Origin of the sequence: uncultured Lactobacillus sp. (assembly GCF_948948975.1) — a bacterium.
Taxonomy (GTDB): domain Bacteria; phylum Bacillota; class Bacilli; order Lactobacillales; family Lactobacillaceae; genus Lactobacillus.
This window is the reverse complement of sequence record NZ_CARBVX010000006.1, coordinates 1-100323: the sequence shown is the minus strand read 5'-3', so window position 1 is coordinate 100323 and position 100323 is coordinate 1. Positions and strand designations below refer to the sequence as shown.

104 protein-coding genes, 1 other RNA gene and 1 other annotated feature are annotated in these 100323 nt (G+C 34.5%); of the genes, 17 read left to right on the top strand and 88 right to left on the bottom strand.

From position 1 onward, the window contains the following. Positions 1-89: 89 nt before the first annotated feature. Complete coding sequence (locus Q9R40_RS04160; protein WP_004895648.1) at positions 90-461, bottom strand: CvfD/Ygs/GSP13 family RNA-binding post-transcriptional regulator; 372 nt, start codon at positions 459-461, stop codon at positions 90-92. A 99-nt stretch (positions 462-560) separates the two neighbouring features. Here Q9R40_RS04160 and Q9R40_RS04155 point away from each other — a divergent pair, with 99 nt between their 5' ends. After that, positions 561-1517, top strand: coding sequence for an NAD(P)/FAD-dependent oxidoreductase (locus Q9R40_RS04155; protein ID WP_304676438.1), 957 nt, complete (start codon positions 561-563; stop codon positions 1515-1517). A gap of 26 nt (positions 1518-1543) precedes the next feature. Beyond that, positions 1544-2194 (top strand): VTT domain-containing protein, encoded by a 651-nt coding sequence (locus tag Q9R40_RS04150; RefSeq protein ID WP_260308468.1) that lies wholly within the window; start codon positions 1544-1546, stop codon positions 2192-2194. A gap of 7 nt (positions 2195-2201) precedes the next feature. Here Q9R40_RS04150 and Q9R40_RS04145 read toward each other — a convergent pair whose 3' ends face one another. Genes Q9R40_RS04145 through Q9R40_RS04125 form a run of 5 tightly spaced genes read right to left on the bottom strand, consistent with a single transcriptional unit; the run spans position 2202 to position 5849 of the window. Then, positions 2202-2819, bottom strand: coding sequence for a TIGR01906 family membrane protein (locus tag Q9R40_RS04145; RefSeq protein ID WP_300723037.1), 618 nt, complete (start codon positions 2817-2819; stop codon positions 2202-2204). Beyond that, a complete protein-coding gene (locus tag Q9R40_RS04140; RefSeq protein ID WP_304676437.1) occupies positions 2807-3589 on the bottom strand; it encodes a TIGR01457 family HAD-type hydrolase in 783 nt (260 codons plus the stop codon). Before Q9R40_RS04140 ends, Q9R40_RS04145 begins: the two co-directional genes overlap by 13 nt. 2 nt (positions 3590-3591) lie before the next feature. Beyond that, entirely contained in the window at positions 3592-4131 is a 540-nt protein-coding gene (locus tag Q9R40_RS04135; protein ID WP_304676436.1) for a YutD family protein, read from the bottom strand. Beyond that, complete coding sequence (locus Q9R40_RS04130) at positions 4131-5510, bottom strand: bifunctional UDP-sugar hydrolase/5'-nucleotidase (protein WP_304676435.1); 1380 nt, start codon at positions 5508-5510, stop codon at positions 4131-4133. Before Q9R40_RS04130 ends, Q9R40_RS04135 begins: the two co-directional genes overlap by 1 nt. 12 nt (positions 5511-5522) lie before the next feature. Next, complete coding sequence (locus tag Q9R40_RS04125; RefSeq protein ID WP_004895655.1) at positions 5523-5849, bottom strand: hypothetical protein; 327 nt, start codon at positions 5847-5849, stop codon at positions 5523-5525. Between the two features lie 99 nt (positions 5850-5948). On the opposite strand from Q9R40_RS04125, the gene Q9R40_RS04120 reads away from it, so the two are divergent. From Q9R40_RS04120 to Q9R40_RS04110, 3 genes are all read left to right on the top strand, one after another. Then, positions 5949-7331 (top strand): glycerophosphodiester phosphodiesterase, encoded by a 1383-nt coding sequence (locus tag Q9R40_RS04120; RefSeq protein ID WP_300593496.1) that lies wholly within the window; start codon positions 5949-5951, stop codon positions 7329-7331. Positions 7332-7350: 19 nt separating this feature from the next. Beyond that, the gene (gene pepV / locus Q9R40_RS04115; RefSeq protein ID WP_300593493.1) at positions 7351-8748 is read left to right on the top strand and encodes a dipeptidase PepV; all 1398 of its coding nucleotides are present in this window, start codon (positions 7351-7353) and stop codon (positions 8746-8748) included. A 98-nt stretch (positions 8749-8846) separates the two neighbouring features. Beyond that, on the top strand, positions 8847-11663 hold the full coding sequence (locus Q9R40_RS04110; protein ID WP_304676434.1) for a transglycosylase domain-containing protein: 2817 nt from the start codon (positions 8847-8849) through the stop codon (positions 11661-11663). Between the two features lie 72 nt (positions 11664-11735). Here the strand turns inward: Q9R40_RS04110 and Q9R40_RS04105 are convergent, their stop codons facing one another. Further along, positions 11736-12731, bottom strand: a complete 996-nt coding sequence (locus Q9R40_RS04105) for a substrate-binding domain-containing protein (RefSeq protein ID WP_304676433.1) — start codon at positions 12729-12731, stop codon at positions 11736-11738. 143 nt (positions 12732-12874) lie between these two features. On the opposite strand from Q9R40_RS04105, the gene Q9R40_RS04100 reads away from it, so the two are divergent. Continuing rightward, positions 12875-13981, top strand: a complete 1107-nt coding sequence (locus Q9R40_RS04100; RefSeq protein WP_297937527.1) for a Xaa-Pro peptidase family protein — start codon at positions 12875-12877, stop codon at positions 13979-13981. A 93-nt stretch (positions 13982-14074) separates the two neighbouring features. On the opposite strand, the gene Q9R40_RS04095 is transcribed toward Q9R40_RS04100, so the two are convergent. After that, complete coding sequence (locus Q9R40_RS04095; protein WP_053107483.1) at positions 14075-14407, bottom strand: hypothetical protein; 333 nt, start codon at positions 14405-14407, stop codon at positions 14075-14077. Positions 14408-14427: 20 nt separating this feature from the next. Continuing rightward, positions 14428-14859, bottom strand: coding sequence for a DUF948 domain-containing protein (locus Q9R40_RS04090; RefSeq protein ID WP_053107484.1), 432 nt, complete (start codon positions 14857-14859; stop codon positions 14428-14430). Between the two features lie 122 nt (positions 14860-14981). On the opposite strand from Q9R40_RS04090, the gene Q9R40_RS04085 reads away from it, so the two are divergent. Continuing rightward, on the top strand, positions 14982-15878 hold the full coding sequence (locus tag Q9R40_RS04085; RefSeq protein WP_094497380.1) for a mechanosensitive ion channel family protein: 897 nt from the start codon (positions 14982-14984) through the stop codon (positions 15876-15878). Between the two features lie 45 nt (positions 15879-15923). Here the strand turns inward: Q9R40_RS04085 and Q9R40_RS04080 are convergent, their stop codons facing one another. The 3 genes from Q9R40_RS04080 to murI form a co-directional block, all read right to left on the bottom strand. Continuing rightward, on the bottom strand, positions 15924-17102 hold the full coding sequence (locus Q9R40_RS04080) for an acetate/propionate family kinase (protein ID WP_304676432.1): 1179 nt from the start codon (positions 17100-17102) through the stop codon (positions 15924-15926). Positions 17103-17254: 152 nt separating this feature from the next. Further along, positions 17255-17878: an XTP/dITP diphosphatase gene (locus tag Q9R40_RS04075; protein ID WP_087285104.1), complete on the bottom strand. Its 624-nt coding sequence runs from the start codon at positions 17876-17878 to the stop codon at positions 17255-17257. A gap of 2 nt (positions 17879-17880) precedes the next feature. Beyond that, on the bottom strand, positions 17881-18681 hold the full coding sequence (gene murI / locus Q9R40_RS04070; RefSeq protein WP_297937535.1) for a glutamate racemase: 801 nt from the start codon (positions 18679-18681) through the stop codon (positions 17881-17883). A gap of 96 nt (positions 18682-18777) precedes the next feature. On the opposite strand from murI, the gene Q9R40_RS04065 reads away from it, so the two are divergent. Next, positions 18778-19173 (top strand): YslB family protein, encoded by a 396-nt coding sequence (locus Q9R40_RS04065; RefSeq protein ID WP_297937555.1) that lies wholly within the window; start codon positions 18778-18780, stop codon positions 19171-19173. 83 nt (positions 19174-19256) lie between these two features. Here the strand turns inward: Q9R40_RS04065 and trxA are convergent, their stop codons facing one another. From trxA to Q9R40_RS03915, 30 genes are all read right to left on the bottom strand, one after another. Continuing rightward, complete coding sequence (gene trxA / locus Q9R40_RS04060) at positions 19257-19568, bottom strand: thioredoxin (protein ID WP_004895668.1); 312 nt, start codon at positions 19566-19568, stop codon at positions 19257-19259. Positions 19569-19646: 78 nt separating this feature from the next. Next, the gene (locus tag Q9R40_RS04055; protein WP_304676431.1) at positions 19647-22013 is read right to left on the bottom strand and encodes an endonuclease MutS2; all 2367 of its coding nucleotides are present in this window, start codon (positions 22011-22013) and stop codon (positions 19647-19649) included. Between the two features lie 41 nt (positions 22014-22054). Further along, positions 22055-22597 (bottom strand): CvpA family protein, encoded by a 543-nt coding sequence (locus Q9R40_RS04050; protein ID WP_304676430.1) that lies wholly within the window; start codon positions 22595-22597, stop codon positions 22055-22057. A gap of 57 nt (positions 22598-22654) precedes the next feature. After that, positions 22655-22969 carry a DUF1292 domain-containing protein gene (locus Q9R40_RS04045; protein ID WP_216513056.1) on the bottom strand — a complete coding sequence of 105 codons (315 nt, stop codon included), beginning with the start codon at positions 22967-22969 and terminating at the stop codon, positions 22655-22657. A 1-nt stretch (position 22970) separates the two neighbouring features. After that, a complete protein-coding gene (gene ruvX, locus Q9R40_RS04040; RefSeq protein ID WP_297937562.1) occupies positions 22971-23402 on the bottom strand; it encodes a Holliday junction resolvase RuvX in 432 nt (143 codons plus the stop codon). Then, complete coding sequence (locus Q9R40_RS04035; RefSeq protein ID WP_003647717.1) at positions 23402-23659, bottom strand: IreB family regulatory phosphoprotein; 258 nt, start codon at positions 23657-23659, stop codon at positions 23402-23404. The genes ruvX and Q9R40_RS04035 overlap by 1 nt, the downstream gene beginning before the upstream one ends. Positions 23660-23713: 54 nt before the next feature. After that, positions 23714-26362 carry an alanine--tRNA ligase gene (gene alaS / locus Q9R40_RS04030; protein WP_297937564.1) on the bottom strand — a complete coding sequence of 883 codons (2649 nt, stop codon included), beginning with the start codon at positions 26360-26362 and terminating at the stop codon, positions 23714-23716. A gap of 231 nt (positions 26363-26593) precedes the next feature. Beyond that, positions 26594-27979: a DEAD/DEAH box helicase gene (locus Q9R40_RS04025; RefSeq protein WP_300723285.1), complete on the bottom strand. Its 1386-nt coding sequence runs from the start codon at positions 27977-27979 to the stop codon at positions 26594-26596. After that, complete coding sequence (locus tag Q9R40_RS04020) at positions 27963-28928, bottom strand: bifunctional oligoribonuclease/PAP phosphatase NrnA (RefSeq protein WP_304676429.1); 966 nt, start codon at positions 28926-28928, stop codon at positions 27963-27965. Before Q9R40_RS04020 ends, Q9R40_RS04025 begins: the two co-directional genes overlap by 17 nt. Before the next feature lie 37 nt (positions 28929-28965). Beyond that, positions 28966-30087: a DNA polymerase IV gene (gene dinB, locus Q9R40_RS04015; protein WP_304676428.1), complete on the bottom strand. Its 1122-nt coding sequence runs from the start codon at positions 30085-30087 to the stop codon at positions 28966-28968. Next, positions 30087-31535 carry a glucose-6-phosphate dehydrogenase gene (gene zwf, locus Q9R40_RS04010; RefSeq protein WP_304676427.1) on the bottom strand — a complete coding sequence of 483 codons (1449 nt, stop codon included), beginning with the start codon at positions 31533-31535 and terminating at the stop codon, positions 30087-30089. The genes dinB and zwf overlap by 1 nt, the downstream gene beginning before the upstream one ends. Positions 31536-31632: 97 nt before the next feature. Continuing rightward, positions 31633-32088 (bottom strand): preprotein translocase subunit YajC, encoded by a 456-nt coding sequence (gene yajC, locus Q9R40_RS04005; protein ID WP_086874680.1) that lies wholly within the window; start codon positions 32086-32088, stop codon positions 31633-31635. A gap of 60 nt (positions 32089-32148) precedes the next feature. Continuing rightward, positions 32149-33168 carry a Holliday junction branch migration DNA helicase RuvB gene (gene ruvB, locus Q9R40_RS04000; protein ID WP_297937574.1) on the bottom strand — a complete coding sequence of 340 codons (1020 nt, stop codon included), beginning with the start codon at positions 33166-33168 and terminating at the stop codon, positions 32149-32151. Between the two features lie 28 nt (positions 33169-33196). Next, positions 33197-33775 (bottom strand): Holliday junction branch migration protein RuvA, encoded by a 579-nt coding sequence (gene ruvA / locus Q9R40_RS03995; protein WP_011161604.1) that lies wholly within the window; start codon positions 33773-33775, stop codon positions 33197-33199. A 5-nt stretch (positions 33776-33780) separates the two neighbouring features. Continuing rightward, positions 33781-35673 carry a DNA mismatch repair endonuclease MutL gene (gene mutL / locus Q9R40_RS03990; protein ID WP_304676426.1) on the bottom strand — a complete coding sequence of 631 codons (1893 nt, stop codon included), beginning with the start codon at positions 35671-35673 and terminating at the stop codon, positions 33781-33783. Positions 35674-35678: 5 nt separating this feature from the next. Further along, the gene (gene mutS / locus Q9R40_RS03985; RefSeq protein ID WP_304676425.1) at positions 35679-38252 is read right to left on the bottom strand and encodes a DNA mismatch repair protein MutS; all 2574 of its coding nucleotides are present in this window, start codon (positions 38250-38252) and stop codon (positions 35679-35681) included. A gap of 123 nt (positions 38253-38375) precedes the next feature. Beyond that, positions 38376-39635, bottom strand: a complete 1260-nt coding sequence (locus Q9R40_RS03980) for an MFS transporter (RefSeq protein ID WP_304676424.1) — start codon at positions 39633-39635, stop codon at positions 38376-38378. 104 nt (positions 39636-39739) lie between these two features. Continuing rightward, on the bottom strand, positions 39740-40561 hold the full coding sequence (locus Q9R40_RS03975; protein ID WP_300593443.1) for a helix-turn-helix domain-containing protein: 822 nt from the start codon (positions 40559-40561) through the stop codon (positions 39740-39742). 304 nt (positions 40562-40865) lie between these two features. After that, the gene (locus Q9R40_RS03970; protein WP_304676423.1) at positions 40866-41081 is read right to left on the bottom strand and encodes a hypothetical protein; all 216 of its coding nucleotides are present in this window, start codon (positions 41079-41081) and stop codon (positions 40866-40868) included. A 115-nt stretch (positions 41082-41196) separates the two neighbouring features. Beyond that, positions 41197-42960, bottom strand: a complete 1764-nt coding sequence (locus Q9R40_RS03965) for an ABC transporter ATP-binding protein (protein WP_304676422.1) — start codon at positions 42958-42960, stop codon at positions 41197-41199. Between the two features lie 464 nt (positions 42961-43424). Next, positions 43425-44051 carry a hypothetical protein gene (locus tag Q9R40_RS03960; RefSeq protein WP_304676421.1) on the bottom strand — a complete coding sequence of 209 codons (627 nt, stop codon included), beginning with the start codon at positions 44049-44051 and terminating at the stop codon, positions 43425-43427. A 206-nt stretch (positions 44052-44257) separates the two neighbouring features. Then, positions 44258-45085, bottom strand: a complete 828-nt coding sequence (locus Q9R40_RS03955) for a helix-turn-helix domain-containing protein (protein WP_304676420.1) — start codon at positions 45083-45085, stop codon at positions 44258-44260. A gap of 148 nt (positions 45086-45233) precedes the next feature. Beyond that, on the bottom strand, positions 45234-46865 hold the full coding sequence (groL, locus tag Q9R40_RS03950) for a chaperonin GroEL (protein ID WP_004896780.1): 1632 nt from the start codon (positions 46863-46865) through the stop codon (positions 45234-45236). Between the two features lie 30 nt (positions 46866-46895). Continuing rightward, complete coding sequence (groES, locus tag Q9R40_RS03945) at positions 46896-47180, bottom strand: co-chaperone GroES (RefSeq protein WP_004896779.1); 285 nt, start codon at positions 47178-47180, stop codon at positions 46896-46898. A gap of 933 nt (positions 47181-48113) precedes the next feature. Continuing rightward, the gene (locus Q9R40_RS03940; RefSeq protein ID WP_297937592.1) at positions 48114-48872 is read right to left on the bottom strand and encodes a hypothetical protein; all 759 of its coding nucleotides are present in this window, start codon (positions 48870-48872) and stop codon (positions 48114-48116) included. Beyond that, a complete protein-coding gene (locus Q9R40_RS03935) occupies positions 48869-49327 on the bottom strand; it encodes a LytTR family DNA-binding domain-containing protein (RefSeq protein ID WP_297937594.1) in 459 nt (152 codons plus the stop codon). Before Q9R40_RS03935 ends, Q9R40_RS03940 begins: the two co-directional genes overlap by 4 nt. Positions 49328-49482: 155 nt before the next feature. Next, a complete protein-coding gene (locus tag Q9R40_RS03930) occupies positions 49483-50958 on the bottom strand; it encodes a glycoside hydrolase family 1 protein (protein ID WP_095076350.1) in 1476 nt (491 codons plus the stop codon). Between the two features lie 28 nt (positions 50959-50986). Further along, positions 50987-52324 (bottom strand): PTS sugar transporter subunit IIC, encoded by a 1338-nt coding sequence (locus Q9R40_RS03925; protein WP_216513047.1) that lies wholly within the window; start codon positions 52322-52324, stop codon positions 50987-50989. 23 nt (positions 52325-52347) lie between these two features. Continuing rightward, complete coding sequence (locus Q9R40_RS03920) at positions 52348-52659, bottom strand: PTS sugar transporter subunit IIB (RefSeq protein ID WP_095076352.1); 312 nt, start codon at positions 52657-52659, stop codon at positions 52348-52350. A 2-nt stretch (positions 52660-52661) separates the two neighbouring features. After that, on the bottom strand, positions 52662-53000 hold the full coding sequence (locus tag Q9R40_RS03915) for a PTS lactose/cellobiose transporter subunit IIA (protein WP_216513046.1): 339 nt from the start codon (positions 52998-53000) through the stop codon (positions 52662-52664). Positions 53001-53287: 287 nt separating this feature from the next. On the opposite strand from Q9R40_RS03915, the gene Q9R40_RS03910 reads away from it, so the two are divergent. Further along, positions 53288-53719, top strand: coding sequence for a DUF3284 domain-containing protein (locus tag Q9R40_RS03910; RefSeq protein WP_304676419.1), 432 nt, complete (start codon positions 53288-53290; stop codon positions 53717-53719). A gap of 40 nt (positions 53720-53759) precedes the next feature. Here Q9R40_RS03910 and Q9R40_RS03905 read toward each other — a convergent pair whose 3' ends face one another. From Q9R40_RS03905 to Q9R40_RS03890, 4 genes are all read right to left on the bottom strand, one after another. Beyond that, positions 53760-56360, bottom strand: coding sequence for a PRD domain-containing protein (locus tag Q9R40_RS03905; RefSeq protein ID WP_304676418.1), 2601 nt, complete (start codon positions 56358-56360; stop codon positions 53760-53762). 116 nt (positions 56361-56476) lie between these two features. Continuing rightward, on the bottom strand, positions 56477-56821 hold the full coding sequence (locus Q9R40_RS03900; protein ID WP_370648941.1) for a PTS sugar transporter subunit IIB: 345 nt from the start codon (positions 56819-56821) through the stop codon (positions 56477-56479). Further along, entirely contained in the window at positions 56821-57387 is a 567-nt protein-coding gene (locus Q9R40_RS03895; protein ID WP_304676417.1) for a TIGR00730 family Rossman fold protein, read from the bottom strand. The genes Q9R40_RS03900 and Q9R40_RS03895 overlap by 1 nt, the downstream gene beginning before the upstream one ends. A 139-nt stretch (positions 57388-57526) precedes the next feature. Further along, complete coding sequence (locus Q9R40_RS03890; protein ID WP_304676416.1) at positions 57527-58171, bottom strand: redox-sensing transcriptional repressor Rex; 645 nt, start codon at positions 58169-58171, stop codon at positions 57527-57529. Between the two features lie 165 nt (positions 58172-58336). Between Q9R40_RS03890 and Q9R40_RS03885 the strand changes: the two genes are divergently transcribed. Both Q9R40_RS03885 and Q9R40_RS03880 read left to right on the top strand, forming a co-directional pair. Continuing rightward, on the top strand, positions 58337-60262 hold the full coding sequence (locus tag Q9R40_RS03885; protein WP_304676415.1) for an ABC-F family ATP-binding cassette domain-containing protein: 1926 nt from the start codon (positions 58337-58339) through the stop codon (positions 60260-60262). Between the two features lie 110 nt (positions 60263-60372). After that, complete coding sequence (locus Q9R40_RS03880) at positions 60373-61665, top strand: extracellular solute-binding protein (protein WP_304676414.1); 1293 nt, start codon at positions 60373-60375, stop codon at positions 61663-61665. A 96-nt stretch (positions 61666-61761) separates the two neighbouring features. Here the strand turns inward: Q9R40_RS03880 and Q9R40_RS03875 are convergent, their stop codons facing one another. From Q9R40_RS03875 to Q9R40_RS03855, 5 genes are all read right to left on the bottom strand, one after another. Continuing rightward, a complete protein-coding gene (locus Q9R40_RS03875; protein WP_304676413.1) occupies positions 61762-62226 on the bottom strand; it encodes a hypothetical protein in 465 nt (154 codons plus the stop codon). A 117-nt stretch (positions 62227-62343) separates the two neighbouring features. Continuing rightward, positions 62344-63162, bottom strand: a complete 819-nt coding sequence (locus Q9R40_RS03870) for a helix-turn-helix domain-containing protein (RefSeq protein WP_304676412.1) — start codon at positions 63160-63162, stop codon at positions 62344-62346. A 199-nt stretch (positions 63163-63361) separates the two neighbouring features. Next, a complete protein-coding gene (locus Q9R40_RS03865; protein WP_304676411.1) occupies positions 63362-63817 on the bottom strand; it encodes a bis(5'-nucleosyl)-tetraphosphatase in 456 nt (151 codons plus the stop codon). Between the two features lie 68 nt (positions 63818-63885). Further along, complete coding sequence (gene purB / locus Q9R40_RS03860) at positions 63886-65181, bottom strand: adenylosuccinate lyase (RefSeq protein ID WP_304676410.1); 1296 nt, start codon at positions 65179-65181, stop codon at positions 63886-63888. A 3-nt stretch (positions 65182-65184) separates the two neighbouring features. Further along, positions 65185-66474 carry an adenylosuccinate synthase gene (locus Q9R40_RS03855; protein ID WP_011161583.1) on the bottom strand — a complete coding sequence of 430 codons (1290 nt, stop codon included), beginning with the start codon at positions 66472-66474 and terminating at the stop codon, positions 65185-65187. A 190-nt stretch (positions 66475-66664) separates the two neighbouring features. On the opposite strand from Q9R40_RS03855, the gene Q9R40_RS03850 reads away from it, so the two are divergent. The 3 genes from Q9R40_RS03850 to Q9R40_RS03840 all read left to right on the top strand — a co-directional run bounded on the left by Q9R40_RS03850 (position 66665) and on the right by Q9R40_RS03840 (position 69591). After that, positions 66665-67657, top strand: coding sequence for a GMP reductase (locus Q9R40_RS03850; protein ID WP_004896761.1), 993 nt, complete (start codon positions 66665-66667; stop codon positions 67655-67657). A 202-nt stretch (positions 67658-67859) separates the two neighbouring features. After that, positions 67860-69080 (top strand): ATP/GTP-binding protein, encoded by a 1221-nt coding sequence (locus Q9R40_RS03845; RefSeq protein WP_270516532.1) that lies wholly within the window; start codon positions 67860-67862, stop codon positions 69078-69080. After that, a complete protein-coding gene (locus tag Q9R40_RS03840; RefSeq protein ID WP_304676409.1) occupies positions 69073-69591 on the top strand; it encodes an N-6 DNA methylase in 519 nt (172 codons plus the stop codon). Before Q9R40_RS03845 ends, Q9R40_RS03840 begins: the two co-directional genes overlap by 8 nt. Positions 69592-69666: 75 nt before the next feature. Here Q9R40_RS03840 and Q9R40_RS03835 read toward each other — a convergent pair whose 3' ends face one another. The 26 genes from Q9R40_RS03835 to Q9R40_RS03710 form a co-directional block, all read right to left on the bottom strand. Beyond that, the gene (locus Q9R40_RS03835; RefSeq protein WP_304676408.1) at positions 69667-70290 is read right to left on the bottom strand and encodes a hypothetical protein; all 624 of its coding nucleotides are present in this window, start codon (positions 70288-70290) and stop codon (positions 69667-69669) included. A gap of 212 nt (positions 70291-70502) precedes the next feature. Continuing rightward, the gene (locus Q9R40_RS03830) at positions 70503-71381 is read right to left on the bottom strand and encodes a hypothetical protein (RefSeq protein ID WP_304676407.1); all 879 of its coding nucleotides are present in this window, start codon (positions 71379-71381) and stop codon (positions 70503-70505) included. 7 nt (positions 71382-71388) lie between these two features. Next, complete coding sequence (locus Q9R40_RS03825; RefSeq protein WP_304676406.1) at positions 71389-74397, bottom strand: SEC10/PgrA surface exclusion domain-containing protein; 3009 nt, start codon at positions 74395-74397, stop codon at positions 71389-71391. Positions 74398-74615: 218 nt separating this feature from the next. Then, positions 74616-75662: a tRNA (adenosine(37)-N6)-threonylcarbamoyltransferase complex transferase subunit TsaD gene (gene tsaD / locus Q9R40_RS03820; RefSeq protein WP_304676405.1), complete on the bottom strand. Its 1047-nt coding sequence runs from the start codon at positions 75660-75662 to the stop codon at positions 74616-74618. Between the two features lie 17 nt (positions 75663-75679). Further along, positions 75680-76216, bottom strand: coding sequence for a ribosomal protein S18-alanine N-acetyltransferase (gene rimI / locus Q9R40_RS03815; protein WP_304676404.1), 537 nt, complete (start codon positions 76214-76216; stop codon positions 75680-75682). Next, entirely contained in the window at positions 76200-76925 is a 726-nt protein-coding gene (gene tsaB, locus Q9R40_RS03810) for a tRNA (adenosine(37)-N6)-threonylcarbamoyltransferase complex dimerization subunit type 1 TsaB (protein WP_304676403.1), read from the bottom strand. Before tsaB ends, rimI begins: the two co-directional genes overlap by 17 nt. Before the next feature lie 28 nt (positions 76926-76953). Beyond that, positions 76954-77469, bottom strand: coding sequence for a folate family ECF transporter S component (locus Q9R40_RS03805; protein WP_297937660.1), 516 nt, complete (start codon positions 77467-77469; stop codon positions 76954-76956). 54 nt (positions 77470-77523) lie between these two features. After that, positions 77524-78258, bottom strand: a complete 735-nt coding sequence (locus Q9R40_RS03800; RefSeq protein WP_304676402.1) for an acyl-[acyl-carrier-protein] thioesterase — start codon at positions 78256-78258, stop codon at positions 77524-77526. 14 nt (positions 78259-78272) lie between these two features. Next, entirely contained in the window at positions 78273-79130 is an 858-nt protein-coding gene (gene rsmI / locus Q9R40_RS03795; protein WP_304676401.1) for a 16S rRNA (cytidine(1402)-2'-O)-methyltransferase, read from the bottom strand. 5 nt (positions 79131-79135) lie between these two features. Beyond that, positions 79136-79480, bottom strand: a complete 345-nt coding sequence (yabA, locus tag Q9R40_RS03790) for a DNA replication initiation control protein YabA (protein WP_004895731.1) — start codon at positions 79478-79480, stop codon at positions 79136-79138. 10 nt (positions 79481-79490) lie between these two features. Beyond that, positions 79491-80348, bottom strand: a complete 858-nt coding sequence (locus tag Q9R40_RS03785) for a DNA polymerase III subunit (RefSeq protein ID WP_304676400.1) — start codon at positions 80346-80348, stop codon at positions 79491-79493. Further along, positions 80348-80674 carry a cyclic-di-AMP receptor gene (locus Q9R40_RS03780; RefSeq protein ID WP_004895733.1) on the bottom strand — a complete coding sequence of 109 codons (327 nt, stop codon included), beginning with the start codon at positions 80672-80674 and terminating at the stop codon, positions 80348-80350. The genes Q9R40_RS03785 and Q9R40_RS03780 overlap by 1 nt, the downstream gene beginning before the upstream one ends. Before the next feature lie 13 nt (positions 80675-80687). Next, positions 80688-81329: a dTMP kinase gene (gene tmk / locus Q9R40_RS03775; protein WP_304676399.1), complete on the bottom strand. Its 642-nt coding sequence runs from the start codon at positions 81327-81329 to the stop codon at positions 80688-80690. A 106-nt stretch (positions 81330-81435) separates the two neighbouring features. Next, on the bottom strand, positions 81436-81672 hold the full coding sequence (locus tag Q9R40_RS03770) for a YaaL family protein (protein ID WP_304676398.1): 237 nt from the start codon (positions 81670-81672) through the stop codon (positions 81436-81438). Continuing rightward, positions 81669-82268, bottom strand: coding sequence for a recombination mediator RecR (recR, locus tag Q9R40_RS03765; protein WP_061400187.1), 600 nt, complete (start codon positions 82266-82268; stop codon positions 81669-81671). The genes Q9R40_RS03770 and recR overlap by 4 nt, the downstream gene beginning before the upstream one ends. A 1-nt stretch (position 82269) precedes the next feature. Further along, positions 82270-82599: a YbaB/EbfC family nucleoid-associated protein gene (locus Q9R40_RS03760; protein ID WP_023599254.1), complete on the bottom strand. Its 330-nt coding sequence runs from the start codon at positions 82597-82599 to the stop codon at positions 82270-82272. A 13-nt stretch (positions 82600-82612) separates the two neighbouring features. Beyond that, positions 82613-84421, bottom strand: a complete 1809-nt coding sequence (gene dnaX / locus Q9R40_RS03755; RefSeq protein ID WP_304676397.1) for a DNA polymerase III subunit gamma/tau — start codon at positions 84419-84421, stop codon at positions 82613-82615. 62 nt (positions 84422-84483) lie between these two features. Beyond that, positions 84484-84564, bottom strand: an RNA gene (ffs, locus tag Q9R40_RS03750) — signal recognition particle sRNA small type. Positions 84565-84597: 33 nt separating this feature from the next. Beyond that, a complete protein-coding gene (gene tadA, locus Q9R40_RS03745) occupies positions 84598-85080 on the bottom strand; it encodes a tRNA adenosine(34) deaminase TadA (protein WP_004896738.1) in 483 nt (160 codons plus the stop codon). Between the two features lie 73 nt (positions 85081-85153). Beyond that, positions 85154-85480: a YxeA family protein gene (locus Q9R40_RS03740; RefSeq protein ID WP_304676396.1), complete on the bottom strand. Its 327-nt coding sequence runs from the start codon at positions 85478-85480 to the stop codon at positions 85154-85156. Between the two features lie 22 nt (positions 85481-85502). Next, positions 85503-86156, bottom strand: a complete 654-nt coding sequence (locus Q9R40_RS03735) for a putative bacteriocin export ABC transporter (RefSeq protein WP_270516518.1) — start codon at positions 86154-86156, stop codon at positions 85503-85505. 14 nt (positions 86157-86170) lie between these two features. Then, positions 86171-88105 (bottom strand): bacteriocin, encoded by a 1935-nt coding sequence (locus Q9R40_RS03730; protein ID WP_304676395.1) that lies wholly within the window; start codon positions 88103-88105, stop codon positions 86171-86173. Between the two features lie 110 nt (positions 88106-88215). Then, entirely contained in the window at positions 88216-88485 is a 270-nt protein-coding gene (locus Q9R40_RS03725; RefSeq protein WP_304676440.1) for a lactococcin 972 family bacteriocin, read from the bottom strand. A gap of 264 nt (positions 88486-88749) precedes the next feature. Then, entirely contained in the window at positions 88750-89592 is an 843-nt protein-coding gene (locus Q9R40_RS03720) for a transcriptional regulator (RefSeq protein WP_304676394.1), read from the bottom strand. A gap of 176 nt (positions 89593-89768) precedes the next feature. Further along, positions 89769-89951, bottom strand: coding sequence for a hypothetical protein (locus tag Q9R40_RS03715; protein WP_014567132.1), 183 nt, complete (start codon positions 89949-89951; stop codon positions 89769-89771). A 76-nt stretch (positions 89952-90027) separates the two neighbouring features. Then, complete coding sequence (locus tag Q9R40_RS03710; protein WP_270516515.1) at positions 90028-90639, bottom strand: class I SAM-dependent methyltransferase; 612 nt, start codon at positions 90637-90639, stop codon at positions 90028-90030. 103 nt (positions 90640-90742) lie between these two features. Here Q9R40_RS03710 and Q9R40_RS03705 point away from each other — a divergent pair, with 103 nt between their 5' ends. Continuing rightward, entirely contained in the window at positions 90743-90967 is a 225-nt protein-coding gene (locus tag Q9R40_RS03705) for a hypothetical protein (protein WP_270516514.1), read from the top strand. 31 nt (positions 90968-90998) lie between these two features. Here Q9R40_RS03705 and Q9R40_RS03700 read toward each other — a convergent pair whose 3' ends face one another. From Q9R40_RS03700 to rpmG, 11 genes are all read right to left on the bottom strand, one after another. Then, positions 90999-91835: an ion channel gene (locus Q9R40_RS03700; RefSeq protein ID WP_270516513.1), complete on the bottom strand. Its 837-nt coding sequence runs from the start codon at positions 91833-91835 to the stop codon at positions 90999-91001. A 77-nt stretch (positions 91836-91912) separates the two neighbouring features. Next, positions 91913-92275: a 50S ribosomal protein L7/L12 gene (gene rplL / locus Q9R40_RS03695; protein WP_003647769.1), complete on the bottom strand. Its 363-nt coding sequence runs from the start codon at positions 92273-92275 to the stop codon at positions 91913-91915. Positions 92276-92318: 43 nt separating this feature from the next. Continuing rightward, a complete protein-coding gene (gene rplJ / locus Q9R40_RS03690; protein WP_270516512.1) occupies positions 92319-92819 on the bottom strand; it encodes a 50S ribosomal protein L10 in 501 nt (166 codons plus the stop codon). Between the two features lie 37 nt (positions 92820-92856). Further along, positions 92857-92980, bottom strand: a sequence feature (ribosomal protein L10 leader region). Between the two features lie 38 nt (positions 92981-93018). Continuing rightward, positions 93019-93807: an amino acid ABC transporter substrate-binding protein gene (locus Q9R40_RS03685; RefSeq protein ID WP_304676439.1), complete on the bottom strand. Its 789-nt coding sequence runs from the start codon at positions 93805-93807 to the stop codon at positions 93019-93021. Continuing rightward, entirely contained in the window at positions 93807-94454 is a 648-nt protein-coding gene (locus Q9R40_RS03680; protein ID WP_304676393.1) for an amino acid ABC transporter ATP-binding protein, read from the bottom strand. Before Q9R40_RS03680 ends, Q9R40_RS03685 begins: the two co-directional genes overlap by 1 nt. Beyond that, complete coding sequence (locus Q9R40_RS03675) at positions 94441-95085, bottom strand: amino acid ABC transporter permease (RefSeq protein WP_004896733.1); 645 nt, start codon at positions 95083-95085, stop codon at positions 94441-94443. The genes Q9R40_RS03680 and Q9R40_RS03675 overlap by 14 nt, the downstream gene beginning before the upstream one ends. 132 nt (positions 95086-95217) lie before the next feature. Next, positions 95218-95910, bottom strand: coding sequence for a 50S ribosomal protein L1 (gene rplA, locus Q9R40_RS03670; protein ID WP_004895751.1), 693 nt, complete (start codon positions 95908-95910; stop codon positions 95218-95220). A gap of 97 nt (positions 95911-96007) precedes the next feature. Beyond that, positions 96008-96433, bottom strand: coding sequence for a 50S ribosomal protein L11 (gene rplK, locus Q9R40_RS03665; protein ID WP_004895752.1), 426 nt, complete (start codon positions 96431-96433; stop codon positions 96008-96010). A 131-nt stretch (positions 96434-96564) separates the two neighbouring features. Beyond that, positions 96565-97116: a transcription termination/antitermination protein NusG gene (nusG, locus tag Q9R40_RS03660; protein ID WP_004895753.1), complete on the bottom strand. Its 552-nt coding sequence runs from the start codon at positions 97114-97116 to the stop codon at positions 96565-96567. Positions 97117-97211: 95 nt separating this feature from the next. Next, complete coding sequence (gene secE, locus Q9R40_RS03655; protein WP_004895754.1) at positions 97212-97382, bottom strand: preprotein translocase subunit SecE; 171 nt, start codon at positions 97380-97382, stop codon at positions 97212-97214. 7 nt (positions 97383-97389) lie between these two features. Further along, positions 97390-97539: a 50S ribosomal protein L33 gene (rpmG, locus tag Q9R40_RS03650; protein WP_003647778.1), complete on the bottom strand. Its 150-nt coding sequence runs from the start codon at positions 97537-97539 to the stop codon at positions 97390-97392. 328 nt (positions 97540-97867) lie between these two features. Between rpmG and Q9R40_RS03645 the strand changes: the two genes are divergently transcribed. Beyond that, positions 97868-98920 carry a polyprenyl synthetase family protein gene (locus Q9R40_RS03645; RefSeq protein WP_270516510.1) on the top strand — a complete coding sequence of 351 codons (1053 nt, stop codon included), beginning with the start codon at positions 97868-97870 and terminating at the stop codon, positions 98918-98920. 98 nt (positions 98921-99018) lie between these two features. Continuing rightward, positions 99019-100266, top strand: a complete 1248-nt coding sequence (locus Q9R40_RS03640; RefSeq protein WP_304676392.1) for an MFS transporter — start codon at positions 99019-99021, stop codon at positions 100264-100266. Positions 100267-100323: the final 57 nt, after the last annotated feature.

The following is a 100323-nucleotide window of genomic DNA, read 5'->3' as shown; positions in this document are numbered from 1 at the left end:
TTTTTTCATTCTTATTTTAATTGAGATTTAAGCTTTAAAATTCGGATATAAAAAATAAAGTGTTAAGTATTACTGCTTAACACTTTATTTTAATCTTTTTTTGAATATCTAATTTTAGCTTCTTGAATTTGCTTATTCAAAACTTCTTTTAACGGCATGAACCCCTTTTTAGCTCTTTTTGAGGTCCAAAAATGAACTCTCTTTTTTCTTGCTTCTTCGACTTCTGGAAGTACCGCTCGTCGAGATAGGCTAATTTGATTAGAATATGGATCTATATCAATAACTTGTACCTTTATAGTTTCTCCAACTTGGTATTCTCTTCCTATATCTTTTACGTAGCCCCCATGAATCTCAGAAATATGAATTAATCCTTCTATCTGACTGTCCAATCTTACAAAAATTCCGTATTGTTGTATACCGCTAATTTTTCCATGAACTATATCACCAATTTTAACTTGCATACTATATCATCCCTTACTAATATTAATTATAACTGTCTTTTTAATTAACGCTAAAGACATGATTTCTAGATTAATTCTTATGGAGGATTGCTCATTACAATGGAAAAATATGATTTAGCTATTATCGGCGCTGGGCCGGTTGGTCTATTTGCTGCTTCTTTTGCTAATTTACATGGATTAAAAACTATTACCTTCGACGCGTTAGATGAGGTTGGTGGTCAAATCAATATGCTTTATCCACAAAAAGATATTAAGGATATACCAGCTTTTTCTTCTATTAAAGGAAAAGAGTTAGTTTCTCGATTATTTGAACAAACCGAGAATACTAAATTGACCCTCTCACATAAAGTTAAAAAAATCTCTTTCTCAACAGGAGAAGATATTATCATTGATGATGATTATCAAGTGAAAAGTCTTCTTATTGCTACAGGTTTAGGAGCATTTAAGCCAAAAACTCTACCTTTATCTACTACTCCAGATGTCCAAGCCCATATTCACTATTCCATGCAACATCCCGAAATCTTTTCTAATAAAAAAGTCGCCATTCTTGGTGGTGGCGACTCCGCACTTGATTGGGCAGTGGAATTAAGTAAAACATCCGATGTATATGTAGTACACCGTAGAAATGAATTTCGCGGACTTGAAAGTTCTGTTAGTCAACTTAAAAGTTTAAAAAATGTTGAACTTTTAACTCCTTACCTTCCAAAAGAACTTCACTTAAACAATAATAGAATAGAATTAGTTTTGCACAGAGTTGGTGCAAGTCACGATTTTATTACTAAAGATGTTGATGAAATTCTAGTTGCGTATGGTTTCAAAAGTGATAATCGACAATTACGGAAATGGGGCATTGAATTAGAAAATAATCTAATTTCTGTTTCTCAAACAATGCAAACAAATTTACCCCATGTTTACGCAATTGGCGATGCTATTACTTATCCAGGTCGGGTACCAATGATTGCCTTAGGTTTTGGTGAGGCTCAAATTGCAATTAGCAGCATTATGCAAGACCTATTTCCAGAAAAAACAATGACTTTTCATTCTACCAGTATTTAATTTTTGAAAGGAATATATAGTTATTTATGGGACTTATTGATTTTATACTTCATATTGATGACCACCTAGTCACAATTGTGAATATGTTTGGAAACTGGACATACTTAATTTTGTTTGCAATTGTTTTTATTGAAACAGGTTTAGTTATCTTTCCATTCCTACCAGGAGACTCACTTATATTTGCAGCTTGTGCAATGGCAGCCACTCCGAAATATAATCTTCACTTTTGGATTTGTTATTTGGTTTTTCTTGCAGCTGCTATTTTAGGCGATACAATTAATTATGAAATCGGTCGTTGGTCACAAGCTGAAGGTGCCAAATATAGTTGGTTTAATAAGTTGATTAATCAAGATAAACGAAAAGCCGCAGAGAATTTCTTCGATAGGCATGGTGGAATTACTATTGTAATCGGACGATTCATTCCATTTATTCGTACTTTCGTTCCATTTGTATCTGGGGCAAGTAAAATGCATTATGGCACTTTCATCCGTTATAACTTTCTCGGTGGTTTTCTCTGGGTAACTTTATTTGCTGCTCTAGGATTTTTCTTTGGAAATATTCCAGTTGTTCAAGAGCACTTCTCATTAATTGTACTCGCAATCATCTTAATTTCAGTTGTGCCAGTATTAATCATTTGGCTGAAGAAAAAATTGATATTAAAAAAGGAGCTTAATTAAAGCTCCTTTATTTTTTTGCCAAAATAAAATATGAAAAATATAATTCATAAATTATCCCACCAGTTGCAAAGCACCCTGCAAAAAACTCCTCTGTTAGAACGTTAATAATAGGATCAGTAGTCGGATCAAAAAGCCAATCACTATTATTAAATAGTAAGTGATGAAAAGAAATGAAAAATTCATCAAAATTCATTAAAGCAAAAGGCAAAATAATTACAGGTAAAATCATAAAGATTAAGGCAGTAGTTTTCGAAATATAGATATAACTCATTCTCTTTCTCATTTTTAAGAAGATAAGAATAATTAATCCAACAATAAAGACAATTATTGCTAGTTCAAACAATAATTTACACTCATAAAAATGGCGTGCTGCACTTGGAGAAGTGGGAAAATCAGACATTTGCAATTTATTTTTAAAAGGTGACAACAAATAATCCAAAAGTTGAGTATAGTTTTTCATTATTGTTCCCAGTGACTTTTTTACTATTAAATCAGTCTTTTGAACCTTTACAAAAACTGCTAATAAGGGCCAGCTCAAAACTATCGCTCCTAAAGTAGCAGTAGCAAGTGCCATCATTAAATTGTAAACAACTGCAATTATCGGTTTTCTTTTCATAGTTTCCATTCATCTAGATTCTCTACAATATAGGTCGGCTTTTTATCTTTTTCTTCTAACTGCTCCTTATTTGTTACTCCGGTCAATGTTAACAGTGAATCAATATTGCAGTTAATTCCCGCCATAATATCGGTATCGTAATTATCTCCAACTAAAATTGCATCTTTACTTTGTGCATTCAACATTTTCAATGCACTCGCTACGATAATCGGTGAAGGCTTTCCGATGTAAGTTGGCTTAACCCCAGTTGCTACCTCAATCATCGTGCAAAGGGCACCGTTTCCAGGTAGTAGCTCATCCCCAGAAGGTAAATTTTTATCTGCATTTGTTCCAATAAACGTTGCACCATTTCTGATTGCCCGAGTTGCCACACGAATTTTATGGTAGGTTAAGTCTGTGTCCATCCCTACAACTACATATTTTGGATTTCGATCATCATAGTAAAAACGCTCATTTTTTAATAAACCTTGTACTAAGCCGATTTGACCAATAATATAAATTGGAATTTTTGTTGCGTCTGGATTTTGGGAAAGCAAATAAGACTCTGTAGCTAAGACTGGTGTATAAACATGGTAAATATCAGTATTGACGCCATGTCCTCTGAGCTTATCAACTACCATTTGCGGTGTACGAGTTGAATTATTAGTTAAAAATAAGTGTGGAATATTTTTTTCTTGGAGACGATGAATAAATCTCACACCACTTTCGATCGTATCGCTACCACGATAAATAGTTCCATCTAAATCAATTAAATAACATTTATAGTCTTTATGTTCCACAATTATCCCTTTCTCTTCTTAATTACGAAGCTTTTATTTTTGTGATTTCCACGTTGGAATTTTACTGCTGTCTTATGACTACCAATCTTTGTTTTATGAACGCATCTTTCTTTAAAGTAAGGACGCTTTGTATGGTAACGGTTATTGTTTGTACTCTTTCTTTTATTTTGCCTACCAAAAGCAATCTTTTTGATTTGGTTTTCTTGAGTTAGACGCAAAATAAAATATGCACTCCCAGGATTACAGTATTCTTCTAAATAATCCACAATTGCATTAGCTTTTTTATCAATTGCAACGCGGTCATTCTCATCATAAAAGCCCTTTAATCTCAAATGCTCGCTTGATACATCCCCTACTAAATAATCATATTGGTCTAAATAAGGGTCATACTTTTCCTTAAGCATTTCAATGTCTAGAGCATCTTTTACATTAGCTATAATTTCATACTCTCGCCCGTTAATCATTACAATGTCTTCATTAACAATTACATGAGCTAAAGGATGGTATACCGTCTGGTCTTTATCTGCTTCTTTATACTCCATTATTTTTCTTTCTCTTTATTTATTGGGTACTTCTTTTTTAAATAGTTTCCTATTACGGTTCTTAGATAATCGGGGAATAAAAATTTATTTTTACCCATAATTGAAATTGTAGGGAAAAATGGAATCAAAACATAGTGATCAAGCAACGCAAGTGTATATTCTTTTTCTGGATCAATTTCTTTTCCATTAATGTAAACAGTTCTACTTGCATGATCAACTTGTATCCCCTTATAGACAAGATTTCCGAAAATCTTACCTCTAAAACTCATTCCCTGAAGTGCAAATTTACTTAGAAAATAACGATTCTTTTCCATCTCCATTACCATGCGCCAAACATCACTTCCAAGTAATTTCGTTTGTACCACGTGCATTGGATGAGGTAAAGCAGCTTGTAAATCAGCTTCGGTTAAAACTCCTTGATGAAATGGTTTTAAAAATAAACCACTATTCAAGACGGCAACATCAGTTCCAGCAAATTCACTAATTGCATCAAGAGAAACTTGAATTGCTGCCATCTTGTCATGATCAAATTTACCCGGTAAATAAGCAATTTTTCGTGCTTCAAGCATTTGTTCACCCTTTTGATGCCAATCTAAAATTTGCTTTTGATCGGACTCTAAGCTTGGTAAGTCATTAGTAGCAACAGTGCTTGGCTTAATTGATAGTATTTGATGCTCATCATTTAATTCAACACTAATATCACCAATATGTTGGCCCCATTTTCCTGTCTGAGTAATCCAAGTCTTATTTACTTTTTCACCCTTTGCTAGATAATCATGACTATGTCCACCAACAATTAGGTCTACTTCAGGATAATGATGCGCTATATATCGATCTACTCTTAAACCAATATGACTAACAATAATTAACATATCATATTGTCCTTCTATTTTAGGAAGCAATTTATCTAAAGTATCAGAGATCAATTTTACATGCCAATGATTTGGACCATAAGTCATTGGATATGCAGCTGTTAAACCAACCACTGCAATTCTAGTCTTCTTTTTGGTTTCAAATATTTTATAGGAAGTACACCACTTTGGCATACTCTCATCTTCCTCGCGCAGGTTAGCTAGGACAACAGGAAAATTAGCGTGATCAAACAATTTTTCTAAAACTGCATGAGAATTTGAAATACCTTCATTATTTCCAATGGTAATTACATCATAATTAAATTCGTTCATTAATTTAATGTTAGCCTGTCCTTCTGTTGCGTCTGACAAAGGATGTGATCGATCCATAAAATCACCGGCATCAAAAGTAAACGTTTGATCAACGCTCTTATCATCTTGAGCTTGATGCAAGTATCTTTTTATTTTAGGAAATTGTTCAAAATGTGAATGCAGATCATTAGTATGAACAATACGTAATTTTTCCATACTTTTCCTCTTCTAACCAATATGATTGGCTTTTAATACTGTGTTATAGGCATCTAACACTTTTCCTTTAGGTTTTTCCCATTCTACCCATTGTGGGTCTTTCCAATCATCCTCATTAGTTAACGTCTCTAATTGGTAAGTCTTATTAATATATTCCTCATATAGTTGTAGTGATTTAGTTCTAGCTAAATTCAATTGAAGAATTCGAACTTTTTTAATTAACCCACGGTCTACTGCTAATTCAGCAATTCCGTTTTGATCAATATTTGAAATTTCGTAATATTTCGATCCGTCGTTGCGAGTAACTTCTTCAATCAAGTCTAGTTGCTCATAAGCCATATTTCAGCATCTACTTTCTTAAAATGATTTTAACTACTATATTAATTATAGAAAAAAGTATACATCCATGCTATTGTTAAAAAGAATAGAGGTGTACACATGAAAACAAGCCGGCTTTACTTTTTAGCCCTTTTTTTTAGTTTAATTTTTATTTTTGAATCTGGATTTCTGGTTATCGGACACCGAGGCAACCCCAGTAAATATCCAGAAGAAACAATTCAAAGTGACAACTCAGCTTTCGCAGATGGTGCAGATTATGTTGAACTTGATCTGCATGTTTCAAAAGATAACGTCTTAGTCGTTTCTCATGACCGCGATTTAAGCCGAGTTGTTGGATCATCGGTTATTGTATCACAAAATAATTTTTCCTATTTAAATACCTTAAAACAAGCGAACGGTGAGTCAATCATTTCGCTAGATCAATTATTTGAGTATTATAAAGATAAGCCTAATACGAAGTTCCTTCTTGAAACAAAAAAGACTAAACATAATAGTCCGAAAAATATGGAGGAGCTTCTTGCTAATAGCATCAAAAAATATCATATGCAAGATCGGGTCATGATCCATAGTTTCTCTGCTCCTAGTCTAAAAACCATGAGTCAATTATTACCTGATGTGCCTAGAATCTTTATTGTTGGATCTTTGCAAAGAATTAATTTTGAGGTATTAAGCTATGTAAATGGAATCAATATTTCATCTGATTTAGTCACTCAGAATCCTAAGCTTATTAGTCAGCTTCATGCTCTACATCAAAAAGTATTTGTTTGGGCCGAAATGAATGAATCACCGAAATTATGGAACTGGTTAATTAACAATGATGTAGATGGAGTGGTGACCAACTTTCCTGCAAAAGGCTATAAATACAAATTAGCTAAGAGTGGTACTAAAAAATATACTGTTAATAACGACGGTATTTACTTTGGCCGGAATCCGACTGGGGTTAGTGTAAATCCATATCTAAATGTGAAAACTTCGAAGCAAATTAGTTTCTTACAACCTATCCATATTTCTTCAGCTGTTATTGTATCAGGACAAACTTTTTATCAAATTGGTGATAAGGAATTTGTTCCTGCAGATCTAGTTAGCTTAGATTTAAAACCTGAATGGATTTTGCCATATTGGAATTTAAGTATTATTAATCCTACCCAAAATCCAATTTTCACTTATAATAAACCTGATAGGCAGTCTGGTAAAAAAGCCCAACTCATGCCTAATAAACGCTATAAAATATTAGGCGTAAGTGGCGGAGTCAATGATTTATGGCTTCTCACTGACTATGGCTGGATAAAGTCTTCTAAGATCTTATATTATGGCTTATTCAATAAGAACACTTTTGCCTATAAAAATTATCAAAAACTTGATCCAGCTTATCGTCAAACCAATGTTGCCCTATTTCCTTATTTACCAGTAGAAAAAGTCCCGATTAAAAGTTTTTGGTCGACTTATTCTGACGTAAATGCTGTAATATTTAATCAGAGATAAAAATTAAAGGAGTACATTTATGGAAGAACTAGATTACAAAAAATTAGCTCAAGAAAAAAAGGATGCTATTTTAAATGATTTAAAAGAATTAATCGCAATTGATTCTTCTGAAGATTTAAACAATACCAGTAAAGAATATCCTGTTGGTCCTGGCCCAGTTAAAGCAATGAAGAAGTTTTTATCTTTTGCTAAGCGCGATGGTTTCGATACTGAAAATTTTGATAACTATGCAGGTCGAATCAATATGGGTTCCGGTGACAAACGTGTAGGTATTATTGGACATATGGATGTTGTTCCTGCTGGTGAAGGCTGGAAGACTGATCCATTTAAGATGACTATTAAAGATGGAAAAATTTATGGTCGTGGTAGTGCTGATGATAAAGGACCAGCTTTAGCTGCTTACTACGGAATGCTTATCTTAAAGGAGCATGGATTTAAGCCTAAAAAGAAGATTGATTTTGTTCTTGGAACTAATGAAGAAACTAATTGGGTAGGAATTGATTATTATCTCAAGCATCAACCAGCTCCTGATGTTGCCTTCTCACCTGATGCTGAATTTCCAATTATCAACGGTGAACAAGGAATTGTTACTTTGAAGCTTGACTTCAAATTTGATCCAAGTCAAGGTGACGTTAAGCTTTGGACATTCCAATCCGGTATTGCTACTAACGTCATCCCTCAAACTGCTCATGCACAACTTGAAGGCGATATTGACGGCATTAAAGAAAAATTTGATCTTTTCCTTAAAGAACACAAACTTGAAGGTAAGGCTGAAATGCTTAGCGGTCGCCTTGCGTTAACATTAACTGGTCATGGCGCTCATGCATCAGCTCCTGAAACTGGTAGAAACGCTGCTACTTACCTTGCCCTCTTCCTTGACAGTCTTAACTTTGATGGCCAAGCAAAGAACTTCTTACACTTCTTAGCAACTGTTGAACACAAAGATTTCAATGGTAAGAAATTAGGTATTTTCCACCATGACGACTTAATGGGTGATTTAACCAGTTCACCAAGTATGTTTAACTTTGAAGGTCAAAATGCATACCTCTTAAACAATGTTCGCTACCCTCAAGGTATCGAACCAGAAGAAATGGTGAAAAATATCAACGAAAAGTTTGGTGATATTTTAGATGCTAGAGTTGAAGGCTCTGCTGAAGCTCCACACTATGTTCCTGGCGATGATCCAATCGTTAAGACACTTCTTTCCGTTTATGAAAAGCAAACTGGTAAGAAGGGACATGAAGGTATCATCGGTGGCGGTACATACGGTCGCCTATTCAAACATGGTGTAGCCTTTGGTGCCCAACCAGAAGGTGCCCCACTTGTTATGCACCAACCAAATGAATACATGAAAGTTGATGATTTAATTAATTCAATTGCTATTTATGCCGAAGCAATTTATGAATTAACTAAGTAAACCAAAAATATTAATAAATTCGTAAAGAAGGACTGCATCAATGCTAGTCCTTTTTTTGCTATAATAGGTGAAAAGTAATTAACAAAGGATCCTGATCTGTGAAAAATTTAAAAGAGAAAATCAGAAAGTTCCTAACTGCGGGGCCAGAAGTTAAAACACTGCAAAGTGAATCAGACGAAAGCCAGTGGAAATTTTATAGTGGTATCGTCTATTTAACCTTGCGCCGTGTTTTTCATTATTTTATTTTAATTGCATTTTTCGGTTTATTTTTACTAATTGGTTTTGGTGGAGGTTATGCACTTGGCATTGTTCGTAATCAACCTATTCCAACTATTAGCGAATTAAATCATCAAATAAATCATGCTCAAAATTCAGCTACCCTCTACTATGCTGGTAATAAAAAAATTGCTACTGTTCGACCAGATACGGTTACTAAAAAAGCAAGTGAAAGTGAATTAACTCCCCTCGTTAAGAATGCTGTAACAGCCACTGAGGATGAAAACTTCTATATTCATAAGGGTGTTTTACCTAAGTCCTTAGTTAGAGCTGTACTTTCTGAACTAACAGGTGTTGGTGTGCAGACTGGTGGGTCAACTTTAACTCAGCAGTTAGTTAAGATGCAATTCTTAACTAGCCAGACAACTTGGAGAAGAAAAGTTACTGAAATGTTTTATGCTCATAAGATCGAAAAACATTTTTCTAAAGAAGACATTCTCCGTGCATATTTAAATGCTGCTCCTTATGGTAAAAATAATCGCGGAGAAAATATTGTCGGCATTAAAACTGCTGCTGAAGGTATATTTGGTAAATCAATTTCTGAGCTTAATTTACCGCAAGCTGCTTTTATTGCCGGTTTACCTCAAAGTCCATCTGTCTATACTCCCTATCGCTTAAACGGAAAAGTTAAAAGTGATCTTGACTTAGCAATGCGGCGAAAAGACATTGTTTTATTCCGGATGTACAGAAATGGCGACATTAATAAAAAAGCTTATCTTGCAGCTAAAAAATATGATTTGCGTGCTGACTTCCTCGCTCCTGAAAAAGCACCGAAGCAAAAGAAACAGAGCGGTTATTTATACAATCTAGTAATGAATAAGAGTGCTAGTCTTCTAGCTGAAAGCTTGATTGAACAAGATGGCTTGAAAGTATCTGATGTTAAACAAGATACAAACCGCTATAATCAATACCTAACTAGCGCAACTGAGCTTCTTCATCAAAAAGGCTATCACATTAAAACTACAATTAGAAAGCCACTATACCAGACCATGCAACAGGTTGTTAAGCAAAACAAGTATGGTCAAGACCGAACTTCTCGTGATTTTGATTCTTCTACTAATAAATGGGTTAATACTACTGAGCATGTTGAAAATGGTAGTGTAGTAATAGATAATGCTACCGGTAAGGTCTTAGCATTTAGTGGCGGGGTTGACTTTAAAAATTCCCAAATTAACCATGCCTTTGATACTTACCGCTCTCCTGGTTCCTCAATTAAGCCATATTTAGTTTATGGACCAGCCATAGAGCATAAGCTTATCTCAAGCCAAACTGCGATTGCTGACTTCCCTACAAGGTTCGGTAACTATATTCCAACAGACTACAATTCAACTGTTGAAAATAGATTTATTTCAGCTCAAGAAGCTTTAAGTAAGTCTTATAACCTTCCTGCTGTAAACTTATATAGTAAGTTAGTCAACGATAAAAATATCAACCTACGTCAAGATATGAAGAAATTAGGCTTGAATTTAAGTAAGAGAGAATTTGAAAACTTAGGTTTAGCCCTTGGTGGTACGGACTATGGTTTTTCAGTAGCCGATAATGCTAGTGCTTTTTCTAACTTCTATAACAATGGTAAACGTGCGGATCCATATTATATTGAAGAAATTCAAGATCCATCCGGTCGAGTAATCTATAAACACAAACAAGATTCACAGAAAGTCTTCTCTACAGGCACTTCCTACATTATGCAGAAGATGCTACACCAAGTAGTAACTAAAGGGACAGCTGCGAGCTTAACCGGTACCTTGAAGTTCGACTACAAGAATCTAATTGGTAAAACTGGAACCAGTAATGATTATCGTGATATTTGGTTTAATGGATCTACTCCTGGAATTACAATTTCTAGTTGGATGGGCTATGATAACTTCTATGGTCATTCATACAACTTAGATTCTAATTCTAGTGAGACTAATTTAAATTTATGGGCCAATATTGCTAATGCATTATATAAGGAAGATCCATCGATCTTTAAATTAAATGATGCTCCTACGCGTCCAAGCTCCGTTTATAAAAATAGAGTCTTAGCAAGAACAGGAACATTACCTGGAACGGTAAGCTATGATGGCGATAATATTGATCTCAGTGGCAAAAAGACTACCGCATTAAGTCTTTCACCGGCACCAAATGCAACTGCTAGATTTGGTATTGGTGGCTCAACTAAAGACTACAACCTCTTCTATGATTACTTAGAAGGTAAAAATAATGACTATGGTAAAGTCTTAATCTACACTGGTAAGACAATTTCTAAGAAGAAGAATATTAATAGTCTCTTCTCTGTAGCTGATGGATCAACTTCAGAAAATGCAAAAAATTATTATGGCAAAAACCATGAAGTTTATCGTGAATCTAATAATAATTCTTCTTCCTCAACTAATCGGAATGTAGGAGCTAATGATGAACAAGCTAGGAGTACAGGACAAGGAGGAAACAATAATTCTTCCTCAACTACGAGAAGTACCACTTCTACTCGTGAGGCTTCTTCATCTCAAAATAACAGATCAGAAAGTAGTAACGCTAATGAAGCTAATGAAGTAAATTCAAATATTAGTCCAAGTGAAAGTGCTCCTATTAGCGGATCTGCTAGCACAGAAGCTACTGCAGGTGATGCAGCAGCAGATAATGCTCCTACTACTCCATAATTAGAAATTTATATATGAAAAAATCCTCTTAGGTTGAGTTTAACCTAAGAGGATTTTTGGTATAACTATACTTTATTTAGTAGAACGAGATTGCTTTAAAGTATATGGCAAGATAACATGAGCTTCATCTAGTTCTTCGTCACTCATTAATTTAGTTAACATTCTCATTGCAACAGCACCGATATCATAAAGTGGTTGTTGAACAGTGGTTAATTGCGGACGAACAATTTTAGCCACATTAGTTGAAGCCGCGGAGATAATTTCTAAGTCATCTGGAATGGATACGCCCGCATCAACTGCTGCATTAGTAATACCTGCTGCAGTTACATCACGAGTAGCAATAATTCCATCTACTTTATCTGCTTTAATTTGTTCAAATAATTCATAGCCATCTTCGTAAGTTCTAGCATCTTCATAGATATGAACATTATCTAAATTATGTTCTTCCATAAAATCTTTATAAGCTACAAAGCGATTGTCCTTATTAACATAAGCTTTTCCATCACCAACAACTAAAGCAAGATTTTTCTTACCATTCTTTAATAATAAGCCTAAAGCTTCTTTTTCAGCTGCCTTATAATCAATTGTTACACTAGGAAAATCTTGATTTGCATCAGCAGTCCCTGCCAAAACAACTGGTGTATTAGTGCGCTTAAAAATCTCTTGTGCACTTTCACTCATTAAGTTTGACATATAAATTACACCATCAACTTGCTTATTAAGTAAGTTTTGGATCACTTGATCTTCATTTAACAACGTATTACCGACGCTAGAAAGTAAGATATTGTACTTATACATTGTAGCAATATCGTCAATTCCTTTAGATAATTCTGCAAAGTGCATATTCGTTAAATCGGGAACAATCAAACCAACTGTTGTGGTTCTCTTTGAAGCTAATCCTTGAGCTACGGCATTAGGTTGGTAATGCAAACGGTCAATGACAGCTAATACCTTTTCACGTGTTTCTTTACGTACATTATTATTTCCATTTACTACTCTTGAAACAGTAGCCATAGAAACTTTTGCTTCACGAGCAACATCATAAATAGTTACTTCTTGTTTTTGCATAAATTTCTCACACTCCTGTAAAAACACTCTTTTATAACTTATCAAGAATATCAAGACATTGCAACCGTTTACGACTAAAAACTAATTATTTTACCATATTATATGATATACTCCCAGTATATGTTAAAAAAGGAGTTAAAATTATGAACTTAGATAAGTTACAAAATTGGTTAATTTCAACCAATAATGATGTTGCCTACATCTCTGATCCAATTAGTATTAATTACTTTACTGGCTACAGTATGGATCCTCACGAAAGAATTTTTGCTTTGCTTGTTTTTAAAGATAAACCAGCATTCATTTTTGCGCCTGAATTAAATGTTGAAGAAGCTAAAAATTCAGCCTGGGATGGAGATGTTTATGGCTACCTAGACCACGAAAATCCATGGTCAAAAATCTCTGACTTGGTAAATCAACGTATTGGTATTCCAAATAATATTGCTATTGAAAAAGCACATCTTTCAGTTGACCGCTTAGAAGCATTAAGAATTGCATTTCCAGATTCTTCCTTTACAAATAATGTGTCTCCATTTGTAGCTGAGGCGCGCTTACGTAAAACACCAGAAGAAGTTGAACAATTAAAAGCTGCTGGTGCAGAAGCCGACTTTGCTTTTCAAATTGGCTTTAATGCACTTAAAAATGGTGTAACTGAACGCTACGTTGCTGGTCAAATTGATTACCAGTTAAAACTTCAAAAAGGCGTAATGCACACTAGTTTTGAAACAATCGTTCAAGCGGGTAAAAATGCTGCTAACCCTCATCTTGGTCCAACCATGAACAAGATTGAACCAAATGAATTAGTTCTTTTCGACCTTGGAACAATGCATAATGGTTATGCTTCTGACTCAAGTAGAACCGTCGCTTACGGAAAACCAACTGCTAAAGAAAAAGAAATTTACGAAGTTGATCGTGAAGCTCAACAAGCAGCTATTGAAGCCGCAAAACCTGGTATTACAGCTAGTGAGCTTGATGCCGTTGCTAGAGATATCATAACTAAGGCTGGCTATGGTGAGTACTTCATTCATCGTCTTGGTCATGGTATTGGGATGAATGTCCATGAATTTCCACAAATTATGGAAGGAAATGATGTTGTTCTTGAAGAAGGTATGTGTTTCTCAATTGAGCCTGGTATTTATATTCCTAACGTAGCTGGCGTCAGAATCGAAGACTGTGGTGTTGTAACAAAGAATGGCTTTGAGACTTTTACTAAGACAAGTAAAGAGTTGAAATACATTCCAATAAAAGACTAATTTAATAATGAATTAACTGGTGATAGTTTATCTCTATCACCAGTTTTTTATACAAAAAAAGAACCAAGTAAAAACTTGGTTCTTTAATATCAACTAATTATTTTCAGCGTTATTTAGATCACTAACAGCTTCTTTGTCAGATTTTTCGTCTTCACCAAGATCTTTGTTAGTATCATCAATTACGATATCATCAAAATCTTTTAATTCTGAATCATCTTCAACTGATTTAGGAAATGATGCTAATTGATTCTTAATTGCTTCAGTTCCCTTGTCATATTTCTCTTTTAAATCTTGTAGCTTTTCATTTTCAGCTAGCTTTTTCTTTACATCATCAGTTGCATCTTCTGGTAATAATAATGAGCCAGCAATCAAGCCAACGCCTAAACCAACAACACTACCTAATAAAAATCCACCTAATTTACGCATAATTGTTCTCCTTTAATATATTAGTCTTCACCACGACGACGTTTACGTCTTGCAAACATTCGACTAACTAGAGATGAAAAGATGCCAATTCCAGCTCCTCTAATACCCATACCAGAGAAACGCTCAATCATTCTTCTTGATGAAGAATTAATATCTGACACACTTTCACCTAAATCTGCAGCTGCTTTTACAACTGGTTCTAATTCAGTTACTTTACCATTTACATCGGCTAGAAGAGCATTACTTTTTTCTAATAAATCTTCACTTTGTTTCATCAATACTGCAGTCTGCTTAGTTAAATCTTCAACTGCTGTATTAACGCTATCCATAGTTGAGTCAACTTTCTTCATTGTCTTAGTTGCTCTAACAATTAAAGGCAAAGTAAATAAGACTAAGATTAAAAAGGCAACTGCTGCAATCAAGCCAGCTAATGCACCATATGAAATTGACATAATCTATCCTCCATTAATTATTCCTCTCATAAAAAGTCTAGCATTATTCCTCCCCTCAAGCAATGAAATAGTACCTTACTTTTTGATATACTATCTAAAGAAATTGCTAAGGAGATGATGTTTTGAACTGGTCAACGATTTTAAAAGGAACAACTACAACTAAAAAAAATAGTAATGTTGATTCTCTAATTGATTGGAACACTGTAGGGCACACACTAATAAAGCGTGGTAGCCAGATTGCCTTTATAACTGTAGTCTTTTTCCTAATTTGGCGTATAGGTAAACGCTTATTAACACGTTACTTATTGAAGAATCCCAAGTTTCAAGAACATATGACTGGAAGGAAGAGAACTATAGCTCAACTTGTAGTTGCTGCTTTTGAATTTTTAATTCTTCTCTTCTATTTGTATAGTCTTCTTACCCTACTTGGTATTCCTGTCGGAACTCTTCTTGCCAGTGTGGGACTTGTTTCTCTTGCTTTAGGGATGGGAGCTCAAGGTTTAGTAAGTGATCTAATAACGGGAATAAATATTCTAAGTGAAGGTGAATATAACATTGGCGATACTGTCAAAATTGGCACCTACACTGGAACCGTTCTTTCTTTTACTTTACGTAATACTCGTCTTAAAACTACCAATGGGGCAGTTATCTATATTCCCAATCGCAATATTACTATTGTAGAAAATTTAACTCATGGTTCACATTCTGGATGGAGTATGAACATTAATTTGAATTTATCTGTTGAAAACGATCTCACCGATGTTAACCATGCAATTAACACAGTAAATGCAGCCCTCAAAGATAAATTTAAAAATCAAATTAAAAAGGGACCACAAATTATTGGAATTGTAAATCAAACCGGCTCAAGTATTATTTATCAAATTCATTTTCAAGTAGTAGCTAATAGTCAAAGCCAGGTAAAAAATGCTTATCTGAGTGCTTATATCAAAGAGTTCAATCAACAAAATATCAAATTTAGCTCCCTACCAACAAAACAAGAAAATACTACTACTTCTTAAAAGATTAAGTAGTTAGACCTTTGTCTAATCCTACTTAATCTTTTTTTATTGCAAAACTCGCACTACCTCACGAGCAATCATTAATTCTTCGTTAGTAGGAACAATCATTGCTTTTACTTTTGAATTAGGTTTAGAAATAAACTTTTCTCCATCTGTCCGATTAGCTTTAAAATCAGGATCTAGTCCTAAATATTTTAATGATGCCATCACTCCTGCTCTAATACCAGGATCATGTTCTCCAATTCCAGCAGTAAATATAATTGCATCAACACCATTTAGTTCAGCTGCATATGCGCCAACATACCTAACTACACGATTAATGAATATCTTTCGAGCTAGCTTTGCACGTTTATCTTTACTCTCAATTAAATCTCTCATATCTGAAGATATACCTGAAATCCCCAATAATCCTGATTTATAGTTCAAAATTTCAACAGCTTCATCGATATTTATTCCAGTTTTATGCATTAAACGTTGTAAGGCAGCTGGATCAAAGTCACCACTTCTAGTTCCCATTGTTACCCCAGTAAGTGGACTAATTCCCATTGAAGTATCATAAGATTTTCCATTTTTTACTGCGGTAACAGAAGCCCCAGATCCTAAATGACAAACAATCAGATTGACTAAGTTAGGATTCTTATTAAGCATCTGTGCCGCACGATGGGCCACATAAGAAATTGAAATTCCGTGCGCACCATACTTTCTAATACCATATTTTTGATAATACTCATAAGGAATGGAGTAAAGATAATGAATCTGATCTAAAGTTTGATGATATGAAGTATCAAAAACTACCACTTGAGGTACATTAGGGATAATCCTCATGAATGCCTTAATGCCATTTGCCTCTGGAATATTATGCAACGGTGCTAGCTCTCCCAGATCAAATATTTCCTGTAGTTCCTTTTCTTTAACATGGACGGATTCTTTAAAAATTTCTCCTCCATTTACTACTCTATGACCGACACCACTAATTTCTCGCAAATCTTCAACTACGTGAAAATTTTTTAAATCTTCAATTAATAATTTAACTGCCTCTTCTTGGTTATGAATAGGCAGATTTTTTATATATTCTTGACCATTACTCAATTTAATTTTAAAGACAGCATTTTCTTTTCCTACTCTGTCAGCCATTCCTGAAGCTATTACTTTTTCATCAGGGAAAGAAAATAATTTGTATTTAAAAGAAGAACTCCCCGAATTGATTGCTAGAATTTTTTTCATATGTTATAACCTCAAAATCTACTTAAACATATATAAATTATCCTTCCCTTTTCAGTATAGCGCTTTCATATATAAATAAAAGCCATTATTTAACATATAAATAACAAAAAGACTTAATTCCAATATAATATCGGAATTAAGTCTTTTACATACTATTCATTTTCCATTTTTTTCCACCAAGTCGGTAGCTCAGCAAGTAATTTTCTTAATGCTTGGCCACGATGAGAAATAGCATTTTTTTCATCTACTGTCATTTCCGCAAATGTCTTCCCTTTATCTGGAACAAAGAAAAGTGGATCATAGCCAAAATCTCCATCCCCCCGCGGATAAGTCAAAATTTCGCCTCTAATTTCACCTTGCGTTACTAAATCATCATCAAATCTACCAGGCCAAGAAACTACCATAGTTGTATGAAAGGTAGCTTGTCTTTTCTCTTGAGGAACACCACCTAGTTCAGCTAATAATTTTGCATTATTTAAGGCATCATTATGAGCTTCTCCTCCATAGCGAGCAGAATGAACTCCAGGAGCTCCATTTAATTTATCAACTGATAAACCTGAATCATCAGCAAGAGTGGGTAAATTACTGAACTCTGCCATTTTATGAGCTTTTAGTTTTGCGTTAGCTAAAAATGTTGTCCCAGTTTCTAAAACATGAGGCGGATCAGTTAGGTCCTGATTAGTAATTACATGAATGGGAAAATTTATTTTCTTTAAGGCCTCTTCAACTTCTCTAGCCTTATTCTTATTGTTAGTTGCAAATAATAAAGTATCCATTTTTAATCCTCAGCATCTACATGACGACCAACTATCGTGTCATCATTCATCCATTGACGGGTAATCTCAGTAAATTTCTTTGCTTCTCCAGTTGTATAGTAATCATGTTTTACTGGCGCAGTACTTTCAGCAAATAAATCATCACGTCGCAAAACATTATATGTATATTGTGCCACTTGATCAGCTGGATCTACAATTTTTTTATCTTGACCCACAACAGCTACAATTTCGTCTCTCAATAAAGGATAATGTGTACATCCCAAAACTAAGGTATCATAATCAGCATTTTTCAATGGAGTTAAACTTTCGCTAACAACTGCATTCTTAGTATCTTCATCAGGATTTGCTTCAGCTAACGGTGCTAATTTTGGTTGAGAAAATTCACTGACTTTAATTTCTGGATCACGATACTGAATTTCCTTTAAATAAGAATGACTATCCACAGTTGCCTTAGTACCAATTACAGCTACATTTTTAGTTTCTGTAGTTCTTGCTGCAGCTAAAGCACCAGATTGAACAACACCAATTATCTGTAGTGGTATTTCTTTCTGAATAGTTGACATTGCTACAGCAGTTGCTGTATTACAACCAAAAATAATAATTTTTACATCTTTCCTTAATAAGAAGTTTACACTATCGCGCGTTAGAGAAATAATCTCTTCTCTTGAGCGATCCCCATACGGCATATTAGCCTGATCACCAATAAAAATTGTTGACTCATTAGGCATCTTTTCAATTACTTTTTTTAAAACGGTTAAGCCGCCTAATCCCGAATCTAAAACTCCAATTGGTCGATTATCCATTAAAAAAACTCCTTTAAACAAATGATGATTAAATTCTCTTTTCTACTCCACCTATTTTAAGTTAAAATGATATAGAAAACAAAAGGAAATGAAAGCATGGAACATACAAACGAACATCTTTATTTTTTAAATTCATTATATCGTGATTTTATCTTACCTACCATTTTAGGTAGCGAAGATAAAGAAATTCTTTACTGGGCTGGAAAACATGTTAGTCGTAAATATGATTTATCAGATATCGATGATTTAATCGAATTTTTTGATATGGCTCAATTTGGAACTTTAAAAGTACTTAAAAATCGTAAACATACCGCAGTTTTTGAATTATCTGGCCAGGTCGTAACTGATAGACTGGATAGCCAGAGTGATGAATTTTCACTTGAAAGTGGAATTATTGCGGAATGTTTAGAGCGCCAAAATGGTACTCCAACTGAAGCTTCAGCTACTGTTACTAAAAAGCATGTAGTTCAAATCACTGCGCAATCTGACTAACTATTAACCAAGTAAGAGAATAGTAATAATAAAAAACCGGGTAAGTCTCAATACAGAGGCTTACCCAGTTTTTGTTATTTATATTAGTCAGTATATTGATCTAAAATTTGTTCAAGCTTTTCCTTAGGAGTATAACCAGTTAAACGATCAACAATCTTACCATCTTTCTTAATTAATAAAGTTGGGATTGCCATAATACCTAAGTTACGAGCAGTTTCTTGGTTTTGATCAACATCCATTTTGGTAAATTTTACATCATCCATTTCTTCAGAAAGTTGGTCAATAACTGGTGATTGCATCTTACATGGACCACACCAAGTTGCCCAAAAATCAATTAAAACAACACCTTCGCTAGTTTCTTCTTCAAAAGTTGCATCTGTAATTTCATCAACCATTGTTATTACCTCACAAATAAATTTTTTAAATTACAAGTATAGTTTAGTAGAACCACTTACTTTTTGCAAGTATATTGCTTACTGTAAATGAACGATTGTCGCTCCAGTTCCACCCTGGTTAGCAGGCGCATAACTATAGGTCTTTACATGCCGATTTCGCTTCAAGTATTGTTGAACACCATTTCTAATTGCCCCAGTTCCAATTCCATGGATAATTGTGACGGTATTTAAACCAGCTAAGAGGGAAGAATCGATGTAGCGATCTAAGTTAGTTAGAGCTTCTTCATAGCGTTGTCCCCTTAAGTCAAGCTCACTACTTGCACGCGTAGAACGAAGACCACGACTTGAACGAACAGCTCTTTCTGCCTTCTTAGGAGCAGCTTGTGTACTAATCTTTTCAACATCCCGATCAGTGACTTTAACTTTCAAAATACCAATTTGAACTTCGAATTCATGATCAGCAAGTTTTTTCGTAATTACACCTTGTTGTCCATAAGATAGAACTTTCACTGTATCACCAACACTTACATCATGCCGCCGCTTTTCACGTTGCAAGACCTTGTTCTGAGCCAAGTTTTGATTTTCACGCTCAAGTTTATTTAAAGCACCTTTAGCTTCAATAACTTTATTGGTTCTAACTTGACCACCCGCTCTTCTTTGTTCTTCAAGATCATTGATGATCTTATCAGCTTTTTGACGCTTTTTAGCAAGCATTTCATCAGCTTTTTCTTGAGCTCTTTCAAGTTGCTTTTGTACTTGTTGATTATACCAGTCAAGACCATTCTGAAGTTGACGCTTCAGAGTGATACTTTGGTCAACATTTCGCTTTAAAGTTTCATGAAGTTGCTCAGCAGCCTTAGTCTGCTCAGTCAATCGTTCAATCATCTTATTAATATCACTATCTTCGTCATTCATCAAACTTCTAGCCTTGTCGACTACAGCTTCATTCATCCCTAATTGATGTGCAATGGCAAAGGCATTACTTTGTCCAGGGATACCAATTCTCAAACGATACGTTGGAGCAAGTTTCTTTAAGTCAAATTCCATTGAGGCATTCGTAGTTCTTGCACGATTATAGCCATAGAGCTTTAATTCCGGATAGTGTGTAGTAATCGCAATTTTAGCTTGTGCTCCCCGCAAATCATCTAAAATAGCGATCGCTAAACTAGCTCCTTCTTCAGGATCAGTTCCGGCTCCCAATTCATCAATTAAAACCAAATCATCCTCAGTTACATCTTTCATTATTTTTATAATTTGGTCCATATGTGATGAGAAAGTACTTAATGACTGTTCAATAGATTGCTCATCCCCAATATCGGCGTAAATTTCATTAAAAACAGTTAATTGACTGCCTTCTTCAGCTGTGATGAATAATCCTGCTTGAGCCATCAATTGTAGCAGCCCTAAAGTCTTCAGCGTGATTGTCTTACCACCTGTGTTAGGTCCTGTAATTAGCATGGTATCAAAGCTAGTTCCTAATTCAATATTATTAGGAACAACTTTTTTAGGATCAATTAATGGGTGTCGAGCCTTTCTCAACTTAATGACATGATCTTGATTTAATACTGGTTCTGTAGCTTTCATTGCTTTAGCTAATTTGCTTTTAGCACTTAAAAAGTCTAATTGTGTTAATGCATCCGCATTATTCTTTATTTCTTTTTGATACATACCAGCAAGTTCTGACAATTCAATTAAGATACGGTGGATTTCCTGACGCTCTTGAGCCATTAAATTTTGCTGTCGGTTATTAAGAACTAAAACTGCTTGTGGCTCAACAAATAAAGTCTGTCCACTGGCACTTTGATCATGAACAACTCCACCGAATTTATTCCTATATTCTTGTTTTACAGGTAATACATAGCGACCATCTCTGATAGTTACGATATTTTCTGACAAATATTGTGTATGCTTTCCACTGATGTAATTATTCATGTGATTTTTAATATCAGTTTCATTGCTTTGAATATCATGTCGCAGCTGCATTAACTTAGAAGAAGCTGTATCCTTAACAGTTCCGTCATATTCAATTGCCTGATTCAACTTCTTAAATAAGTCTTCTGGAATTGCTAAATTTTTAAGAGTTTTTTCAATCGGTCGGGTATCAATTTCACGCTCTTCTAAGTCAGCAGTAAACTGAGAAACATCTTTAGCTAAGCTAAGAATTAAAAAAACATTACCTAATTCTTCACCATTTAAATTTGCCTTGACCTTCAAACGCTTCAAACTAGCTCTAACATCTTTAAAGTCAGTTATCGGCATTGGTCCTTTAACTCGTAAAATATTAGAAAGGACCCTAGTTTGATCAATTGATTTTTTTACTTCATCAAAATTACTACTTGGCATTAACGTTAAAGCCTGCTCTTTTGCAGGTGCTGTAATAGCCAAATCACTTAATTGTTTAATTATGCGATTATATTCTAATTTTTCAATAATTTTAGAGTTCATATATTCCACCTAGCAAAAAGGCCCCAGAGTTGGGACCATTTTTATATTGTTGTAATGAATAAATTTATAAAAAATTGGGAAATTCCAGGAGAAAAATGCAAGATACTACTTGCTAAAATAGAATGCCCCAGCATATTTTGCAAACCATCATTAGGAATTGTGGCTAAAATAAACAAAAGCAAATAAACACTAATCTGTGTCACAATAAAAGAAATAATTAAACTTCCCCAGAGATTTAGGTTAGAGTTTACCGTAACATATCTTAATTGATTAAACCCTAGCATCACAAAACGCCATAAGCAACAAACAATCAACAAAATAATTGAAAAAGCAATTGCTGCATAAAATGATTTATCTAAGGTTAATCCCGTAGTTTTATCAAAGAAAGCAAAGCTGCTTCGATCATTTGCGGATGGATATGGAACCCATAAATTTAAAAAGTTACTAAATGGTTTATACAGTATAGTGGCTAAAATTAGCCCGATTACATATCCACCAGCTGCTAGGCCTTCATATACTACACCACGCCGATAGCCTACATAACAACAATAGATAAAAATTAATAAAATGAAAAAAGAAATCATTGCTCATCCTTGATTAAGCAAAAAAGACTAGCTTCAATCGCCAGTCTTTTTTGAAGATTATTCGCCGCTTAAGCGATCGTCTGACAAAAATGTATTTAAAACTCCTTGTACCATGTTCCACTCATCATCATCTGTGATTTCATGTAAGTCAGAACTAGTTACATCGCCATCTGCATCCGCATCATAGCTGAAAGCTTGTACTTCAACATCATCATCGTCACTAACAGCTGCTGGATACAGTAAAACGTAAGATTTACCATAATCTTCAGATGTAAAAGTAAATAAGATTTCAAATAATTCTTCATTACCGTGTTCGTCAACTAAAGTAATTTGACGATCATTATCTTGGTTAGCGTTAATTTTTTCACTCATTTTAATTATCCTTTCTGGTTGCTTCTAAATAGTTTTGCAAGATTAAAACAGCAGCCATTTGGTCAATAACTTTTTTTCGTTCAACACGATCATGGACGCCAGCTTCCTCGACTAAAATTCGATCAGCTTGTACTGTTGTAAGACGTTCATCTATGTAATAAACAGGTAGGTCAAATTTCTCTTTTAAGCGCTTACCATACTGTTTACTTCTTTCTACTGAATGTCCGCTACTACCATCCATATTTTTAGGTAAGCCTAAAACAAAGCCTTCAACATCATATTTACGTACAATTCTTCTAATCTGACGCAGACCAAAGCTAAACTTGCTTTCGTCAATCTTAATTGTTTCAAGCTCTTGAGCGGTAATTCCCAAAGGGTCACTGATTGCAACACCAACAGTCTTAGAGCCAACATCAAGTCCAAGTAATCGCATTATTTATTTTTACCTAAATAACTCTTAACCAATTCCTCAATAATTTCATCACGTTCATGTTTCAAGATCAAATTACGGGCATCATTATGCCGAGGAATATATGCAGGGTCGCCTGAAAGTAAGTAACCAACAATTTGATTAATTGGGCTATAGCCTTTCTCCTCAAGTGCATTGTATACGTCTTGTAGAGTATCGTATACATTCTTACCCTTATTTTGGTTAAAGTCAAAATGCATTGTTTTATCTAGCGAACTCATAATAAAATTCCTCCTATTCTTCTTAATTTTACTTGAAATATCGAACGAACTCAATTAATTTTGTTTTTCTTCAACTTCTTGTAACACTTTAGCGATAGCATCTTTTAATCCTGCTGGATTCTTACCACCGGCTTGTGCCATATTTGGACGGCCACCACCGCCACCACCAAAGATTGGAGCAGCAGTTTTAATCAAATCGCCAGCCTTAAGTCCTGCTTTAATAGCCTTATCATCTAGGCTAATTACCATATTAGCTTTACCATTCACTTCAGCAGCTAAGACTAAAACATCAGATTTATTGCTGCTCTTCCAGTTGTCAGCAAGTTCACGCAAATCATTCATGCCTTCAACATCAGCTTGCGCAGCAATTACAGTTAAATCTTTAACTTGCTTAATGTCATTAAAGAGATCGCCAGCTTTTGCCTTATTAATTTGAGCCTTTAATTGTTCAGCTTCTTTTTGGCTTGCACGTAGATCATCTTCGATAGAAGAAATCTTATTAACCACGTCTTCAGCCTTAGTTGCCTTAACTTCATCTTGAACTTCTTTTAAGATTTCGTCACGGTCTGTTACATACTTGTAAGCTTCTGGACCGGTAACAGCGATAATTCTACGAGTACCAGCACCGACAGCAGACTCAGAAACAATCTTAAGCATACCGATTTGATCAGTATTTTCACAGTGTGTACCACCACAAAATTCAGTGGAGAAGTCATCGATTTGCACAACACGAACTGTGTCACCGTATTTTTCACCAAATAATGCTAAGGCGCCCATCTTTAAACCAGTATCTGGGTCAGTAACAGTGGTCTTGACTGGAATTTCTTCCCAAATCTTTTCGTTAACTAGCTTTTCAACACTAGCAATTTCTTTCTTAGTCATTGGCTCTAAGCTTGTAAAGTCAAAACGTAAGTAATCTGGTTCAACTAAAGATCCAGCTTGGTGAGTATGAGTACCTAAAACTTCACGTAAAGCTGCATGCAATAAGTGAGTAGCAGTATGGTTATGTTTTAAGCCACGACGACGTTTTTGATCAACTTTCAAGACATATTCTTGTCCCTTTTCAAGTGGCAAAATAACATCTACAAAGTGCAAGTTTTGATCATTTGGTGCATGTTGTACATCAGTTACACGAGCAACTAATTCACCATTTTGGTTCAAAATTTCACCGTGATCAGCAACTTGTCCACCACGCTCTGCGTAAAATGGAGTTTTATCAAAGATTAAAGTTGCATGTTCACCATCTGCCTTATCAACTAACTTGTCATCAACAACAATATCAATTAATTTGGCATTCTTTTCTTCTAAAGTACCATATTCAAATTCACTCTTATCTTTGATATTCATCAAAGTAACATCTTGTGAACCCATTGATTGCAAGTTACCACGAGCTTTACGAGCACGTTCCTTTTGAGCTTTCATTTCCTCATCAAAGCCCTTTTTATCAATCTTAAGACCTGCATCTTGAGCAGCTTCAAAAGTTAGTTCATATGGGAAGCCGTAAGTATCGAATAACTTGAAAGCATCTTTACCAGAAATAGTCTTATCATCACTCTTCTTAGCTTCAGCAATGATGTTATCAAGCAAGTTTAGACCAGATGAAAGAGTTACTTGGAATCTTTCTTCTTCATTCTTAATTACTTTTTGAATGAATGCTTGTTGGTCGACAACTTCTGGATAGTGGCTCTTCATAATTTCACCAACTACAGGCACTAATTTGTACAAGAATGCACCCTTAATACCTAAACGTTGGCCGTTTAAGTCAGCACGTCTAATTAAACGACGTAAAACATATCCACGTCCTGAGTTTGAAGGAAGTGCACCATCAGCAATCGCAAAACTTACTGCACGAACATGGTCAGCAATAATCTTAAATGCAATATCATCTTCTTTATTTGTGGCATATTTCTTGCCGTCACTTAACTTTTCAGTTTCCTTAATGATTGGCATAAATAAGTCAGTTTCGAAGTTAGTTGGAGCATCCTGAATAATTGATACTACACGTTCTAATCCCATACCGGTATCAATGTTTTTATGTGGTTGGTCAACATATTTACCATTTGGTAAGTGGTTAAATTGTGAAAATACGATGTTCCAAATTTCAAGATAGCGAGCGTTTTCTCCACCTGGAAAGTTTTCTGGGTCATCTTCAGCCACATCGTTATTTTCTTGACCGCGATCATAGAAAATCTCTGAGTCAGGACCACATGGACCTTCACCAATATCCCAGAAGTTGTCTTCCAGCTTAACAATATGGTCTTCAGGTAAACCAACAACATCGTGCCACATGTGGTATGCTTCAGTATCCTTAGGGTAAACAGTTACGTAAAGCTTATCTGGATCAAGACCTAACCATTTTGGACTAGTTAAAAATTCCCAAGCCCAAGGAATAACTTCTTTTTTAAAGTAATCCCCAACTGAGAAGTTACCAAGCATTTCAAAGAAAGTTTGGTGACGAGCGGTTTTACCAACATTCTCAATATCGTTAGTTCTAATTGATTTTTGAGAAGAAGTAATTCGGTGATTCTTAGGAACAACAGAACCATCGAAATATTTCTTCATTGTAGCAACACCCGAGTTAATCCATAACAAGGTTGGATCATCTTGTGGAATTAATGATGCACTTTGCATAACCATGTGGCCATGCTCTTTAAAAAAGTCCAAGAACATTTGACGTACTTGTGAACTAGTCAATTGTTTCATAAAAAGTTCTCCTACAAATATAAAAAACACTATTGCATAAAACAAGGACGCTCCCAGCGCGGTACCACCTTGATTGCAACAGTGTTTGTTACCTCTTTAAATATTTATTTCTCTAATTAACTTAGGTAGCATTACTAAATATTTTCTAGACCTTCTCACCAAGCAGTCCTCTCTTTGAAAAAAACACTTTAATAATATGTCCTAAACGTGCTTTATTTTACTACAAATTTTCTAGTTGTCAAAATTACTACGTGCTTGCTCACGTTCACGCTTACGTTTACGCTTTGCTTTTCGAATTTGATGACGTTCTTCAAGCTTGCGTTTTTGCTGACGATCTTTTTGAATGGCCTGCTTAATCTTCTTCTTGTAGCCCGGTTTTACTTTTTTCTTGGTTTTCTTAACCATACCGATCATACGGTTATCAAGTTTATGGCTGCGCGTTTGACGATTATCTCTTCGGTGATAGTGAGTTCTTTCAACTAATTCATCATTTCTAAGATCTTTAAAGTCAAAATGAATACCCAATTTTTCTAAGTCTTCAATCTGACTCATTTCATCATCATAGATTAAGGTAATGGCATGTCCTTCAAGTCCGTTTCTGCCTGTTCGACCAATCCGGTGAATTACAAACTCTAAATCCTTTGGGATTTCATAGTTAACTACTAAGCTAACGCCAGGTACATCAATTCCGCGAGCAGCTAAGTCACTAGCTACCACATATTGATATTGTCCTTCTCTAACTTGACGAATAATTCTCTTTCGTTCGCGTTCAGTAATTCCACCATGAATTTTTGCCACTTTAAGGCCTTGTTCTTCAAGGTAGTCAGTTAATTCATCAACAGTCTTTTTCGTATTAGCAAAAACAAGAGCTAAATATGGTTGTCCCATTGTTAATAACTTATACAAAATTGATTTCTTATCTCTTGACCCTACGTCAATTAAATCATTTTGAATCGTTGGTGCAATAATTGCCGGATTATCAATAACGATAAATTCTGGCTTTGACATGTACTTTCTTAAAAAGTTTTCGAGCTTAACAGGGATCGTGGCTGAAAATGCACCTAAGACTGCTTTTTTGTCCAGCTTAGACATAATTTCATCCATTTGACCTAAAAAGCCCATGTCTAAAGTCATGTCAGCTTCATCAATAATAAAGGCCTTTACATTCTCCAAGTTAATAAATTTTTTGGATGCAAAATCATGTAAGCGACCTGGTGTTGCAATGATTAATTGCGGAGCTCTGCTTTCTGCCTTCTCAATTTGGCGATTACGGTCATTTCCACCGCCTAAATATTCAATTGAAATATTTAAACCACTAGCATCCCTTAATTGACGTGCAACTTTATACAATTGATTTGCCAATTCACGACTCGGTGCAGTAACGATTGCTTGTGTTACTGGTGCGCTCTCATCAATCATATTCAAAATTGGTATTAAATAAGCATGCGTCTTTCCGGATCCAGTTGCAGCTTGCACTACAACATTCTTTTTATTTAAAAGTGCAGGGATAACCGAAGACTGCACTTTAGTTGGTTTCGTAAAATTAATTTTTTCTAATCCAGCTTGTAATTCTGGCCGGATTTTTTCATTTTTAAATATACTACTTGTTTGTGCCATGTTCTTCTTTATACTTCTTTGTTACTTCTACTACTTCATTAAAGACTTGCTTTACTTCATCCATGTCTTTTGCATTAGCTCCAGATGCTAGTGCGTGTCCACCACCATCGTGCTTTTCGGCTAAATGATTAATAACCGGGCCCTTTGAACGATAATGAACGCGGAAAGTTCCATCTGGCTTTTCTACAAATACATTCCAAGCTAAAACATCTTTAATTCGACCAGGAGTTGAAACAGCAACATTTGCTTGATCATCAGTTAATCCCAGTTTCTTCAAATCATCTTGCATCAAAATTGTGTAAGCTGCTCCAACTGGATCAATTTCCATCTTATCCATTGCCCAAGCCTGTAATTTTGCTTCATCAAAAGTAACATCCGCAATTTCTCTAGCAATATCGGTAATATTAATTCCAGTTTTAGTTAATTCAGCTGCAACATCAAAAGTATGAGCTGAAGTTTCAGGATACATAAATCTTCCAGTATCACCTACAATACCTGCATATAAAGCCGCTGCAACTTCCTTAGTAATTGGTAAGTTCTCTGCTTTTAAGAAATCAAAAATAATCTCAGAAGCAGCTGGTGCATCTGGATCAACGTAGCTCATATCTGCGTATGGATCTACATCTGGGTGGTGGTCAATCTTAATTAAAAGATCTCCCTTGTCATAGTTTTTATTAGAAATACGAGGCGTATTTGCAGTATCTGTTGTAATAACTAAAGCACCCTTGTAGTCTTCTGGCTTAACTTCATCCATCTTGTTAATCCAAATTAAGTCACCTTCATCATTTTCACCAGCACAAAGGATCTTTTTATCAGGGAAAGCCAATCTCAAAGATCTAGCCAAACCAGCTTGAGAACCAATTGCGTCTGGATCTGGGCTAGTATGACGGTGCAAAATAATTGTTGGATATTCTTTTATCTTTTCATAAATTTCATCAAAAGTTGCCATTAATTCTCTCTCCTAAATTTTTCTTTTTATTTTATCATTACTCATTATCAAAAATTTCTAGCGATATATTCTCAACGGGATGCTCTTCAAAATCAGTGACCGTAAGGCCTAAAAGCCGGATTCCAGTTGAAAGCATGCTTTTCTCTGCTGCAAACAAAGCACGCCCAGTATCGTAGATAACAATTTTATCATTAGTGCCCTGCTTTAGCTTCCTTCTTTTAGTAATTGTCTTAAAATTAGCATCGCGTACTTTTAAGACGACGCAATTTGCAAGAAAGTGGCGCTCTTTTAGGCTTTTTTCAAGTTCGCCACTATAAGAACGTAACTTTGTTAAAGCAGTATTTTCATTAAATAGATTTTGATTAAAAGTACGTTCAATACCGATTGACTTTCGATTTCTTTCTGAATCAGTCACGACACTTCTTAAGTCAATACCATGGGCATGCTGAGCCATGAGATAACCCATTCGATTAAATTTTTTAATTAAAATATCGGTTGAAATTTCTCTTAGCTCAGCTCCGGTATAAACTCCCATCTCTGCCAATTTTTCTTCTGTCTTTGGCCCAATACCAGGGAAGTTCTTTATCGGTTGTTTTGCTAAGAAATCGAGAGCCGTTTCTGATTTAATTACAGTTCTACCAAAAGGTTTTGCATATTCTGACCCCATCTTAGCTAAAAACTTGTTATAAGATACACCAAATGAACTAGTTAGACCAACTTTTTGATAGATTCGTTCCTGAAGTAAAGCGGCAATACGAACTGGATCGGTTAAATTAAGCTTATTTTCAGTAACATCTAAATATGCTTCATCTAATGCAACCGATTCTACTCGATCAGTTATCTTATGCATCAATTGATGAATTTTAGCTGATACAGCGCGATACTTTTCAAAATTTGGTTGAATAATTACTAACTTCTCTGCTGGTATTAATCTCACTGCCTTGGCCGTAGGCATGGCTGAATGGGCTCCATAACGCCGAGCAATATAATTGGCTGTTGCCACAACACCATGACCCTTATTTTTATTAGGATCTCCACCAATCAAGACTGCCTTATCTCTAATGTTAGGGTTATCTCGCATTTCTACTGAAGCATAGAAGGCATCCATATCAATATGAATAATCTTACGACTAGTATTGTTCTTAGGTAGTAAATCCATTAACGGTAAATCCAGTGTTCGCTATCTTTTTCAAAAATATGATTACTTGATTCCGTACCGAACTTACCACTTGGATATTGTTCAAGCTGCTTAACATCTTTATTTTCATCTTGCCAAGCATTTTCAACTGCATCAACGAACTTCCAATATTGCTTCAATTCTGACCAATGAGTAAAGTTAGTTCTATCTGCTACAAACACATCATGAAGCAATCGTTCGTAGCCATCTGGAACTTGCTCCATTTCTTCCTTAGAAAACTTATAGCTAAGGTTTTCTCTTCTTAACCCTTCAGAGATAATCTTCTTTCCATTAATTGTGAAGTAGATTTCACTAATCGGATCAATAATAATTGAGATATTATTTGAATGTGCACTACCGTATAAATTATTCATATGGTGAAGAACAATATCAATGCGAGAAACCTTATCCTTCATCTTCTTACCAGTTCTAAAGTAAATTGGTACATCAGCTACTGGACCCTTTTTGAATTTAACTTCTCCAGCCACAAATGTTTCTACTTTAGAATCCGGTGCAACTTGATCAGCCTTTGAATATTCTACTTCATTATCATCAGCCAAATATTGTCCCCGTGAAAAATGCTTTTTAACCATTTCTGGAGTTGGAATTACTAGGCTATCTAATAATTCTTGTTTAGCTTGGTGAATATGGTCTGAATCAAGTCCTTTAGGCTCAGGCATAGCTAAAAGTGTAATAATTTGGAAAATATGGTTTTGAACCATATCACGTAAAGCACCTGATGTTTCGTAGTAACCACCACGAGTTCCTACTCCTAGACTTTCTGCTAAAGTTACTTGCATATTTGCGATATAGTCATTATTCCAGATATTCTTAACAATTGGATTAGTCATTCTTAGAGGCATAATATTTTGAACCATTTCTTTTCCAAGATAGTGGTCAATTCGATATACCGACTCTTCATCAAAACTTTCGCCAATTTCTCGGTTTAACTTTTCTGCTGAAGCTAAATCATGACCAAATGGCTTTTCAATTACTAAACGGTTAAAGCCGCTACCAAGCAATTTTTGATCATTAATATGAGTAGCAATTGTACCAAAAAATCTTGGTGCCATAGCCATGTAGAAAATTCGATTTCCTTGTGCTTGATATTTTTCATCAAGTTTAGCTGCTAATTCCTTTAAGGCAATGTAGTGGCCAATATCAGTTACATCGTGAGACTGGTAATAAAAATGTGAAGCGAATTCTTTTGCTTCTTTTTCATCAAAGTTGTCACAGCTTTCTTTAACAGCTTCAACTACTTGTTCTTGCAAATATTCATGGCTCCAAGGTCTTCTAGCTGTACCAATTACAGCAAAATGATCATGAATTAAACCTTTTTGATACAAATTAAATAAGGCTGGATAAAGCTTTCTATGAGCTAAATCTCCGGAGCCACCAAAAATAATCATAACAACTGGAATATTTTTCATTCTAACTACCTACTTAATAAAAATTAACTTTACCAATTCTATTTTACAATACTAGTCATGACAATAAAAAAATAAAAAACGTCCGCAAGGACGTTTTTTATTTATCTTCTGAATTAGTGTTTTCAGTTGTATCAGTAGCTTTTTCTTCTGGCTTACTGTCTTTTTCAACAGTCTTTTCTTCGGTTTCAACTTTTTCTTCTTTAGCTTCATTAGCCTTAAGGTCTTGTGCAGGAGCTGCAGCAGTTGGAAGAACACGACGAATAGCCATTCTTTCAAATGTTAAAAAGATTCCGTCTGCATCAATAACGACAGTCTTATCACTATCATTAATTGAATCAACTTTACCATGAAGACCATCAACCATAATTACTTGGTCGCCCTTCTTAAGTTCAGACATCATCTTCATACGTTCTTGTTGTTGCTTCTTTTGTGGCTTGATCATTGAGAAATAGAAGAAAACAAAAATTGCAATCATTGCAATGATCATAAAAATATTATTCATACCAGCAGCACTTTGTGCTAAGAAAAATGTATTCAAAGTATTACACCTCATTATTTTTATTAATTAACTTTCAAATAATAATTATACCGTATTTTTAGCTTAACTAAAAACTTACTTTTCATCTTTTGGTGGATAACCTAATTGCAGATAAGCTTTTTGTGTAACGCTTCTGCCTCGAGGAGTTCGAGTAATAAACCCTTTTTGTAGTAAATATGGTTCATATACTTCTTCAATTGTATCTGTATCTTCCCCTACATTAGCTGCAATTGTCTTAATTCCAACTGGACCTCCGCCATAGTTTTCAATCATCATTCTTAAAAGTTTCCGGTCAGTCTGATCTAGTCCTTCATCGTCAACTTCTAACAAATGCAGTGAGTGCTTAGTTGTTACTAAAGAAATAGCTTCTTCACCTTTTACTTCAGCAAAATCACGAACACGTTTAAGCAAACGGTTAGCAACACGAGGAGTTCCACGAGAGCGACGCGCTAATTCAATTGCAGCTTCAGGATCAATCTTTGTATTAAAAACTACACTAGATCTTTGTATTATTTTTTCTAAATCTTCAACAGAATAGTACTGCATGTGTTCAATAATTCCAAAACGATCTCTTAGCGGTGCAGACAATTGACCTGCTCTAGTGGTTGCTCCAATTAAGGTAAAAGGAGGTAGCGGTACATGGACTGCATGCGTTGTTTGACCTTCTCCAACAACAATATCGATATAAAAATCTTCCATTGCTGAATAGAGAACCTCTTCCACCGGTTTAGCTAAACGGTGGATCTCATCAATAAACAAAACATCCCCCGGATTCAATTCTGAAAGTAGCGCTACTAAGTCTCCAGCCTTTTCAATTGCTGGTCCGGATGTACTCTTTAAATGAACTCCCATTTCATTAGCAATTACAAAGGCTAATGTAGTCTTACCTAATCCAGGAGGTCCATATAAAAGAACATGATCTAAGGCTTCATCACGCTGTTTTGCTGCCTGAATGTAGATTTTCATCTCACTTTTAACTTTATCTTGCCCAATATATTGAGCAAGTAGTTGCGGACGCAGCGACAATTCGATTGTTTCATCTTCTTCACTGCTTTCTGCTCCTATAATTCGTTCTTCATCATTCACATTTTTCACTTCCCTATCATCAATTAATTTCTAAATTTTATTTCTTAAGTAGTAAAGCTAATGCTTCCTTAACATAACCATCAGCAGTATTTTCAGGTAATTTTGCTAATTTTGGCGTAATTCGATCAACTTCTTTTTGGGTATAACCAAGCGCTACTAAGGCAAGTAAAGCATCTTGCAAACTTGGAGTAAGATCGGCAGCAGCAGTTGATTTTTTTACATAATCGCCTAGTTTTCCCTTCAAGTCTAAGACAATCTGAGAAGCAGTCTTTTTTCCTACTCCTGGGAAACGAGTTAAGTATTTTACTTCACCATTTTGAATTGCACTAGCCAAAGAATCAGTGTCTTCAGCAGCCATAATTGCCACAGCAGACTTAGGTCCAATTCCTGAAACACTTAGTAATTTTAAAAATAATTCTTTATCTTCTAAAGATAAAAAACCATATAGAGTAATTCCCGTATCTCTTACAACTTGCTCAACGTAAATTGTTGCAGGTTGATTTTCATCATAACTATAAGGAGTGGGACAAAGAATCTTATAGCCAACTCCATTTACATCTAGAACGATATAAGCTGGATCAATTTTTGTTACTATTCCTTTGAGATATTCAAACATTTTACCTACTCATCTTTTTTAAACATCTTGTTAAGATCATTTTCGCTTAACTGGATAATAATTATTCTCCCCTCAAAATCTTGATAAGGATCACTGCTACTTCTTAAATTCTTTAACAACTCTTGTGCTTCAACTGGATTGAGCACTCTTCTTCTAGCACTTTGACGCATAGTTATTTCGCCGGCAATTTGCGCTTTAAGCTTAGAGGTATCATGCTCAGTTTGATTTAAATATAAGTCCAAAATCATCTGGACATTTTTTTCAACATCAGGCTGAAGCCAAATAGGATATGTTCTCAAGATCAGGCTATTTTGACCAAAATCTTCTAAAAATAAACCAAACTCTTGAAGATTTTCTAGATTTTCTTTTAATTTTAAATAATCAACATTGCTAAAGTCCAAAATTAAGGGGCTAAGAAGACCTTGCTGAGAAATATTTTCACTATTTAAATCTTGAAGAATTTGATCATAAGCTAAACGACGATATGCGTTAACTTGATCAATTAAATAGAGATCTTCCTCATTATGAGCAATCAAGTAAGACTTAGTTTGTCCCATATAAGTCAATTCAGGTAGATTGTTAGCTAAAATCTCATCCCCAGATGAGATAATACTATCATCTTTTCCTTGAATATCTTTTTCTTCATCAAAAGGACTCAATTGTACTTGCTGATTTACATTGTCATCCCAAGTTGACGTAATCACATATTTATCATCATTACGCACCTGATCTAAGCTAACAAAATTAGCAGCCGTTTCATGCACTTCGGCACTTTGGTCTGCTTCAACCTGCGGAGTAAATTCAACAGGACGAGCTGTATTAACTACATCTTTATTTAAGTTGAATTTCAATTGATCAACATTAGTCGATTTTTTAGGCGTTAATAAATTATTTAGCCCTGAATCAATCTGATTATTTTGCTCGAGTGCTTCAGAAATACTGGTAGTTAATAGACGCTCTAACTCTTGCTCCTTTGACAAACGCACTTCTTGCTTAGTTGGATGAACATTGACATCAACTAAAAGAGGATCAAGCTCAATTTTTACTACTGCAATCGGATAACGACGCGGTCTTAATTTATTGCCATAGCCAGCCATAATTGCTTGGGTTAAACGGTAGTTTTTGATATAGCGTCCATTTAACAATAAGGAAATAGAGTTACGGTTTGATCGAGTAGTATTAGGGTCAGAAATTAGGCCGCTAATCTTAAAGTCAGGACTGTTTCCCTTAAGGACGTCCATTTTTTCAGCAAGCGGACGACCATAAATATTAGCTATGTCTTGCCTTAAATCATCACGTCCATTGGTTTTTAACAAGATTTTCCCATTATTGGTTAACGTAAACGAAACATCTGGATGTCCTAAAGCCAAGCGGTTAACAATATCAACAATTTTTAAAATTTCAGTTCTTTCAGAGCGCAAATATTTTAAACGAGCTGGCGTGTTAAAAAATAAGTCGCTAACTGTAATTTTGGTTCCCTTTGGTGAAGCGGCATCTTCTTGAAGCTTCTTTTCACTACCTGAAAAGATCGCACGGACGCCACCTAAATTATCATTGCTTGTAGTTACTTCTACGTGCGAAACTGCTGCAATTGAGGCTAAAGCTTCTCCGCGAAATCCTAAAGTAGAAATATTAAATAGGTCCCGTTCAGTCGCAATCTTACTAGTTGCATGACGAGTAAAGGCTAAATCAATTTGATCTTTAGCAATTCCGCTACCATTATCTTGAACTGTAATTTGTTTTAAACCAGCATCAATAAAGTCAATTCTAATTCGCTTGCTTCCTGCATCAAGAGAATTTTCACATAATTCTTTTACAACACTCGCTGGTCTTTCAATAACTTCACCAGCTGCAATTTGATTAGTTAATTCAGGCGAAAGTTCATGAATTTTACTCATGATTCTCAGTCCTTATCTTTCAATTCCTGCTGCCACTGAGCCACTAATTCCATCACTTGGAGCGGTGTCTTGTCAGCAAGATACACATTTTGAATCTCATCTAATACATCTTTTTCATCATCTGAAATTGCTGGTACACTCGCTTCTTCAGGAACAAAGAGATCAAGTTGTTCACTAGCTGGTTGCAATTCACTTGCGCCTTGCTTTTCTAACCGCTTAAGCATTGTTGTTGCTTCACGCAAAACCTTGTGTGGTAAGCCTGCTAATTGAGCAACATGAATACCATAAGATTGATCGGCAGGTCCTGGAAGAATCTTGTGTAAGAAAATTAACTTTCCATTTTCTTCTGTTGCTCCTACATGAATATTCTTCAAATGCTTGAGCGTTTGATCTAAATCGGTTAATTCATGGTAGTGTGTAGCAAACAAGGCCTTTGCGCCAACCTTATCATGAAGGTACTTAACAATTGCACCAGCAAGTGCCATTCCGTCATAAGTAGCTGTACCTCGGCCAATTTCATCAAACAAAACTAGCGATCGCTTAGTTGCATGTTGCAAAGCGTCGTTTGCTTCGCTCATTTCTACCATAAAAGTACTCTGACCAGAAATCAAATCATCTGCTGCACCAATTCGGGTAAAAATTTGATCAAAAATTGGTAAAGTTGCACTATCAGCTGGAACAAACGAACCAATCTGCGCCATGATTGCTATTAAAGCCATCTGACGCATATAGGTTGATTTACCAGACATATTTGGTCCCGTAATCAAGAAAATATTAGTATCTTGATCCATCTTCACGTCATTTGGGATGTAGCTACCAGCGGTCATAACTTGTTCAACAACTGGGTGACGGCCATTGACTACATTGATTTCTTGTTTATCAGTCACAAAGTTAGGACGAACATAGTTATTTTGTTCACTGACTGTCGCAAAATTAGTTAAAACATCTAGACTTGCGATTTGTTTAGCTAGTTTTTGCAAGGCGGGGATGTACTTTTTAACATCTTCTCTCAGCTTTACAAATAAGTCATATTCTAAACCAGTTGATTTTGCTTCAGCTTCTAAAATTAAAGCTTCATGTTCCTTTAGATCAGGCGTAATGTAACGTTCTGCATTAGTTAGGGTCTGCTTTCTAGTGTAGCGATCAGTTGGCACCTTGCTCTTGTTGGAATTTGTAACTTCAATATAGTAGCCAAAAACTTTGTTATAACCAACTTTTAGATTATTGATTCCAGTTACTTCACGTTCATGACTCTCCATTTCAGATAGCCACTTCTTACCATTATTCATGGCGTCTCGATAGCGGTCTAATTGTTCTGAAACGCCTTCTCTAATTAATCCACCTTCAGTCGTTGGAAGCGGTGGATTATCCACAATAGTGTTGACAATTAGGTCATGAATTCCTTTTAGTGGGTCAATTTGTTTTGCAAAATTTTGCAGATGTGGATTATTTGTTTCAAGCAGTGAATTCAAAATTTTAGGAATTGCACCTAAAGAATGCGCTAATTGAAGCATTTCACGTGCATTAACTGAACCAAAAGCAATTCGACCTGTTAATCTTTCTAAGTCATACACACCCTTTAAGCTGTCGATAACTTTTTCACGGGTAAAGTAATCATCAAGAAGGGCTTGAACCATTTCTTGACGACGTGTAATTTCTGTAACTGAAAGAAGTGGTCGCTCAATCCAAGATTTTAATAAACGTCCACCCATAGCAGTACTAGTCTTATCTAAAAGCCAGAATAAAGAACCCATCTTCTTAGATGTTTTAGCTGACTTAATTAACTCTAAGTTAGTTTGAACCGTGTGAGACATCTGCAAGTATTGCGTTGGTTCGTAGCTTTGAGCAACTTGCAGGTGGGCTAAACTACGCTTTTGGGTTGAAAGAAGATATGCAACTAATTGCTTAGTAGCTTTAATTTCAGCATCATTAGTTAAATTTTGAGCTACGTAAGAAATTTCTGCATGTTCGCCATCAACTTCAACAGGTTCAGAAACAGTAATGTTAGCCTTCTTCAAAAAATCCTTATTTAAGTCAGTTAAGTGGCCGTTATATACAACTTCTCGTGTTTGAAGTGACAATAATTCGTTTGCTACTCCTTCAAAGTCAGCTAGATGAGTGGAAAAAGTTTCCCCAGTGGATAAGTCACTGTAGGCTAAACCAAAGCCAGAATTTGTAGAAATAACAGAAGTTAAATAGTTACTGTCTTTTGCTTGATCTGGCCGCTCTTGCATCATGGTACCTGGCGTAATTAATTGAATAATTCCGCGTTTAACCATCCCTTTAGCTTTTTTCGGATCTTCAAGTTGTTCACAAAGTGCTACTTTATAGCCCTTTTCTACTAAAGTATTAACGTAAGTATCCACAGCTAAATGAGGCACGCCTGCCATTGGAATTGGATTTTTAGTTTTATTTGAACGATGAGTTAAGGTTAATTCTAGAATTTGTGCACCTTTGATTGCATCATCTTCAAATAATTCATAGAAATCACCCACACGATAAAACAAAAACGCATCGGGATATTGTTCCTTAATTTCGTAATATTGCTTCATCATTGGTGTCGTATCTTTTTTTGCCATTCGTTACCAAATATCCTTTCTTCCAAAAACCTATGTTCTATTATAACGTAAAAATCACTTAAAAATGTTAACTCTTGAGGTGCAAAAAAATTCTCCATGCCTGCTTGCATGAAGAATTTTATACTATTCATCAACTGAGAGTGATATAGATCTTTTTAATTTCACTTTGAAAAAGGAAGTTATAATCACTAAAACTACAGCCAATATTGAAAATAGAATCCAGCTATATAAAGGAGAAAATCCATTTGCTATTCCTAAAAATAATACTTGTCCTATAGGCGCACCAATTAATACTAACATTTGAAAAAGACCATTTGTAGATGCCAACTGCGTATCAGGTACTATCGTCATAATTAAAGCACTGAGGCGAGGATTTATTTTTCCAGCTAAATATCCTGTAATTAAAATAATAATTGCTAATAGCCAAAACGATGTATGTCTAATAAGTACGATAGCTAGTAACAAGGAAAGTGAACAGTAACTTAGCAAACTCTCAATAGAACTTTTCTTAAAAAAATCATTAACAAATAAAGCACCTAAAATAGTACCTACTGAAAATAGAATGTTTATTCCAGCCACAGTATACCCATAATTAAAAAAATATAATGCTTTATATTTTAAAAGTGAGACATTAATTAATGGAATCATGGCTGCACCTAAAAAATTGATGCCAACAGCTAATATTATAATTATTAATAATCTCTTTTTTCTAGTTAAAAGATTAAATGAATTTTTGATAGAGCTATTTGATTCTGCATTGTCAGTATTCAGACTTTTTATCTGACTCTCAGCAACTTGGAGTTGTTGCCTATGAGCAAAAATAATTAGTCCAGCAAGACTAAATGTCACTGCATTAATCAATCCAAAAAGCGGATAATTATAATTAAAACCGACAATTAATGTAGCTCCAATAGCCTGGAAAATTAATTGAATAGTGGTGTTAGAAGCAGTATATAATCCCATGGCTGAGTTTAAATCTTTTTCAGCAACCGAATGCTGCAGGAGCGGAAGCGATAAACCATTTCCAAAATTTCCTAAAATATCTGAAATGATATTAATCAGCAGCAATACTAAAAATAGTCCAAAAGATTTATTCAAACCGATTAAAAATGCGAGTGCCATAAAAAGTAGTGCCTGGCTCAAACGAGTAAGAATCATATAGTTTACTTTTTTAGAAGCTCGATCTGCCCAAACACCAATTATCACTGATAATAAAGCCGGTACTATAGTAGCCATTGAAGCGAGTGAAACAGCAAGAGATTTATTTGGAACAGTACTAGCATAAATGACAAAAACAATATCATATAAGCTATTACCAATTGAATCAATTAAGTCAGAATTTAGAAGGGTACGGTACTTTATATTTTTTAAATATTCGTTCATAGAGTGAGCCCTTTCATATTATTATTTTCTAGCGATTGAATAAATGTTTAATTAAACTATAATCATTTCTCAGCTATATTTGTTAAAATTTGCAAATTTGCAAATTATTTTGGCAAGTTCATTACGAATATCTCATAACCTGAGAAAGATAACACTTTTAGCAACTCATCAGCTTTTTCTCTATCATTTGTAAATAATGCTTCAAAATATTGGCCAAGTAACTTATACATTAATAAATCTGGAATAGCTGACATATTATAAAGGATCAACAAAACTTGACTTAATTGAGTTCTATCATTGTCTTTATAGCTTCTCCCTAAATAATTAATACAGATAGACCCTATTCTTCTCTGTCTTTCAAAAGAATATTGATTTATTGTGTTTCCATATCTTTTCACAATTTTCTTCATATACATATTCAATCGATCCATATTAAAGATCATCATTGAACTTCCAAATAGCTGTAGAAAAATCTTATCTGTTGTCCAATCTTCAGCTTCATCTAGTTTTTTTGAAAATTTTTCTATTATTTTTGGATCAAGGTCATCAAGATTATTTTCTAAAATTTTTTCCATCAAAGTAGCGTTTAATAGTAAAGTAGTAAAAGCATCATTTTTCTTAGACTCGTCTTTAATTTGCTTTATCTTATCAAGGTCTCGTTCATAAAATGCAATAGCCAATTCATTTAATTTTTTATCTTCTAGTTCCTTATTATCTCTTTGATCATTTGGATTTAATAAATTAGTAATATTGATATGATTCAACTGTACTATTTTAAAAAAATCACTTGTCCTTAAGTCTTGCTCTCCACTTTCTACACGTGAATACTGGGAAACGGAAACTATTCCACCTAGAAAATTTTTCTGTGTTAAGTGTCTCTTTTTACGTTCTTGATATAAAAATTTGCCTATCTCGGTTCTTTCCATTGTTTCCACCGTATTTTTCCTATTTCTTTATTTACCAATAATTTTAAGTCAATTAGAATTGATCTTCACTCTGTTTTTATACGAAATTATAAAAAAAATTCTCCATGCCTGCTTGCATGAAGAATTCAACGTTTAGTATTTCTATCTTAATCTAAATTTCCTTTTCTTAATTCACGATGAGTCGTAATAGTGGTAAACCTTAGATTTTCTTCTTATCAACGCAATAGTAAATAACTAATGGATCGCTTCAGTAACTTCTTTTATTTCATCATTAGATAGTAGAAAGTATAATATTGTACATTTTTTAGGTACCCAGATCTTTAAAATACTTATCAAGACTTTTAACGTCTCTATCGGTATCTTCTATTAAGCCATTCTCTACTGCCAAGACTCGTATCATTTCTTTTTTACTTTCTTCGTCTAAGTCTGAATTTCTCTTACTTGCCTTATCTAGCCTAAAATTCATAGATTCAGATATTATATTTATCACCCCATATAGATATAGTATTACTTTTACCACTATTTGTAACACCAGCTGGATAATATTTAAATTAATTTAAACAATAAGGATATAAATCTACTTTTTACAATCAAAAAATTCTCCATGCCTAATTGCATGAAGAATTTTTCTAACATTAAATATATGCATTTTTCTGTAAGTTATACATTTCTTGATAGTTTGCATTTTTATGCAATAAATTAGCATGAGTATCAAAGCCACTAACTTTTCCACTATCAAGAAAGAGTACTTTATCAGCAAACTTAACTGCAGATAGTCTGTGCGTAACAAAGAATATCGTTTTTTGGTTATTTTCTCTTAAAAAGCGCTCATAAATTTCTGCTTCACTCTTAGCATCTAACGCTGCTGTTGGTTCATCTAAAAATTCAATTTTACCATTTGCGTATAAGTCTCGTGCTAAAGCAATCTTCTGCCATTGACCACCAGACAAGTCAGTCCCATTTTTAAAATCTTTAGCTAGAATCGTACTTAGGTGCAGATGATCATTAGCGAGCAAATTCTCTAAGCCTGCAGCTTTCAAAACATTATTTACTCGCTCTTCATTAAATGAATATCCCGTAGTTACATTTTCTTTAAGCGTTAACTTAAAACGAGAAAAATCTTGAAAAGTAGCTGATAAATTTTTATGTAAGTCAAAAATATTAAAATCTTTTAAATTATCATCATCAATCGAAATAGCTCCAGTAGTCGGGTCATAAAATCGCATTAACAACTTTACTAAAATAGATTTTCCTGATCCATTTTCACCAACAATTGCGATCTTTTCGCCACTATTTACTGAAAAACTAATATTGTGTAAAACTTCATCATCAGAAAATGGGTATGTAAATGAAAGATCCTTAACTTCAATCTTCTTAAACTCATCAGGAAATTCTTGCTTTCCATTTTTAAAATCATCGTGATATTCAAGAAAATTAAAGTACTTTTCAATCCACAGTAAGGAATCATAAAGTAGACTGCTATCTTCCACTACTCGTGCCATACTTGTGGAAATATAACCAATTACAGAAACAAACATCAACAAAACGCCAACTTCTAGAGCACCTGTTCTTACCGAGTTAGTAAACCAATAAAAACCGTAACCAAACACTCCAACAGTTAGAAGAACAAATAATGAACTAACAGCGAGTTGCTTTTTACGAATTTGATTTACATCCCTTTTAGTCTGTTCAAATAAGGTCGTATACTTTTCAATAATTTTAGGAAACATATTAAAAAGTCGAACTTCTTTAGCATCCCTGCGGTCTAACAACAAACTACTATAGTAATGTAGATATCTTGCATTCTTGCTTCTTTCAACCATTGTTTCAAATGATTGCTGCTGAATACGGTAGTAAGAAATACTCTGCGGCACCATTACAACTAATAATAAAAGCGCCAGCCACCAATTATAACGAGCCAAGTACACTAACATAAAAGCTAACGTTAGAAACGACTGCAAAACTGATACTCCAAAAACAATTAAGTTAACTGGACGCCAGCTTGCATCATCTCGAAGCATTTGTAAATCATCAAAGTATTTACTGTCGTCAAAAATCCTAATTGACTGTAGATCTTCAGATTTCTTCATCAAACTAATGTTAATAAAACCTGTTAATTTATCAGTTAAAATTCCCTGCACCATTGTTGATAAAGATGGTAAAAACTGTTGAAACGCAGTCGCTACAATCCATACAATGATCATTTCCATAAAGGGTGAATGAGTAGTAACTTGATCAATTACCTTTTGTCCAGCTGCTACGGCAATTAACGGAACTACCGCTTGCAAGGGTGCTAATAATAAAACGCAAATCGCAATTAGAGGTGCTGATTTAAAGAATAAATAATAAGTTCTAGCTAATTCTTTGAAGTACTGATTTAATTTTTTAACGTGATTCATTTTGTCCTCCTTGATGAACGGATTCAACAAAATGAATTGTAATTATTCTCCGCTCACCTATTTATTGTCTTGTAAATTTTGATGAGCATTTAATACTACTGTCGGCATAATTTAATCCTCCTTATTTAATATTTTTATTAGATTATACTATATAAAATTATTTTTTTATTAAAAATAGTTAATTAATCCAAAATTTATTATTTAAAGAATTAGTTACTTTTTTTAGTATAATATTTTTTCCAATAGTAAATAGATAATACAGTAAAAATAACTACTCCGATTAATAGTATGTATTCCCCTTGTATTACTAAATACAGACAAAATAAAGTCACATACGTACATACTAACGCTTCGTATAAAATTGGGATTCTCGGTCGAATAATATAATAGAGAATAAAACTCACGATTATTGATAGTATTATAAGATAAAATTGAAATTGGTTATTCATACGTAACTCATTCCATTATTGTAAAATATGAAAACTATATGTCATGTTCCAATTCAAATCCATATAAATCTGATTATGAGAATGATTATAATTTTCTAGATCATTAGCAATTTGGTTATATTTCCAAGCAGCTGCTCCCGCTAAAATAGTTCCTGCAGGACCACTAATCAATCCTACTCCAGTTAAATTATTAGCATGCTGCCTAAATTTATAAACTAGTTCTGTCACAGCTGCATTCGATGTGAAATAATACCTCCCTCCAAACCATTTCCATGCATATGTATAATGCTTATTATAAGCTGCAAATGATACAAAAGGACTATATACAATTGCTTCCTTAGTTTCTGGATCAATGATTAATCCATTATTTGCTATATATGTGTTTGATGATCGGATTAAATATTCAGCTTCCTTAATTTGATCTTCCGATAACATTTTTCTACCTTCAGCAGATAATGCAAATTGATTATTTAAAATAATGATATATGGGTCTATGCTTTGAATATCACTATTAGCTATACTTATTGAACTGTACTTATAGTTAGAATCTTCTGTAGCAGCCTTCGCATTACCATTACTATTCAAAAAAATTATACCCAGTGCAAACAAAGATATACCTAAAAAGATCTTTTTATTTTTCATTATTACTTTTCTCCTAGTAAACAAATTTCTCCTACTATTTATATATGTACAAATAGTTGTAAAAAAATATATTTTTTACAAAGCCGGTTATTTAAATTGATACCATGATCCCATATCTCTCACCCCACGCTCGTTTCTTTGATATTTTTCACTTATTTTTTATATTTATCATTTTACTCACATCTTTAGTGCAAAATAAAAAGTGTCTAAATTGACACCTTTAAAATTTCAGAAATTTTATTCATATCGTTGTTAGTAAAAAAGTCTAGGATATCCTGTTTTTTTTCCTCATCGCCTTGAAAATATGCTCGATAAAAATTTTTCATTATTTTTCCAAAGCAATTTAATGGTTTTACTGGTAAATTGTCTAATAAAATGAATATATCTTCTACTAAGTCTAAATTTTGTGATGATGATCGAATCAATAGGGACAGATAATTAACCATTATTGAAGAAACTAAAATTTGCATCTCTCGTGGAAAGTTTTCAATATTAATATATTTTTTCAAAAGAAAGGTTACTATTGGTTTCAGTTCTTGATCTGACCATAAAGGAAGACTAATTGAGAATAAACTGAGATTTTCGTTATTCCAATTTTCTGCTTTGAAAATTAGAGATTTAACATGTTCTTTTATTTCATCAGGTAACGTATCTATACTTCCCTTTAAATTTGCCTTATTCAGAATAATCATCGATTTTAAAAGATCTTTAGTATAGTTATCTGTTTTAATATTTGGTATTTCTAATTCTAGTTCTTTAACCTTATTCAAGTCTTGATCATAGTATGCCTGGCTTAACTGCTCTCCCCAATATTCTTTATCAATTCTATTATCCTTAACCCCGCATTTTACTAGAAATTTACTAATATCAACATCATGCATCTCTAAAATCTTAATTAAATCCCTGGCATTAATCTCGTGGATTCCTCGTTCAATTTTAGAATAATAAGATTTCGTTAGAATAGGATATGCCATCTCAGTTTGAGATAATCCTAGATTTTTTCTAGTTTCTTTTAAAGCTTCGCCAATGGTCATCACTGTCATCTTCTTTCTTAATAGAAAATTAAACTGTAATTTTTTATTAAGATATTATACTCTACTACACAAAAACACTCCATGATTATCAAAAATCATGGAGTGTTTTATCAATCTATTAAATTAGTAAATGTAATTAGTTTCTAAATTACATTCCCATACCCATACCTGGGTTTGGAGCTGCAGGAGCTTGGTTCTTGTCATCTTCTGGAGCGTCAGCAACAACAGCTTCAGTAGTTAATAACAAGGCAGCAATTGAAGCAGCATTTTGAAGTGCTGAACGAGTTACCTTAGTTGGGTCGATAATACCAGCCTTAACCATGTTTTCCCACTTGTTAGTTGCAGCATTGTAACCAACTTCTGGGTCTTCATGTTCTAAGTGGTCTAAGATAACAGCACCATCTTTACCAGCGTTTTCAGCAATTTGACGTACAGGAGCGCCTAAAGCTTTCATAACAATCTTAACACCAGTTTCTGCATCTTCGCTGTCACCCTTAACAGTGCCTTGGATGGACTTCATAACATCAACTAATGCAGTACCACCACCAGCAACGTAACCTTCTTCAACAGCGGCACGGGTTGCGTTCAAAGCATCTTCGATTCTGTACTTTCTTTCCTTTAATTCAGTTTCAGTAGCAGCACCAACCTTGATAACAGCAACACCACCAGCAAGTTTAGCAAGACGTTCTTGTAACTTTTCACGATCAAAGTCTGAAGTAGTGTCAGCAATTTGCTTCTTGATTTGATCTACACGTTCTGCAATAGCTTCCTTAGAACCAGCACCTTCAACAATAGTAGTTGAATCCTTGGTTACAGTAACCTTGCCAGCCTTACCTAATTGATCAATCTTAGTGTCCTTTAATTCAAGACCTAAGTCTGAAGAAATTACAGTACCACCAGTTAAGATAGCGATATCTTCAAGCATTGCCTTACGACGGTCACCAAAGCCAGGAGCCTTAACAGCAACAACGTTGAAAGTACCACGGATCTTGTTCAAAACAAGAGTTGGAAGAGCTTCACCATCAACATCATCAGCAATGATTAATAAGCTCTTACCTTGTTGAACGATTTCTTGTAATAATGGCAAGATATCTTGAATGTTAGAAATCTTCTTGTCAGTAATCAAAATGTAAGGGTTGTCTAAGTCTGCTTCCATCTTGTCGTTGTCAGTTACCATGTATTGTGATAAGTAACCACGATCGAATTGCATACCTTCAACTACTGAAAGTTCAGTATCAATACCCTTTGATTCTTCAATAGTAATAACACCATCGTGACCAACTTTTTCCATTGCGTCAGCAATTAAGTTACCAACTTCAGTTGAAGCTGATGAAACAGAAGCAACTTGAGCAATTTCGTCCTTAGTACTTACCTTGTGGCTAATCTTGTGTAATTCGTCAACAGCTGCCTTCGTAGCAGTTTCAATACCGCGACGAATACCAACAGGATTTGCACCAGCAGTAACGTTCTTCATACCTTCACGAACGATTGCTTGAGTTAAAACAGTAGCAGTAGTAGTACCGTCACCAGCAATGTCGTTAGTCTTTTGTGCAGCTTCAGAAACAAGCTTTGCACCCATGTTTTCAAAATGGTTTTCTAATTCAATACTCTTGGCGATAGTAACACCATCGTTAGTAATGTCAGGAGCACCATAACTCTTTTCCAAAACAACATTTCTACCCTTAGGTCCTAAAGTTGTCTTAACAGTATCTGCTAATTTATCAACACCTTTTAATAATGAGTGTCTTGCATTTTCAGAAAATTTAATCTCTTTAGCCATATTATATGCCACCTTTTATTTCAAATTTTATTACTTAACGACAGCTAATAAGTCGCTTTCACGAAGAACTAAGTACTTTTCGCCTTCGTACTTCAAGTTAGTGCCAGAGTATTTATCAAAGAATACAGTTTCACCTTTTGCAACTGACATAGGAATTAAGTCGCCATTTACGTTGCGCTTACCATTTCCTACGGCAATAATTTCGCCCATTTGAGGCTTTTCTTTAGCGTTAGAAGCCAGGACAATGCCTCCAACTTTTTCTTCTTCTTCGTCTTTTACTTTAACGATCACGCGATCACCGATTGGTTGTAACACGTTAGTCCCTCCTGTACATAATTTAAATCTATAATTATATTACTTAGCACTCATATATCATAAGTGCTAACTTACAATTACGATAGTACATTGTTTATAAAAGAAAAGCAAGTATTTAGACACAAAAATTAGCACTTTTGTAGCCAGAGTGCTAAAAAGTGCTAATTTACTCATAAATGTAGATTAATTTTGGTAATTTTTTGATAAAATTAAACAAGCACAAAAAGTTAAATATACGGTAGTACTTTTGCTTGAGGGGATGATGCCAATGGTGTAATAACTGTTGTTCAGAGTCTTACTGAAGGGAGGTACACTTTGCTTTATGACAGCCTTTTTTGGTGCTGTCCTTACCTTTATTGGTCTCTTGGATTGTGTTGTTCTAGCTTTAATAAAACTAGTAAACGATGCAGACAAGTTGGCGCAAGCTGTAAAAAGACTGATAAAGCCTATCCACGATTTGTGGAAGAGAAAATAGAGCAAATGAAAAAGCCGCTCAATAACTTTTGGCTGAGTTGCTAGCGACTTTTTTGTTTGCATCAATATTTGCCACCGCACTTTTAGCGGCTTGTGCTTTGTGAGAGCTATTACCAGTAGCTCTCTTTTTTCATGCTATACATAGTTTACAGCATTACATTTATAAGTTCAATTTCTAGCTTTAATAAAACTAGTAAACGATACAAACAAGTTGGCGCAAGCTGTAAAAAGACTAATAAAGTCTATCCACGACTTGTGGAAGAAAAAATAGAGCAAACTAAAAAGCCGCTTGATAACTTTTGGCTGAGTTGCTAGCGACTTTTTTGTTTGTTATCAATCTTTACCACCGCATTTTAGCGGCTTGTGCTTTGTGAGAGCTATTACCAGTAGCTCTCTTTTTTTATGCTATAAATATTCTACTTCTTTTTTATTTTCTCATCAAATTGAAACAAGGATATTTTAAACCCTCTTAACAGTAATATCTCCCATATTGGCGCGGCCTTGAAGCACTAAAGTTGGTCCCTCTGCTGGTTGATCCCCATCAATAGTAATATCATTGAATCCTTGATTTAATTGATTGTCTACCCGCCAAGACGTTGGAATGTAGAAGGTTAAATCTCCCATTGACATATTCACGTTAGCAATAACTTCATCCCCAGCTGGCTTTGCTGAATCAAGGTAGACATTAACGTCTCCCATTGAAACATTTATCGTTACTGTCTCTAAATGCTGTGAATGAACATAACGTGAAGTAGAAGACATTTTTTCACTAATTACAATATTGTCGCCATTATCTGAACTTGTTGTATCAGAAAATACATGTTCAGCTTTAAATTTATGAGGTGCCTTTAAGTCAGACCAATTAGTACTGATTTTTTCACCATTAATAATTACAGTTGGCTTCCAACTTTTTTTGAAGATTAATCTTAAACCTCCCCAAACCAAAAATGCTGCTAAAAGCACTGTCCAAGGAACAATACTTTCAATGTGAAGGGGCTTTGCATAGATAATTAATAAAAATGCAATCGAAAAAATTGTCCCGCCTAAACTTCTATTAATTAGGGAAGTAATTAATGTCGCTACAAATACTACAGTCCAAAAAATTGTCCAGAATCCTAATTCGACTGGAATTAAATGCAGCTGATCTAAAACTAAAAATGCGGCTGCTGCAAGCAAGCCTAAGCCCCAAAGAATCCTTCCAAAACTGGCCTTTCTCATGATAATGCCCTTCTCTCTTTTAATCTATCATTTAAATCTCGATAATATCGTCTAGAAACATAGACTGTCTTATATGAATCATGAAATTTAATCTGACAATTAGAGATCGATTTTGTAATAGCATAAATCTGATCTAAATTTAAAATTGTCGATTTTGATACCCGCATGAACTGTCCACTTAATAAGTTTTCTAATTCATATAATTTGTACTTAACAAAATATGCTTCTCTAGTCGTGTGCGCCATTACTTGCTTAGCGTCTGTTTCAAAAAACAAAATATCATTAATACTTAAATAGTAGGAAGTGTTGTCCATCATTCCCTCAATTTGGTCAGGATGATCTGAATCCATTTGAAGTTGTTGATAAATTCTTTCTATTTCAGGCGTTAACTTGCCAGCATGAATGGTTATTTCTGTTTCCTTCTGATCTGGATCAAGTTCAAGCTTAACTTTCACAATTCTCACTTCCTTGTTTCATTTTCGATAATTATATTAAACATGAATGTAAGATTAAAATCTAGTGAAATTAACTAAGCGGTCATTTTATAGTTCTAAGTGGTCAAAAAAAGTCCTTAGAGTTTTCACTCTAAAGACTTTTTTGCTATCTAATTTTAGTTTTCTAAATCTTCACCATTAGAAGCAATTACTTTTTTATACCAGTAAAATGAATCTTTTGGCGTTCTCTTCAAACTACCTTCTCCTTTATCATCACGATCTACGTAAATAAAGCCATAGCGTTTACTCATTTGCCCAGTACCTGCACTAACTAAATCGATACAGCCCCAAGTGGTATAGCCACGTAGATCTACTCCATCTTTAATAGCTTTCTTCATTGCCTGAATATGCTGACGAAGATAATCGATACGATATGGATCATGAATTTTACCATCTTCAACCTTATCAATAGCACCTAACCCATTTTCAACAACCATAATTGGTAAGTGATATCTATCATAAATAACTTCTAGATAATATTGTAATCCCGTTGGATCAGTTGACCATCCCCACTCAGAATAATTCAAGTAAGGATTCTTTTGTCCCATTGCAAAATTACCTTTACCTTCGTCCCCAACTTTGTGGCTGGTTACTAAACTAGTTGAATAGTAAGAGAAGGTATACATATCTACAGTTCCTTCTTTAAGGTCTTTGCGATCTTGATCTGTAATATCTAGTTTTACATTATATTCATCCCACAAACGCTTTGCGAAAGTTGGATATTCACCTTTACATTGAACATCTCCGCAATAAAATGCGTTCTTTTCCCAACTATGTCTATTTTCTAATATATCTTTTGGATCTGGAGTACCTGGATAGGAGACAGAGCCAGCGATCATACAACCAACAACATAATCTGGATCAATTTCATGAGCAGCTTTTACTGCACGAGCACTAGCTACAAATTGATAATGTAATTTTTGATATGCGCGCTGTGCATCCTCATCAGTGATCTTATCACCCATAAATTCTAAAAATGCGATTGTCGAATTAATTTCATTAAAAGTTAGCCAGTATTTTACTAATCCCTTATATTCTTTAAACAAGGTTGTAGCATATTTAACGTAATTATCAATCATCTTACGATCTTGCCAATCATGGTACTTTTGTCCCAAATAAAGCGGATCTTCATAGTGAGAAATAGTTACTAAAGGCTCAATATTATACTTCTTTAATTCCTTAAAAACATTTCTATAAAATTCTAATCCTTCTTGATTTGGCTCTTCTTCTTCGCCATTTGGAAAAATTCTAGACCAAGCTATCGACATTCTATATACCTTAAAGCCCATTTCTGCGAATAACTTGATGTCTTCTTTATAGTGGTGATAAAAGTCTACTGCCGTATGATTTGGATAATATTCATCTTCAAATATTTCTCCCTTGGCTCCATCAGGAAGAGAACTAGCAAACATACCAGCAACTTTTCCCTTTTTTCCATTCAAAGTATAGGTTAAATATCTCGGTTCTTCTAAGCTACCAGCCGTAGTAACATCAGTTACCGATAGTCCTTTACCGCCTTCATTATATCCACCTTCAACTTGATTGGCTGCTGTAGCGCCGCCCCATAAAAAGTTCTTTGGAAATTTAGTCATTATTATTCTCCTTTAGATACATCTTTTATTAAGCCATAGTAGTTGAACTATCGGCAGTTTCTTCATCTGATTCTTCTTGCTCTTCTTTAGCCTTTTGTTGTTCTTGTGCATAAAGCTGTTTGTCATAAACTTTAAAGAATGGGAACCAAATTAGAGCTGATGGAATAATCATTAGATAGTCCCACACAATATTCTTCCAAGATAATGTTTGTAAGAAATCCATAAATCCAATTGGTAAGTTAGCAATAACTGGAATCCATGCAGGAACTAGTAATCCGATCTTATAACCAATTAGAGTTAATATCATTACTACCATTACGTTCAAAATGTATGGAATTGCTAATATTGGGTTATACATAATTGGCATACCAAATGTAACAGGTTCATTAATGTTAAACCATCCTGGAATTAATGAGACCTTTGATACGGCTTTAATTTGTTTAGATTTTGCTTTTAATCCCATTAATACGAGTGGGAATGTGTTACCAGTACCACCTACAACTGACATAGCATTCATCAAAAATACAGCATTAAATTGTAAGGCTTTGCCTGAAGCATGAAGAGCAGCGTTCACACCAATTGCTTGAATAGTGATTGGCATTAATATTGAACCTACTATTAGAGAACCATGAATACCAAATGTCCATAAAAGTAAGGCTATAAAGACTAATACAAACATACCAGGAGTTGATACTAAAGCATTTAATGGTGTAGAAATTAATGCCATAAAACCAGAAGCTAAAGTATATTTTCCAGCTGTTACAGATACAACAATAATGTGAACTGCCAGAAATACTACTAATTCAATCAGTAAAGGAATAATAGCTGCAAAACCATCTTGTAAAAATTGTGGGACAACGTCTGGCATTTTTATTCTTATATTTTTGGTGTAACAAAAATGTTCAATTTGAATCACTACAAAAACTACTAAAAATCCGATAAACATCCCTTGAGCCGATAAATAGGTTGAATTCAAACTTATAACACCTGCTTTATCAGTAGAAATTGGTGCACATACTGCCATAAATACTACCAATGCATCAAGCATTGAAATTAAGGGACTTGTTAAATCTAATTTTCGTGCATATTGGAAGGACATTAATGCCACTACCCATAAAGCAATAGAATTCATCGTGAATTGATATGGGATATTTAAATATGCATACCATGGGCTAGTTGCTGATATGGCCTTCAGCATTGATGGTCCCAATACACTTTGAATAATTTGGAAAATGGCTCCCACCATTAAAACTCCCATTAATGCCATCATTCCTGATTGAAGTGAAGAAACAAATTTATTTTTTCCTAAATCTTGTCCCCACTTCTGTAGGGTCTGCATGAATTTACTATTAAAAAGCTTATCCATTTTTCTCCTCCTATGAGTGACATCTACTTCTCATCCTCAAGTTTTTTAGCTATTGCAAAAATCTTTTTTGCATTTCCTAACGCATAATCTGTAGGAGGAATTGCTTCTACTGGCATCTGCGTTGCTTTTCTAACTTCATCAATTCTGTAGGATACTTGTGGTCCCATTAGAATCACATCAAAATTTTTAGCCTCTTCGACATAAGAATCTGAAGATAAACCAGTTGCTTTAATATTTACATCAATATGATTCTCTGAAGCGTATTTATCTAACTTTTTCATTAAGATACTTGTTGACATACCACCTGCACATAAAAGTAAAATATTGTATTTCATAATTATTTTTCCTCCTTTAAGCTATTAATTTCTTCTTGCATTTTAATCATGTGTTTAATCAAATCATTTGCTAATAAACTTGTCATAAAGTGATCTTGAGCATGGATAGTTAAAATACTGAACTCAGTCTTTTTTCCGTTTGCTTCATCAATTAGCATTTGAGTTTGCACATCGTGTGCTTTACCAATTGCTTCACTTGATTCCTTAATTAGTTGTTCCGCTTTATCAAAGTTTCCATTTTCAGCTTCAGTCAACGCATTAAAAGCTTTTGATCTTCCATCACCTGAATTTGCGATAATAGCCATTGCGATGTCTTCAGCTTTTGAATTTACTGCTTCCATCTTTTATCTCTCCTCTATTTAACTTACAGTTTTATAATAAAGCGCTTTCATAATATACACAAATTAGCAAAAAAATTTTGTGTATACAGGAAACTATTATTTTTAACTTTTAAATAGCTAAAATATACACTAATCACTTTTCAAAACTTATTTAGTAAATAGTGTATATTTATAGTTTTGATTTTTTCGATTAGTGTATAGCCAACATTTTTCTGTTTATATTTTTTAATCATTTCCAAATTTTTTTGTGTTCTTTTATTTTTTATATTTCCGCTTATACTTTAAGTATGGTGAAAATTATTAGAACATTTGATTTTTCAGCTAATGATTTCTTTGACTATATAGAGGATTCATTGACTAAAGAAATCAAAAAAGCACGAAATAACAATAAAAATGTAAAAATCGCAGCTGGAACCCACTACGCTCTAAAGGGAAGAGATGGAACTATAAACACTAAAGTTGTTATCAACAAATTCGAGCGTAATAAGATCTATTCTGCAACTTTTACTAGTTTAGGAGAAGTGGTTACTGCTGATTATGCAACTAAGGATACAAATAAGGGTTGTAAAATCACTTTAACTGAAGATATTCAAACTTATGATCCTGAGCAACATAATAAACTAGCTAATTTATTTTATGATTTTATGTATCACAGAAGTGCACAAGAAGAACTTAATAAGTTAGCTAATGGTGTACAAAAATTCAAAGAAAAAAGATAGTTCAATCAACATCATGTTGAATAAGCTATCTTTTTTCTTTCTATAATTTTTTCAATATAGCAGCAATAGTATATAAATCACTATTATTGAAAACCATATTAAATTTTTTCTCCACCGGTGCAAGTACCTTTTCTAAATATGCAAAATCTGACTCTAGTGCTCGCATTTTTTGAACATTTATATCTATCTGTTGTCTAGGTTTGCCTGAGAGAGCATTTTCAATAATTCCAACAATATGAGTAAATACTCCAATACGTTGATCCTCATTTAGCTCGTATTGTTCATTCAAAGAATCCAAAACTTGTGGCATAGTTTCCTTTAATTTATCTACCGGTGTATATTTAAGTTCTTCATTGTAATAATCATAAATTCTATCGTATGTAGATGAATTAGAATGAACGGGAATAAAACTTAAAATTTTATCTAGATCTTTATGACTATTTTCAAACACTTTGGTAATAGATATAAATGGAATCCCAAATAAATTTGGGTTATAAGTTCCAATAAATGATCTAATGTTGTAGATTTTTCTCAGATCTTGTACGTTCTTAGCTAATACATCCCTATCAGATATACTCATCGCTTTAACTACAAACTGTAAATGAGAATATTGTTCAATATAATCCTTTAGTTGAACAGCTCCACCTTCACCTGTGTGACATAAGGTAATAATCATATTCTGTTTATTATTAGCGGTATTGTTATTCCAAGTTTGCAAATTAGACAATACATCATGATAAATATCATCAATATTTGTTGCATTTAAAGCCCGTCGCGTCACTTCAAGTCCTACCAAGGTAATAGGAATATTTATCAAACGAATTGGAATGTTGGTCTCATCGATTATCCTATTAAAAATATCTTTAAATGACCCCATATCATATATCACAATAATCCCTTGTCCACGATTAATTTTTAGAACCAAAGACCGTAATTCGCTATAAACTTCATCCAGACTCTTGTTTAATTGCATATCATAGGCAAAAGAATTATATGTATCATTTAGTTTATTTGTAACCTCACTTAAACAATGTGCTGCGCCTTTTCCATGCATTGCATATAGTACAACTGGATGTTCCTTAGTCTGTTTAGGCTCAATTAGAAACATTAGCAAATTAATTATTTGTTCCTCATCAAAAGAGTAATGTAAATATTCGTTTAATTGTGCTGCAAAAGCATGCGTTAGATCATATTCTTTAGGATACGTCTCTCGAATTTTTATAATTTTTAGATCAGATATCTCTTGATGACTACTAGTTCCTAAATTAATTACTGAATTAATGTGTAAACACAAACCATAAAAAATACTATGATTAAATTTTCGGTCTAACTTTTTAGATGCCTTAGTTAAAAATTTACTGGTTAGGTTAATTATATTTTGAGGAACAATTTTACTCAGTTCTTGCAAAGTTTCAGCATTTCTTGGATTATTATCTGCCCTTCTCTTAAATCCGTATTCATTGAAAAGCTTTTCTACTCTAGTAAATACAATTCTTTGAATTTTTTCTGGACTTAATCCTTCTTGTGATAAGTTTTGATATTTATTATTTAGTGTCTTATATAATTTTTCTTCATATCTACGTTCTATATCGTTAGTATTCTCTTTAATATTACCTTTGAAAATGAATCTCTCACGATTATTAATTAATTCTTCAGCTTCTTGGAAATCTTTAACATCTAAAGTTTTATTAAAGACAAAAGTATCTGGCAAATCTCCATGATTAATATTTATGGAAGATTCATTATTATCTAGTGATCTTAAATATGCTTTTGCACTTGCAAGAGTAATTAGTTTACTTAAAGATTTAAAACCACGATCATACACATGTTTAGCAAGTCCTAAAACTAAATCTGAACCTACAATAATTGGCTTACCTGAATTTTTAGCTTGCTTTTCAAACATCATTTCAATGATTGTCAATTTTTCCGATAAAGGTCTTTCATTGAATAGGGGCAGTTTAATTTGAATTGGAATATTTATTTTATTTTCGTTTGTAGGTACAGTAGATAAAATTATCAAATTATTATTTTGATTCTTATACTCATCTAAAATGTGATTAATTCTATATATTTGAGCCGAATCCAATTTTTCATAGTGATTAATTATCACAACGCTATTTTTATATCTTTGAAGGAGACCAATATTATCATCTTTACCAAATAATTCTTCATTCAACTGCTGTGGTTTATCCTCTAGTAAAAGACAATTTATTTCATGATAGGTAGCATCTGCAGGAATTATTTTCTGATCTTTTGCGTATTTGATAATTATCTTAGAAAAATAAGTAGTTCCACTACCAGGTGTTGCCACAATGTGAATTGGCAACGCTCCGCCAGGAAAGTTTATTGCAGCTTTTGCTTGCCTGATAGATTCGGCTAAGCTATTGTTACTTCCAACTACATCATCAAAAGCATTATGACAAATTTTATATGATAAATGATAATGAACTGGTCTGGTAGTCGTTTTTTCAAGTAAATTCTCTTTTACTAATTGATTAAGTAAGGCACTCGCATTTGATCGCTTAATATTCAAATAATCTACGATTTCTTCAGTATCGACTCCTTTATCATCACCATCTTCTTGATCTTTTAAAAACTGTTTTTGAATATACTTATATATTTTTTCTTTATTGGTAGCCATTCTAGTTCTCCAACCTATGCACTAGCTATGATAGCGCTTTATTTTTATTCTAGTGTATATTGTCAAAGAAAAAAAGCCCCCAAATAATTGAGGACCTATATAAATATAACTTGTGGCTACTTAAACAATCTCTCAGCCTGCGCAATGACATTCTTCCCATTCATGGTGCCGTAATCCTGCATCCCAATCACCTCTAAGGGAACATGATGCTTGTTCGCAATTTCTTTCAATTGATCGATCATATAGCTAATTTGCGGTCCAATTAAAATGCAGTCTGGTGCATCTTGCTCACAGATACCTTCAATTTGTGCTGCCGATACTGCTTTAATTTTATAATCTTTGCCTTCTGCCTCAGCAGCTTCTTTCATTCTGTTAACTAAAAGAGATGTTGAAAAACCGCCAGCGCAGGAAAGTAAAATTTTCTTTGTCATTTGCGCTACCTTCTTAGGCTTAAAACACATCAATACTGCCGATAAGCCGGAGCCTGATAATCTTCCATAAACTGCAAAATTTTATCAAAATCAGTTTCAAAATAAATGGCGTTGAGGTAGATATTTTCTAAAAAATCATCTTTATTCATCCGCTTAAGGAGTTTATTTAAATAATCATAGAAACCTTCATAATTATAAAAAGCTACCGGCTTAGCATTGTCTCCAATCGCAGTCCAAGAAATAGCCTGACTTATTTCTTCTAAAGTTCCAATACTGCCAGGTAAAGCTACCATTCCATCAGCTAGATTCATCATCGTATCTTTTCGCTTATCCATATTGGGAACTACACGAAAATCTTGTACTTTATCGTAAGCCGCACCGCGATCTTTCAATTCTTCAGTAATGATGCCGTGAACGATACCGCCATTTTCTAACACACCATCTGCAACTGCACGCATTAGACCGTACTTTCCACCACCATAGACTAATTCGATTTGACGATCAGCCATTTTTTTACCAAAATCATAGGCAGCCTTAGTATAATCAGGACGATTTCCAGTCCTTGCACCACAATATACTGCAAGTTTTTTAATCATTTTATCTACCTTATTTCTATCTCATAATTTTTCTATGCTCATATATCTTAAAATTATTTTCTATTTAATTACAAATAAAAGCACATAAAAAATACACAAGCTTATGTAAACTTGTGCACCAATACGATATTATAGTAAATTATTTTTTGTTCTTATCTTTATCTGCATCCAAAAAGTAGATCAAAGTTTGAAGTTCAGTGGCTAAGTCAACATTTTGAACTCGAACACTAGATGGAGCAGATAAACGAAGCGGCGTGAAGTTCATAATTCCCTTAATTCCAGCTTCAAACATTTCATTAGCTGTCTTTTGAGCTGCAGTTTGAGGAACACAGAGAATAGCAATGGTAATCTGCTGTTCACGCAATTGCTTCTTCATCTCACTCATGTCATAAACCGGCACACCTGACATAATTGTTCCAGTAATTTCAGGATTAATATCAAAAGCAGCACTAATTCTGATATTATTAGTACGCTTAAAGTTATAATTTAAAAGCGCATGACCCATGTTACCAACACCAACTAAGGCAACATTGGTTAAGGTATCTTGATTTAAAATCTTTTTAAAGAAATTAAGTAAGTTCTTAACGTCATAACCGTATCCACGCTTACCTAATGCACCAAAATAAGAAAAATCTCGACGAATTGAAGCACTGTCTACTTGTACAGCTTCAGCTAATTCAGTTGAAGATACTTTCTCTTTTCCTTCATCATTCAAAAAAATTAAATAGCGGTAATAAAGTGGCAAGCGTCTAGCGGTAGCCTTAGGAATCTTAATTTCATCCATGAGATGCCTCTTTCTTTCATAAAATAAAAATGTGAAATATTTACTAATCAAACTAATAATAGGCATTCTTCAAGGATAAATCAAGAAACAATTTTCACAAAGATAATATTTTCATAAAATTTAAAACATTTGCTATGTTAAAATAAGCTCTAGGAGAAAATTATTATGATTATTGCACAAGCTCAAGACCTCGAACAACGTTTCGGAGGCAACACTATTTTCAGTAACATTTCTTTTTCTGTTCCTGATAATGCCAGAATTGGTCTGGTTGGTCCTAATGGAGCAGGAAAAACTACCTTATTAAAGATTATGACTGGCCAACAAGAACCAACTAGTGGTCAATTTACCATTAATAAGGGATTAAAAGTCGGCTACATTGCCCAGGAAAATGCCCTTGATGAAAACAAGACTATCTGGGACGAAATGCTTACTGTGTTTGATAATTTAATTGAAAAAAATAAACGCATTACCAAAATGCAGGAACAAATTGCTGAGCATCCTGAAGATGAAGACCTGCTCAAACGCTATGACCAGCTTGCCTATGACTTTGAACAAGAAGGCGGCTTTACTTATCAAGCTGAAATTAAGAGCATTCTTAACGGTTTCAATTTTAAAGAAAATACGTGGCAGAAAGTTATCGGAACTCTTTCTGGTGGTGAAAAAACACGCCTTGCTTTTGTGAAATTACTGTTGCAAAAGCCACCAGTTCTCTTGCTAGACGAACCTACTAACTATCTTGACTTAGATACTTTAGATTGGTTAGAAGCATTTTTGAAGAACTACCAAGGCGCAATTATTACTGTTTCTCACGACCAGTACTTCTTAGATCACTTAGCTAACCAAATCTTTGAATTAAACTTTGGAAAACTAACTACTTTTAAGGGTAACTATAGTCAATACGTTAAAGAACGTGAATTGATGGATAACCAGCAAGAAGCTGCCTATGAGAAGCAACAAGAAAAAATCAAAAAAGAAGAAGAGTTCATTCAAAAGAACTTAGTTCGTGCTTCTACTACCAAACGTGCTCAAAGTAGACGTAAAGCCTTAGACAAGATGGAGCGAATTAAACCACCTAAGCACAAGCAAAAAGTTCGCATTAACTTTATTAGTGACCGTCCTTCAGGAAAAGAAGTCTTAATTGCCAAAGACTTAACTATCGGTTATCCAGATAAAACTATGGTTTCTGACATTGACTTTCAAGTTAATAAAAATGACCGAGTTGCGATTATCGGGCCAAACGGAATTGGTAAATCTACCTTACTTAAAACAATTATGAAAAAACTTGAGCCTAAAGATGGTTCAATTAAGTATGGTGCTAGTTTAGACATTGGTTACTACGATCAAGAACTTCAAAGTCTTGATCCTTCAAAGACAGTCCTTGATACCATTTGGGATCGTCACAAGACCATGCCAGAAAAAGACGTTCGTTCAATCTTAGCTTCCTTCTTATTTACTGCTGAAGATATTGATAAGACAGTTGGGCAATTATCGGGTGGACAAAAAGCTCGTTTAACTCTAACTGTTTTGTCTCTTGAAAAAGACAACTTCCTACTAATGGACGAGCCAACTAACCACTTAGATATTGAAGCAAAAGAGGTGCTTGAACAAGCTTTAGATAATTATGACGGCACCCTACTCTTTGTTTCTCACGACCGTTACTTTATTAATGAGTTAGCTAATAAGATTATTTCAGTTCGTGATGGACACGCTAAGATTTACAATGGTAATTATTCCTACTACTTAGATGAAAAAGCTAAACAAGCTGCGGCTGTTCAAGAAGCAAAAGCTGAACAAACTGAAAGTGCTACTAGTGCTAATCAAAATAAAGGTAAACTTTCCTATCAAGAACAAAAGGCTCGTGATTCACAAAAACGTAAGTTAGAACGCGCTGTTAGTGATGCAGAAGCTAGAATTGAAAAGCTGGAAACAGAAGAGCAAGAAATTCAAACTGAGATGGCCAACCCTGATATTGCGGCTTCATTTGAAAAGCTTGGACCTCTTCAAGAAAAATTATCTGCTGTTCAAGAGCAACTAGATCAAGCAAATACTGACTGGGAAAATGCTTTAGAAGCACTAGATGAATTTGAATAATTTTTGACCATCCGATGAGGGATGGTTTTTTATTATTTTAAAAATTTTCGGCTAATTTTAAATTCATGTTAAAATAGTACCTGTCAAAATGAATTGACTGGAGAAGAAAAATGAAATTTAGAAAAAAGATGTTAACTCTTGCCGCAATTGGAACGGCACTTTTAGCAGTTGGATGCTCTAAGACTCAAACTAAGGAGTCTAGTAGCAAAATTCCGACTAAGATTACCAAGAATACTACGGTAACTTTTTGGTATTCATTAACCGGTTCTTCTGAAAAAGCCCTCAAGAAGATGACTGCGGACTTTGAAAAAGAAAATCCAAAAATCAAGATCAAGCTTGAAAGCCAAGGCGGTAATTATGCGGATCTTCAGTCTAAGCTTTCCTCAACAATGCAATCACCTGATAATTTGCCGACTATCACCCAGGCTTATCCAGGATGGTTGTATAATGCCGCTAAGCAAAAAATGCTAGTTGACCTCACTCCTTATGTTAAAAATGATGACCTTGGCTGGGGCCCCTATGCTAAAAGTAATATTAAGCAAGCACTTTGGAACGGCGCAAAAATTAACAATACTCAATACGGAGTCCCATTCAATAAGTCAGTTGAAGTACTTTTCTATAATAAGACTTTACTAGATCAATATAATCTCAAAGTTCCGCAAACAATGGGTGAGCTTAAGTCTGCTTCTGAAAAGATCTATCAAAAGAGTGACCATCAAGTAACTGGGGCTGGTTTTGATGCTTTAAACAATTACTATATGTTGGGGATGAAGGAAAAAGGCATCAACTTTACTAAGAAGATTAACTTTTCTGGTAAAGATTCAAAAGAAGTAATTGACTACTACGCTGATGGGGTTCGTAAGGGCTACTTCATGCAAGCTGGTACTGAAAAATATATGTCTACCCCATTTAATTCTGGTAAGGTAGCAATGTTTATCGGTTCAACTGCTAATGAAGCATATCTAAAACAAGGCTTGAAGAAAGAATATCAATTTGGCATTGCCCCTCGTCCAAGCAAGGTTAATGCGCAACAAGGAACTGATATTTATATGTTTAACCAGGCTAGCGCTAGACAAAAGTCAGCTGCCTTCAAGTATCTAAAATTCTTGACCAGTAAGAAAGAACAATTCTACTGGACTAAAACTACCGGCTATATGCCAGTTAATACGCAAGTCCTAAACTCACAAGCTTACAAGTCACTTAATACAAGTAAAGTACCAGCAATCTTGGCTGAGACTACTAAAGACTTGTACTTCTTACCAGTAACTAAGAATGCCACACCTGCTTATGACCAAGTTCAAGCAAGTATGCAAGCAATCTTAGCTGATGCTAAAAAGAAGAAAAATATTAATCCAGCTATTCAGACTGCCAAGCAAAAATTTGATGCTAGCTGGAAACAATAATTAAACATAAAAAATATGCCTAATTAGATCTATCTTGGTCTAATCAGGCATATTTTTGTATACGGTTAATATTAATATCACTTATATCCATTTTTACTATTTATTTTCCACCACCTTTTTAGGGACAAATTGCCAATAAGTACCATCTTGACTTTGATATGCTCCATTGGAAGCCTTTTTTAAATCAAAGGTTACTTTCCTTGTTTTAATTTTATAGCCATCTTTCAATCGCTCAGTTTTAACCCGTCCTAATTTCACCCATTCACCAGCTTGTGGTCGAGTATTTCCATTCTTCGAAAAGGCATTTAAAATATCTTTACTTAATTTTGATGACTTGCTCTCTTCATTGCCACCTAAGCGTGTGGCAATATAAGCAGTATTTTTATCAAACATTAAATAAAAAGAATTACTTAACCTGTTATCTTCTTTTTCTAAAGTCATTAGGCTTTGACCAACCCATTCCTCAGGAACCGTGGTCTGATTATGATAAAACCATGCTCCTCCACCAACGAAAAGCAATAATGCTACAAAAGTAGCTACAAATAGTTTTTTATTTTTCATAGCTCACTTTCCCTATCTAGAAATACTTACACAAATAATAAATTTATATTTATCATTTGTTGTTTATAATTATCACAGCTTTTTCAGTTTTTATTCATTATGTTGTGCTATACACAACTAAATTTGCCAATATTCCATACAATCTTGATATCCACATTTCATCAGCAATTTTTTTATTTGAGCTGCTTTTTCTGTATTCCCACTAAATAAATTAAAATATAACTCATGACAAATTCGATAAAGCAAAAAATGAGTAGTCGTTTCTAAGCTCGCTAAATAATCTAATGCAGCTTCAATATTATCTCCGTTTAATTTTTGCTTATAGCAATAACAAAGATAATTATTACAAATAATTGCTACTCTTTCCCTCATACTCTCAGAACAAGAATTCTTTTGATAGTGTTTTAATAATTGACCAAGAAAATAGTCTACTTGCTCTAAAGAAAATATTTTCATACAATCAGAAAATAATTGTAATGCACCGATATTTTCCACCCAATTTTCATGTTCTGAAAATCTAGTAACTATTTTATTTTTAAAGGCTAAACTTAAGTCAGATAAGCTATTTTCTAAAGAAGCAATAGCAATTATTGTTCGATATTTAAAAAGTTGATGCTCTTTTAAATCTAGGATTTCATTTAAATAAATTCCTACTTTTTCCCTTTGATTGTTATTAAAAGCATGCAACATCTTTTGCTTCAATTCTTCAGCTTTTTTATCTTCAGACGTATAGTAATCATACTTAACTTTATTAAAAAAATCACTGATATCAATATGGTGTTTCAAAATAATTCTAAATAAAGTATCAATTGAAATACTTTCTAATCCACGCTCTATTTTTGAATAATGACCCTTGTTAATAATGCCCTTTATCATCTGTTCCTGAGTTAAGCCTAATTTTTGACGTTCTTCTTTTAACGCCTGTCCAATTTTCATAATCTCATCTCCTTATTTGCTTTTATTTATTTTTTTGTTAATTTTATAACAAAAAAATAATTCAGAAAACTGAATTCTTTATCTAGATGATTAATTTGACTCGTGTTAATTAGTTACTTTTGGTTGTTAATTCCTCTATATCTCTGGTTTAAAACCAATCCTAAGTTTCTGTCTAATTTTTTCAAAAGTGTGTTTTCTTCTATCCCTCACGATTCACCAAATAATCATTAGCCTTATCCAAGATTGCTGACAAGCCTTCAGATTTAAATTCCTTAAAGTTCTGCTTCCTAATTCTTTCCTGAGCAGCTCGATAATTTAACCATTCAGTCGACCTAATTTCACTTTCTTGCCGTTTTATTTTTGGGTCAGCTCTATATTTGGCTAAAAATAGAGTTACTGTCTTTTCGATTTCGCTAGTGACCTTGTATGAATAACTCTCATGAAAATCAAAATTAAATTCAGGCTTTAATCCTACTTCTTCAAAGACTTCTCTCTTTGCAGCATCCCGTTCTGTCTCACCTGCTTCAAGATGTCCCTTTGAAAATGCCCAAGCACTCTTGAATTGTTTATATGGTTGACTTTGAATTAACAAATATTCGATTTCTTCATTATTTTTACGCCAGATAATAGCGCCTGCAGAATGTTCAGCTTTCATGATTCCTCCAAAACAAAAAACGCCTTGTCAGACACAATTATATCTAACAAAACGTTCTTACTTCTATCTTAATCTAAGCCGCACTTTTCAAAAATTTCATCAACATGCTTCAAGTGATAGTGATAATCAAAAGCATCGTCTAGATCTTCTTCAGACAAGTAATCCATAACTTCACTGTCTTCAATTAACTTTCTAAATGAAGTTTGTTCTTGCCAAGACTTATTAGCAAGCTTTTGCACAATGTCATAGGCCTTTTCACGAGATAAACCTGCTTCATCAATTAACTTCAAAAGCACACGTTGTGAATAGATCAAACCATAAGTGCGATCCATATTCTTGAGCATTGTTTCTGGGAAAACATCCAAGTTGGTTAAGATGCGGTTGAAGCGGTTTAACATGTAGTCAATTCCAATGGTTGCATCAGGTAAAATTACACGTTCAGCACTTGAATGAGAAATATCTCTTTCATGCCATAAAGCTACATCTTCATAAGCTGGTACCATGTAGCCACGCATTACTCTAGCCATACCGGATAAGTTCTCAGAACCAATTGGATTATGCTTATGAGGCATTGCAGAAGAGCCTTTTTGACCAGCTCTAAAGTGTTCTTCAACTTCGTGAATTTCACTTCTTTGCAGTCCACGAATTTCAGTAGCCCAGTTCTCAATACTTGTTGCGATTAAAGCAATTGTAGCAATGTAGTAAGCATGTAAGTCTCTTGGCAAAACTTGACTAGTTACAGGTTGTTGAGTTAAACCTAATTGCTTTAAAACGCTAGTTTCAACTGCTGGTGGCACATTGGCAAAAGTACCAACGGCACCAGAAATCTTACCAGATTCTACATCTTTAGCGGCTGCTTTAAAGCGTTCAATGTCACGGTTAATCTCGGCATACCAGCGAGCAAGCTTCAAACCAAAAGTAGTTGGTTCTGCTTGAACACCGTGAGTACGGCCCATTTCAACAGTGTATTTGTATTTCTTAGCTTTTTCGGCAATAGTTTCTTTTAAAGCCTCTAAGTCTTTCAAAATGATCTCATTAGCTTGCTTTAAGATATAACCTTGTGCAGTATCCACAACATCAGTTGAAGTTAAACCGAAGTGAACCCACTTCTTCTCTTCACCTAAACTTTCAGAAACTGTTCTCGTAAAAGCAACCACATCATGGTGGGTAATGGCTTCAAGTTCTGAAACACGCTCAACAGTAAAAGAAGCATTGTCTGCAATCTTCTTAGCATCTGCTTCTGGCACTTCACCAAGTTCTGCCCATGCGTTAGTTGCAGCGATTTCTACCTTTAACCAAGCAGCGTATTTATTTTCTAAGGACCAAATTTTGCCCATTTCTGGACGAGTATAACGTTCTAACATAAATTATTTTTCCCAAGGATTCTTCAAAACAATAGTTTGTTCACGATCAGGACCAACTGAAACAGTAACTAAAGGAACACCTACTAATTCAGAAACGCGGTTCAAGAACTTCTTAGCATTTTCTGGTAAATCTTCCCAAGTCTTTACATTGGTAATATCTTCTTCCCATGCAGGAAGTTCTTCGTAAACTGGCTTACATCTGTATAATTCCTTCAAACTTGCTGGGTAGTAGTCAATCTTTTCACCATCAAGTTCATAAGCAGTAGCAATCTTAATCTTGTCAAAACCAGAAAAGACATCTAATAAGTTCAAACTTAAAGCGTTGATACCAGCAACACGCTTAGCGTGACGAAGAGCAACTGAATCAAACCAACCAACACGACGTGGACGACCAGTAACAGTACCGTATTCATGAGCAGTTTCACGAATACGATCACCAACTTCATCTAATAATTCAGTTGGAAATGGTCCTTCACCAACACGAGTAGTGTAAGCCTTGCAGACACCAATAACAGTATCTAAGCGGTTAGCACCCATTCCGATACCAGAAGCAATTCCACCTGAAATAGTGTTTGAAGAAGTTACGTATGGGTAAGTACCTTCATCAATATCAAGCATTACTCCTTGTGCACCTTCAAAAAGAACTTTTTCGTCGTTGTCTAAAGCATCGTTTACAACTACTGAAGTATCAGTAACGTATTTCTTCATCTTTTGACCGTATTCAAGGTACTTTTCAAAGATGTCTTCAAATTTAAGTTCAGGCTTACCGTAAACCTTAGTGAATAAAGCATTCTTTTCAGCTAAATTAGTACGTAACTTCTCTTCAAAAGTATCTCTTTCAAGTAAATCGCAAACACGGATACCAGTTCTTGAAGCCTTATCCATGTAACAAGGACCAATACCATTCTTGGTAGTTCCGATCTTCTTGTCACCCTTTGCTTCTTCTTGATAAGTATCTTGTAAAATGTGGTAAGGCATAATAATGTGTGCACGGTTAGAAATCTTCAAGCCGCTAATGTCGATACCTTCTTTTTCAAGGTTATCTAATTCTCCGAACATTACTTCTGGATTGATAACTACACCATTACCAATTACAGCACCCTTCTTAGCAGCAAAAATTCCAGATGGAATTAGGCGCATCTTGAAAGTCTTATCACCAATTTCAATTGTGTGGCCGGCATTATTACCACCATTTGAACGAACAGCCATTGCTGCTTCTTTACTTAAGAAATCAGTAATTTTACCCTTTCCTTCGTCGCCCCATTGACTACCTACAACTGCTATTGCTGTCATTTGATTTCACCTCATAAAAATCATTTTCTTAAAACCGAAGACTAGTTTAACAATCTATATCTTAATAGTCAATTGATTTCCGAACATTTTTAATAATCGATAAAATAAATATTCATTTTTATTCTTGACTTTGACTAACTTCACCCGTATATTAACTCATGTAGTTTTTAAAGAGCACGAGGTAAATTAAATGAGCAACTATTTTAGTATGGAAGCTTTCGATTATGATGACATCCAACTTGTACCTAATAAATGTATTATTAAGAGCCGGAAAGAAGCTGACACAGGAGTTAAATTTGGAAGTCGAACATTTAAAATCCCAGTTGTTCCTGCAAACATGGAAAGTGTTATTGACGAGGATTTAGCCATCTGGCTTGCAGAAAATGGCTACTATTATGTTATGCACCGTTTTTACCCAGAAAAACGCGCTGACTTTATTAAGATGATGCATGATAAGGGATTATTTGCTTCAATTTCAGTTGGAATTAAGGATAGCGAATACGACTTCATCGACTATCTTGCTAAGGAAAACATTATTCCAGAATATACAACAATTGATGTAGCACATGGTCATTCTGACTATGTCATTAAAATGATCAAGTACATTAAGGAAAAATTACCTGATACCTTCTTAACAGCTGGGAATATTGCTACACCTGAAGCAGTTCGTGAATTAGAAAATGCCGGAGCTGACGCAACTAAGGTTGGTGTGGGACCTGGTAGAGCCTGCATTACTAAGTTAAAGACCGGCTTTGGTACTGGTGGCTGGCAATTAGCAGCGCTTAGAATGTGTTCTAAAGCTGCTAGAAAGCCTTTAATTGCTGACGGCGGAATTCGCCATAATGGTGATATCGCAAAGTCGGTTCGCTTCGGTGCTTCAATGGTTATGATTGGCTCACTTTTTGCTGGTCATGAAGAATCCCCTGGCAACTTAATTACTATCGATGGTAAGCGTTATAAACAATACTGGGGTTCAGCTTCTGAAGTTCAAAAAGGTGCCTACCGCAATGTCGAAGGTAAGCAGATGTTAGTTCCATACCGCGGCTCAATTAAAGATACTTTGCGCGAGATGCAAGAAGATCTACAGTCTTCAATTTCTTATGCCGGTGGAAAAGATCTAAGTGCAATCAGAGTAGTAGATTATGTTATTGTTAAGTCTTCTATCTTCGATGGAGATAAGTAATAGACTTCTACTGTATTCCAACATTCACAGTAAATAGTTATCAAGCCATATCTATTAGCAATCAAGCTAATGGATATGGATTTTTTATAAACTAAAGTTGTATTTTTAAACGCTTTATCTGTATAAAAGTACAAAAATCAACTATAATTATAGATGACAAATACCCAATATTTTATTTCTTAAATTAAGGAGCAAATGTAGAATGAATGAAAAGACTAATAAACTTTATTTTCTAAAAATGAAAATAGAAAATCATCCCTTATTCTCTGATGAATTAGAATTTTCACTCATGAGTGATGCACGTGTACTAGAAAGCACTAAAAGTCAACTAACACATCTTGCTGGAAATCTTTGGATCAATAATATCATCACTATTGTTGGTAAAAATGCTACCGGTAAGACAACGATTATGAGTACCATCATCGGGATGCTTAAATTGCTTTTATATAGAATGTCAATTGACCAAACTTCCCTTCAGGACATTTTTATTGGAACAGAACCAATAAAGGTCACGACCTACTTTTATGGTGAAGATGAGATTTTATATAAAGATGTGATTACTTTCAATTTAGATAAAACTAGTCCAAATAAAAAGTGGATCATTGGCAATGAAGTGATTTACGAAAAGAAATTTAATAAGAGATCTACCAAGAAAAATATCTTAAATTTCAAAAATATTGATCCACTTTTTGATAGGAATAAGTTGAGTGAAGAAGCTACCTCTCTACTCTCTCCTGATGATTCAATTTTCAGATTAGTTCAAGCAAAGAAAAAGTATGCCGTTCAATCTATTAGTGGTAACTTAATGCTTGCAAATGTAAACGCCCTTTTATATGGAGATAAAGACGTCCCAACCGAAATCTTAAACTATTTAGATCCAACCATTGAATATTTGAAAATTGAACAAGATAGAGACGAATCTGGTCAGTTAAAAATTCTATACCGTCTAAAATTCAAGAATCGTGAAGAAGAAATTAATGCAACAGCATTCGATGTTATTGAGCATTATTTATCGTCTGGAACGGCTAAAGGAATTACTTTATACGGGAGTGTGATTGCTGCTTTGCAAACTGGTGGAATAATTTTTGTTGATGAATTAGAGAATCACTTTAATCATGCTATCGTTAGATCCTTTATTGAAGATTTTTCTGATCCAAAGGTTAATGTTAACCGCGCAATATTGATTTTCAGTACTCACTATTCCGAGTTATTAGATGATTTAGAACGAGGAGATGAAGTTTATATTGCTAAAAGAGATAATCAGATTCAATTACAAAGATACTCGTCTTCTAATGTCAGAAGTGATTTAAATAAGAGTGATGTCTTTGAATCAGATTATTTGGGCGGAACTGCCCCAGAATATTCTGCTTACATGCAGCTTAAAAAAGCTACCAAGAAAGCGGTGAACAATATTCGTGAATAATGAATTAGTAGCTTTCATCGCAGAGGGAAATACAGAACAAGCAATAATTGACGTTCTCTTAGATCATGATGCACTAAGGTGTACTCGAGAGAATGTGTTACAAGAAGAAGTTATTCGGTGCCGAAATGGTAAGAGGTTCGCCAAGCAATACTTAAATAAGAGTTTTGGACAAAAAATCCATATATACCGCATATTAGATTCAAGATCCGAAAATTTTGTCGTACCTAAAGCTTATCTTCCAAAAATATCAGAAGTAACCAATTTAACTACGCGTCCTGAAATAGAAATATTGTTTATCCTATTGCATAATGATTATAAAAAATACACAAACGGCAATTACAAAAAGCCTAGTATATTTGTAAAAGAACATTATCATGATTTGAAAAAGGTCAAATCATACGAGGATAATTTCCAATTTTGGGATGATCATTTTGATGAGTTAATTCGAATTTTAAAACGATATAAAAGCTATCATTCAAATGAGGATACTCTAGCTGATTTGTTAAAATAACCCCACAACAAAAAAGATGTCGTTAATCTTCGCACTACGCGTTGATTAAGCGACATCTTTTTTTGTTTAATATTTCTACAAGTTGATCATAATGCTAAAGGCTAAGCCACAAATAATAACATAAATCACAGCAACCATTACTAAATAAATTACTGCACCCCAGAATGGATCATGGATCATCTTTTCGGTTCCCGGATCAGGACAAACAACCAATAGGAATGAACCTAAAGAAAACAGTGCATAGAAGATCCAGACTAAGACCTCTCCAAATCCAAGCAAGCCTGAGCTTAAGCTTAGGATTAAGAAGAAGAATGCACAAATTACAATCCAGAAGTTCCAGTTAGTTACTTGTGCAACCTTGTTAACATATTGCCAAAAGCCGCCAGTACTACCAAACACGAACAAGTGACCAACCATGGAACAAAGAATTGTAATAATTTGAACAACAAACAAAATTACAATTGACCAAAATGTAAAACCTGATGCATGGTGTACCAGAGTAATATCAAATAAATTAGCAATATAATTGCTAGCAATAGCTAAACCAATGAATAATACAATATCTTCACCTAATAAGGTAACAACTCCGTACCACTTTTCCCCTAGGTTGTGACCGAGAGGATAGCGCCATGACTCTACCAGCCAACGCCAATATGTGTTAGGAGTTTCCTCTTGTGGAGCTTGAACTTCATCTCTCATAATAAATTCCTCCTCAAGATTATTGATCTTTCAATTCTTATTATAACAATAATCCTTATTTATAGGCAGAATAAGGTCTTTTAAAGTCAAAAAGTATCAAAAAAGCAAGTAACTATTAAATTACTTGCTTTCAATGAAATGTTAAACAACCTTTTATGTAAAAATAAAAGAAAAGTGGATTAGAGTTTTCACTCTAATTAAAAATCAAACTGTTATTTATTATTCTTTGGAGTATCAGCCTTTTTCCATTTTAGACTGTTTAAATCACCTCCTTTAAAGAAGGTGCGATAATCATCTACCTTATTATCATCACTTAAAATATAATTTGAAGAAGTGTTCTCATGAACAATATTTGGAATGAAGACATGAAAATGTTCCTTGAAATTAGTAGCATCAATCATTCTAATTCTTGTACCAATCGGCACTACATCATTCCAGTCTCGAATAATTGCCTCTGCTTCGTAATAACATGGTAAGTTGTCTAAAGCTTTTCTTTCAAAATGCAATTGTCCATAATCATGGTCGGTTATTTTATCTTTCTCATTAGCGTTTTTAAACTGTGGATAAGTATTAATATTATCAGAATTTTGATTACTACCCAGATAATCACTAATAAGAGGAGTTAGGTTAGTTAGTTTAGCTAAAACATGTCCAGCATCTATAGGATATGATTTTTTTCCACCACTGCTCATAATCGAATCAACATGCGTAACTGTAGTTCCATTAGTTGAGTCATCTTTAGATTCATCATGCTTTGACATGTTTTCTCTCGTTTCATATCTTTTTTGTATCCAAGACTTATCATGTCTAGCACCTTTATGGAAATATACTACTTCATTCTCTAGCCATGCACGCCAACCAGTAATTGTTACCCTACCATATGCATAATGAAAAACTGGAAGAAGATAACGATGATATTGTAAAAAAGATTCTATAATTTTTTCAGGCTTTTTTCCGTCTTTATCAGAAAGATTAAAATAATTTTCATCGTCTTCTGCATAACTTATATTATAGTCTTGCAGTTGTTCAATCGAAGCTAACTCTTTTTCTTCTTTAAACCCAAGGCGCTTTAGAACTTTTCGCTCTTCCATAGACAGACTAGTTACGCTTTCTCTTCTTGTCGCTTACTAAAGAGCCTAAGCCTAGGGATGCTAAAGACAATCCTGCTAAAGCAGCAAATACGCTGAGCTTATCGTTAGCACCAGTTTGTGGTAATGAATTCTTAGATGCATTAGCTTGGGCAACTAACTTCTTAGTTTGAGGGCTTAAAACAGATGCATTATTTGATCTCACTACTGTGTTAGTTAAGACCCCACTTCTTTGAGTAGTAGATACAGCAACTTCTGGAGCTACTGAGCTAGAAGTGCCAGCTTGAACACTAGTATTAGTAGCAGTATGCTTAGGAGCTGAAACATTATCTAGAGCCTTGTTGATTTGAGCATCAAGAGCAGCACGTTTTTGGTCTGCCTTTTGCTTGTTGATTGTAGTATTTAATTGCTTGATCTTAGATTCATAGTTAGTAATTGCTGTTGATAAGTCTTCAATATGATTGTTTAACTTAGTCAATTCCTCTTGAGCTGCTTGGTATTCCTTATCAGTCTTAGCAGCGTCTTCTTTTGCTTCGTTATAAGCTTTAGTCTTATCTGCTAATTCAGAATTTGCCTTGTTCAAGTTATCAATTACATCTTTATGGGTGCTTACATATTCATCATATGCAGCTTTAGCCTTAGCTAAGTTAGCATCAGCTTGTTCTTTAGTAGTTTTAGCAGTTGATAACTTAGCTTTCAATTCATCTAAACGAGAAGAAATAGCTGATAATTCACTTGTTGCCTTGTCTAAGTTAGATTTGCTTTCTGCTACTGCACTTTCGGCCTTACTCTTTGCACTGTTAAGGTCATTCAACTTAGCTGTTAACTTATCTAAGTTAGATTTAGCAGCGTTAAATTGAGCAAGAAGATCTTTATTCTTAGCTTGGTAAGTAGCTAAATCAGATTCTGTCTTAGACTGAGCTTTATCAAGGGATGCTTGTTTATCCTTCAATTCTTGAACGCGACCTGGTAGAACTGCAATCTTCTTGTCTGCATCAGTCTTACTTGCCTTTGCAGTTTCAAGAGTCTTGTTACCGTCACTAATTGACTTAGTTAAATCATTAATACGGCTAGTAAGATCAGAAATGTTATTAGTTAATCCATTAATTTGATTATCTAAGTTTGATTTCTTAGCATTCAAATCGTTTACTTGTGCTAAACTTTCAGAATATTGCTTAGCGGCATCGGATTTGTTGGAATCTAATGGAACATTTGCACTCACATTGAATACTTTTGGATCTAAAACTTGGGATTCATGAACATTAATGAAGTGAATAGGCATATCGTCAAAGCCCCAACGATCAGGTGTTGGCTTTACACTGATGCTAATTGCTGCATAATTTTTACCTTTTGCGGTATTGTTGAACATATCCTGAGACAAAAGGCTATCTGCATGCAACCATTCCTCATCACTAAATACAAGTTGTTTAATAGAATTGAAAACTTGATTTTTCAAATGATCCATGTCATCCAAACGATTAGTATAGTCATCTTTTGAATGTGTATATGTGTTTCTTGGGCCATATGCTAAATACTGAATACTATAGTGATATGGATTACCTGTCTTTTCCATTTCGTCTTTCACTTGATCAACTGGGATTTCTGTTTTTCCGAATCGATCAGTCATAAGGTTTTCATAATATTGGCCATCTTTACTATATGTACCATCACTTGTAACCCCATAATTCAAGCCATATTTATGTGCTAATTCATTGATTGCTGCACTATCATGGCCATTCTTATCTGAATCCCAATCATCTTTCACGTATTTATCTGCAATTGCATTTGCGAAATCTAAGGCTGATTCATTAAATGTCCATGGATCTACGCCAATTTGACTTCTTAATTGATTAATTAAATCAATACCAAACTTATTCAATTCAATTTGGTCGGCTCTAGACATGTGCTTTAAATCAACCATATGATTCTTTTCAGCTTCATTATGCTTGTATTCGTTTTGTGTCCAGCCAATCCAGCTTGCGGCTTCCATTTCTTTGTAATAATCATCGGTATGTGATTTACCAGTCCACTTCTTTACTGTGTCTTTGTAAACTTGTGGCATAACCATAGTATTGACTACTGCATCGTTATCTGCATCTAATTCTGCTTTTGCAGTATTCATCTTGTTTTGTGCAATTTGCAAATCTTTAGCAACTTGATCTCGTTGACTGGTTAAGTCGCTAGCTTGTTTTTGCTTTGAACTCAATTCACTCTTTGCACCGTTTAATGCATTGGTATCGCTCTTTAATTTTGCTTGTGCATTATTAATAGTTTCTGCTGCTTTATTTGCAGTATCTTGTGCAGTCTTCAACTCATTTTGTGCTTGAGTTAATTCCTTAGCATTTTCTTGTGCAGCCTTTTGAGCATCGTCTGCTTCTTTTGCTTGCTTATCTAATTCTGCTTTAACTGGTTGATAATCTTTATTTACGGCATCATAAGTCTCTTGTGCTTGTTCAACTTGACCTTGAGTTTTACTAATTTCTTCATTAGTCTTGTTCAAAGTTTCAGTATTTGTCTTTAAAGCATCTTCTTGACCTTTTTGATTATTTAAAGCTTCTGCTTGTTTAGTGTTTTGAACATTAATTTGTTCTTGTGTACTTTGAACATCAGCGTTAGCTTTATTTACATCATTTTGTGCAGACTTAACATTATTTTCATAAAAAGCATCATAATTTGCTTGAGCTTTAGCTTGTGCATCTTGAGCAGTCTTTAATTGATCTTGAGCATTAGCTAAAACATTTTGCGCTGATTGATTGTTTGAATCAGCCGTTAAAACATTTGCTTGCGCATCTGGAACTTTACGTGCGGCCTCATCACGATCTGCTTGAGCTTTATTTAATTGATCTTGCGTTTGAGTTAAATCTTTTTGATTTTGATCAATTGTCTTTTGTGCTGCATTCTTATCAGCTTGCTTTTGAACTTCAGCCGCATGAGCATTTTGAGTATTAACGCCAGCTACTGCACCAGCCACAAGCACTGCAGCGGAGACATACATTAACTTATTATTTTTACTTTTCATTCTTACTCCTCCAAATATAATTAAATAACTGGGTTCGATCTAAAAGGTAGATACAAGCCTAGTTTACCCCCCCCATTTTTTATTTTGTCAAGGTGTTTTACGAACAAAGCAAAAAAACCAAACGACATCGAAGAAAAAACGTTATTCTTCAACATCATTTGGTTTTTCATAAAATAACTTATTCTGTTAACTATTCTTTATCGTTTATTTTCTAGCTCTTATTTCAACATGCTATCGGCATATGGCAACTCAAGTGATGGATCTGCATTTAAGTTCACATCACTAAACTTACCTGCTTGATACAAGTTATAAGCAGCTGCACCAATCATTGCTGCATTATCACCGCAAAGCTTCAAGTCTGGCAAGATTACCTTTGGCTTAATATCAGCAGGCAACTTTTCAATCTCTTCTGCTAATCTATCCCGTAAGCCGTGGTTTGCGGCGACCCCGCCGCCTAGAATAAAGGTCTTCGGCTTATATTCCTTAATTGCTCTAATTGTCTTATGACTTAACACATCCACAACTGAAGCCTGGAAACTTGCAGCTAGGTCATACTTATTAAGCTCTTCATGAATTTGATCTGCATGGTGGCAAGTATTAATGAAGGCACTCTTAAGACCAGAGAAGGAGAAGTCATAGTCATCATCTTCCATCATTGCTCTTGGGAAGTGGAAGGTATCTTTCCCCTTATGTGCCCACTCATCAATCGTCTTACCTGCTGGGTAATTAACACCTAAAACGCGGCCGATCTTATCATAGGCTTCACCAGCTGCATCATCCCTGGTATCACCCACAATTTCAAAGTGGATCGGATCCTTCATCAAGACAATCTCAGTATGTCCACCAGACACCTGCAAGGCAAGAGCTGGATATTCAATCTCATCCTTTAATTGCGCTGCCATAATGTGGCCCATAATGTGGTCAACGCCAATTAACGGAATTCCAGTTGCCATTGAAGCAGCCTTTGCTGCACTAACACCAATCAAAAGTGCCCCAACTAGACCTGGTCCATAGGTGACCGCAATTGCATCAATATCAGCCCAAGTCGCATTTGCTTCATCTAAAGCTTCCTTAGTAATCTGCGTAATTACTTCAATATGGTGACGACTTGCTACCTCTGGCACAACCCCACCAAAGCGTTGATGACTTTTAATTTGAGTAGCTACAATTAAGCTTTCGATTTCACGACCATTTTTAATCACAGCAGTTGAAGTTTCATCACATGAGCTTTCAAATGCTAAAATTCGAACATCTTTTTTAGTCACTTTATCTCTTCCTATTCTTAATCTGTCAATTCCTTAATCATGCTAATCGCATCTGCTTGTTCAATAGTATAGTAGTTCTTCCGGATAAAGTTATCCTTAAAGCCTAACTTACGATATAAACTTTGAGCATTATAGTTATCGCTGCGTACTTCTAAAGTCATCTGAACTGCATGATTTTTCTCAGCAATCCCAATCATCGTTCTCAGCAAGAATTCACCAATTCCTCTTCGCTGATAAGTAGGTTTCACCGCAATATTGGTAATATGACCTTCTTGAGCCTGCATTCTCATCCCCACAAAGCCCACCAAAGTCGAGCCTTGATAAACTACCAAGTACAAGGAATTAGCATGCTTCTTTAATTCACTCTTAAAAGAAAATCGACTCCAAGGCGTCCGTCCAAAATACACTTCTTGCTCTAAACCTAACAAGTCCGCAATATTCTCATCGCTAGCCTTCATAACCTGATAAGTTTCATTATTCAGTCTCAAGGCAAAAGGCGTAAAGCTGAGGTCGATTTCTATCGGATGGAAAAATAAACTAAACTTCTTCAACATAGTCGCTATCCGGGCCAAATGCCTTCCCAGTCTTATTATGCCAATCCATTTCAGCTTGCGTACGTCTCAAATATTTTGGCACCATCTTATCAGGATCTACTGTTTCTTTATTAAGAGCTAACTTTCCAATTTCACCAGCATGAATTTGGTTGTCTCCAGCATCTTGAGTGAAATTGTCTGAACCAAGTAAGTCCTTAATTTCATCTTGGTATTTTTCAATTGGGCTACCAACAAAGATAACTTGTTCAGATAAGCCAAGATCTTTCACCTTATTCATCAAGTCATCTAAATGATAGTGACCGTCAGGAACTAGATTCTCTAACTTACCGTCAGCTTTACGATAAACACCAGCAAAGAAATTCTTATTACGAGCATCTAATTCACTTACAATCAAGCCATCGCTTGCACCATTAGCTAACGCTGCTAAAGTTGATACTCCAACTAAGTCTTTATTTAAAATAGAAGCAAACATCTTCGCAGTAGTAATTCCAATTCTTAAACCAGTATAAGAACCAGGACCTTCTGCAACTGCAAAACGATCAATATCTTTTAAAGTAAGATCATTTTCCTTCAACAATTCATTAATTAAAGGATCTAAATGTTCACTATGATTTCGATGATCTTCTTCGTTCTTTTCCAAAATTTTATCTCCATCATTCAAAGCTACGCTCAAATGATTGGTTGCAGTAGTAATACTTAATATTTTCATTTAAATTCTATCCTTATTATTATCGAAATTACCTTCTTATTTTAACACGTTGAAGAGCATTTAAAATCACGTAAAGAACGACAATTTGAATCCAAGGAGTGATTAACTCTTTTAGAATTCTTTGTAGAAATGCTGCTCTTAAATCTAAGCCATATAATAGATGAATCCAGTAAGTATTCATTAAGACATTAACAACTAAGGTAACTAATAAGGTTGCAGCAATGATCCGCCACCATTTAATTGGTTTTTGATATAGGAAGAGGGCGTAAATTACTACCCCAACAATTGCTGACAGCGTAAAGCCAGGGAAGAAGCCTCCCTCAACTCCAAAAATCGCCGACCGTAATAAGTCACTGGCTAATGCCCCAATTCCGCCCCACAAGGGACCAAAATAATAAGCAAGCAGTGCACTTCCAATAAATCCTAAACCTACCTTTAAGGTTGATGGACCAAAAGATATCTTCTCAAGTACAATATCCATGGCTACAAAAAGAGCTAAGGTAACTAAACCTTGCAAATCTAATTTCTTTATTCCTGCCTTCATTGGCATCCCTACCTTTCAAAAAAAGCACGACTGTACTAACAACAAGTCATGCCTTTAATTTTCTTTCCAATTAATTTCAGCTAAAGCAGAAGTATTACCCTGATTAGAAATTAAATGATACGAAGTCAATGTATCTTGATCAAGCTCTACTTCTGATAGTGCTTGATCGCCGTATTGAACTTCTTTTTTAAATGAAATATCAATACTTTTGACAGTATGAGAGTTCAAGAATTCTCTTGGCAAGGTATCAATCATCCAATCAAAATAAACACTATTAGTTAAATGATGGTTTGTATCCAAATCATAGTATCTAACAGCATATCTCTTACTTGAGCGATATTCTTTTAAGGGACGTAATCTCTTAAAGCGCGGCATATGTTTCAAGTATGGATTTCCAAATTTCTGCATCATTTGATCATCTGCCTCAGTAATTTTACGATTCTTTAAATCTAAAATTACCCATTGGCTTTTAGCATCTACTATCTTTTTGTTAGTAGAATCAATTATACCAAAATCTCTGTATTCAAAAAAGCGATTATATCCACTACCATTTGTAGTAACGGTAATTTTTTCACCAGCTTCAGGCAAGCGGTCGATATCAAGATGATACTCAACTACAACCCAGCCTAGATTTTGCTTTAGTAAATCATGAATCCCAGCACCACCTGAAGTTAATTGATCATTTGAAACCTGCATAAAATGCTCAATTAAATGAGGAAGTTGAATTTTTCCTGTTTCATCACAATCCCCATAGCTAACTTGGTGCTCTTCTTTAAAAATCTTTTCCATCTTAATCCTCATGCTTAATTTTGATGGTATTTGTCATAAAGTTCATTCTTTGAAACCTTATTTGCCTTAGCAACTGACTTAATGGCATCTTTTTTACTTTCTCCAGCCTCTACCCGTTCAGCTACTTGCTTGATTAACTCATCCCAAGAAAGTTGCTTTTCTTCCTCTTCATTAGGAGAAACTAAAACCACAAATTCACCTCGAGGATCATTTTCAGTGAAATACTCATTAATCTCACTAATTGATCCTCTGATATATTCTTCATGAATCTTGGTTAACTCCCGCGCTAAAGCAATTTTTCGATCTGGCTTAATTACTTCAGCTAAAGTCTTCAAGGTCTTCTTCAATCGATGCGGTGCTTCATAAAAAATTGAAGTAGCACGCGAAGTATTCATCATTTCAAAGTACTTCTTTTGCTCACTGCTCTTACGCGGCAAAAAGCCATAATAAGTAAAGGGTTGTGCATCAAACCCCGAAGCAATTAAGGCAGTCGCAAAAGCTGAAGGACCAGGAAGAGACACAACAGGAATGTCATTTTTGATACATTCTTGCACTAAGACATAACCTGGATCAGAAATCACTGGCATCCCAGCATCAGAAATCTCAGCAATTGTCTTTCCTTCTTTAAGTAGCTTGATCAACTCTGGTGCCCGTTCTTTAGAATTATACTTATGAAAAGAAATCATCTTATTATGAACGCCAATCTTTTCAAGCAAGATCCCACTAGTTCGGGTATCTTCAGCTGCAATGTAGTCAGCTTCAGTTAGAATTCTTTTTGCTCTTAAAGTAATATCTTCTAAATTTCCAATTGGAGTAGGGACAAGATACAGACGTCCCTTATCTTTTTCATTAAAACTACTCTGCACTTGCATAATTTTTATCCCCTACTCTTTTGTCCGTGATTTACAAAATTATCTAAAATATCTAAGCAAAACATACAATCTTCACCTGATTCACGGTGAGAACCATAGTACATATTGCAGATATGGTAACCGGAATCGTAGATGTTTCTTAACGACTTCAAACCAGCTTGCGACTTATTTTCGGCTGGTTCTTTATTTGCATCTAACTTACTAATTTTTTCTCTTAACAGTTGATTTTCAACTTTTAATTCTGTATTTTCTTTCAATACTTCAAGCATGTCATTTTCCAGACCGGCAACAGTTTTTGTCATTGCCTGAAGATTGTGCTGTAATTGTGACAATTGTGAAAATGGATCCACTCAAAAACACCTACCGTTCAAAACTCAATACTAAATAATCTAATGTATTGTGGAAACTAACATTACTAGCTCGCATCTTATCGCAAGTCATTAATAACTCTAATAAAGATGCACTTGCTCTTAACTTTTTGCCAGCTTCTAAGCTCTTCATTGCCAAAGTCTTAAGCTGATAAAAAACAAACTTTTGACTTGCCGGCTTAGTAGCAAGATTGCTGATCTGATTCACACGCACCAAGGCTAAATCATTATGTTCTAATAATTCTTGAAACAAGTATCTACTCTCTTCTTCAAGCTTACTTGTATCGCCTAGATCATCAATTTCTTCATCTGTTAAGCCATATTCAAGTAGCCGTGCTCTTTTACTATCAATCTTTTCATCAGAAAAATTAAGAATCTGGGTTCTGGATTTAACCGTTGGTAAAATCTGATTTTCATTATTTGTGATCAGAATCGTAACTACTGGTGCTACTGGTTCTTCTAATAAATTAAGCAAGGCGTTGCTTGCAGCTAAAGTTAATTTTTCCGCATTTTCAATTATAAAAAAGCGGCGATTTCCTTCAACAGGGCTCTTAGCAAGTTCTTCTTTTAAAGGACGAATCTGATCAATTGAGAGAGTCTGCTTACCTTCTAGTTTTACTAAGAAGACATCTGGATGATTTCCATCTAAGATTCTCTGACAATTGTTACAAGTTCCGTCTGGCTTATCTTCTCCTAAGCAATTAAAAAGGCAGGCCAGCCAGTAAGCTGTATTTATTCCCTTCTTTTGCATGGGATCGACAAACAAGTAACTATGGGCAACTTTTTTATTTAAATATGCATCCCTTAAAAGATCAGCCTGCTTTTGGCCAATATTTTTTAAATCAATCATTAAAAGTGCTTAAATTCCTCAACTGGTAATACAAAGACAGTCGCTCCGCCAACAGTAACTTGAACTGGTTTTCCAAGCATGGAAGTGCCTGCAGCATCCATGTTCATATTCGAGACATATTGTTCTCTAGTATGGGAGCTCTTTTTAATGATTTCTAATACTTCATTTACGCGGTCATCTTCAATACCCACGATAAAAGTTGTATTCCCTGCTCTCAAAAAGCCACCGCTGGTAGCTAATTTAGTTGCACGAACATCATTTTGAATAAATTCTTTTGCTAAGGTATCTGCATCTTTATCCTGTACAATTGCTAAAACAAGTTTCATTCTTACCAAATCCTTACATAAAAATATCAGGTAATTGTTTTCTTATTATTTTAACACTATTAGCTGCAACATCCTTGATCGGCAAATTAGCATCTACTTTTTTAATTCGATCAGGATAGCGTTCAAGTAATTCACGATAACCAGCATAGACCTTATTATGGAAGTCAATTTTTTCTTGTTCAAGTCGATCTTCTTGACCAGCCCGCTCTTTTTCAATTCTAGCCAAACCAATAGCTGGATCTAGGTCTAAGAAAATCGTTAGGTCAGGTTCAAGTCCGCTAGTTCCAAAATTATTAATTTGCTTTACTTCTTCAACACCTAGATTTCTACCTACACCTTGGTAAGCTAAAGAACTATCAATAAATCTATCTGATAAAACTACTTTACCAGCTGCTAAGGCTGGACGAATTACTTCACTCACATGTTGACTTCTTTGGGCTGCATAAAGCAAAGCCTCAGTTCGATCGTCCATTTCTTTATTTTCTGGATCTAAAATAATCGTTCTGATATTTTCTGAAATTTTCGATCCCCCTGGCTCACGTGTAACAATAGTTCGCTCTTGTAAAGTTTGCGGCAATTGCTTAATTATTTCGTTAATAACTGTAGTTTTTCCTGCCCCATCTGGGCCTTCAAATGTAATTAAATATCCTCTCATGTCTACCCCCACTTGGCATTGTACTGTAAAAGAAAAAAGAAAGACAGACTTGTTTTTTCAAGATTATTTATTTTTCCACAAAAAAAGTCCACCGCAGTGGACTACATTATCTAGTAATAACGCTTGATGAGCTACTAGATTTAGTGTTTCTTCTTCTTGCTTCTTCGTATAAAAAAATAAATTTTGCATGAAGAATTTTATTTAAAACTCGATTATCAAATGAATAATCGATTGTTGTTTGATCGAAAACTTTTTGTTCAGCAAGTTGTCTTTGCAGGTGAGCAACAATTCTTAGTAATCGTTCGTCACCTGCTTTTTTAACTTTGTTCCTTTTTCCAATCATAGATCTGTTCTCCCTTGAACAGCGCGCTTCAAAGTAATTGAGTTCGCATATTCAATATCGCTACCCACGGCTAAACCAGCAGCAAGACGCGTTACCTTTAAGCCAGCTGGCTTAATCAGCTTAGCTAGATACATAGCAGTTGCTTCACCTTCTGGGCTGGAGTTTAGGGCAAGAATAACTTCTTTAACTTCATCTTGTTTTTGAAGTCTAGTAATCAAGCTCTTAATGTTAATTTCTTCTGGGCCTACTCCATCCATTGGGGACAAGACTCCATGTAAGACATGGTACAAGCCATTATATTCGCCCATTTCCTCAAAAGCCATGACATCTTTTGGTTGCTCAACTACCATTATCGTTGAGCGGTCACGATTTTGATCGCGACAAATCTCACATGGATCACTTTCAGTGATGTTTCCACAGATAGAACAAGAATGAAGGTTTTCTTTCACCTGCATTAATGACTTAGAAAAGTCTTCCACATCATCTTCTGGCATGTCCATTGTGTAAAAGGCTAAGCGAGTTGCTGTTTTTTCACCAATACCAGGCAGCTTCATATAATTATCAATTAAACGGGCAATTGGTAATGGATATTGCATCTTACATCAAACCTTTAGTGTATTTGCCCATTGATGCTTGAGTAGCATCATCGACTGCCTTGATTCCCTTGTTTACAGCATCGATAACAAGATCTTGAAGCATATCTGGATCGTCGGGATCGATTGCTTCCTTATCAATCTTCAAGTCTTTTAATTTACGGTCGCCGCTAAAAGTAGCAACTACCATGTCATCTGCAGACTTACCAACAAATTCTTGAGTAGCTAAGTTTGCTTGTTCAGCTTCCATTTGTTGTTGCATCTTCTTAGCTTGCTTGATCAAGCCTTGCATGTTACCCATGCCCATACCACCAAAATTAGGTCTCTTACCCATATTCTTTCTCTCCTTAATCTTTAATCTGTGCTAGATCTCCAAACAATTCTTTAGCCTTATCAATGACTTCTTTTTTAGCTTGAGGATCTATCTGATTACCATTTGCTTCTTGTTCAGATTTTTCTAGTTTTTGAAATTTTTTAGCAAGTAACTCTTCTTTATGACTTGCCACAAAATCATGCCGTACTTTCAACCATGAAGAATCTGCAACTAAAACAATACTATAATTATGCTTTGTTAGCTTCGCAATTTCAGTTTCAAGTTGAGAAATTAAGTCTCCATCTTGATTTGCTCGCTCGAACCATAATTCATACTTACATTTTAAAACAATTTGCTCATGACTTGCAGCCACAGGATCCAAAACTTCCATTACAGCTCTTTGAGATACCTTTAGCGTAGACAGTAAGTCTGGCCAAATATCTTTTACTGTATTTAAGTCTTCCTTAGTGGCATTTTCAAGCACATGATATACTTGCCGGCGGTTATTTTCTTGAGCCGCTTGGTTATTAGAATTAGCCTTTCTTCTTTTCGGCTTTTGTTCTGGCTTATTTTCTTGTTCATTACGCTGCCTAATTTGCGACTTAGTTTCAGTTTTAATTGTGCCAGAAAAGTCTGAAGTAGTACTTCTAGCAGGTGCCGGTCTATTTTTCAATTCCGCAACTTGCTTACTTAAAATGTCAATTTGATTTTTTAGAGTTTGAACAACATCTGACGAAATTGCTTCAGCTTGTTGAGGTGTATTATCAGCTTTTACTGGCGCTTGGGTTACTTGAACTACAAATACATCAAGCGGAATTTGTTGCTGGTTAGTGTAGCGCAAGTCATTTAAGGCACTATTAGCCGCTTGCACGAGTGAGTAGAATTTTTCTTCTGGAATTTTAGCTAATTCAGAAACATAATTCTCAGTTAAAAAAGTTTCTTCCTTCTTACTCTTAATTGCTAGCATCCCTTTAACAGTTAGACTGATTAACTCGTCTAAAATGTTCTTAGTAGATGCTCCATCCTGCAAAAGTGCATGAACTATTTCAAGAGCTGCTGAAGTTTCACCATTAAGTAAATTTAATAATACTTGTTCAATTTTTTCTTGAGCCGCATAACCAGTTATTCTTAAAGCATCTTCATATTTAACCTTATCTTGATCATAAGATAAAATCTGATCCAAGATACTTAAACTGTCACGCATTCCACCATCAGCTACTTGAGCAATTACTTCAAGGGCCTTTTCTTCAAAGTCAATTTTTTCTTGGCCAAGAATATAAGTCATGCGAGCGATTAAATCATGTTGATCAATCCGCTTGAAATTATAGCGCTGGGTTCTAGAAATAATAGTTGCTGGAACTTTTTGAAGTTCTGTTGTAGCTAAGATAAAGACCACATGCTCCGGCGGCTCTTCTAGTGTCTTAAGCAAGGCATTGAAGGCACCCATCGAAAGCATATGAACCTCATCGATGATGTAGACTTTATATTTTCCCTGTGTTGGGGCGTATTTTACTTTATCTCTGATATCTCGAATTTCATCAACACCATTGTTAGATGCGGCATCGATTTCGATGATATCATTCATTGTTCCTTGATCTGCCGCAAGACAGTTTTCACATTCATTACATGGTTCTCCATCTTGCAGATTAGTACAATTTAAGGCCTTGGCAAAAATTTTAGCACATGATGTTTTACCAGTACCACGTGGTCCTGCGAATAGAAAAGCATGTGATATCTTGCCACGCTTGATTGCATTTTTTAATGTATCAGTAATCGCTGTTTGTCCTACGACTCCATCAAAAGTTCGCGGACGCCATTTACGATATAGCGCTTGATAAGCCATTTTGCACTTCCTTTATCAAAAAAACTCCTAGCTCAAACGAGCTAAGAGCTGTTTAAATTCTCAAAAAAAGGCACATGCCCAAGCAACCTTAGTGCTGCTACCTTCCGGTCCTGACACAATTTGGAGGTCGGACATTGCCCACAAACTATAATACAGTATTTTGATTTATTTTTCCACTATTTATCTTGCTTTTGTTTACGTCTAATTTCACGGAAAAAATCTTTTAGCATTTGGGCTGCTTGATCCCTAAATAAACCGCCATAAATTTTAGGATGGTGATTAAATTTTTCTACCTTAAATAAGTCAATGACACTGCCTGCTGCTCCAGCTTTTGGATCAAAAGCACCATAATAAACTTCAGCTAATCTTGAATTAATGATAGCACCGCTGCACATTGGACAGGGTTCAAGTGTAATAAACAAACTACAGTCGACTAGGCGCCAAGAATTTAATTTTTTACAAGCTTGTCTAATGGCAATCATTTCCGCATGCTGCGTTGCATCTTCATCAAGCTCGCGTCTATTATACCCTTCACCAATCACATTGCCGTCTTTATCCACAACAACTGCACCAATTGGCACTTCACCTTGTTCTTCAGCTTTTTTTGCCTGTTCAAAGGCTAGGTGCATGTATTTTTCTTTTTGCTCTTTAGTTAACATATATCTTCCTCTTTAATTTCTGCTTATATTCTAACAAAAAGAAAAAAGCTAGCGACCCGCTAGCTAAAAATTTTTATTGTTGGTTATAGAATTGATTTTTTGTAATGTATGAAATTGATTTTACATATTGGCCCTTATGATGGATCTTAACATATTCCTGATTTGGATCATAACCACCTACTTGCTTTATTTTATAAGCTCTAGTTTTACCATCCTTTGGGTTAATGATCGTTACTTGTTTGTAATTCTGAGTGTTTTTCGGAACCTTAGCATAACTAACTGTTTCACTAACCAATGGATTTAAACGATCAGTAGTAGACGTATGAACAGTCAAAACGCCAATAATTGCTATTACCAGTACAGTCAGAAGTGAAATAACTCCTATTTTAAATTTCTTCATATTTTACCCCCTGCATTAAAGCTTAATTTTTAACAAATTGAATAGTCTGATTGTTTAATTTAACTACGTAATCACAGGCATTCCATACTTTCGGATCATGGGTTGCTATTAAAATTATTGCCTGCTTACTAAAATCTGCCAATAAATGTTTTAAAATAAGTGAAGCATTATCTGGATCTAAGGATCCTGTTGGCTCATCTGCAAAAATTATTTGAGGTTGTTTCAAGATTATGCGCGCCAAGGCTATTCTCTGCTGCTCTCCTCCACTTAAAGTATAAACTTTCCGTTCTAAATCTAAATATTTCAAATCTAATTGCTCAAGAACCTCATGCATTAATTTTATTTTTTGGGATTCCGGCATCTTTTTATGCTTTATCCCAACTGATAAGTTACTCTTAACAGAATCATTATCAATTAATCCAAAATTTTGAAAAATATATCCTAATATATCTCTTCGTAATTTATCTATATTTTTTTCACTTACTTCTTTTCCAGAGATACAGATCTTCCCAGAGTCGGGTTGTTCTAGTCCTCCAAGAATATTTAAAAAAGTAGTTTTTCCTGCACCACTCTGCCCAATAATTGCATAGCTCTTTCCTTTTTCAAATTCACATGAAGTCTCGTTTAAAATAATTCTATCTTTAAACTTTTTACTAATCTGAACAGCCGATAACATACTGATCCCCCCCTTTAATTTCCTTTATTTAACGTCAAAAGTAGTTTCTTTTCAGATCGATTTGAAAGAAAGAAAATAATTAACCCCTCTGCAATTAAATAAATAATTAAATACCAAAGAGAACTAAAGGACGCTTTTTGAACTATGAACACACATAAAAATAAAATTGTATCTATACTTAAATTAAATAAAATAAATCTAGAGACCAAATTTATATTTGATTGACCAAATAATTTATTAATTGTTAATTTCGAGCGATTTTTTTGGATAAAGGATAAACTGATAAACGCAATAACTAAAATTAATTGGATTAAAGAAATTATAACTATTAAGGATAAAATTGTAATACGCTGAACTAGCTCAATTCTAAAGTTAGCCAATCTTGTTTTAGCATCTGTAATTCCACCAATATACTTAGAAAGTCCAGTTTTATTTAAAGTTCGCTGCAACTTGTCTAAATCAAAAAACTGAATCATCCCTTGAGTTGCTGCAGAATAGTAGAAATTATCCGATAAGGCATTCAAATTATTTATTACTACAATAATTGGATCTCTTGAAATTGAATCAGCAATTTCTTTTCCAATCGTATAATTAAAAATAGATTGGTTGTTCGCATAAGTAACTATCTTTAAACTTCCCTTCATCTTTTTTGTACCTGATAAAGTTTCCTGGAAATTTATAAATTCATCAAATTTTTTGATAAAACTCTGTCTCTGATTCTCTCTATTTATAGGAATTAAGATTGTAAAATTTTTATTTTTAATATCTTTAAAACTGATTTTTTTATTATTAGTACTCTTGATTTCATTGTATTTAAAGTAGTTTTTATTAACAAAAAGTACATTTCCATTTTCTGGAGTATCATCTTGTAAATTAGGATGAAATTCTTGTGAATTTCTTGAAACAATATTATTCGGCATTAAATCCATTGTTTCTCTAGTTAAACTCCCTAATTTATCTGTTTCGGTTACATTTTTATCATCTACATTAGTAAATTGAAGAACATAACCACTATTGTGCTTAATCCATTCATGCATTATAGTCTGATCATTTCTAAAAGTCTCAACCGTATGGTGTAAGCTTAAGACGTTGATAGTAGTTAAAATTATCAAAGATATTTTAAAGATATATCCTGTCGCAACGAAAGGTCTAGTATAAGTTTGTCCCTTCAAAGCTGGATAAAGATTAATATATGCTAATACAGTATAGGAAATAAGATCCAAAACGATGAAAAACGCAAATATAAATATCAACAATAAGGAACTATATTTGAGCCAAAATATAATCCCATCTTTATTCATCACTAAAAGTGCATAGCCTATACTCAGTCCTAGAAATATGCCGATTAAAGTACTAAATGATACAAGCATTCGTTTTAGATCGTTAACTATTATTTGTAGATACGACCATCCATTTAACCTTAAAACTGCGTATTTTTTAAATGAATAAATTTTTTCAATCAACATAATGATAAGTAAAATAGCTAAAAGACTTATAAATATAGGTAAATAGCTAATTATGTTACTTTCATTTTTTAAAAGGCTGAGTAAAGAAATATGATAAATTGTAAAACTCAATCCTAAGCTTGATAATTTTTTACTCAATTCTTTAAGTGATTGAGAATCAGCGTTGGTATAGTAACGTCCTTTAACTTCTTCTAAATTAAGTTTCTGGTCGTTTATTTTTGAAATATCTGAATTTTTGAAACAGGTAATATTTTGATTTAATTTATCATTAAAATTATAAAATGACTTCGACGTATTCCCAGTTACTGTGTTTAATCTTACTAAACTAATTTGATAGTTATTTTGAGTAGCACTTTTCTTTAATTCATCAAATACTCTTTTTTTAGAATACTTTCCATTTTGATTAGTTACTTCAATAACAGTAGGACTTCCAGGAACATTTCCCTTATCCAACTGCTGAGTAAGCATACCGAGTAAAATCAAACTAAGAGCAGTTATAATTCCAAAGATTCCTAATTTAACAATCCTAAACATTTTCTCATATACAAAAATAATAGCGCATTTAATGCGTTATTATTTTTCCCCTTTATAAATTATTTCACATTGTAATATGATTGGTTTCCCATCCATGCCTTCGTAGCAGAAGCTCTTGCAGTTACTCCTGGTCGTGTCCATCCGCTAGAAGTCGAGTAGTTTCCTTTCACGGAAGCACTGTGAGTTCTACCATTATGTGAATAATACGACCATACATAGGTATTGCTTACTCCATAATTCCAAGTTCCTCCTTGCGCATAAACTGTTGCTGCCAAGGCTGGCGTGATAGTCAATGCTAAGGCTGCTCCAGTCGTTGCAAGAGCAGTTATAATTCTACCTTTCTTAATATTATTTAATAATAATTAAAAAAGCATTTATATATTCTTTAATTATTTTATTTTTGTTAATAATAATATAATACTTTATAAATTACAATAAAAAGTTTAATTTTTTTAAAATAGTGATCAGAAGTGCAAAGATTTCGAAAATCATCTTTATTCCTCCTCTATTTCTTATCTAAGACAATATATATAAATATTCAAGTTCACAATTAAATTTCGATATTTCGAATTATTTTTAGATCAACTTTCATTCTATAATCGATTTGCAAGTTTCGTTAGACCTGCATGTCTCAGAACATCTTTTAATTGCTGCATAGACTTTTTATCTCCTTTTTTCATATCTTCAAAATATTGCGTAATAAGAATCTTTAAACCAAACCTGTCATCAAAAGGCAACGTACGAATAAGAGCCATTGTTTCTGACACATATTTATCAATTTTTCTAATACAAAGCGCCGTGTATAAATAATTAACGCAAACTGTGGATACTCTCCGCTGAAAAGTAGCTGGACAATTTTCTAAATTTTTATAGTAGCGTAATACCTTTCCCATTCTAGCAATCAAAATGTCTGGATCAGAAATAGGCATAGAGTTACCAAAAATTGTTAATGCCTCGTTATCTGTAACCCAATTATCTTTTTGATAAATATATTGATTAATTTTTGCTCGAGTTGCTTTATCCATTGAAATCATTTCGTCTTTTAAATAAGCCCTGATTAATACAGCCCGATAATATGTAATTTTTGGAACAGCAGGCATATTTTCCAATTCATGAGTAATTTTCTCGACTTTTTCTAAATCATTATTGTTAAAAGCAACCGATAATTGATTAGAAATATTCTCTATCATCCTTGCACGTTCATCAATTTTGTATGAGCCATTGACTGACTCAAAAAATTTTATTATATCTACATGATTAGATTTAAGAAGTAAAATTAATTTTTCACTATCAATATCTGCTTCTTTTCCATTTTTAGCATAACCTGTTTCTATTTCTGAATAGTGAGAAACAGACATAGGTATATTTTTAATCCAAGCGGCTTGTGTTTTATGCTGAGCCAATCTTTCTTTTCGAAGAGCTTCTCTTATTTTCATATCATCATCTATTCCTATGTTTGAGCTTATAAGTACTAGTATTTGTAAATATAATACCCTTTATAACTAAAAAAAGCTGGCTAAATTAACCAGCTTCAATAAATAAATTCATCATAAAACATATTCATGTATAGGATAATAAGTAAAAATAAAAAAGATCTTTTGACCCTTTCTATCTAAATACGACCACGTTTTTTAATCGTATAACAGTTAACAAAATAGCCGATTGATCCAATGAAATAAAGCATCGCTAACCCAGCTGCGCCTAAGAAACGATCACCATCAATCGATAAGTAAATCATTCCACCAAGACCAGCTAAAACAATCAAGACTAAAATAATATTGATAAACAGTTTCATAATGAATTCACTTCTTTCAAAGTATTATTTCTCTACTTTGTATCCGTTTTCATTATAAACCTTTATTGTTATTTTTTTAATTATTTGTACTCATTAAAATGTAGTAGCCTTTGTCTCGAGTTAAAATCTCACAATTTCCGTATATCTTTGTCATTAATTTCTTGGCACTAGGTGCACCTTGTTTCTTCTGAATTACTACCAACAAGACGCCATTTTCTACTAGATGATCTTTCGCTTCAGTTAAAATTTGGTCGACTACCTTTTTACCAGCACGAATTGGTGGATTAGTAATAATTAGCCCATATTTTTTATCCACTTGTTCATAAATGTCTGACTGATAAATATTTACATTATCGATTCGATTAAACTGTGCATTTCTTTTGGCTAAGTCCAAGGCACGCTCATTTACATCTACCATATCGACTTCTTGATCAGGCCAAAACTTAGCCGCAAATAATCCCATTGGACCATAGCCAGTTCCAACATCTAAGATGCCATCTTTTGGAAAATCAACGTTTTTCATTGCCTTTATTAAAACGCCAGAGCCATAATCAACTCTCAATTTTGAAAAAACACCTGCGTCAGTTGTAAATTTCAAGTCGATATCATCAATATGATAATCAACTAGGTGTTCATCATGCTTGGCATCAGGATTAGCCGCAAAATACATTTGATTCTTTTTTGTCATAATTATTCTCGATTCTTTAATTTCTACTTATAGTTTATCAATTCTACTTTGTTTTTTTCTATAAAGTCTTATAATTAGAATGTTACAGAAAGGAAGAGATAGAATGATGATTTCTATTCCTATATTTATTTTAGCAATTATTGTTGGAATTATCTGTTTATGGATAGGCTTTAGAATAAAAGGCAACCAAGCAGTTTTTGGTCGCGTTCTTTCAACAAATAGACAAACTTGGGCAAGATTTTGGTTAACAGCTGGGTGGGTTATCATTATAATTGCTGGTTGTTATCTTCTATTCATGATTATTCTACATTTTTATTTGAAAGTGTAAAAAAGCGTAAATTCATTTTTGAATTTACGCTTTAATTTTTATCTTTTTTCTTTTCAATCCATTCTTTAAGTTTATCCCACTCCCGAGGAGGTCGATTTTCTTTTAATTCTTGGATTTGCTTTTGTAAGTTTTGATTTTGCTCGGCCAGTATTTTATTTTGATCTTCTAGCCGGTCTAATTTATCTAAAATTAAGGTCAAGTCTGCATTCTTATCTTTAATACTGATTTTGCCCTCATTTCTTCTCATCAAGTAGGCAGTAAGTGAACTAGTAACTATTCCCATTACTCCCACTCCAATAAGGATCATCACCAAAATTACCAATTTTCCCAATAAGGACTGTGGCGAAATTGTATGCTTAGAAATATCTCCATAACCGACAGTACTTGCAGTAGTTACTGCCCACCAAAATGCTTGGTCTAATGAAACATGTTCAGTAATCGAAATTGCAACTGATCCTAACATCAAAAAGGCAATACTAAAGTAGATTACATATAAAATCCCATGAGTATGTAATATATCTTTTAGCATACCTACTAGACCAGCCAACCGGATTAAACGTAATAGCCTAAAATATAAACCAATATCTCCCAACTGAGCCAGTTTCATCCAACTAAAGGCAAGACCAACAGGAATAATTGCTAGCAGCTCAAAAATATTATTTCTAAAAAATATTTTCTTATTTTTTGCAAGATAGAGCCGAGAAAAGTAATCTATTGCCAAAATAATTAAAATAAGGTTATTTAGCCAAAACCACTTACTATTCCTACTATTAATATCAATTATTGCCGCAAAATCTAACACAAGCAGAATAATTGAAATAATAGCTAAAGTAGCTTTAAACCATTTATAAAAATTTTTCTTAAACATAGCTTTATTGTAAACAAAAATGAGGACTCCGTAAAATAGAGTCCTCATTTTCAGTAGGATGTTCAGTTAAGACGTTATTACTTAACAGTAACAGTTGCGCCAACTTCTTCAAGCTTAGCTTTGATGTCGTTAGCTTCGTCTTCAGAAACGCCTTCTTTAACGTTCTTAGGAGCACCATCAACAAGGTCCTTAGAATCCTTAAGGCCAAGACCAGTGATGTCACGAACAACCTTGATAACCTTAACTTTTTCTTGACCAACATCAGTCAATTCAACGTCAAATTCAGTCTTTTCTGCACCTGCGCCTGCAGCACCTGCAGCAGCAACTGGAGCAGCAGCTGAAACACCAAATTCGTCTTCAATAGCCTTTACTAAGTCGTTTAATTCAAGGATTGAAGCACCTTTTAAATCTTCAATAATCTTTTCAGTATCTAAAGCCATTATAAGTTTCCTCCGAAATTAGATATGTGTAAATTTACTAATATTATTCGTCTTTTGAATCAGCGACAGCCTTAACAGCGTATGCAAAGTTGCGAACTGGAGCTTGTAATACAGATACAAGCATTGAAAGTAAACCTTCGCGACCTGGAATAGCTGCAAGTTTCTTGATTTCTTCTTGGCTGGCAACCTTACCTTCGAGCATACCACCTTTAATTGATAATGCGTCGATATCATCTTCGTATTTAGAAACAATACGAGCTGGTTCAGTGATGTCTTCTGCATCAGCAGTGTAAACAACAGCAGTAGGACCAACAAAAGTATCGTCTAAACCTTCAATACCAGCCTTTTCAGCAGCACGCTTTAAGTAAGTGTTCTTGATAACTTTCATCTTAACGTTAGCATCACGAAGATCCTTACGTAAGTTAGTTACTTCTTCAACAGTTAAACCTAAGTAGTCAATTACTAAGATAGCCTTAGCTTCCTTAAGTTCTGCTGCAAAGTCATCAACAAGCTTTTCTTTTTTAGCAATGATTGCTTTACTCAACGAATTCACCTCCAAATTTACTTTAAGATAAATTCTATCAGCCGAAATAAAAACTCCATGCCAAAAAGACATGGAGTTGTAAAACTCTTTGTTTTTCTGGCCTCGGCGGGATATTAAGGCACGTTAGCCACCCGAGTCTTAGGTAGAATTTACTGTACAATATATTACCTTAAATTAGATAAGTCGTCAATAGCTTTTTTTAATTAAACCATTTTTCGCGAATCTTTTTTAGCTCTCCCGTCTTCTCTAAGTGGTCAAGAGCTTGATTAATCTTGTTTTTAAGAGTTTTATCTTTTTTATTGATTCCTACTGAAAATTTTTCACTTGGATATAGTAATTTTTCTTTTTTAAATTCTTTTTGATACTTGCTATGAGCTAAATAATAATTTGCATATACCCCATCAATTAATAAGCCATCAATTCTGCCAGCTTTTAAATCAATGAAGGCATTGTTATAAGTATCATACAGAACTGTACTTTTGACACGTTTCTTTAAGACTTTAGGATAATTATCCAAATCGTCGCCTCCTGAAGATCCTGTTTGAACTCCAAGAATCTTCCCCCTCATTTGTCGATAATTATTTATTCCTTCATTTTTACGTGTAACCAGGATCTGATCATTTTCAAGATATGGTTTTGAAAATGCTACTTTCTTTGCCCTAGCCTTCGTCTTAGTATATCCGTTCCAGATAACATCTATTGTCCCATTGCGAAGTTCTGTTTCTTTCATTGACCAATCAATTGTCTGAAAATCAGGTTTTAAACCGATCTCCTTGCAAACGGCCTTCGCTAAGTCAACATCAAAGCCAACAAGCTTACCATTCTTTTGGCGAAAATCCATTGGTACGAAGCTGTCATCAACACCAATTACTAAAGTACCACGTGATTTAATCGTCTGCCATGAGTTTTCCTGTCTTTGACATCCAGCCAGGCCAACAGAAGCTAGCACAATGATCAATAGGCTTAAAAATCGTATTATTTTTTTCATCATTTTTCTATTGGCTCAACTTTTAAGATTTTATCAGCAACAGCTTTTCCAAACTGGTGATCATGAGTAATAATCACCTGTGTCATTCCTGTTTGTTTAAGCTTTAAGAAAATATCTTTTACTTTTCCTACTAACTCGGGATCTAAGGCAGACGTAGGCTCATCATAACACAAGATTTCAGGTTTCATTTGCAGGGCTCTGGCAATGGCTACACGCTGCTTTTGTCCTCCTGATAATTGATATGGATATAAAGTTTTAAACTTGTCTAAGTCTAATTGATCTAAAACAGGTGCAGCTGCTTTTTCAGCCTCTGCTTTACTCATCTTATTCACCATAATTGGAGCAAGGGTAATATTATCCATTACAGAAAGGTTTGGAAAAAGATTGTAATCTTGAAAAACCATCCCTACCAAATGATTATTACGATCTGTAGGATCAAATTCTTTTCCATTATGGAGGAATTTTCCACTATCGGCACTTTCAAGCCCCGCAATCAAACGAAGAAGCGTAGTTTTTCCTGCACCTGAAGGGCCAATAATACTTAAGATATCCCCCTGATCTAGTGATAAATTTAACTTATCAATAATTTTTCTCGCACCAAAACTTTTACTTATATTCTTGAGCTCTAAAACTTTATTTCCAGACATTGCTTCTCTTCTCCACCACTCTCAATAAAGCTGTTAAAACTGCTGTCATTGCCAAATATACGCACCCTACTAATACTAGTGGAACTAAAGACACGTCTCTTGCAGTCGCAACATTTCCGGCACGTAAAAGGTCTCCTAAACCAATTACATAGACCAAACTGGAGTCCTTAACTAAGTTTATCAGCTCATTACCAATCGAAGGTAAAACAATCTTAACAACTTGTGGACGAACAATACGATTAATTGTTTGCCATCTACTTAAGCCTAGCACTTGTGCTGCCTCAAATTGGCCGACAGGTACTGCTTGCAGTCCACCACGGAAGATTTCTGCAAAGTAAGCAGCATAATTGATAATAAATGCGACTAACGCAGCTTCGTATCTTGGAAAGACAATTCCAACAGTTGGTAAGCCATAAAAAATAAAAATTAATTGTAGTAAAAGAGGTGTACCACGAATAATCCATACATAAAATTTCAAAATAGCTTTAACTAATTTCAATTTTGAATGTAAACCAAAGGCAACTAATAAACCTAGCGGAATAGAAACTACAGTCGTCCAAAAAAAGATTTCAATAGTTAACCAAGCACCGGAAAATAATGATGGCATAATACTAAAAATATAATTTAGCATTTCTCCTTCAGCTCCTGTTCTAAAAATAGCGTATTGTTTAATTTTAGCTAAAATCTCATTACACTTTCAACCTTAGTACAAAAAAAGACTTCACAATTGTGAAGTCTTTTCGTTTAATTAAACAACTATTAATTAGTCTAAGTTTAATGGATCCAAGTGGATACCAGGGCCAAAGGTTGCAGAAACGGCAACACTCTTAACATATTGACCCTTAGCTGATGCAGGACGTGCACGAAGAATAACGTCACGTAATGCATCAAAGTTTTGTGCTAATTTTTCAGCGTCAAATGAAGCCTTACCGATTGGTGCATGGATTAAACCTTGCTTATCAACACGGTATTCAACTTGACCTGCTTTTTGGTTTTCAACAGCCTTAGCAACGTCCATAGTAACAGTACCAGTCTTAGGGTTTGGCATTAATCCCTTAGGTCCTAAGATACGACCTAAACGACCAACCTTAGCCATCATCATTGGAGTAGCAATAACTACGTCAAAGTCTAAGTAACCGTTTTGAACTTTTTCTACTAAATCATCAGAACCAACTTCGTCAGCACCTGCTTCTTTAGCTTGGTCAGCTTGTGGACCTTCAGCAAAAACAACAACCTTCTTAGATTTACCAGTACCGTTTGGAAGTACCAATGCACCTCTAATTTGTTGATCTGCTTGCTTAGGATCAACGTTTAAGTTATATGCAACTTCAATAGTTGCATCAAAGTTTGCGTATGAAGTTTCTTTTGCTAACTTCATAGCTTCATCTACTGAATAAAATTTAGTTGAATCAACTTTTTTAGCTGCTTCTAAATATCTCTTTCCATGCTTTGCCATGTAAAAATCCTCCTGAAAATGTGGTCAAACGAGTCTTCTCACACTCTCCCACCTTGATTCGTTAATTTTGATTAACGATCCGACGTTCCTAAAAACACTAGTCTTCGACAGTGAAGCCCATGCTTCTAGCAGTACCTTCAATCATGCGCATAGCAGCTTCAATATCTGCAGCGTTTAGATCTTTCATCTTGGTTTCGGCAATTTCCTTAACTTGGTCCTTAGTTACCTTAGCAACCTTCTTAGTGTTAGGTTCACCAGAACCCTTGTCCACTTTAGCAGCCTTCTTCAAAAGAACAGCAGCTGGTGGAGTCTTAGTAATGAATTCGAATGAACGATCTTCATATACAGTAATAACTACAGGGATAATCATACCCTTTTGATCAGCAGTACGTGCGTTGAAGTCCTTAGTGAAACCAACGATGTTGATTCCAGCTTGACCCAATGCAGGACCAACTGGAGGTGCAGGAGTTGCTGCACCAGCAGGAATTTGCAGTTTAACTACGTTAATAACTTTCTTTGCCACGGTCAATACCTCCTTGATTCCGTGATGCGGTTATAGTGGAGAATTTTCCTTCTTCTCCTCCCACAATAATAAAGATACTCTAATATACTACCAGCAATTTATTAAATTGACAATAGCTAATTAAATTTTTATTATTGGTCAAATTCTTTTACTTGGTTATAGTCAAGTTCAGCATTTGTTTCTCTGCCGAACATATCAATAGAAACATAAAGTTTATCTTTTTCTGGGTTAATTTCAGTAATCTTACCACTCATGCCACTAAATGCACCATCAATAATAGTTACTGTTTCACCAACTTCATAGTCAGCTTTAGGTTCTTTAGCTGGTTGGCCTTGAGAAGCAAGAATTCTTTCAATTTCGTCATCGTATAAAGGAGATGGCTTTGATCCACCACCGTGACTGCCAACAAATCCAGTAACGTTTGGCGTATTTCTGACAACATACCAACTTTCATCAGTCATTACCATTTCTACTAAAACGTAACCTGGAAATACCTTTTCATCGACTTCTTGCTTCTTACCACGAACAGTTTCAGTCTTTTGTTCTTCAGGAACAATTACTCGAAAGATATAATTTTGCATACCCATTGATTGGGCTCTAGAAAGTAAATCTTTCTTAACCTTTTCTTCGTAGCCAGAATAAGTGTGTAAAACGTACCATTTCTTTTCGCTGGTTTCAACCATGTTTCTAAACTCCTTAAAATAATACCTTTATGCAAATAAAAAAACCTCCGAGGGAGGCCTTTTTAACTGATTTAATTATAACACATATACTGTTTTTATAAGAACATTTGCGTTAAGTAGCTAAATAATAAATCTAGCAAACCAAGGTAAGCCCCAAACAAAATTGAGCTGATGATTACAACACCGGTATCACGTCTATTTTGTTTCCATGTAGGCCATGATACTTTTGCCATAGTTTGGTTAACACTCTTAATAAACTTAAACATTGCTTACCTACCTCGTTTCCTTATGCAAAGTTTGCTTTCCGCAATGCTTGCAAAACTTCTTAAGTTCAAGTCTTTGTGTTCTATTCTTGCTTGCTGCAATAGAATAATTGCGAGAACCACATACAGTACATGCAAGAGCTGCTTTCTTTACTGCCATAAAACCACCCCTAAACTGCATTTATCTTAGCAAAAAAATGTTATTTTAGCAATTCCTATCAATAAAGTAAAGAAGAATCTAATTTACTCATCAAAAAATTATATCTCCTTTTAAATAATATTAATAGATAGTGTAGAATTATACTTATAAGATCTTTTTTAATTAAAAATAAAGCTATCTTCAAAATTGAAAATGAAATAAAAAATAACAATTTTACTTCATTAACTTTATTTCTGTTTAATTTTAACTGCTCTTATGCTGATATTCAACTGATTGGAAGGATTTATTAATTAAAAGGACACCTTCTCCTCTTAATTAAATATTTATCATGGCAGAAAATTCAACTCATCCACTACAAAATTCACTTCCCGAAAAAAGAAACAATAACAAGAGCAATTTCACTTTTTGGGACAATTTTCCAGAAACTCAAAAAGATATGATTGCTATCAATCGTATTATCTTAAAACATGTAAATACTGTTCCGGGCTTACTAGGAGAAGCACTAAAAGATACCTTTGCTTTCCCTGGCAAAATGCTGCGTCCTGCTTGTGTAATGCTCTTTGGCTCTTTTGGACCAAACGCTAACCAAAAACGCGAAGAACTACAAAAAATAGCAACCTCAATTGAGACTCTCCATAATGCTACCTTAATTCACGATGATATTATCGATGAATCGAGCATGCGCCATGGAAGACCCTCAATTCAGACTAAGTATGGCAAACATATCGCAGTTTATGCTGGCGACTATTTATTCGCTTTATCACTCACTCTTTTAAGTGAAAATGCTCAAAGCCTGCACAGTGTTATTGCAGATGGAAAAACCATGCAAAATATCCTAGTCGGTGAAACTGAACAGTATAACAATGCCTATAACATTAATATTTCTGAAAAGGAATACTTAGATCAAATTAGGGGTAAAACTGGAGTCTTATTTGGCCTAGCTTGTTTTATTGGCGCTTATGAAAGTGGCCTTAAAGTAACTAAGGCTCTAAAAGCTAAAAAATTTGGTGAATACTTGGGCCAAGCTTTTCAACTAAGAGATGACATTTTAGACTATACAACTACTAGTTCTACTTTTAAAAAGCCGGTCTTATTAGATGTTAAAGATGGTATCTACTCAGGTCCCTTAATTTTCGCCTTACAAAACGACTCTACAGGCCGCTTACATGAGTTAGTTAAATTAGGACAAGATTTGACTAAGGAACAATTGCAAGAGATCGAAAAAATGGTTAATGATCTTGGCGGTGTAAAGCAAGCACAAAAGTTAGCTGATAAATATACGGATAAAGCTTTACACAACTTACAAAAGCATTGGCCAGAAAATCAAACTCGCCAGCAACTTGAAAAGCTGACAAATATTTTATTAAAGAGAAGCTATTAATTAAGAGAATGTTAAGAGCGTCTCTTTTCTTTCCTTATTCTTTACTAATTCGCTATAATCTTTTTCTGTGATTATAATTCTAGAAAGTAGGAAAAGAAGTGAATAAGACAAAAGAAAATTCGCATTTTTTTGCCTGGTGGGTTTTTATTGCCTCCTGTTTAATTTCATTAGTAGGATTTGGATTAATTGTTAATACTATTGGTTTGTTCTTTGAGCCAATTAGTAAGAGCTTCCATGTTGGTCGAGCAAGTGTTGCCTTAATGACAACCTTGCAAAATGCTGCTGCCGCAATTACCTTGCTGTTTGCAGGTAAAATTATGACCAAGCTTAACTTGCGTTGGCTTTTAACTTTCTGTTTTGCTGTAATTGGAGTTTCCATGCTCAGCTTATCAGTAGCACAAAGTTTGACTCATTTTTATATTGCTTGGATTATCATTGGGATTTGCCAACCAATTGCTATTACTTTATCCATCCCTGTCCTATTAGGAAATTGGTTCAATGAAAAATTAGGAACTGTGATGGGAATTGCCCTTGGAGTTTCAGCCTTTGGTGGTACCATCTTTAACCCAATTATTGGTAACATCATTACCAACTTTGGATGGAGAGGTGGCTTCATCTGCGAAGGATTACTAATTCTCGGAATTTTAGTTCCTTCGGCATTCTTCTTAAGAGAAAAACCTAACCAAAAACACCAAGCATACGGCAAAGTGAAAAATATCCCAGAAAAAGTTCTTGAAACTAGCGGACTTACCCTTAAGGCAGCCCTTAAGACTCCTGTCTTTTATGCTTTAGCATTTGCAATGCTCGCCTTACAATTTGTTTCTGGATCTGTGCAACATATTTCAGGGCATATTACCAGCCAAGGACTTCCATTAACAATTGGTGCCTCCGTAGTTTCTGGAGTAATGCTTGGAGCAGCAGCTGGTAAGATTTCTATTGGTTTTATGCTTGATCGCTTTAATACTCGAGCTACTTTATTTATTTATTCTCTATTTGGCTTGTTAGGCTGGAGCGGCGAAATTTTCTTTAAGACTAGTCTTCCACTTATTGCGTCTGCCTTTATTTTAGGTTTGGGTCAAGGTGTGTGTTTAGTCGCTCTTCCTTACCTTATTCGGGAAGAATTCGGAGCTAAGGACTACAGTACAATTCTTTCAGTAATTAATATGACTGGTGCATTCGCAATGTCTGCATCTGTTTACTTAAATGGTCTTTTATTTGATACTACTGGTTCTTATAACTTCGGCTGGGCAATCAACGCAACTGCTTTCGCGCTTAGTTTTATTGCCTTGTTCCTTACACTTAAACGACAAACTGAAACTCAATCATTAAAAGAAAATCTAGACTAAATCCATATAAAACATTCTAAGCTAAATAGTGAATTAGTTATCCGACGGGATAATTGA

Bases quoted from the DNA above. Each gene is read 5' to 3' on its own strand.
- Q9R40_RS04160 (WP_004895648.1), bottom strand. From the start codon at position 461: ATGCAAGTTAAAATTGGTGATATAGTTCATGGAAAAATTAGCGGTATA.
- Q9R40_RS04155 (WP_304676438.1), top strand. From the start codon at position 561: ATGGAAAAATATGATTTAGCTATTATCGGCGCTGGGCCGGTTGGTCTA.
- Q9R40_RS04150 (WP_260308468.1), top strand. From the start codon at position 1,544: ATGGGACTTATTGATTTTATACTTCATATTGATGACCACCTAGTCACA.
- Q9R40_RS04145 (WP_300723037.1), bottom strand. From the start codon at position 2,819: ATGGAAACTATGAAAAGAAAACCGATAATTGCAGTTGTTTACAATTTA.
- Q9R40_RS04135 (WP_304676436.1), bottom strand. From the start codon at position 4,131: ATGGAGTATAAAGAAGCAGATAAAGACCAGACGGTATACCATCCTTTA.
- Q9R40_RS04130 (WP_304676435.1), bottom strand. From the start codon at position 5,510: ATGGAAAAATTACGTATTGTTCATACTAATGATCTGCATTCACATTTT.
- Q9R40_RS04125 (WP_004895655.1), bottom strand. From the start codon at position 5,849: ATGGCTTATGAGCAACTAGACTTGATTGAAGAAGTTACTCGCAACGAC.
- Q9R40_RS04120 (WP_300593496.1), top strand. From the start codon at position 5,949: ATGAAAACAAGCCGGCTTTACTTTTTAGCCCTTTTTTTTAGTTTAATT.
- pepV (WP_300593493.1), top strand. From the start codon at position 7,351: ATGGAAGAACTAGATTACAAAAAATTAGCTCAAGAAAAAAAGGATGCT.
- Q9R40_RS04105 (WP_304676433.1), bottom strand. From the start codon at position 12,731: ATGCAAAAACAAGAAGTAACTATTTATGATGTTGCTCGTGAAGCAAAA.
- Q9R40_RS04100 (WP_297937527.1), top strand. From the start codon at position 12,875: ATGAACTTAGATAAGTTACAAAATTGGTTAATTTCAACCAATAATGAT.
- Q9R40_RS04095 (WP_053107483.1), bottom strand. From the start codon at position 14,407: ATGCGTAAATTAGGTGGATTTTTATTAGGTAGTGTTGTTGGTTTAGGC.
- Q9R40_RS04090 (WP_053107484.1), bottom strand. From the start codon at position 14,859: ATGTCAATTTCATATGGTGCATTAGCTGGCTTGATTGCAGCAGTTGCC.
- Q9R40_RS04080 (WP_304676432.1), bottom strand. From the start codon at position 17,102: ATGAAAAAAATTCTAGCAATCAATTCGGGGAGTTCTTCTTTTAAATAC.
- Q9R40_RS04075 (WP_087285104.1), bottom strand. From the start codon at position 17,878: ATGGATACTTTATTATTTGCAACTAACAATAAGAATAAGGCTAGAGAA.
- murI (WP_297937535.1), bottom strand. From the start codon at position 18,681: ATGGATAATCGACCAATTGGAGTTTTAGATTCGGGATTAGGCGGCTTA.
- Q9R40_RS04065 (WP_297937555.1), top strand. From the start codon at position 18,778: ATGGAACATACAAACGAACATCTTTATTTTTTAAATTCATTATATCGT.
- trxA (WP_004895668.1), bottom strand. From the start codon at position 19,568: ATGGTTGATGAAATTACAGATGCAACTTTTGAAGAAGAAACTAGCGAA.
- Q9R40_RS04055 (WP_304676431.1), bottom strand. From the start codon at position 22,013: ATGAACTCTAAAATTATTGAAAAATTAGAATATAATCGCATAATTAAA.
- Q9R40_RS04050 (WP_304676430.1), bottom strand. From the start codon at position 22,597: ATGATTTCTTTTTTCATTTTATTAATTTTTATCTATTGTTGTTATGTA.
- Q9R40_RS04045 (WP_216513056.1), bottom strand. From the start codon at position 22,969: ATGAGTGAAAAAATTAACGCTAACCAAGATAATGATCGTCAAATTACT.
- ruvX (WP_297937562.1), bottom strand. From the start codon at position 23,402: ATGCGATTACTTGGACTTGATGTTGGCTCTAAGACTGTTGGTGTTGCA.
- Q9R40_RS04035 (WP_003647717.1), bottom strand. From the start codon at position 23,659: ATGAGTTCGCTAGATAAAACAATGCATTTTGACTTTAACCAAAATAAG.
- alaS (WP_297937564.1), bottom strand. From the start codon at position 26,362: ATGAAACAATTGACTAGTTCACAAGTACGTCAAATGTTCTTGGACTTT.
- Q9R40_RS04025 (WP_300723285.1), bottom strand. From the start codon at position 27,979: ATGGCACAAACAAGTAGTATATTTAAAAATGAAAAAATCCGGCCAGAA.
- Q9R40_RS04020 (WP_304676429.1), bottom strand. From the start codon at position 28,928: ATGGCAACTTTTGATGAAATTTATGAAAAGATAAAAGAATATCCAACA.
- dinB (WP_304676428.1), bottom strand. From the start codon at position 30,087: ATGGATTTACTACCTAAGAACAATACTAGTCGTAAGATTATTCATATT.
- zwf (WP_304676427.1), bottom strand. From the start codon at position 31,535: ATGAAAAATATTCCAGTTGTTATGATTATTTTTGGTGGCTCCGGAGAT.
- yajC (WP_086874680.1), bottom strand. From the start codon at position 32,088: ATGAGGTGTAATACTTTGAATACATTTTTCTTAGCACAAAGTGCTGCT.
- ruvA (WP_011161604.1), bottom strand. From the start codon at position 33,775: ATGTTTGAATATCTCAAAGGAATAGTAACAAAAATTGATCCAGCTTAT.
- mutL (WP_304676426.1), bottom strand. From the start codon at position 35,673: ATGAGTAAAATTCATGAACTTTCGCCTGAATTAACTAATCAAATTGCA.
- mutS (WP_304676425.1), bottom strand. From the start codon at position 38,252: ATGGCAAAAAAAGATACGACACCAATGATGAAGCAATATTACGAAATT.
- Q9R40_RS03980 (WP_304676424.1), bottom strand. From the start codon at position 39,635: ATGAACGAATATTTAAAAAATATAAAGTACCGTACCCTTCTAAATTCT.
- Q9R40_RS03975 (WP_300593443.1), bottom strand. From the start codon at position 40,561: ATGGAAAGAACCGAGATAGGCAAATTTTTATATCAAGAACGTAAAAAG.
- Q9R40_RS03965 (WP_304676422.1), bottom strand. From the start codon at position 42,960: ATGAATCACGTTAAAAAATTAAATCAGTACTTCAAAGAATTAGCTAGA.
- Q9R40_RS03960 (WP_304676421.1), bottom strand. From the start codon at position 44,051: ATGAAAAATAAAAAGATCTTTTTAGGTATATCTTTGTTTGCACTGGGT.
- Q9R40_RS03955 (WP_304676420.1), bottom strand. From the start codon at position 45,085: ATGACCATTGGCGAAGCTTTAAAAGAAACTAGAAAAAATCTAGGATTA.
- groL (WP_004896780.1), bottom strand. From the start codon at position 46,865: ATGGCTAAAGAGATTAAATTTTCTGAAAATGCAAGACACTCATTATTA.
- Q9R40_RS03940 (WP_297937592.1), bottom strand. From the start codon at position 48,872: ATGAGAAAGGCCAGTTTTGGAAGGATTCTTTGGGGCTTAGGCTTGCTT.
- Q9R40_RS03930 (WP_095076350.1), bottom strand. From the start codon at position 50,958: ATGACTAAATTTCCAAAGAACTTTTTATGGGGCGGCGCTACAGCAGCC.
- Q9R40_RS03925 (WP_216513047.1), bottom strand. From the start codon at position 52,324: ATGGATAAGCTTTTTAATAGTAAATTCATGCAGACCCTACAGAAGTGG.
- Q9R40_RS03920 (WP_095076352.1), bottom strand. From the start codon at position 52,659: ATGAAATACAATATTTTACTTTTATGTGCAGGTGGTATGTCAACAAGT.
- Q9R40_RS03915 (WP_216513046.1), bottom strand. From the start codon at position 53,000: ATGGAAGCAGTAAATTCAAAAGCTGAAGACATCGCAATGGCTATTATC.
- Q9R40_RS03910 (WP_304676419.1), top strand. From the start codon at position 53,288: ATGGTGAAAATTATTAGAACATTTGATTTTTCAGCTAATGATTTCTTT.
- Q9R40_RS03905 (WP_304676418.1), bottom strand. From the start codon at position 56,360: ATGGCTACCAATAAAGAAAAAATATATAAGTATATTCAAAAACAGTTT.
- Q9R40_RS03900 (WP_370648941.1), bottom strand. From the start codon at position 56,821: ATGTGTTTTAAGCCTAAGAAGGTAGCGCAAATGACAAAGAAAATTTTA.
- Q9R40_RS03895 (WP_304676417.1), bottom strand. From the start codon at position 57,387: ATGATTAAAAAACTTGCAGTATATTGTGGTGCAAGGACTGGAAATCGT.
- Q9R40_RS03890 (WP_304676416.1), bottom strand. From the start codon at position 58,171: ATGGATGAAATTAAGATTCCTAAGGCTACCGCTAGACGCTTGCCACTT.
- Q9R40_RS03885 (WP_304676415.1), top strand. From the start codon at position 58,337: ATGATTATTGCACAAGCTCAAGACCTCGAACAACGTTTCGGAGGCAAC.
- Q9R40_RS03880 (WP_304676414.1), top strand. From the start codon at position 60,373: ATGAAATTTAGAAAAAAGATGTTAACTCTTGCCGCAATTGGAACGGCA.
- Q9R40_RS03875 (WP_304676413.1), bottom strand. From the start codon at position 62,226: ATGAAAAATAAAAAACTATTTGTAGCTACTTTTGTAGCATTATTGCTT.
- Q9R40_RS03870 (WP_304676412.1), bottom strand. From the start codon at position 63,162: ATGAAAATTGGACAGGCGTTAAAAGAAGAACGTCAAAAATTAGGCTTA.
- Q9R40_RS03865 (WP_304676411.1), bottom strand. From the start codon at position 63,817: ATGAAAGCTGAACATTCTGCAGGCGCTATTATCTGGCGTAAAAATAAT.
- purB (WP_304676410.1), bottom strand. From the start codon at position 65,181: ATGTTAGAACGTTATACTCGTCCAGAAATGGGCAAAATTTGGTCCTTA.
- Q9R40_RS03855 (WP_011161583.1), bottom strand. From the start codon at position 66,474: ATGACAGCAATAGCAGTTGTAGGTAGTCAATGGGGCGACGAAGGAAAG.
- Q9R40_RS03850 (WP_004896761.1), top strand. From the start codon at position 66,665: ATGAGCAACTATTTTAGTATGGAAGCTTTCGATTATGATGACATCCAA.
- Q9R40_RS03845 (WP_270516532.1), top strand. From the start codon at position 67,860: ATGAATGAAAAGACTAATAAACTTTATTTTCTAAAAATGAAAATAGAA.
- Q9R40_RS03835 (WP_304676408.1), bottom strand. From the start codon at position 70,290: ATGAGAGATGAAGTTCAAGCTCCACAAGAGGAAACTCCTAACACATAT.
- Q9R40_RS03830 (WP_304676407.1), bottom strand. From the start codon at position 71,381: ATGGAAGAGCGAAAAGTTCTAAAGCGCCTTGGGTTTAAAGAAGAAAAA.
- Q9R40_RS03825 (WP_304676406.1), bottom strand. From the start codon at position 74,397: ATGAAAAGTAAAAATAATAAGTTAATGTATGTCTCCGCTGCAGTGCTT.
- rimI (WP_304676404.1), bottom strand. From the start codon at position 76,216: ATGTTGAAGAAGTTTAGTTTATTTTTCCATCCGATAGAAATCGACCTC.
- tsaB (WP_304676403.1), bottom strand. From the start codon at position 76,925: ATGAAAATATTAAGTATTACTACTGCAACCAATCATTTGAGCGTAGCT.
- Q9R40_RS03805 (WP_297937660.1), bottom strand. From the start codon at position 77,469: ATGAAGGCAGGAATAAAGAAATTAGATTTGCAAGGTTTAGTTACCTTA.
- Q9R40_RS03800 (WP_304676402.1), bottom strand. From the start codon at position 78,258: ATGGAAAAGATTTTTAAAGAAGAGCACCAAGTTAGCTATGGGGATTGT.
- rsmI (WP_304676401.1), bottom strand. From the start codon at position 79,130: ATGCAAGTGCAGAGTAGTTTTAATGAAAAAGATAAGGGACGTCTGTAT.
- Q9R40_RS03785 (WP_304676400.1), bottom strand. From the start codon at position 80,348: ATGATTGATTTAAAAAATATTGGCCAAAAGCAGGCTGATCTTTTAAGG.
- Q9R40_RS03780 (WP_004895733.1), bottom strand. From the start codon at position 80,674: ATGAAACTTGTTTTAGCAATTGTACAGGATAAAGATGCAGATACCTTA.
- tmk (WP_304676399.1), bottom strand. From the start codon at position 81,329: ATGAGAGGATATTTAATTACATTTGAAGGCCCAGATGGGGCAGGAAAA.
- Q9R40_RS03770 (WP_304676398.1), bottom strand. From the start codon at position 81,672: ATGATTGGAAAAAGGAACAAAGTTAAAAAAGCAGGTGACGAACGATTA.
- recR (WP_061400187.1), bottom strand. From the start codon at position 82,268: ATGCAATATCCATTACCAATTGCCCGTTTAATTGATAATTATATGAAG.
- Q9R40_RS03760 (WP_023599254.1), bottom strand. From the start codon at position 82,599: ATGGGTAAGAGACCTAATTTTGGTGGTATGGGCATGGGTAACATGCAA.
- dnaX (WP_304676397.1), bottom strand. From the start codon at position 84,421: ATGGCTTATCAAGCGCTATATCGTAAATGGCGTCCGCGAACTTTTGAT.
- tadA (WP_004896738.1), bottom strand. From the start codon at position 85,080: ATGTTAACTAAAGAGCAAAAAGAAAAATACATGCACCTAGCCTTTGAA.
- Q9R40_RS03740 (WP_304676396.1), bottom strand. From the start codon at position 85,480: ATGAAGAAATTTAAAATAGGAGTTATTTCACTTCTGACTGTACTGGTA.
- Q9R40_RS03735 (WP_270516518.1), bottom strand. From the start codon at position 86,156: ATGTTATCGGCTGTTCAGATTAGTAAAAAGTTTAAAGATAGAATTATT.
- Q9R40_RS03720 (WP_304676394.1), bottom strand. From the start codon at position 89,592: ATGAAAATAAGAGAAGCTCTTCGAAAAGAAAGATTGGCTCAGCATAAA.
- Q9R40_RS03715 (WP_014567132.1), bottom strand. From the start codon at position 89,951: ATGAAACTGTTTATCAATATTATTTTAGTCTTGATTGTTTTAGCTGGT.
- Q9R40_RS03710 (WP_270516515.1), bottom strand. From the start codon at position 90,639: ATGACAAAAAAGAATCAAATGTATTTTGCGGCTAATCCTGATGCCAAG.
- Q9R40_RS03705 (WP_270516514.1), top strand. From the start codon at position 90,743: ATGATGATTTCTATTCCTATATTTATTTTAGCAATTATTGTTGGAATT.
- Q9R40_RS03700 (WP_270516513.1), bottom strand. From the start codon at position 91,835: ATGTTTAAGAAAAATTTTTATAAATGGTTTAAAGCTACTTTAGCTATT.
- rplL (WP_003647769.1), bottom strand. From the start codon at position 92,275: ATGGCTTTAGATACTGAAAAGATTATTGAAGATTTAAAAGGTGCTTCA.
- Q9R40_RS03685 (WP_304676439.1), bottom strand. From the start codon at position 93,807: ATGAAAAAAATAATACGATTTTTAAGCCTATTGATCATTGTGCTAGCT.
- Q9R40_RS03680 (WP_304676393.1), bottom strand. From the start codon at position 94,454: ATGTCTGGAAATAAAGTTTTAGAGCTCAAGAATATAAGTAAAAGTTTT.
- Q9R40_RS03675 (WP_004896733.1), bottom strand. From the start codon at position 95,085: ATGCTAAATTATATTTTTAGTATTATGCCATCATTATTTTCCGGTGCT.
- rplA (WP_004895751.1), bottom strand. From the start codon at position 95,910: ATGGCAAAGCATGGAAAGAGATATTTAGAAGCAGCTAAAAAAGTTGAT.
- nusG (WP_004895753.1), bottom strand. From the start codon at position 97,116: ATGGTTGAAACCAGCGAAAAGAAATGGTACGTTTTACACACTTATTCT.
- secE (WP_004895754.1), bottom strand. From the start codon at position 97,382: ATGTTTAAGTTTATTAAGAGTGTTAACCAAACTATGGCAAAAGTATCA.
- rpmG (WP_003647778.1), bottom strand. From the start codon at position 97,539: ATGGCAGTAAAGAAAGCAGCTCTTGCATGTACTGTATGTGGTTCTCGC.
- Q9R40_RS03645 (WP_270516510.1), top strand. From the start codon at position 97,868: ATGGCAGAAAATTCAACTCATCCACTACAAAATTCACTTCCCGAAAAA.